The organism is Ignavigranum ruoffiae (assembly GCF_900110675.1).
In the GTDB taxonomy this organism is placed as follows: domain Bacteria; phylum Bacillota; class Bacilli; order Lactobacillales; family Aerococcaceae; genus Ignavigranum; species Ignavigranum ruoffiae.
Genome location: NZ_FOEN01000008.1, coordinates 1 through 107,614, shown reverse-complemented (window position 1 = coordinate 107,614; position 107,614 = coordinate 1). Strand labels below are relative to the sequence as shown.

At 40.9% G+C, this 107,614-nt stretch carries 100 protein-coding genes, 1 pseudogene and 1 other annotated feature; of the genes and pseudogenes, 13 read left to right on the top strand and 88 right to left on the bottom strand.

All coding sequences use genetic code 11. From position 1 onward, the window contains the following. The 3 genes from BMX34_RS07350 to rlmD all read right to left on the bottom strand — a co-directional run. The coding region (locus BMX34_RS07350; RefSeq protein ID WP_143440743.1) for a helix-turn-helix domain-containing protein at positions 1-218 on the bottom strand (218 nt) is incomplete at its 3' end. A 66-nt stretch (positions 219-284) separates the two neighbouring features. Next, positions 285-743, bottom strand: a complete 459-nt coding sequence (locus BMX34_RS07345) for a hypothetical protein (protein ID WP_092572306.1) — start codon at positions 741-743, stop codon at positions 285-287. 229 nt (positions 744-972) lie between these two features. Continuing rightward, on the bottom strand, positions 973-2,346 hold the full coding sequence (gene rlmD, locus BMX34_RS07340) for a 23S rRNA (uracil(1939)-C(5))-methyltransferase RlmD (RefSeq protein WP_327077513.1): 1,374 nt from the start codon (positions 2,344-2,346) through the stop codon (positions 973-975). A 258-nt stretch (positions 2,347-2,604) separates the two neighbouring features. Here rlmD and BMX34_RS07335 point away from each other — a divergent pair, with 258 nt between their 5' ends. Continuing rightward, the gene (locus BMX34_RS07335) at positions 2,605-3,633 is read left to right on the top strand and encodes a glycosyltransferase family 4 protein (RefSeq protein WP_092572304.1); all 1,029 of its coding nucleotides are present in this window, start codon (positions 2,605-2,607) and stop codon (positions 3,631-3,633) included. A gap of 294 nt (positions 3,634-3,927) precedes the next feature. Here BMX34_RS07335 and BMX34_RS07330 read toward each other — a convergent pair whose 3' ends face one another. The 4 genes from BMX34_RS07330 to BMX34_RS07315 all read right to left on the bottom strand — a co-directional run bounded on the left by BMX34_RS07330 (position 3,928) and on the right by BMX34_RS07315 (position 6,806). Further along, complete coding sequence (locus tag BMX34_RS07330) at positions 3,928-4,257, bottom strand: hypothetical protein (protein WP_092572302.1); 330 nt, start codon at positions 4,255-4,257, stop codon at positions 3,928-3,930. After that, entirely contained in the window at positions 4,250-5,110 is an 861-nt protein-coding gene (locus tag BMX34_RS07325) for an HAD family hydrolase (protein ID WP_092572300.1), read from the bottom strand. Before BMX34_RS07325 ends, BMX34_RS07330 begins: the two co-directional genes overlap by 8 nt. 94 nt (positions 5,111-5,204) lie before the next feature. Further along, the gene (locus tag BMX34_RS07320) at positions 5,205-5,807 is read right to left on the bottom strand and encodes an ECF transporter S component (RefSeq protein ID WP_092572298.1); all 603 of its coding nucleotides are present in this window, start codon (positions 5,805-5,807) and stop codon (positions 5,205-5,207) included. Between the two features lie 3 nt (positions 5,808-5,810). Beyond that, complete coding sequence (locus tag BMX34_RS07315) at positions 5,811-6,806, bottom strand: alpha/beta hydrolase (RefSeq protein ID WP_092572296.1); 996 nt, start codon at positions 6,804-6,806, stop codon at positions 5,811-5,813. A gap of 131 nt (positions 6,807-6,937) precedes the next feature. On the opposite strand from BMX34_RS07315, the gene BMX34_RS07310 reads away from it, so the two are divergent. Continuing rightward, complete coding sequence (locus tag BMX34_RS07310) at positions 6,938-7,924, top strand: YhdH/YhfP family quinone oxidoreductase (RefSeq protein WP_092572294.1); 987 nt, start codon at positions 6,938-6,940, stop codon at positions 7,922-7,924. A 391-nt stretch (positions 7,925-8,315) separates the two neighbouring features. Here BMX34_RS07310 and BMX34_RS07305 read toward each other — a convergent pair whose 3' ends face one another. Together BMX34_RS07305 and BMX34_RS07300 are read right to left on the bottom strand one after the other, a co-directional pair. Next, a complete protein-coding gene (locus BMX34_RS07305) occupies positions 8,316-11,708 on the bottom strand; it encodes a SpaA isopeptide-forming pilin-related protein (protein ID WP_159428890.1) in 3,393 nt (1,130 codons plus the stop codon). Between the two features lie 418 nt (positions 11,709-12,126). Then, positions 12,127-12,879, bottom strand: a complete 753-nt coding sequence (locus tag BMX34_RS07300) for a class A sortase (RefSeq protein ID WP_092572290.1) — start codon at positions 12,877-12,879, stop codon at positions 12,127-12,129. A gap of 349 nt (positions 12,880-13,228) precedes the next feature. On the opposite strand from BMX34_RS07300, the gene BMX34_RS07295 reads away from it, so the two are divergent. Then, positions 13,229-15,955 carry a cation-translocating P-type ATPase gene (locus BMX34_RS07295; protein WP_092572288.1) on the top strand — a complete coding sequence of 909 codons (2,727 nt, stop codon included), beginning with the start codon at positions 13,229-13,231 and terminating at the stop codon, positions 15,953-15,955. A 330-nt stretch (positions 15,956-16,285) separates the two neighbouring features. Here BMX34_RS07295 and BMX34_RS07290 read toward each other — a convergent pair whose 3' ends face one another. The 3 genes from BMX34_RS07290 to BMX34_RS07280 all read right to left on the bottom strand — a co-directional run bounded on the left by BMX34_RS07290 (position 16,286) and on the right by BMX34_RS07280 (position 18,956). Next, positions 16,286-17,107 carry an amino acid kinase family protein gene (locus BMX34_RS07290; RefSeq protein WP_092572286.1) on the bottom strand — a complete coding sequence of 274 codons (822 nt, stop codon included), beginning with the start codon at positions 17,105-17,107 and terminating at the stop codon, positions 16,286-16,288. A gap of 10 nt (positions 17,108-17,117) precedes the next feature. After that, on the bottom strand, positions 17,118-17,609 hold the full coding sequence (locus BMX34_RS07285; protein WP_092572284.1) for a low molecular weight protein-tyrosine-phosphatase: 492 nt from the start codon (positions 17,607-17,609) through the stop codon (positions 17,118-17,120). 210 nt (positions 17,610-17,819) lie between these two features. Beyond that, positions 17,820-18,956 carry a BMP family lipoprotein gene (locus BMX34_RS07280; protein WP_092572282.1) on the bottom strand — a complete coding sequence of 379 codons (1,137 nt, stop codon included), beginning with the start codon at positions 18,954-18,956 and terminating at the stop codon, positions 17,820-17,822. A 186-nt stretch (positions 18,957-19,142) separates the two neighbouring features. On the opposite strand from BMX34_RS07280, the gene BMX34_RS07275 reads away from it, so the two are divergent. Both BMX34_RS07275 and BMX34_RS07270 read left to right on the top strand, forming a co-directional pair. Continuing rightward, positions 19,143-20,873: an ABC transporter ATP-binding protein gene (locus BMX34_RS07275; protein WP_092572280.1), complete on the top strand. Its 1,731-nt coding sequence runs from the start codon at positions 19,143-19,145 to the stop codon at positions 20,871-20,873. Then, positions 20,870-22,666 carry an ABC transporter ATP-binding protein gene (locus BMX34_RS07270; protein WP_092572278.1) on the top strand — a complete coding sequence of 599 codons (1,797 nt, stop codon included), beginning with the start codon at positions 20,870-20,872 and terminating at the stop codon, positions 22,664-22,666. Before BMX34_RS07275 ends, BMX34_RS07270 begins: the two co-directional genes overlap by 4 nt. 177 nt (positions 22,667-22,843) lie before the next feature. Here BMX34_RS07270 and BMX34_RS07265 read toward each other — a convergent pair whose 3' ends face one another. From BMX34_RS07265 to BMX34_RS07020, 50 genes and pseudogenes are all read right to left on the bottom strand, one after another. After that, positions 22,844-24,001: a tetratricopeptide repeat protein gene (locus BMX34_RS07265; protein ID WP_092572276.1), complete on the bottom strand. Its 1,158-nt coding sequence runs from the start codon at positions 23,999-24,001 to the stop codon at positions 22,844-22,846. Positions 24,002-24,168: 167 nt separating this feature from the next. Next, the gene (locus tag BMX34_RS07260) at positions 24,169-25,287 is read right to left on the bottom strand and encodes a PepSY domain-containing protein (RefSeq protein WP_092572274.1); all 1,119 of its coding nucleotides are present in this window, start codon (positions 25,285-25,287) and stop codon (positions 24,169-24,171) included. A 529-nt stretch (positions 25,288-25,816) separates the two neighbouring features. Beyond that, positions 25,817-26,332, bottom strand: a pseudogene (locus BMX34_RS07255) (DUF2179 domain-containing protein); the annotation flags it as partial. An 89-nt stretch (positions 26,333-26,421) separates the two neighbouring features. Next, the gene (locus tag BMX34_RS07250) at positions 26,422-27,552 is read right to left on the bottom strand and encodes a transglutaminase domain-containing protein (RefSeq protein WP_092572270.1); all 1,131 of its coding nucleotides are present in this window, start codon (positions 27,550-27,552) and stop codon (positions 26,422-26,424) included. 82 nt (positions 27,553-27,634) lie between these two features. Beyond that, positions 27,635-28,078 carry a GNAT family N-acetyltransferase gene (locus BMX34_RS07245; protein WP_092572268.1) on the bottom strand — a complete coding sequence of 148 codons (444 nt, stop codon included), beginning with the start codon at positions 28,076-28,078 and terminating at the stop codon, positions 27,635-27,637. Positions 28,079-28,255: 177 nt separating this feature from the next. Next, entirely contained in the window at positions 28,256-29,650 is a 1,395-nt protein-coding gene (gene sufB, locus BMX34_RS07240; protein ID WP_092572266.1) for a Fe-S cluster assembly protein SufB, read from the bottom strand. Further along, a complete protein-coding gene (gene sufU, locus BMX34_RS07235; protein ID WP_092572264.1) occupies positions 29,647-30,114 on the bottom strand; it encodes a Fe-S cluster assembly sulfur transfer protein SufU in 468 nt (155 codons plus the stop codon). The genes sufB and sufU overlap by 4 nt, the downstream gene beginning before the upstream one ends. Further along, positions 30,105-31,328, bottom strand: a complete 1,224-nt coding sequence (locus BMX34_RS07230) for an aminotransferase class V-fold PLP-dependent enzyme (protein ID WP_092572262.1) — start codon at positions 31,326-31,328, stop codon at positions 30,105-30,107. Before BMX34_RS07230 ends, sufU begins: the two co-directional genes overlap by 10 nt. Then, positions 31,325-32,581, bottom strand: coding sequence for a Fe-S cluster assembly protein SufD (sufD, locus tag BMX34_RS07225; RefSeq protein ID WP_159428889.1), 1,257 nt, complete (start codon positions 32,579-32,581; stop codon positions 31,325-31,327). The genes BMX34_RS07230 and sufD overlap by 4 nt, the downstream gene beginning before the upstream one ends. Positions 32,582-32,613: 32 nt before the next feature. Continuing rightward, positions 32,614-33,384 (bottom strand): Fe-S cluster assembly ATPase SufC, encoded by a 771-nt coding sequence (gene sufC, locus BMX34_RS07220; protein WP_092572258.1) that lies wholly within the window; start codon positions 33,382-33,384, stop codon positions 32,614-32,616. 135 nt (positions 33,385-33,519) lie between these two features. Beyond that, on the bottom strand, positions 33,520-34,344 hold the full coding sequence (locus BMX34_RS07215; RefSeq protein WP_143440742.1) for a CPBP family intramembrane glutamic endopeptidase: 825 nt from the start codon (positions 34,342-34,344) through the stop codon (positions 33,520-33,522). 84 nt (positions 34,345-34,428) lie between these two features. Beyond that, the gene (locus tag BMX34_RS07210) at positions 34,429-35,286 is read right to left on the bottom strand and encodes a MurR/RpiR family transcriptional regulator (protein WP_092572254.1); all 858 of its coding nucleotides are present in this window, start codon (positions 35,284-35,286) and stop codon (positions 34,429-34,431) included. A gap of 248 nt (positions 35,287-35,534) precedes the next feature. After that, positions 35,535-37,028 carry a PTS transporter subunit EIIC gene (locus BMX34_RS07205; RefSeq protein ID WP_092572252.1) on the bottom strand — a complete coding sequence of 498 codons (1,494 nt, stop codon included), beginning with the start codon at positions 37,026-37,028 and terminating at the stop codon, positions 35,535-35,537. Beyond that, complete coding sequence (gene murQ / locus BMX34_RS07200; RefSeq protein ID WP_092572250.1) at positions 37,028-37,930, bottom strand: N-acetylmuramic acid 6-phosphate etherase; 903 nt, start codon at positions 37,928-37,930, stop codon at positions 37,028-37,030. Before murQ ends, BMX34_RS07205 begins: the two co-directional genes overlap by 1 nt. Continuing rightward, positions 37,920-38,999 (bottom strand): DUF871 domain-containing protein, encoded by a 1,080-nt coding sequence (locus BMX34_RS07195; RefSeq protein WP_159428888.1) that lies wholly within the window; start codon positions 38,997-38,999, stop codon positions 37,920-37,922. Before BMX34_RS07195 ends, murQ begins: the two co-directional genes overlap by 11 nt. Before the next feature lie 336 nt (positions 39,000-39,335). Further along, positions 39,336-40,301: a mannose-6-phosphate isomerase, class I gene (gene manA, locus BMX34_RS07190; protein ID WP_092572246.1), complete on the bottom strand. Its 966-nt coding sequence runs from the start codon at positions 40,299-40,301 to the stop codon at positions 39,336-39,338. Positions 40,302-40,303: 2 nt separating this feature from the next. Further along, complete coding sequence (locus BMX34_RS07185; protein ID WP_092572244.1) at positions 40,304-40,672, bottom strand: DUF956 family protein; 369 nt, start codon at positions 40,670-40,672, stop codon at positions 40,304-40,306. Positions 40,673-40,923: 251 nt separating this feature from the next. Next, positions 40,924-41,835, bottom strand: a complete 912-nt coding sequence (locus BMX34_RS07180; RefSeq protein WP_092572242.1) for a PTS system mannose/fructose/sorbose family transporter subunit IID — start codon at positions 41,833-41,835, stop codon at positions 40,924-40,926. Positions 41,836-41,847: 12 nt separating this feature from the next. After that, a complete protein-coding gene (locus BMX34_RS07175; protein ID WP_092572240.1) occupies positions 41,848-42,648 on the bottom strand; it encodes a PTS mannose/fructose/sorbose transporter subunit IIC in 801 nt (266 codons plus the stop codon). A gap of 14 nt (positions 42,649-42,662) precedes the next feature. Then, positions 42,663-43,655, bottom strand: a complete 993-nt coding sequence (locus BMX34_RS07170) for a mannose/fructose/sorbose PTS transporter subunit IIA (RefSeq protein ID WP_092572238.1) — start codon at positions 43,653-43,655, stop codon at positions 42,663-42,665. 13 nt (positions 43,656-43,668) lie between these two features. Continuing rightward, positions 43,669-44,685: a Gfo/Idh/MocA family protein gene (locus BMX34_RS07165; RefSeq protein ID WP_092572236.1), complete on the bottom strand. Its 1,017-nt coding sequence runs from the start codon at positions 44,683-44,685 to the stop codon at positions 43,669-43,671. 339 nt (positions 44,686-45,024) lie between these two features. Then, positions 45,025-45,465, bottom strand: a complete 441-nt coding sequence (locus tag BMX34_RS07160; protein ID WP_159428887.1) for a PTS sugar transporter subunit IIA — start codon at positions 45,463-45,465, stop codon at positions 45,025-45,027. Positions 45,466-45,543: 78 nt separating this feature from the next. After that, positions 45,544-46,476, bottom strand: coding sequence for a sugar-binding transcriptional regulator (locus BMX34_RS07155; RefSeq protein WP_092572232.1), 933 nt, complete (start codon positions 46,474-46,476; stop codon positions 45,544-45,546). A gap of 1 nt (position 46,477) precedes the next feature. Next, positions 46,478-46,840 (bottom strand): PTS glucitol/sorbitol transporter subunit IIA, encoded by a 363-nt coding sequence (locus BMX34_RS07150; RefSeq protein WP_092572230.1) that lies wholly within the window; start codon positions 46,838-46,840, stop codon positions 46,478-46,480. A gap of 17 nt (positions 46,841-46,857) precedes the next feature. After that, positions 46,858-47,226, bottom strand: a complete 369-nt coding sequence (locus BMX34_RS07145; RefSeq protein ID WP_092572228.1) for a transcriptional regulator GutM — start codon at positions 47,224-47,226, stop codon at positions 46,858-46,860. 54 nt (positions 47,227-47,280) lie between these two features. Continuing rightward, complete coding sequence (locus tag BMX34_RS07140) at positions 47,281-48,528, bottom strand: NAD(P)H-dependent oxidoreductase (RefSeq protein ID WP_092572226.1); 1,248 nt, start codon at positions 48,526-48,528, stop codon at positions 47,281-47,283. 18 nt (positions 48,529-48,546) lie between these two features. Beyond that, positions 48,547-49,569, bottom strand: a complete 1,023-nt coding sequence (srlE, locus tag BMX34_RS07135; RefSeq protein ID WP_092572224.1) for a PTS glucitol/sorbitol transporter subunit IIB — start codon at positions 49,567-49,569, stop codon at positions 48,547-48,549. Between the two features lies 1 nt (position 49,570). Beyond that, a complete protein-coding gene (gene srlA, locus BMX34_RS07130) occupies positions 49,571-50,110 on the bottom strand; it encodes a PTS glucitol/sorbitol transporter subunit IIC (protein ID WP_092572222.1) in 540 nt (179 codons plus the stop codon). An 18-nt stretch (positions 50,111-50,128) separates the two neighbouring features. Then, positions 50,129-50,650, bottom strand: a complete 522-nt coding sequence (locus BMX34_RS07125; RefSeq protein ID WP_092572220.1) for a YjbQ family protein — start codon at positions 50,648-50,650, stop codon at positions 50,129-50,131. Beyond that, entirely contained in the window at positions 50,637-51,350 is a 714-nt protein-coding gene (locus BMX34_RS07120; RefSeq protein WP_092572218.1) for a triose-phosphate isomerase, read from the bottom strand. Before BMX34_RS07120 ends, BMX34_RS07125 begins: the two co-directional genes overlap by 14 nt. After that, the gene (locus BMX34_RS07115) at positions 51,343-52,194 is read right to left on the bottom strand and encodes a class II fructose-bisphosphate aldolase (RefSeq protein ID WP_092572217.1); all 852 of its coding nucleotides are present in this window, start codon (positions 52,192-52,194) and stop codon (positions 51,343-51,345) included. The genes BMX34_RS07120 and BMX34_RS07115 overlap by 8 nt, the downstream gene beginning before the upstream one ends. A 263-nt stretch (positions 52,195-52,457) precedes the next feature. Then, on the bottom strand, positions 52,458-52,739 hold the full coding sequence (locus tag BMX34_RS07110; RefSeq protein ID WP_092572215.1) for a PTS sugar transporter subunit IIB: 282 nt from the start codon (positions 52,737-52,739) through the stop codon (positions 52,458-52,460). Further along, the gene (locus BMX34_RS07105) at positions 52,739-54,079 is read right to left on the bottom strand and encodes a PTS galactitol transporter subunit IIC (RefSeq protein WP_092572213.1); all 1,341 of its coding nucleotides are present in this window, start codon (positions 54,077-54,079) and stop codon (positions 52,739-52,741) included. Before BMX34_RS07105 ends, BMX34_RS07110 begins: the two co-directional genes overlap by 1 nt. A gap of 12 nt (positions 54,080-54,091) precedes the next feature. Beyond that, on the bottom strand, positions 54,092-54,553 hold the full coding sequence (locus BMX34_RS07100) for a PTS sugar transporter subunit IIA (RefSeq protein ID WP_092572211.1): 462 nt from the start codon (positions 54,551-54,553) through the stop codon (positions 54,092-54,094). Beyond that, entirely contained in the window at positions 54,546-55,415 is an 870-nt protein-coding gene (locus BMX34_RS07095) for a PRD domain-containing protein (RefSeq protein WP_159428886.1), read from the bottom strand. The genes BMX34_RS07100 and BMX34_RS07095 overlap by 8 nt, the downstream gene beginning before the upstream one ends. Positions 55,416-55,552: 137 nt before the next feature. Then, complete coding sequence (gene tkt, locus BMX34_RS07090) at positions 55,553-57,556, bottom strand: transketolase (RefSeq protein ID WP_092572207.1); 2,004 nt, start codon at positions 57,554-57,556, stop codon at positions 55,553-55,555. 17 nt (positions 57,557-57,573) lie between these two features. Further along, complete coding sequence (gene fsa / locus BMX34_RS07085; RefSeq protein ID WP_092572205.1) at positions 57,574-58,221, bottom strand: fructose-6-phosphate aldolase; 648 nt, start codon at positions 58,219-58,221, stop codon at positions 57,574-57,576. A 328-nt stretch (positions 58,222-58,549) separates the two neighbouring features. Then, positions 58,550-58,909 (bottom strand): PTS glucitol/sorbitol transporter subunit IIA, encoded by a 360-nt coding sequence (locus BMX34_RS07080; RefSeq protein ID WP_092572203.1) that lies wholly within the window; start codon positions 58,907-58,909, stop codon positions 58,550-58,552. Positions 58,910-58,917: 8 nt separating this feature from the next. Further along, on the bottom strand, positions 58,918-59,949 hold the full coding sequence (gene srlE / locus BMX34_RS07075) for a PTS glucitol/sorbitol transporter subunit IIB (RefSeq protein ID WP_092572201.1): 1,032 nt from the start codon (positions 59,947-59,949) through the stop codon (positions 58,918-58,920). Positions 59,950-59,960: 11 nt separating this feature from the next. Further along, complete coding sequence (srlA, locus tag BMX34_RS07070) at positions 59,961-60,509, bottom strand: PTS glucitol/sorbitol transporter subunit IIC (protein ID WP_092572199.1); 549 nt, start codon at positions 60,507-60,509, stop codon at positions 59,961-59,963. After that, entirely contained in the window at positions 60,493-60,990 is a 498-nt protein-coding gene (locus tag BMX34_RS07065; protein ID WP_092572197.1) for a transcriptional regulator GutM, read from the bottom strand. The genes srlA (BMX34_RS07070) and BMX34_RS07065 overlap by 17 nt, the downstream gene beginning before the upstream one ends. Next, the gene (locus tag BMX34_RS07060; RefSeq protein ID WP_092572195.1) at positions 60,987-62,855 is read right to left on the bottom strand and encodes a BglG family transcription antiterminator; all 1,869 of its coding nucleotides are present in this window, start codon (positions 62,853-62,855) and stop codon (positions 60,987-60,989) included. The genes BMX34_RS07065 and BMX34_RS07060 overlap by 4 nt, the downstream gene beginning before the upstream one ends. Before the next feature lie 14 nt (positions 62,856-62,869). Next, positions 62,870-63,670, bottom strand: a complete 801-nt coding sequence (locus tag BMX34_RS07055) for an SDR family oxidoreductase (RefSeq protein ID WP_092572193.1) — start codon at positions 63,668-63,670, stop codon at positions 62,870-62,872. 290 nt (positions 63,671-63,960) lie between these two features. Further along, positions 63,961-64,815 carry a MetQ/NlpA family ABC transporter substrate-binding protein gene (locus BMX34_RS07050; protein ID WP_092572191.1) on the bottom strand — a complete coding sequence of 285 codons (855 nt, stop codon included), beginning with the start codon at positions 64,813-64,815 and terminating at the stop codon, positions 63,961-63,963. Positions 64,816-64,910: 95 nt separating this feature from the next. Further along, positions 64,911-65,165: a binding site (T-box leader), on the bottom strand. Between the two features lie 58 nt (positions 65,166-65,223). Beyond that, entirely contained in the window at positions 65,224-65,880 is a 657-nt protein-coding gene (locus BMX34_RS07045) for an ABC transporter permease (RefSeq protein ID WP_092572189.1), read from the bottom strand. A 1-nt stretch (position 65,881) separates the two neighbouring features. Continuing rightward, entirely contained in the window at positions 65,882-66,808 is a 927-nt protein-coding gene (locus BMX34_RS07040) for an osmoprotectant ABC transporter substrate-binding protein (protein WP_092572187.1), read from the bottom strand. Beyond that, positions 66,808-67,452, bottom strand: coding sequence for an ABC transporter permease (locus tag BMX34_RS07035; RefSeq protein ID WP_092572185.1), 645 nt, complete (start codon positions 67,450-67,452; stop codon positions 66,808-66,810). Before BMX34_RS07035 ends, BMX34_RS07040 begins: the two co-directional genes overlap by 1 nt. After that, the gene (locus BMX34_RS07030) at positions 67,449-68,651 is read right to left on the bottom strand and encodes a betaine/proline/choline family ABC transporter ATP-binding protein (RefSeq protein WP_092572183.1); all 1,203 of its coding nucleotides are present in this window, start codon (positions 68,649-68,651) and stop codon (positions 67,449-67,451) included. Before BMX34_RS07030 ends, BMX34_RS07035 begins: the two co-directional genes overlap by 4 nt. 661 nt (positions 68,652-69,312) lie before the next feature. Further along, positions 69,313-70,584 (bottom strand): dihydroorotase, encoded by a 1,272-nt coding sequence (locus BMX34_RS07025; RefSeq protein WP_092572181.1) that lies wholly within the window; start codon positions 70,582-70,584, stop codon positions 69,313-69,315. Between the two features lie 19 nt (positions 70,585-70,603). Continuing rightward, positions 70,604-71,518 carry an aspartate carbamoyltransferase catalytic subunit gene (locus tag BMX34_RS07020; protein ID WP_092572179.1) on the bottom strand — a complete coding sequence of 305 codons (915 nt, stop codon included), beginning with the start codon at positions 71,516-71,518 and terminating at the stop codon, positions 70,604-70,606. A gap of 318 nt (positions 71,519-71,836) precedes the next feature. Between BMX34_RS07020 and BMX34_RS07015 the strand changes: the two genes are divergently transcribed. Beyond that, positions 71,837-72,709 carry an acetamidase/formamidase family protein gene (locus BMX34_RS07015; protein WP_092572177.1) on the top strand — a complete coding sequence of 291 codons (873 nt, stop codon included), beginning with the start codon at positions 71,837-71,839 and terminating at the stop codon, positions 72,707-72,709. A gap of 71 nt (positions 72,710-72,780) precedes the next feature. Beyond that, complete coding sequence (locus BMX34_RS07010; RefSeq protein ID WP_092572176.1) at positions 72,781-73,647, top strand: hypothetical protein; 867 nt, start codon at positions 72,781-72,783, stop codon at positions 73,645-73,647. A 217-nt stretch (positions 73,648-73,864) separates the two neighbouring features. On the opposite strand, the gene BMX34_RS07005 is transcribed toward BMX34_RS07010, so the two are convergent. Both BMX34_RS07005 and rlmN read right to left on the bottom strand, forming a co-directional pair. Then, positions 73,865-74,107 carry a thioredoxin family protein gene (locus tag BMX34_RS07005; RefSeq protein ID WP_159428885.1) on the bottom strand — a complete coding sequence of 81 codons (243 nt, stop codon included), beginning with the start codon at positions 74,105-74,107 and terminating at the stop codon, positions 73,865-73,867. Positions 74,108-74,235: 128 nt separating this feature from the next. Further along, positions 74,236-75,369, bottom strand: coding sequence for a dual-specificity RNA methyltransferase RlmN (gene rlmN, locus BMX34_RS07000; RefSeq protein ID WP_234971697.1), 1,134 nt, complete (start codon positions 75,367-75,369; stop codon positions 74,236-74,238). Between the two features lie 220 nt (positions 75,370-75,589). On the opposite strand from rlmN, the gene thiT reads away from it, so the two are divergent. Continuing rightward, positions 75,590-76,153, top strand: a complete 564-nt coding sequence (gene thiT / locus BMX34_RS06995) for an energy-coupled thiamine transporter ThiT (RefSeq protein WP_092572172.1) — start codon at positions 75,590-75,592, stop codon at positions 76,151-76,153. 995 nt (positions 76,154-77,148) lie between these two features. Here thiT and BMX34_RS06990 read toward each other — a convergent pair. From BMX34_RS06990 to BMX34_RS06975, 4 genes are all read right to left on the bottom strand, one after another. Next, entirely contained in the window at positions 77,149-80,463 is a 3,315-nt protein-coding gene (locus BMX34_RS06990) for an LPXTG cell wall anchor domain-containing protein (protein ID WP_092572170.1), read from the bottom strand. Between the two features lie 329 nt (positions 80,464-80,792). After that, positions 80,793-81,707 carry a ribokinase gene (locus BMX34_RS06985; protein ID WP_234971696.1) on the bottom strand — a complete coding sequence of 305 codons (915 nt, stop codon included), beginning with the start codon at positions 81,705-81,707 and terminating at the stop codon, positions 80,793-80,795. A 94-nt stretch (positions 81,708-81,801) separates the two neighbouring features. Then, positions 81,802-82,338, bottom strand: coding sequence for a hypothetical protein (locus BMX34_RS06980; RefSeq protein WP_092572168.1), 537 nt, complete (start codon positions 82,336-82,338; stop codon positions 81,802-81,804). 431 nt (positions 82,339-82,769) lie between these two features. Further along, a complete protein-coding gene (locus BMX34_RS06975; RefSeq protein WP_092572166.1) occupies positions 82,770-83,237 on the bottom strand; it encodes a hypothetical protein in 468 nt (155 codons plus the stop codon). A 236-nt stretch (positions 83,238-83,473) separates the two neighbouring features. Here BMX34_RS06975 and BMX34_RS06970 point away from each other — a divergent pair, with 236 nt between their 5' ends. Next, positions 83,474-84,409: a hexose kinase gene (locus BMX34_RS06970; protein ID WP_092572164.1), complete on the top strand. Its 936-nt coding sequence runs from the start codon at positions 83,474-83,476 to the stop codon at positions 84,407-84,409. A 157-nt stretch (positions 84,410-84,566) separates the two neighbouring features. Here the strand turns inward: BMX34_RS06970 and nagA are convergent, their stop codons facing one another. The 8 genes from nagA to BMX34_RS06930 all read right to left on the bottom strand — a co-directional run bounded on the left by nagA (position 84,567) and on the right by BMX34_RS06930 (position 91,068). After that, positions 84,567-85,709 carry an N-acetylglucosamine-6-phosphate deacetylase gene (gene nagA / locus BMX34_RS06965; protein ID WP_092572162.1) on the bottom strand — a complete coding sequence of 381 codons (1,143 nt, stop codon included), beginning with the start codon at positions 85,707-85,709 and terminating at the stop codon, positions 84,567-84,569. Between the two features lie 15 nt (positions 85,710-85,724). Further along, positions 85,725-86,885: an SIS domain-containing protein gene (locus BMX34_RS06960; protein ID WP_092572160.1), complete on the bottom strand. Its 1,161-nt coding sequence runs from the start codon at positions 86,883-86,885 to the stop codon at positions 85,725-85,727. A gap of 83 nt (positions 86,886-86,968) precedes the next feature. Continuing rightward, the gene (gene lacD / locus BMX34_RS06955) at positions 86,969-87,976 is read right to left on the bottom strand and encodes a tagatose-bisphosphate aldolase (RefSeq protein WP_092572158.1); all 1,008 of its coding nucleotides are present in this window, start codon (positions 87,974-87,976) and stop codon (positions 86,969-86,971) included. Positions 87,977-88,010: 34 nt separating this feature from the next. Continuing rightward, positions 88,011-89,039: a PTS system mannose/fructose/sorbose family transporter subunit IID gene (locus BMX34_RS06950; protein WP_092572156.1), complete on the bottom strand. Its 1,029-nt coding sequence runs from the start codon at positions 89,037-89,039 to the stop codon at positions 88,011-88,013. After that, the gene (locus tag BMX34_RS06945) at positions 89,029-89,826 is read right to left on the bottom strand and encodes a PTS mannose/fructose/sorbose/N-acetylgalactosamine transporter subunit IIC (RefSeq protein WP_092572154.1); all 798 of its coding nucleotides are present in this window, start codon (positions 89,824-89,826) and stop codon (positions 89,029-89,031) included. Before BMX34_RS06945 ends, BMX34_RS06950 begins: the two co-directional genes overlap by 11 nt. A gap of 25 nt (positions 89,827-89,851) precedes the next feature. Next, entirely contained in the window at positions 89,852-90,334 is a 483-nt protein-coding gene (agaV, locus tag BMX34_RS06940) for a PTS N-acetylgalactosamine transporter subunit IIB (protein WP_092572152.1), read from the bottom strand. Further along, positions 90,335-90,628 (bottom strand): preprotein translocase subunit YajC, encoded by a 294-nt coding sequence (locus tag BMX34_RS06935; protein WP_092572151.1) that lies wholly within the window; start codon positions 90,626-90,628, stop codon positions 90,335-90,337. Then, positions 90,628-91,068 carry a PTS sugar transporter subunit IIA gene (locus BMX34_RS06930; protein ID WP_092572149.1) on the bottom strand — a complete coding sequence of 147 codons (441 nt, stop codon included), beginning with the start codon at positions 91,066-91,068 and terminating at the stop codon, positions 90,628-90,630. The genes BMX34_RS06935 and BMX34_RS06930 overlap by 1 nt, the downstream gene beginning before the upstream one ends. A 174-nt stretch (positions 91,069-91,242) precedes the next feature. On the opposite strand from BMX34_RS06930, the gene BMX34_RS06925 reads away from it, so the two are divergent. The 3 genes from BMX34_RS06925 to BMX34_RS06915 all read left to right on the top strand — a co-directional run bounded on the left by BMX34_RS06925 (position 91,243) and on the right by BMX34_RS06915 (position 93,362). Beyond that, positions 91,243-91,962, top strand: a complete 720-nt coding sequence (locus BMX34_RS06925) for a GntR family transcriptional regulator (protein WP_092572147.1) — start codon at positions 91,243-91,245, stop codon at positions 91,960-91,962. A gap of 139 nt (positions 91,963-92,101) precedes the next feature. After that, complete coding sequence (locus tag BMX34_RS06920; RefSeq protein ID WP_092572145.1) at positions 92,102-92,743, top strand: NAD-dependent epimerase/dehydratase family protein; 642 nt, start codon at positions 92,102-92,104, stop codon at positions 92,741-92,743. Between the two features lie 118 nt (positions 92,744-92,861). Continuing rightward, entirely contained in the window at positions 92,862-93,362 is a 501-nt protein-coding gene (locus BMX34_RS06915; RefSeq protein WP_092572143.1) for a cupin domain-containing protein, read from the top strand. A gap of 228 nt (positions 93,363-93,590) precedes the next feature. Here the strand turns inward: BMX34_RS06915 and BMX34_RS06910 are convergent, their stop codons facing one another. The 12 genes from BMX34_RS06910 to BMX34_RS06860 all read right to left on the bottom strand — a co-directional run bounded on the left by BMX34_RS06910 (position 93,591) and on the right by BMX34_RS06860 (position 107,259). Then, complete coding sequence (locus BMX34_RS06910; RefSeq protein WP_092572141.1) at positions 93,591-94,457, bottom strand: ROK family protein; 867 nt, start codon at positions 94,455-94,457, stop codon at positions 93,591-93,593. A gap of 1 nt (position 94,458) precedes the next feature. Continuing rightward, positions 94,459-95,859, bottom strand: coding sequence for a glycoside hydrolase family 32 protein (locus BMX34_RS06905; protein ID WP_200793427.1), 1,401 nt, complete (start codon positions 95,857-95,859; stop codon positions 94,459-94,461). Positions 95,860-95,875: 16 nt separating this feature from the next. Beyond that, positions 95,876-97,243: a PTS transporter subunit EIIC gene (locus BMX34_RS06900; protein ID WP_092572137.1), complete on the bottom strand. Its 1,368-nt coding sequence runs from the start codon at positions 97,241-97,243 to the stop codon at positions 95,876-95,878. 86 nt (positions 97,244-97,329) lie between these two features. Next, positions 97,330-98,316, bottom strand: a complete 987-nt coding sequence (locus BMX34_RS06895; protein ID WP_268766606.1) for a LacI family DNA-binding transcriptional regulator — start codon at positions 98,314-98,316, stop codon at positions 97,330-97,332. Between the two features lie 114 nt (positions 98,317-98,430). Further along, the gene (locus tag BMX34_RS06890; RefSeq protein WP_092572133.1) at positions 98,431-99,669 is read right to left on the bottom strand and encodes a dihydrolipoamide acetyltransferase family protein; all 1,239 of its coding nucleotides are present in this window, start codon (positions 99,667-99,669) and stop codon (positions 98,431-98,433) included. 13 nt (positions 99,670-99,682) lie between these two features. Continuing rightward, on the bottom strand, positions 99,683-100,720 hold the full coding sequence (locus BMX34_RS06885; protein ID WP_092572131.1) for an alpha-ketoacid dehydrogenase subunit beta: 1,038 nt from the start codon (positions 100,718-100,720) through the stop codon (positions 99,683-99,685). 29 nt (positions 100,721-100,749) lie between these two features. Next, the gene (locus tag BMX34_RS06880) at positions 100,750-101,820 is read right to left on the bottom strand and encodes a thiamine pyrophosphate-dependent dehydrogenase E1 component subunit alpha (RefSeq protein ID WP_092572129.1); all 1,071 of its coding nucleotides are present in this window, start codon (positions 101,818-101,820) and stop codon (positions 100,750-100,752) included. A gap of 17 nt (positions 101,821-101,837) precedes the next feature. Beyond that, a complete protein-coding gene (gene lpdA / locus BMX34_RS06875; RefSeq protein ID WP_092572127.1) occupies positions 101,838-103,181 on the bottom strand; it encodes a dihydrolipoyl dehydrogenase in 1,344 nt (447 codons plus the stop codon). Between the two features lie 175 nt (positions 103,182-103,356). Next, positions 103,357-105,957, bottom strand: coding sequence for an ATP-dependent Clp protease ATP-binding subunit (locus BMX34_RS06870; protein ID WP_234971695.1), 2,601 nt, complete (start codon positions 105,955-105,957; stop codon positions 103,357-103,359). 240 nt (positions 105,958-106,197) lie between these two features. After that, a complete protein-coding gene (locus BMX34_RS06865; protein ID WP_092572125.1) occupies positions 106,198-106,449 on the bottom strand; it encodes a hypothetical protein in 252 nt (83 codons plus the stop codon). Further along, complete coding sequence (locus BMX34_RS09750) at positions 106,427-106,585, bottom strand: hypothetical protein (protein WP_159428884.1); 159 nt, start codon at positions 106,583-106,585, stop codon at positions 106,427-106,429. Before BMX34_RS09750 ends, BMX34_RS06865 begins: the two co-directional genes overlap by 23 nt. Before the next feature lie 368 nt (positions 106,586-106,953). Then, positions 106,954-107,259, bottom strand: a complete 306-nt coding sequence (locus BMX34_RS06860) for a hypothetical protein (RefSeq protein WP_092572123.1) — start codon at positions 107,257-107,259, stop codon at positions 106,954-106,956. A 124-nt stretch (positions 107,260-107,383) separates the two neighbouring features. Here BMX34_RS06860 and BMX34_RS06855 point away from each other — a divergent pair. Further along, on the top strand, positions 107,384-107,614 hold a 231-nt coding region (locus BMX34_RS06855; RefSeq protein ID WP_200793426.1), incomplete at its 3' end, for a transposase.

Here is a 107,614-nt window from a genome sequence, read left to right as displayed (position 1 = left end):
TGATAGGTATAAACCTTCCCATGTTGCTTTTGTTGACGGACTTGTTCCACCGAACCCCGTTTGATTTCGTTATGAATTGTTTGGGGCGCCCGTCCCAGTATTCGCGCAATGGCTCGGTTAGAATAGCCTTGTTTTTTCAACAATTCAATTTGGCTCCGTTCTTTGAAAGATAAGTGTTTTGATTTGCGATTAGATGTGGTAAAGTGAGTTTGCGTCATGTAAATTCATCCTTCTTATATTTTTGTGTCGTGACTTAAATATAACATGAATTTACATGGCTTTTATTATTTTTTAGCGGTGGCTAAGTTGATTATAAAATCCGCCAAATTTAACTTTCGATATTTCCTAATACAATTTTCCATTTCAGTATCATTGTCATTAATATTTTGTTTATAATTGTGTTTTGGTTTTAAATTATGAAATTCTATGAACTCTGCAACTTCAACTACCCTACTAAAATCATTAATATACCATGTATTATTGTTATTAAACAATTGAAGAACTGTATATTTATTGTATTCCAGTAATTTTTTAATCTCTAAATCTAGTGTGGTCAAGTTTTTAGTCTTAATGAAATAGATTGGCCCATTGAACTTTTCATTAATTGAAACCCACCAGTTTGTTGTATAAGGTGTATTACTTAAAAATCTATTAATAAAATAATATTCTGTTAAGTAACCACCTATAATTTTGGAAGTTCTCGTTCTTAAGATATCTTCTACATCAATTTTTTTAATTTGCATAATATCAGCCTTTCTTTTTCAGAAAATATAGTGGTGATAAAATACTACATATACTTTTTTTATTAAATTAAGTTAATAGTTCTCATTTATCTGATAGATCAATTTCCCAATACAATCTTATACTTCTCATTGAAAACTCACTATATAAACAAAACTCGAAAACAATTATACTAAAAAATCAACCTTCTGAACATGAATAGCACATTCAAAAAGCTGATTTAACAACATTTTATTCTTTTACTTTTTCAATCAATACTACGGTTTCAACATGCACTGTCTGTGGGAACATGTCGACGGGTTGGACGGTTTGGACTTGGTAGCCGACATCAGCGAATTGGCGGCAGTCACGGGCGCAGGAGGCTGGGTTGCAGGAGATATAGACAATCCGGTCAGGGCACAACTCGACGAGGGTTTGGATAAATTGGCTATCCAAGCCTTTTCGAGGCGGGTCTACGACGGCTACATCAAAGTGAATGCCATTGCTTTGCCATTGAGGTAAGATTGTCTCGGCGGGACCTGCTTGGAAATGGACATTGTCGATGTGGTTGAGTTGGGCATTTTGTTTGGCCATCTCAATCGCTTCAGGAACGATTTCCATGGCGTAGACTTCCTTGGCATGTTTTGCTAATGCAAGGGAAATTGAGCCAATACCACAGTAGGCATCCAGAACCGTTTCTCGACCTGTTAATTGAGCGCGGTCAATTCCAACTTGGTAGAGTTTTTCCGCTTGGGGAGTATTGACTTGGTAGAACGAATGGGCAGAAATTCGCAGACGATTGCCTAGCATTTCATCTTCTAAATAGTCTTGCCCCCACAGGCAATGATTGTCTCGACCCATGATGACATTGGTTCGTTGGTCTTGAATATTCTGCATAATTGAGACCACTTCGGGCAGGGCTTTAGCGATTGCTTCGGCTAGATTTTGTAATCCTTTGACTTGCTTTTGTCGGGTAACTAGGACGACCATCATCTCTTTTGAATAGTAGCCCCGTTTAATGATGATATGGCGGATATCGCCTAGGTGATCGGCTTCATTATACGGACTAATCTGATATTGGCGGAGCAGGTCGCGAACCAATAGAATCGCTCGGTCGATGTCGGGTTCTTGAATATGAAAGTCCTCGACAGCAACCAGGTCATGACTATTCTTACGGAAAAAGCCGGTCTGCAATTGGCCCTTTAAGGCACGGACTGGGATTTGAGCTTTATTACGATACTGCCATTGACGGTCGCTGGCAAGAGTTGGTGCCACTTCGATATCGTCAAAATGACCTAAGCGCTGGAAAGCATCCTTGACTACTTTTTGCTTATAGGCTAGTTGGCTAGAATAATTCATATGTTGCAGCGTCATGGTACCGATTTGTCGTCCTAGGTCGTCTTTGAGTTCAACCCGATCTGGACTGATTGTGATTATTTTTTCCAGTCGGCCAAAGCCATAATTTTTCTTAACTTTGGTGGCTTTAAATGCTATCTCTTCGCCGGGGATTACGCCCTCGACAAAGAAGGGAAAGCCATCGATTTTGACCACGCCGGCACCTTGGGTATTGAGGTCTGCGACTTGGCCTTGATAATGTTGATTCTTCTGGAATTTCATTGTTGCCATGTTCTCTCTCCTTAAATCATCATGTTTTGCTAAATGTCTTTTTAATGCTAATCGTTATTAATCTTTCTTATTTCGATAATGTATCCAATCTAATCGCATCAATCAGCTCAGTCGATTGATATGGGTTCAATATATGTCAACACGCTACATTATTGGCTTCAATACTGGACTGATTTGGGCGAGCTTTTCACTTGTCTTATTTTATACTATAATGGACAAAGTAACTAAGCGCTACCAGGCTTAGGAAGGAGTATGCCTATGTTAAGGGTCCATATGTTCTCTACGGCTGAATCGGTTAAGGGTCAGGGAGTCGGGGCAGCTTATATTGAGCTGATTCAAATGTTGAAGAAATACTTCCCCAATAAATTCGCCATTGAGATTAACAATTATCAAGCCAGTGATATCTCACATTATCATACCATTGATCCGCGCTACTATGCTTCGACCTTTGCTCGTAAGAAGAGAGGCGTGATGGTCGGGGCGGTTCACTTCCTTCCCCAAACGTTAGAGGGGAGTATTAAGTTACCCCGCTTGGTTCAATCTTTGATGGGTCGCTATGTTCTGTCGTTCTATCAGCGGATGGACCAATTGGTCGTGGTGAATCCTTCTTTTATTGAAGAGTTGGTAGCCTTGGGCTTGCCGCGAGAGAAAATTACTTATATCCCCAATTTCGTGTCTAAGGAATCTTTCTACCCACAAGATGCTAGCCAGAAAAAGGGCTTCCGCCAATCCTTAAACATTCCTGAGGATAAATTAGTCGTGTTGGGTGTGGGTCAGATTCAGAAACGTAAAGGGATTGATGATTTTGTTCAGTTAGCGATCGATAACCCTGAGATTCAATTTGTCTGGGCCGGTGGTTTCTCTTTCGGTCAGATTACCGATGGCTATGACAAATATAAGCAAATTTATGAGAATCCGCCAGCTAATTTATATTTCCCTGGCATTGTTGACCGGGAAAAGATGAATGATTATTATAACCTCGCTGATATCTTTCTCCTACCATCTTACAATGAATTATTCCCGATGGCTATATTGGAAGCTTTCTCAGCAGGAACGGCGGTCATGTTACGTGATTTATCACTCTATCATGCTATTATTGATGATTATTATTACCCTTGCGCTGACCGTCAGGCCATGCATCAGGCTCTGAATAAATTCCAGGCCAATCGGCAAGCGCTTGAGGATTATAAGGCGAAGTCATTGAAAGCTTCTGAATACTATTCAGAACCTAACGTGGCCAAACTATGGGAGCAATACTACCAACGTATTTATACTCAGAAAGCCTAAGATATGCGTCGTTGATTGCCCTAGCTTTGCTAGCTAGATACATGATATTTTTAACTCGGTGAGCACTACATATAAACTTTCAATCACCAAATAATCTATATCCTAGATAGAAAAATACAAGTAAAAATAAAATCAGCCCGAATTGAAACACTTCGTCGACAATGATGAACGGTGAATTTCAATTCGGGTATTTTTCTACTGAATTTAATAAAAGAGTTTGACTGACTAGGTTCAAGCTGAGATGAGGAAGTTCCAATCTAAAGATTTCGCAGAAATATCTTACTTGAACCAGTCTTAATCTTCGAATAGTTGACTTAGGTAATCGTCCAGTCGGTCTTTATCTCGGGCCTGTTGGGCTTGGGAAATGTTATTGGGATTGAGATAATAACGGAAAACCTCTTCCTGGTCAGCGTTTAAAGCAATCACTGCTTCCCCTTCGTCAGGGTCACTGACCGTGGTCACGGAGCTAAACTTTGCCTGCGCCCAGTCCATAATTTCTTCTTTAACTGCTTGTCGAAGTACCCGATACATACTGGCCACTGCTTTAGGTAGGTAAAAGATATCGACTTGCTCAAATTCTTGTTCAGCAGTCGACGGCTTGTTCCCTTTCTTACGCTTAGCCATGATTCACTCCTTTCGAGTGTTGGTAGGCTGTCAAGAAATCAAGGTTGCCTTCTCGCAAATATCTTTCCAAGATATCAAGCACGGCCTGCTCTTCGTTGCTGGCAATTTGATAGCGACAGGCGGCTAATAAATCTGGATCAGCATTCCCCATGGCCATACTATAGGCAACCCGTTCCATCATCGACAAATCGTTCAGGCTGTCGCCAAAAGCCATGGCCTTGGCCGGTTGAATCTGCCGTTTATTTTCGAGGAATTGGACCGCTGAACCCTTGCCTCCATGTTGAGAAATCAGATCAATCCACCCTTCTCCGCTAGTTACCACGGTACTGGTGGGGAAGCGACGACCGAGCTCTTGAGCCATGGTCTTGCTTTCAGCCAGATTATGTTCGGTATGGATGGCAATCTTAGTCACCGCAAAATCAGCGGGTAAATCAGCAAATTGATCAATCGTTTCAGCGTTATTGTTATATTGCCAGAATTGTTTCATCACGGAAGGTTTTTCCTGGCGGAAGTAGGTAATCGTTCCATCGGTAATCATCGGATAGTAACCAGGCTGAGAGGTAATATAAGCTAAGGCTGGTTGAATAATATTCGGGTCAACTTTGGCCACGTGAATGGGCTGGCCATTTTGGACAATATAATTCCCATTATCCGTAGCAAAATAAATATCCCGCCCTTCATCTTGGTCGAAATAATCGACTACTTTGTGGTACGAGTTACCGGTAGCGATCATCAAGAGACAACCCCGGTCGCTTAGCCCTTGCTTAATCCGGGCGAAACGATCTCGGTCGTAGGTTTTATTACTTCTTAAAAGGGTTTCATCTAAGTCAATAACTACTAAATCTAAATCCATGCATAACTTCCTTCTCTATTTACTCAGTTGCTGCTTAAAGATAGAAAACAAGATTGTACACCCAAGTAAGTGTAACAATCTTGTCTATGAATTTCTAACGACGGATGGCTTTCTTCAGGGCCACTAAGATCAGCGGTGTTAAAATCCCCGCAAAAATTGCTTCAGGGATGCCATTGGCGACGATGATTCCACCAATGATTGACCAAAGGTCACTCATTTGCGCCCCTTCAATGGTTCCAATAAATTGGTTGCCGGCGAAGAGTCCCACGGCTGATAAGACAAATAAGGTATTTAGGAGTGACCCTAAGACCCCACCCACCATACCTACAAGTTTGTCGCCCACGCCTTTTTTAAATAAATAGCTGGCAATCAGGCCTAAAATCAAAGGCATCAGTAAACGGGGCAAGACAGAAATTAAGGGATTGGTAAAGACCAACCGTTCGAATGGCGTTCCGCGGAGATAGGCAATAATCATGGCAGTGATACCCCAAACACCGCCAATAATCATTCCATTTTTGGTGCCGAGCCATAGGGTGGCAATAATGACGGTCACATGAATAAAAGTTAAAGAGATGGCACCGAAACTAATATAACCCAGGGTTGGCACCCAAGATTGGATGAAGATAATCGCCATGAAGACGGCCATAATCACTAAATCCCGGGTCTTTCGATTACTGTAAGTTTTATGCTCAGACATCATTTATTCCTCACTCTCTTGATTCATTAAATTGACAATACGTTGACGGACCGGTCGTGCTTCATAGATCGGTAGGATAGGAAAGATATGATTCATCCGCTGACCCAGATAGGTTTCTATTTGGCCGTGACTAGCTTGAATAGCCTGCCTTAAGCGGAATGAATCCCAATACAGGAGTTCATGCGTGCCCACACTGACAAAAATCGGTGGTAACCCCGATAAATCACCGTAAATCGGACTGATCTGCCAATCTTTCACGCTGTAGGTCTTGCCGGCCCAGAATCGCCCCATCAATTGTAGAGCTGGCAAGTCCAACAAGGGATCTAAGGAATCAAAATGTTTGTAAGCCTTATCTTCCAGGCTTAAATCGAGCCAAGGAGAGATAAGAAAAATATGTCGGGCAAGCTCCGCCTTAGCTTGCTTCAAACTGATGGCTAGACTCAAAGCAAAGCCGCCTCCCGCCGAATCTCCCATCAGATACATCGGGCCTTTGGCAGCCCATTCTTGGTAGAGACGATAAACTAAGGGAAAGGCTTGTTGGTAGGAGTACTTCGGCGTCTTGTAAAATACGGGAAAGACGAGGCGGGCATCTGTCCGCGTAATTATATCACGAATAAAATCAAAATGAAAAGGGGTCGCATCAACGATATAGCCCCCACCATGCAAATAGAAAATAGTTTTCTGACCGGCTAAACCATGGTCATTCCAGACATAGACGGGCATGTCTTCAACAAAATATTTATCACTAATATGATGTACCCGCCAATCAGGGTTAAGTGGCAGGTCATTCTTTCGTTGACTTAATAAATCCACCACTAAATCTTGCCGTTGACTGGCCCAGGCTTGAAGTTGCTTTATCCCGGTCAATTGAGTGAAACGGAGCATGCGTAAACTAGAAGGTGATTGATGACGAACATTGTAGCTGTATAGATAATAAGCTGAAGCAATTAATATCGGCCAAGAAAATATATAGAGACTACGTTTCAAACAGCGGTTCATATCATCCCCCCTCTTTAGTTATATTATAACAAATTTTTGCTCGAAAAATTCTTGCCTGAACAGGGCGGATTATTTGAAAGTGTTTTCTTGACTATGTTATCTTTAATTTATCAAGATTAGGGGGAAATAAAATGAAAAATTTTAAAGCACTTCGGGTCAGTGAACACGATGGCGAGATCGTCCACCAAATTGAAACCGTGACCCGGGAAGATTTGCATGATGGGGATGTCTTAGTTAAAGTTCACTATTCATCCTTAAATTACAAAGACATGTTAGCGGTCCAAGCCAAAGGGGGCGTTATTCGGTCATATCCGATGATTCCCGGAATCGACTTTGCTGGTGTAGTTGAAGAATCTTCCAGTGATCAATTTAAAGAAGGTCAAGAAGTGATCGTGACCGGATTCGGCACCGGTGTCTCCCATACGGGAGGACTGGCAGAATATGCCCAAGTGCCAAGCGAATGGATTGTACCTTTACCTCAAGGCCTTTCTTTAAAAGATAGCATGGTCATAGGTACTGCTGGCTTTACCGCTGCCTTGTCGATTGAGAAGCTGGAACAAGCTGGACTCAAAGGACATAAAGATGCCCGCATCCTTGTTACCGGTTCAACCGGAGGCGTCGGATCAATTGCCCTACAAATGTTGAAGAAAGCCGGCTATCAAAATGTTTCAGCTCTAGTTCGCAAAGACTATCAAGTCGAAGTTGCTGAAAAGTTAGGCGCCGATCAAGTGCTCTTCCCTGACGACATCCCAGCCAAAGCACGTGGCCTAGCTAAGCAAGCTTTCGACTATGTTCTAGATACTGTTGGCGGTGAAGTCGCTAGTATGCTGATTCCTCAAATTCAATATGGGGGAGCTATTTCAATGTGCGGTAATGCCGGCGGCGTCAATATTGACAGCTCTGTCTTTCCATTTATCTTACGCGGGGTTAGCCTCTTAGGGGTAGATTCCGTTCAAGTCCCGATTGAAGACCGCCCTGCTTTGTGGCAACGAATTAGTCAAGAATGGAATGTGGCCAATACCCAACTCAGTCAAACCATCTCCTTAGACCAAGTGCCAGAAAGCTTGGAAAAATTAAAAGCAGGCCAACATCTGGGCCGGACAATAGTGGAAATGTAGGACGAATAATTTAACCGCTCTTAATGACTCAAGCTTATTGATACTTTAACTCAGAATTTCTAGCTCACGAAGGAATATAAATTTTACCTTTAGACGGAAATTTGACCAGATGTAAAGCAATTTTCACTGATAAACAGCTGAATATTTTGCTCACAAGCGAATAATCTTTCAGCCTTGGTATAAAACACAAAATCCACAGAACCTGGCTAAGTTCACTACTTAGTTCAGGCGCTGTGGATTTAATTATTTTTGCAGCTAATATTCATTTTTTCGGTAAAATGATACGCATTCAAGGTCGAATAGTTATTGCTTCAAGCCAAATCTGGTTTTAATAAAGTTTCAGCTGAATTTTAATAGTTTCACATCTTGCTTTGTTCTTTATTCTTGCTAATTATTCTTGCCTGTCATCCTTCTGACTGCGATTGTGACGGACGAAGAGATAAGCCGCACCGAGTAATAGGGCTAAGGCAAGAATCACTATCATGGTCTGAGTTTGCTCACCTGTTCCTGGTAAGTCCCCTTTCTTCTCAACACTCTTTTCCTTATCGACTTGGACATTCTGTGATTTCTCAGTGGTGGTGCTTTCTTCTGTTCCACTGGCTTGGGCTTTGTTGCCATAAGTAACGGCAAAGTTGCCTAGTTTTTGGGTGCGATAAGTCACGCGACGATTTTGTAAGGCGAAGGTTAGGCTTGACAGTTGATCTTGATCCAAGCGTAAGACTTTAATCTGGCTATTGACTGGACGGGTCGGAATCTTCACTTCCGCTATCTTGGTCAAGTCAACAGCTTGGTTATTCTTGTCCAATAGAGTTAATTGGTAAACATCCGCATCATAGTCTTTTAGACTGGCAAAGTCTGAAGTTTTCAGTTTGTCCACGGTCAATTTAACAACCTGTTTAGCATCTTGCGGGTTAACCCAGACTTCAATTCCTGAATTCGCATCAACGAATTGACGGGTAGCTTGAGCCGCTTCCGATTCAATGGACGCTTCTTGTTCAGGATCGACTTCTGTTTCTTTAATCGTTTGCGTTTCAGTCGTGGTCGTTATTTCTGTGCTTTCTTGACTAGTTTGGCTCGTTGTACTTTCCGCTGAGCTGGTTGTCGTCTCTTGCTCGCTTTCGCTGGTTTGACTTTCTGGCGCTTGGGCCGTAAAGCTTAGATCGACTGTTTGGTCTTGTTTAACCGTTATCGTCTGAGTCTTCTGATCGAGTTGATAACCTTGTGGCAACTCCAAGACTTCGACGCTGGCTTCGCCAACATTGACGGCTGAGAATTCAACATAACCATCTTTATCGGTTGTACTTTCTTTGCCGGAAAGTTTCACTCGGGCACCAGCAATACCTTTGCCATCCTGGTCGGTGAGACGAACTTTGACTTTACCTTGTTCTGGTAGTTTTTCAATTTGGAATTTATCTTGGAAGTCATCTTCTTCCTTCAATTCAGCCTGTTCGTTGCTTGCTTCAAAGCTGTAGCCTTTCGGCACATCGATCATCGTGTAATTGTAGACACCTGGACTTAGTTCTTCAAAGACAATTTGACCATCGGCATTGGTTTCTGCTTGTAGACCGCCAAATTGAATGCTGACACCAGCGACGGGTTCTTGATTTTGATCGAGAACAGTCAGAGTAGCCTTGGCTGGCTTGATTTCTTTCTCCAGGTAAATATGCAAGCTTGCATCTTCACCCGCAGGGATGGTTACTTGACCGGTATCCTTCCCGCTGTATTTAGGAGGGAATTGGTTAATTTGATACGTATAGGTGTCTGGAGCCAAGTCTTTCAAGACCGCTTGTCCTTCCTGGTCAGTACGAATGAGTTTGTCGGCGACTTTGACGACCACACCTGCCACAGGTTGATCTGCTTGGTCTAAGGCAGTAATCGTCAATTGACCTTTGGCTGGGACTTTCTCCACGGTGACCGTTCTCTCCTCTTGGGCACCCTCACGAATCGCGATCGATTGACTGCCAATATTTTGTTCATAACCTTCTGGGAGCACTTGAATTTCATAGTCATAGGTGTCTGGGGTTAATTGAGAGAAGATGGCTTGACCTTGGCTGTCAGTTGGAGTGGATTTATCTGCCAAGCTGACGATCGCTCCTTCGACGGCTTGACCGTCTTGGTCTTTGACAATCAAGGTAAATTGGCCAGTAGCAAGGTCACGCTCTACCTTTAAGACTTCTTCAGTCGTCTGATCTTCTGTAACGGTAATTACACCACTTTTTTGACCTTGATAACCTTGAGGGAGTGATAGCAGTTGGTAGTTATAAGTTCCTGGGCTCAAGTCTTTAATTTCAATTAACCCTTGATCATCTGAGCTATAAGATTGGTCTTCCACCAAGACTTCTGCTTGGGCCACGCCTTGATCGTCTTGGTCAATGATCTTCAATTGCACGATCCCCGGTTGAGCATCTTTGATCACATTGAGTGTCGTATCCGTTTCGACACCAGCTTCTACTGTAATGATGCCATCGTCTGGCTGTTGATAGCCAGTTGGAACGGTCGTTACTTGATAAGCATGCTCTTGCGCTGCCAAGTCTTTAATTTCAATTAAACCATTATTATCCGACAGATATTCTTGCCCAGCAATGGTAATCCCTAGACCGACTACGGGGTCCTGATATTGGTCATAGACTTGGATGCTAGCCATACCAGTTTGAACTTCAGTTTGGAAATTCAAGTTAACTGTATTCTCTTGGTCGGCTAAGACTTCGAATTCAGCTGTAGTTGGCTCAATGCTATAGCCTTGGGGCTGACTAGATACGGTATAAGTTTGTTGGCCAACCGGAACTTGGTCGATTCGAACTTGGCCTTGACCATCAGTCATCACTTCATGGTCTAATAATTGGATGCCCACACCAGCAATCCCTTGACCCTGCTCATCAACTGCAGTAAAAATAACTGGGGCGGTAACTTCGGTTTTTTGGATAGTAAATTCAATGGGTCCATTCAGGTCTTCTGTTAAGGCAATCGGATTATAAGCCCCACCGCCGGTATAACCTTCGGGGAGGTTGCTGATAACAATATCCATATTTCCTGGCGCCAATCCAGTTTGGGCTTCACCATTCTCATCCGTGGTTAGAGTTTGGCCGTTGACTGTGATCTGAACTCCTTCGACGGCTTGACCGTCTTGATCGACAACTTTAAAAGGGACTTCAATCTCACTGACGGCTGGAGCATTCGGATCACTCGGATCGATGGTCGTGTTTTCACTTTCTTCACTGGAAGTCTCTTCAGAGGATGCATCCTCCCCTTCGGTAGAGAAGATGAGTTGGAGGGTGATTTCTTGTTCACCCGTATCAGAATTAATTAATCCGGGACCCGGCTGTACGACAAAATTAATATCATACACTAAGGTGCCGTTACCCCAATCGTTTAAACTTCCTTGATTTAGAGTCGGCTTCATTTGTTGGCCACTAGCATCGGCTTCATCTGTTTGAAGGGCGGTATCCAAGGATAAGGCTTGCCCTTCGCGATGGAAAGGTTCGCTTGCCCCATCATATAAGCGGAAGGTATAAACTCCGGCTGGTAAATAAATTTCGGCTTGCTGATTTGGATCGGTTGAATCATATTTATATACAGCTGCTCCTTCAAAAGCACTTTGATCAGCATTGCGTTCGATGATGTCGAAGCGATATTCATTCTGGGTAATTGGTTCACTTCCCTCGACAATCAAGGAAAGATCCAAATTAAATTTCACCATTTCTTCCTGAGCTGACACTTGAACTAAAGGAAACATTACTGATAGAAACAAGATGATGGAATTAATCCAGCGTGTTATTTTTTTCATTGTGATCCTCCTCCAAATTAACATATTGGCTTTCATCAACTATATTTTATCATAGGCTTCGCCCAATTCAGGCAAACTCCGATATTTATCACAAATTAATCTTATATGCCTCTAGGAGGTCATCAAATTTTCACAATTATAAATCGCTTGCATTTTAATTACCAAATTTTGGCCCAAATACGCTTAACTTTCATACGGCAAAAATCATCCAGCAAAAATTAAAATCATTTCAGCAAAATTTCCGTAGAAACAACTTTTCAAGTCGATTATAGCTTGGCTGAGTTAAAATAGATTTACCTTGCAAAATCAACGACACGAATTTATATCCAAACAAATAAAAACCTACCGATAGTCAACGCTTCCCAGGGTCAGGAAGTCATTAACTTCGATAGGTTTAATATTGACATTTTGGATGAAATTAACCGGCAATGGTTTGGTCAATCTCAAAGGTTTTAAGCACGGCGGGATCAGCATCCTGGATCTTCATTTCATCCGAAAGCGTTCCGCGAACGACGACCCGATCGACTAAGCCATAATCACAAGTAATTAAAGTCACGACCGCTTCTTCCGTAGGATCTAAAAGATAGACGGCCTCAGCAGGAACTTGTTCAATATAGTCAATTGTATATTCGTAGACTTTCTCTAAATCTGTGAGATAAATCTTTTGTCCGTATTTAGCCTTCATCAAAGGTGCAAAAAGTAAATTTTGGTCGATTGAATGGTGGCTGGCTAATGGATAATTCGACTTGCCCATCTCTTGGTTGGGATCTAACGTACCTGCCCCCAAATACATACCAACATTAGAAACCCCCATATGGATGGGTAAATTCATACCCAACTCAGGAATCGCAATCGCACCAATGGTGGGTAATTCACTGGCTTCAGCATTACCGAGCAATTTGTCGCGAACGACCGAAGCTGCATCTAATTGTTCAATATCGTCAAAGTTATAGGTCACATTTTTCTTCTTATTCTCTTTGATTTGTTCGGCGGTTAAGTGGGCGACACCACTTGCTTCGGTTCCCTGTTCAATTAACATCCGTTTAATCGGATTCAGCGCCAGCAAAGCACCACCAATGATTAACAAAATCGTTGCAAGAACAATCCGCCATCGGCCACCTTTTCTACGTTGGTGACGCTCAGAGCGAGTTCTGCCATTTCTCGTTGCCATTTTTACGTTACCTCCATGCCTGATACTTCTGTCTATATTTTTCTTTTTAAGTATATCATCAAATATCTATACCTGCTAGTACTTGGATTATTCTGCTAGGATTCTTCAATATAAATTCATAATTAGCTTTCATTGACTAAGTCTGATAAGTTGATTATAATCATCATAGAATTAAATATTCATAAGGGAGTAACTGGAGGACATCCTCGTCAGTATCAACAACGTTAAGCAGGTTTCTGCTGGTACTTGACTTAAATAGTGAGACTTATGCTAGACATACTTTACAAGGGTCCAGCATAGGTCTTTTTTTAACAGAGAAACCTTGGAGACGACATATAGGAGGAAAAACATGTCAGAAGAAAAAATAAAGGCCCATCACTTATCGGCTGACCAGGTCAGCGAGCATTTCGACGTAGACCCACAACAAGGCTTAAGTGATCAAGAAGCCAAAACACGTTTAGAAAAATATGGCGCCAATGAATTAAATCAGGAAGAAACCACTACCCTCTTCCAAAAATTTGTTGAACAGTTCAAAGACTTTATGATTATTGTTCTGTTAATTGCGGCGATTATTTCCGCGGTCATTGGTATTATTGAAGGAGAAGGAATTTCTGATGCGATTATTATCTTGGTCGTGGTCATCCTCAACGCCATTATGGGGGTCTTCCAAGAATCTAAAGCGGAAGAAGCGATTAATGCTTTAAAAGATCTCTCTTCCCCCGAAGCTACCGTTCGCCGGAGAGGCGAATTCAGAACGATTGATAGTAAAGAATTAGTGCCTGGCGATATCGTCTTGCTGGAAGCGGGAAATGTGGTACCTGCCGATCTTCGTTTATTTGAATCAAATTCTTTACAAATTGAAGAAGCGGCCTTAACCGGTGAATCCGTGCCGGTCTTCAAAGATATTGAGACCCTGGAAGATGAAGAAGTTGGTTTAGGTGACCGCGACAATATGGCCTTCTCCTCAACCAATGTGACCTATGGTCGGGGACTAGGTATTGTTACAGCGACCGGAATGGGAACAGAAGTTGGACATATTGCTCAGATGTTATCATCAGCAGATAAGCAAGTTACTCCGCTTCAACGTGACCAAGAGAATTTAGGCAAGACCCTAACCAAAGTCATTATTGCCATTGCTATCATTACCTTTGTCGTTGGTTACTTCTTCAAGGGAATGCCTTTCGTAACCATCTTATTAATTTCGATTTCTCTCGCTGTAGCAGCAATTCCTGAAGGGCTGCCCGCAATTACGACTATTATTCTTTCAATTGGAACCGAAACCATGGCCAAACGGAACGCCTTGGTTCGTACCCTACCAGCCGTTGAAACTTTAGGATCGACCCAAGTGATTTCCTCGGATAAGACCGGAACCCTTACCCTCAATGAAATGACCATTGAGAAGGTCTTCTATAACAACGAAATTCATGAAGCTGATGAAGACATTGACTTAGAATTGCCTCTCTTAAAGGCGATTACTTATGCCAATGACTCCAATGTCGACAGTCAAGGTAAGATTACCGGCGATCCAACAGAAACGGCGATGATCCAATACGCCTTGGACAAAGATTATCCTTTGAAAGAGAACTTAAGCGCCCAACCACGGGTTGGCGAAGTGCCTTTCGACTCCGCTCGTAAATTGATGTCGACGATTCATAAATTAGATGATGGTCGTTATGTCGTTGCTGTCAAAGGGGCACCTGACCAACTCTTACAACGGACAGACCAAATCATCCTGAATGGCGAAGTACAAAGTCTTGATGACAAGATGAAACAAGATATTCTTGATAAGAATAATGAAATGGCTCGTCAAGCCCTACGGGTTCTGGCTGGGGCGTATAAATATATCGATGAGTTACCTAATGAATTAACCACTGAAACGATTGAAAAAGACTTAATCTTTGCCGGCTTGGTTGGCATGATTGACCCAGAACGGGCCGAAGCAGCTGAAGCGATTCAAGTGGCTAAGGGGGCAGGTATGCGAACGGTCATGATCACCGGTGACCATGCGGTAACCGCTCAAGCTATTGCCGAGCGGTTAGGAATATTAAAAGCCGGCGAGGACAATTCCAGTCACGTGATTACCGGGGCTGAATTAAACGAATTATCTGATGAAGAATTAGCCCAAAAAGTTACTGACTTATCCGTCTATGCTCGGGTCTCTCCTGAACATAAGGTTAGAATCATCAAAGCTTGGCAAACCAATGATGTTACCATCTCAATGACTGGAGATGGGGTCAACGATGCCCCATCACTAAAACAAGCTGATATCGGAGTAGCCATGGGAATTACGGGTACCGAAGTTTCTAAGGGCGCCTCTGATATGATCCTGGCTGATGATAACTTTGCTACCATCGTGGCCGCCGTTGAAGAAGGACGTAAAGTCTTCTCCAATATTCAAAAAGCGGTTCAATACTTATTATCGGCCAACTTGGGCGAAGTGATGACTATCTTCTTAGCTACCCTATTCGGCTGGCAAGTTCTTGAACCGGTTCATATTCTCTGGATTAACCTAGTGACTGACGTCTTCCCAGCCATTGCCTTAGGAATGGAACCAGCTGAAGTCGATTCAATGAACCACCCACCAAGAAGCAAAGATCAATCTTTCCTTTCTTTTGGCGTAATGCCTAGCATTATCTATCAAGGAATCTTAGAAGGCTCAATCACCCTATTCATTTATTGGTTTGGTCGTTATGTTTATGCTTCAGGTCAATTAGGTTATGATGTAAATTCACATCTAGCGATTAATATGGCGGAAACCATGGCCTTCGCCACGCTCGGCTTAATTCAACTCTTCCATTCTTACAATGTGAAGTATATTTTCAAATCATTATTCAGTCAAAATCCATTTAACAATAAATTCTTAAATGGAGCGACGATACTTTCAGGTATCCTACTCTTTGCCGTTATCTTAATTCCTGGTATCAATACCTTCTTCGATGTTTCACCTATTGGCGTAGAAGGATGGAGTTTAGTCATTGGCGCCGCGTTCTTAATGATTATTGTTGTTGAAATTATTAAAGCAATCTTGCGAGCCAATAAGATCGACGAAAAATATATTCGAACGATCCACAAATAATTGATTTGAAACTGACAGGTTAAGCTGTTTTCACAAATTCAGTTTATACTTTTTAATCAACGAATCAGTCCTCGTGCAAGGGCGGGTCCTAGATGGACCCTAATCATTGCCTGCCGAGTGACTGATTCGTTTTTTGTACAAAATTTTGCTCGTCATACGCTTAGTTATATAATCATATGAGCTCTGCAAGATTCTTCGCTTACTTGGAGAAATGTTACTAAGCTGTCCATTTTTCCCCTCATTTTCATCAATTGGACAAAAATACCCGACAGCTGGTTCTTAGACTCAGTGGAAGCTGAGACCTATTTCACCAGGGTCGGGGTTGCTTGTTTAATGTTGGGGTAAATCTTTCTTCTTAATAAATAAGGTGCCGATATCTTTGCCTTGAAATAAACTTAACAGATTGAGCGGATCGGTTCCATTAATCAGTACCATGGTTTGATGCTGCTTCAAGATTATTTCTGCTGCTTGCAGACTCTGAACCATTTCAGCTTGGGGCCAGGTCGCTTGAATGGACTTAGCCATCTCCTTGACTGAATGAGTGACTTTATGAACGGTATCGATTTTATGAGCCTGAGGATCTAGGTGCGGATCAGCCATATACAGACCATCCGGCTGACTCATTACTAGCAATAAGTCGGCTTGAACCCAGCGACTGACTAAGGTCGCAAAGTGATGATGATCAAATTCTTGGCTTGCCGGATTCCAGCTGCTGGTATCTAGCGAAATGTTCTGCTGGATAATGGGGACAATCTGATTCAATAATAAAGTTTCTAAAGTGACTTGAACATTCTTCAAGTCAGAATCTTGGTCAGTTAAATGATGGGGTAATAAAACTTGACCAACATTTAAACCATGATAGGAGAAGAGCCGTTGGTAATGTCCGCTCAAAATCCCTTGCCCAACCGCCGCAAGAACTTGCTGAGCCGGGATATTATCAGGAATGTCGATAACATTTAACTGACGCGCGCCCACTTGTACAGCTCCCGGGGTAACAATCACGACTTCCTTACCTTGTTCGCTTAATTTTGAAACGACTAGGGCCAGCCGTTCCATCATTCGCGAATCGATGTGATGATCTTCCTTCAAGAGCACTTGACTACTCAGGTAAATCACGATCCGCTTAACGGTAGACATGACTAACTCTCTCACTTGCACCCTCCTAGCGTCCTTTCAACGGCAGTCCGTGTTTAAGAAAATAATCTTGATTAGAAATATACTCTAACAAAGCTTGACAGCCAGCAAAAATATCAGCGAAAGCTTGGTCAAAGTCGCCGGTATAATAAGGATCAGCGATATCCCGAGCTTCGCTGGTGAAATAAAGCAATTTACTAATATGGGCTGAAGTTTGGCCTGACATGATCTGATAAATATCTTTGATATTCTGATCATCCATACCGATAATAAATTGAGCATCTTGGTCTTCTTGGCCCAAGGGCCGGGACCTTAAGCCGTCGGCACTGAGATGGACCTGAGCTAATTGTTGCCGTGCACCTGGGTGAACCGGGTTGCCCGCTTCCCAGTTACTGGTCGCAGCCGAATCGATTTGAATTTGATCCGCCAATCCTTGCATTTCGACCATACTACGGAAGATGACTTCGGCCATTGGCGAACGACATATATTTCCTAAACAAACAAATACGACTTTTATCATCGCTAACTCCAATCTTTTCTAGAATAGATTCTATTATAAGGGACAGACCGCTTAAATGAAACTCTAAGAACAACTGGTTCAACCACCATTCAAACAGCCCGAATAGAATCCCTACTCTTGTAAAAATTTACTATCAAAAAACAGCCAGGCCTCAGAGAATTCTCTCCTTAGCCTGTCTGCTTATTACTCAGCTTATATAATATATATAAACTATTCAGCTGATGTTTCTTCGCTTAATTCTTGATTTTCAGCTGCTTGAGTTTCTTCATCTTTAGATTCATCATCTTTAGATTCTTCTTTGGCTTCGCCTTTTTGAAGTTCTTCTCCGGGTACTTCAGGAATAACAAGTTCGCCAGAAGCAATCTTAGCCTTGTATTCTTCCACTAATTTAAGAATTTCTTCACTTAATTGACCTTCTGCTAAACCAACCCCACCGTTAGCGATATCAGATTGGATGACGCCACCTTTAAAGCCATCTTTCATCATGGCGTTAGAGAAGTCTTTAACCGCAGCGCCGGTATTCTTCAAAGTAGAAGTTAGGACGATATTACGTTCTTCACCATTCACGTCAACCACACCTTCAGCAGATTGGTCTAAGTCAACACCAATCGCCCAGATTTGGCGTTCTGGATCGGCTTTAACTAAGTCTTTTGCTTCAGCGAATAAGCCATTTCCAGTACCCCCAGAAGCGTGGAAGATCACATCAATGTCATTGGCATACATGGCAGAAGCAATGGTCTTACCTTTAGTTGCATCATTAAAGCTACCTGCGTATTTAACATCGATTTCGATTTCAGGGTCTACTTCTTTAACCCCAGCAACGAAACCTGCTTCGAAGCGGTCGATAACTTCCCCTTCAACCCCACCGATAAAGCCAACTTTTTTAGTTTGGGTGGTCTTAGCTGCAGCCACACCTGCTAAGAAAGCTGCTTCATTATCTTTAAAGGTAAGTGAAGCCACGTTTGGTAAATCTACTACAGAGTCAACAATCGCAAAATGATTGTCAGGATATTGTTTAGCCATTTCTTCGATAGCTGGCGCTAATTTGAAACCAATGGCAAAGGTAATATCGAATTGACCTTGGATCGCTGTATTCAAGTTAGTGATGTAGTCAGAATCAGAGTTAGATTGTAGATAGGTATAATCAGTACCTTCTTCTTTCCCGTTCTCTTCTCCCCAGGCTTTTAGACCTTCCCAAGCACCTTGGTTGAATGATTTGTCGTCAACCCCACCCACGTCAGTAATTACGATTGCCTTGAAGTCTTCAGCTTCTTGAGCAAGCACGCTGACTGGCAACAAACTAGCCACCGCTAGCAAAGATACAAATGATTTTAAAGCTTTTTTCATTGAGTGTTTCCTCCTCATACATGTTCTTTCTTCATTATAACGTATTGAAAACGGTTAAGCTACAATAATATTTAAACCAGACTCATTAGAGGGGGATTGCTGTGTAATTTTCCTTTGCGTGTTTATCAATAAACAGGCATAATAGAATTCAGAAAGACATTATTTTAGAAGAAAGGATGGAACTATATGAACTTTATTTGGCGGCATGTGAAGGTCTTTGCCGGCGACATTTTTTTAATTTTTATTTGTACCTGTTTTGTCGCTGCTTCGATCCTCGCTTTACCCACCTTCCTGGCCTATATGATTGACCAGGCGATCATTCCGCGCAATGAAGGCCTCTTATGGCAATATGCTGGCTGGATGCTCTTGGTATCATTAATCTCCTTCTTGGCTCGATCTTATAAGATGTACTTGGCCAGTCGGCTGGTTAATACCATGACCATGAATATCCGTAATGAAGCTTTCAGCAAGATTCAAAATCTATCTCACCATGAATTCCAAGAGATTGGGGTGCCTTCGTTAACCACCCGGATTACGACCGATGCTTTTGTCTTGCTTCAATTTACTGAGATGATTCTCAAACAAGGACTCATGGCTCCCTTGATGATTATCTTCTCTATCATTATGATTACCCAGACCTCTTTAAATCTAGGTTTAACCACCTTTCCGGTGGCTCCCCTTATCCTGTTGATCGTCATCTTAATTACCCGGCTAACCAAGCCCCTCTCGGAAAAACAACAAACAACCCTCGATGCGATTAACCGGATTATGCGCGAATCCATTACCGGTTTACGGGTCATTCGTGCCTTTAACCGTGAAGAATTTCAAAATGAACGATTAGAAAAAGTTAATCAGTCTTATCGGCAAAAGACCGGACGCCTCTTTAAACTGATGGCGATTACCCCTTCAACCTTCTCATTCTTATTAAATTTTGCCATTATTTGTATTATTTGGTTTGGGGCTGACTACGTGGCTAGTGGTAATTTGCTGGTCGGAAACTTGGTCGCTTTCGTTGAATATGTCTTTATGGCGCTCTTCTCTTTAACCATTTTTGCCAATATCTTTATGATGTATCCGCGGGCCTCCGTCTCAGCGAGTCGTCTGGAAGAAATTCGCTTAACCCCGATTTCGGTCCAAGAACCTGAAGACCCGGTGACTGAAACGGAAGAATTCGGCAGCCTTGAATTTATTGATGTTGACTTCGTCTATCCAGATGCTGATGAACCCGTTCTACGCAATATCTCTTTTAAATCGCAAGCTGGCCAGACAACTGCCTTCATCGGTTCAACCGGATCGGGCAAATCGACCATCGTCAAGTTGATCCCGCGCTTCTATGATGTGACTAAGGGACAAATCCTAGTAGATGGCTTTGATGTCCGTGACTACAAGCTCGATAGCTTACGGGGCAAAATTGGCTTTACTCCACAAAAGGCGCTCCTCTTTACCGGGAAGATTGCCGATAACTTGCGCTATGGTAAAGCGGATGCCGATGAATTTGAAATGGCCCATGCCACTGATATTTCTCAAGCTCGGGAATTTATTGAACGGTTAGAAACCAAGTTCCAAACCGAGCTGGCTGAAGGGGGCACCAACCTTTCCGGTGGGCAGAAGCAACGCTTATCGATTGCTCGTTCCATTATTAAAGACCGAGAAATTTATATCTTTGACGATTCCTTCTCAGCATTAGATTATAAGACGGATGCCAAAGTCCGGGCCGCCTTAAAAGAAGAAACCCAACACGCAACGACGATTATCGTCGCCCAACGGGTGGGTACGATTATGCATGCTGATCAAATTATTGTCTTAGATAAAGGCGAAATTGCAGCCAAAGGTACCCATAAAGAACTCTTAGCCAGCTCACCCCTGTATTACGAAATTGCCTCATCTCAATTAAGTAAGGAGGAACTTGAAATATGAGTCTGAATCCAAACTTTAAGCGTATCTGGCAATATATGAAGCCTTACAAATTCCAATTCGTTGGGGCCATGGTGGCCACTGTAGTGATGACGGCTGCTTCAGCAGTTGAACCCGTGGTACTGGGCCTAGCGATTACTGAACTAACCGCCAATATTATTGCCATCTCCAAAGAATTACCGGGAGCTGGCATCAACTATGATTACATTGGATGGGTCTGTGTCCTGTATTTTGTTCGCGGGATGTTCTTCCACTGTTCTCAATACTTAGGTCAATACTGGTTGACTAACGTGGTTCAAGGTGCGATTTATGACTTACGTAATGATATTTCTAAGAAAGTCCATCGCCTGCCTGTTGCCTTCTTCGACTCACAACAGATTGGCGACATCTTATCGCGGATGACCAATGATGTCGATGCGATTTCTAACGCCTTGCAACAAAGTTTCATTCAATTAGTCAATGCCGTCTTAGCCATTAGCTTTGCTATTATTATGATGCTATTCCTGCACTGGAAATTAGCTTTGATCTTAATTCTGTCAATTCCAGTGACCTATTGGGCAGCCAAATATTTACTGAAAATTTCCCAACCCGCCTTTGAGAAACAAGCTAATGCCTTGGGCCATCTCTTTGGTTTCACCCAAGAACAATTGAGTGGCTTTACTGAGATTAAAGTTTACGGCAAGCAAGAGGAATCAATTGAAGAATTTATTCGGCGCAATGCTTCGCTCCGTGACCATGGCTTTAAGGCGAGTTTCCTTTCTGCCTTAATGTTCCCGTCTTTAAACTTGATTTCTAACTTTTCTTATATTATTGTCGCCTTGGTCGGCGCCTTTCAAGTCTTGGCCGGCAGTTTATCCGTCGGAAACTTGCAAGCCTTCGTCCAATATGTATGGCAGATTAATCAACCGATTCAGATGATTACCCAATTATCTAGCATCCTACAAAGTGCCGTCGCTGCCAGCCACCGGGTCTTCGACTTCTTAGATGAACCCGAAGAAAGTCAAGCTAAGATTCGCCAAGAACTACCTAAACAAGTTCGTGGCGAAGTTATTTTCGACCATGTGCGCTTTGGCTATGACCCGGCCAAACCTTTAATGAAAGATATTTCCTTTAAGGTCAATCCAGGGGAAATGGTCGCTGTGGTCGGCCCGACTGGAGCGGGTAAGACCACCCTGATTAACTTGTTGATGCGATTCTACGATATTGATGGTGGATCGATTCGGATTGATGGCGTTGATACCAAACTGGTCAGTCGGCAAAACTTACGCCGGCACTTCGGCATGGTTCTACAAGACGCCTGGCTCTACACCGATACCGTCAAAGAAAATATTCGTTTCGGTAATTTAGCGGCCGAAGATTATGAGATTAAAGAAGCGGCCGATATTGCCAATGTGAGTCACTTTATCAAGACCTTACCGAATGGCTATGATATGGAAATCAATGAAGAAGCCAACAATATTTCACTCGGGCAAAAGCAATTAATGACCATTGCTCGAGCAGTAATTGCTGATCCGGATATCTTGATTCTCGATGAAGCCACGTCTTCGGTCGATACCCGGCTGGAACAGCTGATTCAAGAAGCCATGGATAAGGTCATGGAAGGACGGACCTCCTTCGTGATTGCCCATCGCCTTTCTACGATTCGGAATGCCGACTTAATCTTAGTCATGCAGGAGGGGAATATTACTGAACACGGCACTCATGAAGAGTTACTGGCTAAGGGTGGCTTCTATGCTGAACTCTACCAAAGTCAGTTCAACCAGGATACCCCTGCGGATATCCATATGAGCTATTAAATTGACTGACATATGAGCTATTAAATTGACTGGGTTCCTTAACAAATTGCCCCCTATTGTTGCTAAAATGGATAATCATTCTGTTTTGTCCAAATAAGCGCGAAAAAATAAGCGTAAAGGTTAGATATCTTCAAAGTAATATCTAGCCTCTACGCTTTTTCATGTTGCTATTTGACCTTAATCATCTAAGAATTTAACACCATTTTGTCTTAAGGTCCACATAGTCTTGGGGCCAATATTAGGGATTGTCGCAATATCATCTGCAGGAACTTTAGCAAAGTCTGCGGCTTCTTTAAAACCATGGTCCATCAAGATATTTACCTGGCGTACTTGCAAGCCTTCAAAAATTGGAGAATATAAGGCATTGTCATGCTGGGATTTTGATTGAGGTTTTTTCTTGATTTTTGGCTCCCGGTTGAAGGTCACTGGGATTACTTTAGCATCCGGATTAAAGAATTTGTTGATTCGATCATTCGCTAACCAATCACTCACATATTCCATACTATTTAAATAGTTCATAAATGGGAACAAGGCAAAGCCGACACTGTGCATGGAATTGGGCTGTCCAGAGTTTTCATATTCATTGACCATCATCAAAACAAGGTCTTCATCGAATAAACCTGTCTCAGCTTCAATAAAATTATCCAAGTTCGTGGAGACTTTCTCTAACCGTGAATTTAAAATTTGGGCTTCACCATGCTTACGTGAAAGAATGGCTAAAATCAAGAGGGGAACAATGGCTAAATCAATTTCCTGAAGCGGACCGATGTTTGAATAGAGTTCCATCGCCGGACCCCAAAGCTGTCTCAAACTATAAATCGTTAAGAGTTCGTATACAGCATCCGGAATATTAATCCCCATGATTTGATAAATATATTCATAAATTTCTTGGGCTTCAGCCAACATTCCGTAGGTAAAAAGAGTAAAACCATAATGACGAGCGAAACTCCAGAACACCCCACGATATAAATCATATTCAGGATCTGGACGTAGATAAAGTTCTTTGGCCGTCTCGATTTGCCAAATCTCTTCCAGTCCTTTCACATATTCAAAAGGGTTGGCGAACTCAAGTAAATGGACTTTAGCATCAATATTGTCCGGCCAGAGTTCTAAGGCTTGCTTGAAATACTTTCCCCGTTTTTTCCTATTATTTTCTAAGATCGCTTTTTCAAGTAATTCCAGCGAATCTATTTGTCTTTTTTGTTCTTCGCTGATTTCCCCAAAATCCTCTAATTGGCTAACAAAGGCATTCAAAGCCTCATCGATATCCTCAAAGTCCTTGCCATTCTCTTTCAGAAATTCCTGAAATTTAATGAAAAAATTTCCTGAATCCATGGGACACTCCCTCCTTAATTAGCTCTATCATACCATTTCATCAGCCGATGATAAACTATCAAAGCAAAAAGAGCCCACAAATCTTATCTGTGGACTCTGAATTTATGTAATAAATATTTAATTGGCTTTGATCTTGGAGGATAAGTCTATATTATTTACACCGATGGTTATTCACTAACTGTGGTTTCTTCAACAGATTCAGCTTCAGATTCACTTTCTTCGCCAGACTCACTTTCAGATTCTTCACCTTCAGAGCCTTCTTCAGAAGATTCTTCCTCTGCGCTTTCTCCTTCGGTAGCGTCTTCAGCCGGTTTTTCTTCGTCAGCAGCTTCTCCTGCGGGTGCGCTACCTTCTTCGGCTAAGTCGCCTTCAGCTTTGATAACTTCACCACTTTCGGCATCGATGGTCACTTCGGCTTGTTTACCTTCTTCAGGTGTTTCTTCATTTTCAACGACTTTGACAATCCATACCACTAAGGCAGGGTCATTTTCATCGAAAGTCAATTCATATTCTAAAGCTTTACCGAATCCAGCTTTTTCTTCGGCTGCCTTGGTAATTTCATCTAAAGGTTTAAGGCTAGCAAAATCAATATAATTAGGAGCTTCTTCTGAACTTTCGCCTTCAGCAGTTTCAGATTCAGCTTCAGAGTCTTCTCCTTCTAATACAGAATCAGCTATTGAACCCGCTTCTTCAACTGCGGCATCGCCAGCTTCTGAAGCTTCATCCACCATTGATTCTGCTTCACCCATCAGATCTGTTTCTTCTTCTGGAAGTTCTTCCCCTGTACTACTATCATAGGCAGCTTTGACTTCTCCTGAAGCATCTTCACCTTCTAATGAGATTTCGAAGGCTTTCTCTTCTTCCATCATTTCAGCATCAGCGGATTCTTCAGCTGAGCTTTCTTCAGAACCTTCCGATGCAGATTCAGCTTCTGATTCCTCTTCAGCAGAAGTATCTTCACTGGCTTCACTTTCTGCGGAGTCAGTTTCAGCTTCTTCCATCTCTTCTTTTTCTTCTAACGGTTTAATTTTAGCACCGGTTAATTGAACGTCCGGATACTTCTCTTGAAAGCTTGCAACGGCTTCTTCTAAAGCTTTCTGTAAAGCACTTGCTTCTTTTTCGCTTTCTTCACTCATTTCACCTTCTGAAACTTCTTCAGATTCAGCTACTTCACTGGTTTCTTCACTGCTTGCATCTTGAGCGAAGATTGAGCTGACAGGAGCTACCCCAGCTAAAGTTAAGGTCGACATACTAATTAAGGCAAATTTCTTTAATGATTTTTTCATTTGAATTTCTCCTTTCTGAGTATAGGTATATCTTACTAGGAATAGTCAGCGATTGCGAGCAATATGCATTGACCCCCAGGAGAAAGCCTGTTATTAAGCCAAAAAAACGAGGCAGAACAGCGGTTAAAATTGGATAAAACTAGAAATTTAAGCAGAGAAACAAAAGAAAATTTTATTATCTGGCTGGAAACAAGTTCTTGTACCGATGAAAAGATCGAAAAATTAAAAATAGGTTCATAAAAAAACACCCTAACCACTGCTTAGGAGACTAAACACCCAGACAGTAGTTAGGGAGCTAGGTCGGAAAAGCCAAAGCTTTGTAGGCCGGTCGCTTGCTAGTTGCCAGATTCGTAATTTTTTATTTGTTCAAGGAATAACTTTATTTCTCTGAATTATCAACAGTCGGTTCAACTTGATCATGATCTGCCCGTTGGGTCTGGAACTCATCTGAATGTAAGGCAAGTTCCTCCTCCACCGTCTTCTCTAATTCATGATCTCTAATAAGGGTTTCTGATTCTTCAATCTGAGTCTTATTAATACGCTTGGTCCAAAAACCACCATTAACGTATTTAGCACTATAAGAAATATAAAAAGCTTTCTCACTTAATTCATCAATCGTCTTCGATAGAGTGGTCTCATTCTTACGTGGCGTCAAGATTGTTAGCACAGTACGTTCGCCATCTCGACCATAACCGGGTTGCTCGGTAACCCCATAACCCAAGGCACGCAATTGTTGCGGTAAATGGACATCGGTCTTACTGGTAAAGACTTGAATCACTGAATACCCCAGGGCCAGACGGTCTTCCAACAAGATGCCGATATAAATACCGACCCCAAAACCTAAAGCATAGACCATTAAGTAAATCGGTTGCGAAATATATTGCATTACTAGCGATAAGCCGGTGGTATAAACAACTACCTCAGCAATCGAAATCAAGGGCGCAATGCGACGGTAACCCTTCATCGTTAGGAGTAAACGGAGGGTATTAATAACAATGTATACTAAGTTAATGGTAAAAATTTGTAATAATATAATCCAGTCCAAATGACCGCCCCTTTCTTTGCTAAGCAAAATTTATCTTAACACAATCAAGATAAGCTACAAGCCAGTTTCTTCACAGATATATATTTATTTTAATATTGTTCGTAATCAGCCGGTGATGGAAACTCTAGTCCGGTCTCAAACTGATGGTCTACTTGAAAAGTCGCATCACTCTTTAAATAATATTGATCGCGCTCACCGCCAGAAATTAAGTCATTGCTTTCTTGACCAATAATCGGATCATCCCAAGTCAGATCAATATTGTACCATTGACCGTCAATCATCACTTTATTCCAAGCATGGGTTTCCAAGCCATCATTATCCCGCTGACCCAACACAAAGACACAAGGAATTTCTAAATAATCACAGAATTTCTGAAACAGGGCCGCATAGGCTTGGCACACCCCACGTCCTTCTTGAATAATGGCGTAAGGTGAATGAATTGAAATCCCGGCAATCGTATCGACATCGGCTGAACTTGATCCGCCCACTAAATACTCGGAATCATTCGGTGTCGCATACGCTGCATGATGAATAATATAATCGTGAACCTGACGAACCATTTCCTCATCAGTAAATTGATCACGGCTGAGTGACAATTGGTCGATGACATCTTGAACATATTGATTGACTGCTTGCTCTTCCTGCCAATTATGATGGTTATACTTATCAATCTCCAGGGTAACATCGACCCGGCCATCTGGATAGTATGTATAATTCAGCTGATGATCAATGCGAAAAGTGATAGCAGACAAATAAGTGCCTGCTTTCATTTGCTGGTTCACCAATTGGTTTAATCTTTCTTGATCTAACCAGCCTTCGAAGTTTAGAATTAATGGCTGATCTTCAAAGCTGGCCATATAATCATTAATCTGATTTTCAAGACCATAAAGGTCTTCTAAATTAATCGGCTGAAGGACCCAAACAGCTAAATTTAACGTCTGCCTTTGACCTGATTGATCTAGATAAGTTAATTTTTGGGTGGATCGACCTAATTGAGCCGTCGAAATTTCGGATAAATCGGTCAAAAGTTGTTCAGCTTCAATCGCTTGGTCGAACTCAATTGTCTCAAAGTCTATTGCCTGATCTTGGCCCACTACAACAGTGGCTTGGGTCTCTACGGCTTGGGCGGTAAAGGAGGCAATGATGCTATCTAAATGTATTTCCTGATTCACCATGAATAAACCACAACAAATGAGCATCGCTAGGAATAGTTTCTTCATTGGTCGCCCCCCTTTTCTGCTTATAATTTAATCGAATCCGCCCAAATATTCAAGGAAATTCCTTATTACTATAGAATACCTTCTAATCGAGCAGATCTAACCGCATATCAAGATGGGGGATATCATCTTCTAAGTAAACTTGGGAAATGGGTTTAAAGCCAAAAGATTGATAAAAATCAATTAAATATTGCTGGGCTGAAATTTCAATAGTGGCTTGTTCGGGAAATAATCTGGCAATTGTATCAATCGTCTCCTGTACAATCGCTTGGCCATATCTATGGCCCCGATAAGGTGCGGTTACTAAAACACGGCCAAAGCGAATCGGCTCTTTATCGGCCAAAATGCGCGTATAGGCAACCAACTGTTGACCATCTATCAGGCGCAGATGATAGGCTTGGCTATCTTCGTCATCGATTTCTTGATAGGGACAATGCTGTTCAACCACAAATACTTTTATCCGTTCAATAGTTAAATGAAGCCACTCTTTAGCGGTAAACTCGTCTATTTGATTCAGCTTAAACTCCATTTTATTTCCCTCCCATATTTAGCTCACTCCGGAGAATTTCAAGATTGAGGCAAGTGTAGCATAGGCTCGTCAAGCTAGCAATAAGCAGCCCAATTTAAACATTTCGTCTAATGAAAATAATCTCAGACATAAGAAAGCTAGGAACAGCTGATTAGCCATTCCTAGCATATTTAAGTTTTAGCCCACGCTGCCTTCCATTTCATAAGCTATTAGGCGATTTAATTCTACGGCATATTCCATCGGCATTTCTTTAGCGAATGGTTGGACAAAGCCCATGATGATCATTTCCGTCGCCTGGGCTTCGGTCAATCCGCGACTCATTAAATAGAATAATTGTTCTTGGGAAATCCGAGAGACCTTCGCCTCATGTTCCAAGACGACTTCAGAGTTTTCAATCTTATTAAAAGGAATGGTATCTGATTTGGACAATTCATCCATAATAATCGTATCACATTCAATATGGGACTTGGCATGTTTGGCTTCAGGACTGAAGTAGGTTCGGCCCATATAATCGACTTGCCCCCCATCTTTAGCAATCGACTTGGAAATAATTGTCGATGAAGTGTGGGGAGCCAGGTGAATCATCTGTGCCCCCGTATGTTGATGTTGGTCCTTGCCAGCAAAGGCAATCGATAAGACACTGCCTTTAGCATGAGGCCCCGCCAAGACACAGGATGGGTATTTCATCGTTTTATAGGCACCGATATTGCCATCGACCCATTCTAAGGTGCCACCTTCTTCAACTTTCCCACGTTTGGTTACTAAATTATAGACATTATCAGACCAGTTCTGAATCGTCGAATAGCGACAATACGCATCTTTCTTGACCACAATCTCCACCACAGCTGCATGTAGGTTGGCAGCCGAATAGGTTGGCGCGGTACACCCTTCAATATAATGGATGCTCGCCCCTTCATCGACAATAATCAAGGTGCGTTCGAATTGCCCAGAGGCTGCATTATTCATTCGGAAGTAAGTCTGTAAAGGAATATCCGTCTTAACCCCTTTGGGCACATAAATAAAGGTGCCACCCGACCAAACAGAAGCATTCAAGGCGGTTTGGAAAGAGTTATCACTCTCGACGACCGTGGCGAAATGCTCACGGAAGAGGTCTGGGTATTCCTTCAAAGCGGTATCCGTATCAGTAAAAATAATCCCTAAGCGTTCAAATTCATCTTTGACATGATTATAAACAGCTTGAGATTCATATTGAACTGAGGCTCCGGCCAAATAGGCCCTTTCGGCTTCAGGAATTCCTATTTTCTCAAAAGTTTCCTTAATCTCATCCGGTACTTCATCCCAGCTTCTCGCCGGCTTGTCGGTCGCCCTTTGATAATAAATAAAATCATCAAAATCTAGATCAGCCAGATCCACTCCCCAAGTTGGCAACTCAGCAGCACGAAACTGGCGATAAGCTTGTAAACGATAGTCTAACATCCACTGGGGTTCTTGCTTTTCTTGGGAAATAGTACGGATGACTGCTTCATTCAAGCCTTTTCCCGTTGAGAAGATAATTTCAGCATTATCTTTGAAGCCATATTTATAGTCACCAACAATTGGAACTTCACTCATATTGCTTCCCCACTTTCTTCATGATTTAAGCCTTTCTCCAAGGCCCGCCAGGCCAATACCGCACACTTATAACGGGCTGGAAATTGTTTAATATTCTCTAATAAGACCGCTTCTTTGAGCTGATTCTTAACCTGTTCTTCATCCAACTGACTTTGGCTTTGACCACCGATTAAGGCATTGAATGCTTCGACCAAGTCCTTAGCCTGATTAATAGTCAGGCCTTTCATGGCTTGGGTCATCATTGAAGCGGAAGCCATCGAAATCGCACAACCATAGCCGGAAAAGGCAACCTCTTGAATGACTGAATCTTCTACCCGACATTCAACCACAATCGCATCGCCACAAGTTGGATTTAAGAGCTCCATGTGATGGGTAGGCTGGTCCAACTTACCTTGATTTCGCGGATGTTGATAGTGATCCATAATGACTGTTTGATAGAGACTCGATAAATGTTCTAAGCCCATGCGAAGAAATCCCTCACTTTCTCTGTGACCGCTAGGAAACGATCAACCTCTGCTGGTGTATTGTATAAGCCCAGACTAGCTCGGACTGTCGCTTGACAATTTAGTTCCCGCATCAAAGGCTGACAACAATGATGACCTGCTCGGACAGCTATCCCCTCTAAATCATAAGCGGTGGCCACGTCATGAGGATGAATGCCTTGAAGATTAAAGGAGATAATCCCTTGTTGAGCTAGTTCAGCATTTTGGTAGAGTTCGATGCCATCCATTGCGCGCATTCCTTGATAAAGAGTCTGCCCAAGATTGGCTTGGCTTTGTTGAATAGCAGGATAAGACACTTGGTTGATATAATCGATGGCGGCCGCAAAGCCGACAACTTGAGCAATCGGCATGGTCCCGGCTTCATACTTCCAAGGACTCTCTTTGAAATCAGAATGATAATCGCCCACATGATGGATCATCTCGCCCCCATAGAATAAAGGTGGCGTAGTTTCGTGATGTTCTTTAGCCAGATAACAAGCCCCAATACCAGTAGGGCCATACATCTTATGGGCGCCCCAACAATAGCCATCCACAGCCAAATCTTTAACATTAACTGGAAGATGAGGTACAGCTTGAGCCCCATCCACGATAACTAAAATTCCATATTGCTTGGCCCAGCCAGCAAGATCTTTAATTGGTTGAACGACACCGAGCACATTGGACATCTGTTGAATCACAATCGCTTTTATCCCTTGAGGGTCTAGTTTGTTTAAGGCGTTCAAATCAACTTGCCAGTTATCTGTCTGTAAAGGAAGAAATTCTATCTGAGCTTGTCGCCGCTCACAAAGGGCTTGAAGTGGAACCAAAGCTGAATGGTGCTCTAGCTTGGTGGTTAATATCCGATCACCCGAATTTACAACAGGCTCGATTAAACTTCGAATTACGAAATTTAAACCTTCCGTTGTCCCTCGATTAAAGATAATTTCCTCCGCTTGAGCACCGATAAAATCAGCCACCTTTTGTCGCCCTTGTTCATATAAATCGGTGGCTCGTTGAGCCAGGGTATGAACACCACGATGAATGTTGGCATTATCCCTTTGATAATAGTCTACCATGGCTTGGATAACAGACTGCGGTTTCTGGGTTGTGGCAGCATTATCGAAATAAATCAAGGGGGCTTGATTCACATGTTGGTCCAGAATCGGAAAATCTTTGCGCACTTGATTTAGCTTCATGACATCACCTGATAACTTGATAATTTATGGTCTAAACTTTCTAGTAATTGCTTCCTTAAATCTGTATCTTCAATATTGGCAAAGACTTGACCAAGAAAACCGCGAATCACTAAATATTCTGCTTGTCGACGGTTCAACCCTCGACTCATTAAATAGTAAAGTTGTTCAGCATCCACGCGCCCGATACTAGCGGCATGGCCGGCTTGAACTTCATATTCGTCAATCAACAATATCGGATTAGCATCACCTTTAGCTTGGTCTGATAGCATCATTATCCGACTTTCTTGTTGGGAGTCGGCTTGTTTGGCCGCTTTAATAATATGACCAATCCCATTAAAAGTTACCGTCGAGGCCTCTAAAGCCACCCCATGTTGGATAATATTACCGATGGTATGGGGAGCTTGATTAATAATCTTGGCATTAATCCCTTGTCTTTGCTGACCGTCACCGACCGTAATACTGGCGAGTTGACATTGACTCCCCGTCCCCTTTAATTCAGCTTGTAAGTCTAAGACCGAATCGCCATCATTCATGGCAGCAGCGTTGACTTGAATCCTTGCATCGCGGTCGGTCTTTAAGTAACGACGGATATAATTCGAGCTTTCTTTACCTAAACGGTCAAAGATCACGTAGTCTAGCTGGGCACCTTGACCGACAATCAATTCAGCCATGATGGTGGCCGAATTATTTTCTTGGCCGATGCTTTCAGTGCGTTCAATCAGGGTCAACTGACTTTCCTGTCCCAATATCACTAATAGCCTTTGATTGAAAGGGAAATCCGCTTGGTTGTCTTGTAACCAAGTTAATTCAATCGGTTGGTCAATCACTTGGTAATCAGGTACGTAGACAAAGATACCTCCGTCCAACTGATTGAGATTATAGGCTGCGACTTTATCCTCTTGAGGATCAATCAAAGAAAAGAGGTGTGGTTGAACTAAATCCGGATATTTTTCTAAGGCTTCGAAGAGATCCATAACGATTAAACCTTGGTCGTGGGCCACTTGATTCATGCTTTCCAATAGGCTTCCTTGAGCGGTCTGAACCATTTGAGCAGCAAAACGCTCCTCAACAATCGCTGCTTCTGGAGCGTAAGTCAAGGTAGTCTCTGGTCTTTCTTGATCAATCGGTTGATAATTAAACCAATCTTGATAAGGAATTTGTTGGAGGAATTTGCTGTCAAGGTTCAGCCAAGAATTTGTCATTTGATAAGTTTGGTAAAACCAATCAGGCAAAGACCGATATTGATAATTCATAAAGTGATATTCCTCTGTGGTCATGCTGTCACCTACGCTTTCTCATCGAGATTAATACCCAAGGATTGGGCCAGACCATGATAACCTTCGGCTTCTAATCGTTTAGCCAATTCTGCATCTCCTGACTGGACAATGCGTCCGTCCATCATAATGTGTACATAATCAGGCACAATATAATTCAAAAGTCGTTGATAGTGGGTAATCATCAAGGCCGCAAAATCTGAACCCCGCATTGCATTAACCCCTTTAGCTACATATTGTAAGGCGTCAATATCCAAGCCTGAATCAATTTCATCCAACAAAGCAATCTTAGGTTTTAGCATCATCATTTGTAAGATTTCATTGCGTTTCTTCTCGCCCCCAGAGAAGCCTTCATTGACAAATCGGTCGGCCATCGATTCAGGCATGTTTAACAGGTTCATGTTTTGATCTAATTCTTGAATAAATTCCATGATATCGATGTTTTCGCCCTCTGGCAGACGAGCATTCATAGCGGTATGGAGGAAGTTAGAATTACTTACGCCTGAGATTTCAGAAGGATATTGAACGGCTAGGAAGAGACCCGCACGCGCTCGTTCATCGACCTCCATGGCTAGTAAGTCCTCCCCATCTAAATACACACTTCCTTGAGTAATCTGATAAGCCGGGTTGCCCATTAAAGCAGCGGCTAAGGTCGATTTCCCCGTCCCATTGGGCCCCATAATGGCATGTATTTCACCACTTTGAATAGTAAGGTTAACCCCTTTTAATATTTCTTTATCTTCTATAGATACATGCAAATCCTTGATTTCTAAGACTGACATGATATCCACCCCCTTGATCCAATTTGTTCTAATCTTAACACTTTCAATCTAGTCATTCAACGCACAGGCCAACGCCCTAAACGGTTCCACAACAAAAAATCCACCAGACCCAAAGGTCGAGTGGACAACATCTATTTATTTTATCGAATGATTTAACATCGTCGATGGATTACTATGGTAGCTCGCTGCTTGATACCAAGTCCAAAGAATATAAATGGCTGGCACAATAGCCAAGTAACTCAGATTGTTAATCATAGGTCCGACAACATCATACCAATCATCTGGCAAGGTCGATAACAAATTATTTAACACATGAATGATCATCGGATATAATAAGTCACCACTATAGTAGCGGGCTGTGGCAAACACGATCCCCGCGAAAAAAGTATAGCCAATCTGAACAGGTTGGCGATGCCACAAGGCAAAAAGCAGTGCCGACACTAAAATCGATAGATAAGGTCGCTTAAAGGCTTGTAGATAATCATAGATAATGCCTCGGAATAATAATTCTTCCACCACGGGTCCTAGGATTATCACCGATAAGAAGACCCAGAGATAAGAATCTTGGACAGTAAAATCCCAGGATTGATCGAACTCCTCTAAAGTTTGGGGAAATTGATAACCTGAAGTTAAAAGCCAATCAACCAGGCTAAACCAAAGAGAAGCCAGACCACCTATGGCCAAGCCTAAGATGGGAATCTGCCAAAGATGCTGGTAAGTAAAATTAATCGGCTCGGTCTTTTCTCTCCAAGGCATCTTGTCATAGTAAAAGCCATAAATTAGTAAGAGAGCTAAGCAAACCAAACTATCTAGCAAGGCATATTCCATTTGCTCAAGCACTTGGCCCGGCGCCAATAAATAGACTAAATCATAAAAGATATCATAAGATAGGGCCCAGAGTAAGATCATCAAAATGAGATAGGCTTTGTTGTAATAACTAAATTTCCTTGGGGAGAGCACATTACCACCTCAATATTCAGAAAAATTTTATCTTATTGTAGCATGACTTTTACTTAAAGAGAACCTCGGGTCCTCAAAGCTTCATCATTGGCGATAAATTTCTTTTAATTGGTCGGTTCCTTCTTTGGTAGTCATTAATAAATCAATATTGTCTTCATAATTTAATGTTAAATAACTGTAATAAATTAGCCCCACTAAGTATAAATGATTAATCAGCGACAAGGTTGAGCCACTTCTTAGAAGAACCTGGTCCGTCTTGACCGTCTTCAGCTTAAAGTCAGCCAATTCTGCCAGCGGATTGAGGCTATCTTCAGTAATTGACACGGTAATAAAACCTAATTCCTTAGCTAAACGCATTAAATGACAAACTTCTAGGGTAGTTCCAGAGGCAGACACACCGATTAAAATACTAGCACCTTGCTGTAAAGACATCATCGCTACCATCTCATGTTGATCCATCGAACAGACCACATGTTTGCCTAGCCGGGTAAATTTCTGTTGAATATCCTTGCCCACAATATGTGACGCCCCTACGCCATAGACAAAGATGATCGAAGCTGACTGTATTTTGCTTACTAAGTCTTGAATCTCTTCTTCATTAATTAAAGACTCGCTCTGACTTAAGAAATGAGCTAAATTGAGCGTTAATTTATGTTTAATGTCAGCAATACTTTCGCCAGGATTAATATCCGTCAATTCTAAAGCATCTTCTTTACCCAATTGGTTGGATAATTGTAACTTTAAATCGGTAAAACCAGCACAATGCAGAGACTTTGCTAAGCGTACGACTGCCGAAGAGCTAGCTCCACAAGCCTGGCCCAAATCTTTTGAACTCATTTGAAGGACCTGTTGAGGGTAATGGAGAATATAATCCGCGACTTTCTGCTCAGCTGAGGTAAATTGATGCCGGTGATCCCGAATATATAATAATAAATTAGCCATCTTACACCTCTTCACCTATATTCTAACATCTTAAAATAAGACTATCCCAAATCTTATCATTAGGAAAGGTGTTTTCAATCATGTGAGTCTCACTTGCTTAGCTCGGCGCCTGATTGCGTCAAATTCTTAGCAAGCATTGATGACACACGAAGCTTCGCTTTCCTTAAGATTTGGGATAGGTTATTGATCGATAGATACCATCATCAACTCAATAAATATGGCTCATCACCAGAATGATAATGGTCTTCCTATAAATTATTTAACATCTCATTCACATCCAGATTACTTGAGCTACCATGAAGTTCAGTAGCTAGGGTTGCTTCATGTGGGACACCAAATAGATAAGTTAAGACAAATCCACCTGCATAAGCGGCTAATAAGCCAAAGACATAACCTAACCAACGACCATTAGCAATCAATGGAATCAAAGCGACCCCACTTGGACCAATGGCAGTAGCGCCGATATTTCCAAGGGCACCGATGACGGCTCCACCGACCCCGCCACCTAAACAGGCGGTAATAAATGGCCGACCTAAAGGCAGCGTAACTGCATAAATCAGCGGTTCACCAATTCCTAGAATACCCACGGGCAAGGCCCCTTTAATCATAGAAGCTAATTGTTGATTTTTACGTGCTTTGATCCATAGGGCAATGGCTGCTCCGACTTGACCCGCTCCAGCCATGGCTAGAATTGGCAAGAGGTTGGTCGCCCCCGTAGAACTAATCATTTCAATATGAACTGGCGTTAAGATTTGATGTAAGCCAAACATAACTAATGGTAAGAAGGTTGCTCCGAGGATAAATCCGGCAACAGCTCCACCAACTTCTAAGACTTTATTGACCGTTCCAACTAAACTGGTTGAAATCACACCCGCTAAAGGCATAATCAGGAAGATGGTAATTAAACCGGTAATCAATAAGGCAATGGTAGGAGTCACAATAATGTCTAAGGAATTCGGAATTACTTTGCGTAACCATTTCTCAACAATTGAGAGGAGGTAGACCGCAAAGATGACCCCAATAATCCCTCCTTGACCCGGTGATAGAGGTTGGCCAGAGAAAATATTCATCAGTGGAGCTTCAGGAGCCATACCCGTTAAGTAAATAACCCCAGCGACAACCCCTCCGAGTCCTTCAGTAGCCCCGAAGACTTTGGCTGCGTTAATCCCCACATAAATATTAAGATAAGCAAACAAACCAGATTGAATAATCTTTAAGACCAACAATATTTGGCCCCAATTTTCGGCACTGATATTTCCGGAAGTAATTAAGTTTTGAATAATCGAAGCAATCCCGCCAATAATCCCGGCACCGACAAAGGCTGGAATTAATGGAACGAAGATGCTGGCAATAATCCGAGTAAAGCGTTTAAAACCATTGTCTTTCTGCTTAGCCTTGAAATCAGCCTTATTGCTAGCAGCTCTTTGACTAACATCGTTGCTTTGGGTTAATTCTGGATCTAAATTCTCTTGAATCTGTTCAGTATGACTCACTCCTCGTAAATCATTGAGGGCAGTCGCTACTTTCGTAGAGGCACCTGGACCGACAATAATCTGTAAGTTATTGCCATCTTCAACCACACCTAGAACTCCATCAATCGCTTTTAAAGCCTCTACATCTACCTGACTAGGATCATTGAGGTCAATTCGAACACGGGTCATACAATTGTAGACCTTGCTGGTATTGGTCAAGCCACCAATGCGTTCGGCGATTTGATCCGCCATCATCTTTTCTTTAGACATTATTTTTCCTCCTTATCAATGGCTTTTCTGACGAAACCATTTGCTTGCTTTAACTTTGCTTGGGCTTCTTCTTTACTAGAATCGGTTAATACCATAATAATTGCGGTCTTCACATGTTGGTCGGCTGCCTGTAAATAGTGGCTCGCCGTTTGATAATCAACTTCAGTTGCTTGCATAATAATCCGTTTGGCCCGTTCAACCAATTTCTGATTGGTCGGTTGAACATCAATCATTAAATTCTGATAGGCCTTACCAATGCCAATCATCGAAGTAGTAGAGATCATATTCAAGACTAACTTCTGTGCCGTTCCTGCCTTAAGCCGAGTTGAACCAGTCAAGACTTCGGGTCCCACTTGGACTTCGATGGCCGTCTGACTATACTGACTAATTTCAGCATCAGGGTTGCAGGCTAAGGAACCCCGATAGGCTCCCACTTCCGCAGCATACTTCAACCCGCCAATGACATAGGGTGTTCGGCCACTAGCAGCAATGCCAACGACGGTATCCTTCTCACTCAATTCAATTGCTTGTAAATCTGCCCTTCCTAACTCTTGAGAATCTTCTGCACCTTCCACGGCTTTGGTCATGGCTTGCTGACCTCCAGCGATTAAACCAATAACCATGTCTGCGGATACACCAAAGGTTGGTACACATTCAGCAGCATCTAAAACCCCCAAACGTCCACTCGTACCCGCACCAAAATAAATTAATCGCCCCCCTTGCTTAAAACTATTAATGACTGCATCAATCAATTGGGCAATCTTTCCTAACTGCCCGGCTATCGCCTGCGCCACTTTGGCATCCTCTCGATTCATCTGCTGAATAATCTGTAGACTGGTCATCTGATCCAAATTTAGTGTGGCTTGATTCCGTGATTCAGTGGCTAAATGTTCAAGATTCATAGCATCCTCCTCCAATCCATTGAATTTCAAAAGCTTGTCCCGGCTCAATCCAATCTAAGACCGCACAATCATCCGGATGAATATAACCCAGAACATTGACTTTCGCATCTGCGGGCAAGTCTCGACGAACGATCTGCACTTCTCCCTGATAACGCTGATAACGACGGTTATCGACCGTCACAGCGCCCCGGGGTCGATCAATGGTATGTTGCGGTTCAATCTCAATCCCTTGATAAAAATGACGAGCTTCTTGACTCCGTATTGCATATGCCCCCGGATCTTGCCGATTATGCTGACGACCTGGCCAGTCCATATTGGCATCACCGCCAAGTTTTTGCCCCCGTAATAGAATGGTCTGATCTTTGAAATAATGTTGAAATTGGCTCAGACTAAAATCAGTCAAGCCTGGATCAGCCACGTATATCTTATCCAAATAGTAACCTTGGACTAATTCTAGAAAGGCAGCGAAAGGATTGAGCGGACGGTGACTTTCTAATGTTGGCAATCCTTGGTGGAGTGGTCCCCGATGATTTAAATTACCAGGGACAAAGGCCATGACCTTTAGACCGGCTGCTTTAAGAAAGTCATTCTTCTGCCGGAAATACTCGGTTGATAGACCTGTTTCAGGACGAGGGTAGTAATTATGCCAGGCCTCCATCTGCTGAAAGTTTGCCCCCGCCTCTTTCAGACTAATCAAATTTTGTTCCGTTAAGGTTGAAGCATTAAGAGCTACTTCCATCTGTTGAGATAGCTGAGCTATCGTCACTTCATCAATGCCATAGTCTGGCCGGATACAGGAAATCCCTAAACGCTTTAACTGAGCAACATCTAGAATATTTAGGCCTAATTTTTCTAAAGCTTGTCCGGAGACATCCACAGCCAAACTTAAGTGATATCGCTGACACTGCTGGCCAATTTTTTGGAGTAAATCAAGATATTGACTCGCATCTTCTTCAGGAATATGAAGGGAAGTAAAAACCCCCTGGAAACCTAATTTAGCAAGCTTGGCTAGATATTGCAGATTATAATCTTGTTGATTCCGATTCAAATAAACTGAACAACCAAGCATCCATCCACCCCTTCCCATGAAAACGTTATCTTAATTCTTATTATAACAGTTTGAAATAATATTTCAATATTTCCCATATATTTTGTTATTCATGAAATTTTATTTCAAAACAAACGATAAAAATACGAACCCGACATCGCAAAAAGTTCCTAAAAGTTGAGACTCTTTGCATCTAACTCTAGACTATCCGAGGCTTTGAACCCTAAGCTTGTTCAACATGCTAGGGCTAAGCTGATAGTTTAGAATGGGTCGGATTCGTATTCTTCAATACTATTTGAAATGGTATTCTTGCTGGTCGACTTTGAATGTATTGAGCAAGAAGACCAGGAAAATTGGTCAAGATTGAGCCTTTTTACCAGGGGTAGAAACTATTAATTCCATTTGCCCTTGTAAAGTAACTTCTGGCACATCATAGGCTAAGGCAAAGGCCATACCAGCTCGAAGTGGGTAAGTTTGACCAGCAACGCTAATCTCACCTTGACCTTGGATGACAGTAATCAATTGATAATTACCCGCCACTGGAATAGTCAAAGAACCCTCCACTCGCCACTTCGTCACTGAGAAGTATTCATTAGCTAGATATTGAATGATCTGGCCACCTGGCAAATTTTCTTTCTTAATATTTAAAGGCCAATCCTGATGAGGGAACTGGGTAACATCAATGGCTGAATCGAGATGCAATTCTCTTAATTGACCGTCCTGGTCTTTGCGATCATAATCATAGACACGATAGGTCGTATCCGATGATTGCTGGGTTTCTAGAATTAAAGTTCCCTTGCCAATGGCATGAATCGTTCCATGGGGAACATAGAAGAAATCGCCAGCTTTGACCGGGATGCGACGTAAAAGCTGATCCCATTGGCCTGCTTCTACCATAGCTTTAAATTCTTCCGCACTTTGAGCATGATGACCTAAAATTAATTCGGCTTCCGGCTCGGCCGCAATAATATACCAACATTCCGTCTTTCCTAATTCATGAGGACCTTCCATTTGCCGTGCATAGTTATCATCGGGATGAACTTGAACGGACAGGTCTTGATGAGCATCCAAGATTTTAATTAACAAAGGAAAGACTGCTTCCACCTGACCACCAAAGAATTCCGGTTGCTGATGATAGAATTGGTCTAAGCCCATCCCTGCTACTGATCCATTCGTGATTGTTGAGACCCCATGAGGATGACCTGAAATCACCCAAGCTTCACCCACATGATCACTGGGTAAATCTAAGTTAAAGACCTCAGCCAGTTGTTGGCCACCCCAGATTTTCTCACGTAAATATGCTTTTAAAAATATGATATCCATCTTTACTGCTCCTTCTTCCATAAATTCTTCAAGGAAAGGACTGGCTTATGTTTGACAAGTTGTTCGGGTGCCAGATAAGCGGACATGGCTTTTAGGCTTTTGCCAGCTTCCTTGACAATAAAATTAAAACTGCCATTTTGATAAGTATCAATAAAGAAACCGCGAATAAACTTGTCTTTGAAATAAACTTGGGCCCGCACGCGTTCAATCTCAGTCCAAGGAATTTGGATAAAATCTTCTGGATTCCGGTAATTATAGAATTCAAAAGCACGGTCACCAATCAGGATATCCCCATGTTTGCTACCAATTCCGCCATTCATCGAATTGGCCCGAGTGTGAAAATCAACCCGTGTGTTCAATGACTCCGCCAAGATCGCCACCTCCTCATTCTGCTTATAATAGTATCAGAATTTAGACCAATTTTCAGCCGTGTCTGGCCAAAAAACGTCCAAAAAAAATCCGACCCAGGTCGAATAAAGAAATTCACTCAGTGGCTAGGCGTCCACTTGATTGAATCCTGCTTCGCTTTGAGTCGAATGTAGAAGGCTATTCATCATTGATCATGAATTGTAATTGAATCACTCATATTAAATATTAGCCAATGATGCACAAGTTATAAATCTTAGAAAATACCTACTGCGTGGCCCACGATACCTAAGGCAAATAAACCAAAGATAATTAAGATTGGGTTGACTTTACGTTTTAATAGCCACATACATACGAAGGTAAGTACCAGGGCCGCAAAACCTGGAATCAATTGATTCAAGTTATCTTGTAAAGTCGTCACTTTCTCTGGTGTTAGTGACACACCTGAAGCGAGTTCACCCAGAATGCGTTGCAATTCGGGTCCATTGACGCTGCCTTCAGGGAATTTAACATAAGCCCCTTCGGCTAATTTAACTCGAGAAATAACCATAGGGAAGTTAATTGAGGTCCAGCGTTGCACGAGGATTCCCATAACGAACATCCCAAGAATGGAAGCCCCTTTGGTAATCGTTTGTAATAAACCACCTGATAAGTCAGAAGTAATCTCAGAACCTTGACGGTATCCTAATTCTTGGGTATACCAGAGGAATGAAATCCGGATTAAGTTCCAAGCGATAAAGAAGAAAAGCGGTGCAATAATAGAACCCCCGGTAGCCAATGAAGCTGCAATCGCTCCTAAAATTGGTCGAACCGTGAACCAGAAGACTGGGTCACCAATCCCGGCAAGTGGTCCCATCATGCCGACCTTCACCCCTTGAATCGCTGCATCATCGATTGGTGCGCCATTGGCTCGTTCTTCTTCTAAGGCTAAAGTGACCCCAAGAATGGGTGCCGCCACATAAGGGTGAGTGTTAAAGAATTCCAAGTGACGTTGTAAGGCCGCTTTGGATTCTTCTTGTCCTGGATATAATTTCTTCAGAGCAGGAATTAATGAATAGACCCAGCCCCCATTTTGCATCCGTTCATAGTTCCAAGAACCTTGAAGAAGCTGAGAACGCCACATTACTTTACGTCGTTCAGATTTAGTTAAGCTTATCTTTTCAGTCATATCGCTACCCCCTTAATAGTCATTCAAGATGTCGCCAAGCGGGTCACCGGAACCGCCATTGCCGCCACCCTTGTTTTTAGATAAGTTGAGATAAATAATTGCCAAGCATAAGCCGATAATCCCGGTCGCGATTAAAGTCAATTCGTTTAATGGAGCTAGGGCGAAACCAAGGAAGAAGAATGGCCATACTTCTCGTGTCGCCATTAAATTAATTACCATGGCATACCCTACTGCCACGACAAAGCCGCCACCGATGGTCATTCCAGAAGTAAACCATTCAGGCAATGAACCTAAAGCTGCTTGCACGGTACTTGAAGGAATGAACAGCAAGAGACCAGCCGGAATAGCAATCCGAAGCCCTTGACATGCTAGCGCTACATAGTGCCACATTTCTACACCACGATAACTTCCACGTTCAGCCGCCGCATCTGCTTGGTGAACAATTACAACAGATAGGGTACGGACAATCATGGTTAGAACCAAACCTACAGTAGCTAGGGTAATCGCTGCCGCAATCGCAATGTTACGACCATTGTCAGAAAAGTCACCTGATTTAATAAAGATAATAGCTGAGGCTACTGACGCTAAAGCTGCATCCGGTGCAATCGCTGCCCCAACGTTGGCCCAACCCATGGCTAATAATTGAAGGGCGCCTCCTAGAACAACCCCTTCACTGACATGACCGGTTGCTAGTCCGATTAGGGAACAAGCAACAATCGGTTGATGGAATTGAAATTGGTCCAGGACCCCTTCCATACCAGCCAGAAAAGCTACAATCAGAATTAAGATAACTGAAATAAAATTAAAATCCATAAGATCCCTCCTCTTTATACTCTAAGCCCACTACTGGCTTTGGATTGGATTAATTTGAATAAATCTCCGGCATGGTCTGACGGAACTTTACGGACATCAAACTTCACACCTAAATCTCGCATCTTCTTATAAGTATCTACATCGGCTTGGTCCATCGACAAGGAAGTGTTCAATTGAACTTTACCGGCTGAATGGGCCATAGATCCTACATTGACTTCTTTTAATTCGACCCCTTTTTCAATAACACTCAAAGCGTCTTGTGGATTCTCAAATAATAGGAGAGCCCGAGTCAAACCAAACCGTGAATCCTTAGACACTTGAACTAATTTATCTAAAGGAATCACATGAGCATGGACCCCAGTTGGCGCTGCTTGTTCTATTAGCTTCTTACGTAATTCATCCTTAGCCACTGTATCAGAAACAACGATAATCCGATCTGGCTTAGTTTCTCGACTCCAACTGGTTGCTACTTGACCATGCAAGAGGCGTGAATCAATTCGAGCTAAGACAAATTTAATCTTGCCGTCACCCAGAACAGTTCCCTCAGGAATCGTTCCTTGCGGAACCACAGGACCGACATTCGCTACTTCTGCTGGAGCCGCTTCCGCTTGCAAGCTCTCAGGACGAACTTTAACCCCTTCAATCGCTGGCGGGCAAATAGCCTCAGCGACTTCATGGGCTGTGTTCTTAGATAAGCGATTGGCGTATGCTTCAATTAACATTGGCAAACTTAACCCGGCCACAATCGCCCGATGGTCTGGGTCTTCCTCATATAATAAATTGGCTTGATTAAATGGACTGCCACCCCATAAATCAACCAAGAATAAGATTTCGTCACTAGCCACTGTTTCAATAGCCTGACGTAATTTGGCTTGTAGATCTTCTGGCCCTTCGTTGGGCATGAAGGTCACTGTCGCTAGATTTTCTTGTTGACCGAAAATCATTTCAGCCGATTGTTTAATTCCAGCGGCAAATTCACCATGACTGGCAATAATAATTCCAACCATCTCTTAACCTCCTTTAATGACTTCTTTTAATAAATTCGATATCAGCAACTTCCCTTAAATCTTGCATCACTCGAGTCACTTGTTGACTGAGTTTCTCTAAATCCTGATAAGCGTAATCGGTTTCAGCGCCTTGCAAGATATCGGCAAAATACTTGGCCTCATCATACATCGGTTGTAATTCTGGATATTGATAAGATTGCACACAGACATTCTGGCGAGTGACCACATCGATGCGATCCATTTCAGAAATATAAGGAATCACAATCGTTTCATCGCCAATATAAATTTCACTCGGTTTCGTCGAATGTACTGCCTTAGAAATAAAAATAGTAACTTGGAACGTATCATAGGTAAAAATAATTGTCCCCATTAAATCGACCCCATTCGGGCCTTTTACTGGCTGATAATCCACCTGATCCGGCATGCCAAATAAGTCTACTGCCACATATATTGGGTAGACACCGATATCCATCAAGGTTCCTGTGGCAAATTCTAAATTAAAAATGTTTGGCAAATTGCCCTGATGTTCAATCGCGTCGACATAAGCGTCATACTTGGACGAGTATTGACCAATATTCAAGGCCGCTCCCAAGAAGGGTTGGTCTAATTCGACTAATTTTTGAGCGAGTAATGATTTTAATAACTTATAATTACGATTCTGAATATGACGAATTGCTTCAAATAAATACAAATCCTTCTCACGAGCTAAGTCATGAGCATCTTGCCACTCATTTAAATTGGCAAATTGAGGTTTCTCGACAATAACATGCTTTTCATGCTTAAGTGCTTCAATCGCATGGCCATAATGAAGGGCATTGGGACTGGCGATGTAAATAATATCTACATCATCTTGATACAGATCGGCTAAATCATCAACGGCCTTCCCTTGCTTATATTTATCAACAACGGCTTGAGCCTTGTCTAGGGTTCGAGAATAAACTTTACTCAGTTGATAAGATCCTTCGGCGATACACGCTTCTATAAATTGCTCGGTAATCCACGAAGTTCCAATCGTTGCTAACTTAATCATCTCTCACACCTCCTTTCTATAATTCCCTATCAAGATTACAATGATATACTTGTCTAGTCAAGCTTTAATCTGAGAACACAATGAGAATCTAGGGACGCTTTCATTATTATTCCAAAGGATATAAAGATTCTGGCAAAAACACAAAAACGAATCAGCGTGAACACGCGACCGAGTACCAAGGACTAGCTTTACTAGACATCTTCTGCTGAGCCAGTTTATCCATCATCGTCATGGCAACAAGGCTAGTTGGGACTATATGGGTCTTGCATGTCACACTAATTCGTATTCTAATTTGAATGCTATGGATATTTGAATGTAGATTTTGGAAAGGGAATTTGATTAAAGAATGGACTTAATATCTTGACTGTTTAATAATTTTTCTAAACTAGCTGGATCTTCGATTAATTTAGTGATTTCTTTTAATGATTCTAATTGATTCACGGCCTTCTTCAATCCTAAGACAAAGATTAATTTTACTGGAATATCTTTTTCTGGATCATCGATTAACTTAAAGGAAACAGGTTGACTTGGACGAATCAACCCGATAAATTCTTCTTCAATATGTTCTGGGTCGGTATGAGAAATTGCGATTCCCGTATCATTAACTAAAATACCGGTAGGAAATTCACGTTCACGTTCAACTAAGCTAGGCCCAAAGCTATCCTTAACTAGGCCAAGCGTCTGAGCCTTGTCGCCCATAAATTGGAAGGCTGCTTCATCACTCGCAATTGCTTCTTCAAGAAAAATTAGATCATCACGCAAAAATTCTTTGATTTTCATTAAATCCATCCTCTCTTATGAAAACATTCTAAGATACACTAATCATACCCAAAAGAAAGGATGAAGGCAATGGAAGAGTCAGATAAGTTCTTCAGCCACTTTATCTATTAAAATAATTCCATTCAAAAGTTTCGTTTCTAAAGCTGTTCGCACTGCTTCGGTCTTAAAAGGTTTATCCACAATCGTGACTCTCAATGGAATATTCTTTAATTTTGTTAAGTTCATCCCTATTACATTATTATTGTGTGCATGATTTATTTCTTTTCCATTTATATCAAAAAAACGAGAATTTATATCCCCCACAACATTTAATTCCTTCATGATTTCATGTTCGTTTTTAGATATATAGCCAATTCTTCTCATTGTACTTCGAGAATCTACTGTTGAAATTCCTAGTAAAGCTACATCCACTGAGCTCATGCTATTTATAATATTTTTCACGACAGGATTTGAAATTAATTGTTGCTTAATAGTCTCGTTTTCCATTAAGGCAGGTGCATATAAATAGGTAGGTGTCGCTCTCATTTTTTGAGCTAGTTTATACGAAAGTTGGTTAGAGTGTAAATCAACATTATCAGCACTCATTCCACCAATCAGAGGTACAATTGTAGATTCTTTTGAATTAATAAAAGGGAAATAGTCCACCATTCTTTTTAAGGTATTTCCCCACGATATACCTATATTTTTTCCATAAAGTTTTTTTGACAACTCAATAGCAGAACGCTGAGCTACCCTTTTTTCAATTTCTTCATCTGATAAGTCAAAAGTATCTACCACATATGCAAACTCCAAATGATACTTATTAATTAATTTTCTTTCTAAATTAATAGTATAAGCCAACTCACTTTTAATGAAGATTTCAACGATTCCACGTTCTTTAGCCTCAATTAATAATTTTGAAATTAATGATCTAGAAACATTAAATTTCCTAGCTATCTCCGCTTGAGTAAGACCTTCTTGGTAATACATTAATGAAATCTCAACTAAATCTCTCTCTTCAACTGGGTTCATTTTAATCCTCAAAAACTATTTTGTCGCCAATATTAAATTTTGGAAGTTCCGTTGGGGAGACGCTAATTGCTCCTGGCAATATCTCATCTTCCTTATTTTCATTAAAATATATTGAAACATGTCCTAATTCGTAAAAATTTTCGTTAGCCACATCTCCAACGAAGTTAATCTGATATTTTTTATCATTAATAATGATTTTCCCACCAACTTTGAGTAAATTTTTATTTGGTTTTACTTCCATATCATGCATGACCGAAATTTCTTTTAATTCAGGCGTAGCTTTAGGTCCAAATAAAATAATCAGGTTCTGAGATTTAAATTCTTCAACCATCTCACCTATATTAACAATTTCTGTTTGATACATAAAAGACCTCCCATACTCTACTCTGGTATTCTCTCAATAATTTTTGTTAATACATCTTTGATTTTGTTATTTAAAGACACCTCATTTAAAGTACTCTGGTATAATTCTAACCCAATAATCTCTGGAATTTGAACAAATTTAGAGAACCAAAATTTTCCGTGAAACTTGTAAGCATCTATAACAATTCTATGTTCATCCATAACGATTACAACTATCAAGCGATTGAATTTATTTGAAGACATTTCAGTATATAGATAGTTTTCTCTACCACTATACTTTTTTGCTATGTCCTTGACAAATTTTTCATAATATTTTATTTGATATATACTCAAAAGAGTTTGCAAAAACATCATAAACAATACAATAATTATTATTGGCTTAACCACAGTATCCTCCAAAAAAAGCTCTCGAAAAATATCAAGAGCTTTATTTCATGATATTTATCCTAGCATCTGATCTTGTAATTTACGTAATTTATAAACTACTGTATCTTGATCTAGCTCCACATCGTCACTTGTAAGAAATTCATCTTTTGAAATATCACGCTTAGCAACGCAATTTCCTACTAATAAACCAATTGGAATATGATTTTTTCCGACAGTTTCTTCATGCTTCTCAATAATACCCCGTACACAATAACCTCCAATACCATCAATAACTTCACCTTTTTTAATATCTTTCTTGGTGAAAGCGACAGTATCAGAAACTGGTTTACCTAAAGGTACAATAGCATGATCTTTTTCTAAAATTGCTTTGGCAATCGTTCGAGGTGTTTCTAGACTTGCCAAATGGAAAGGTCGATAAAGAATATGATGATTTTTTTCTCCTTTTTTCATCAAATAATTTAGTTCATTTTTAACAAATTCATTTTGCCCTTCAACTATAACAAATACACCAGGAGCCAATCCATCAACATACTCTACTACACCAAAATTATTTAGGATTCCACCTTCAGATTCAATATTTAATCTTTCTACTGTCTCTTCAAGATTCGCAGAAATCCCGTGCATTCCTGTAATATCTGGGACAAATCCAATAGCATTTGAAAGAAGGTTCATTTCTGCCATTGTTTTTGTTCCATCTTGAAAAGATGCCAACATATGTGGATTCATGTGTTTTTGGTTAGCTTCCTCTTTTGCACTATCCGGATTTGCATACTCTTTTAATTTATTATTTTTTCCTTTACCTGCTACAAGTACTTTCATTCCCATTGATTTTGCAAACTCATACAATTCTACGATAGCCGCCGGCTCATCACCATCTGACCCTGTATATACCAACCCAGAAGAATTAAATAATTTGTGCATTAATGGTCCCACAGTAATGTCAATTTCAACATTTAATAGTACAAGGTGCTTGTGAGCTATTAGTGCTTGCATTGCTACTTGAGCACCGACTTCTGTCACCCCGGTAGCTTCAACTACAACCTCTACCTCTGAATTATTTATTACTTCCTTAAAATCTGAGGTGATTAATATATCTAGTTTCTCTTTAGCCGATGAATTATATGCATCGGCAGCCTCTTGAGCAGCATCTGTATTAATGTCGCTAATTGCCGAAACTATCATGCCAGGAATGGTTGAAATTTGAGCAATCATGCCTCGTCCCATTTGCCCAGCACCTATAACACCAACCTTAATAGGATTATTTTCTTCTTCTCTTTTCAAGAGTTTTTGATATAAAGTCATGGTTTCCTCCTACTATTTTTAATACATTCCAATACTAAAAATCCACCCAATGAGTACAGATAAAGCGCCCGTCAGCACTCTACTATATAAAATAGCTGGTACTCCAACTTCAACTGTTTCAGGATCAGCTTCTCCTAATGATAAACCAACAGGAATAAAGTCCATACCAACTTGTGCGTTAATCCCAAACAAAGCAGGTAGAGCATAAGTAACCGGAATAGTTCCCGCTGCTATTTGTGTACCTATCAATACTCCGATAACCTGAGCAATAACTGCACCAGGACCTAAAATCGGTGATAAGAAAGGAATACTACATATAAAAGCTAATACGATAAAACCAATAATAGAATGAGAAAGGGGTAATAAAAGATTCGCGATCCAATCTCCAATACCTGTATAATTTATTATCCCGATAATCATACTAAGAAAAGCCATAAAAGGTATAACATTTCTCATGATAATATCTACTGAATCCCGCCCAGCTTGATATAAGGTACCCATTGTACTTCCGATTCCTCTTGAAAAGCTAACCAAGATATTTGATTTTTTATCACTTTTTTCATTTGTCTGGGTATGATTATTGGAGTGGTTTTCTTTGTCATTTTCATTATTTTCTATATCTTCTTCCATCACAGGAATTTCCTTAGACCCAAATTGAGGGGACTCTCCCATTAATGAAATATTTTCGACTTTTACACCGCTTACAAAATTGTCTTCCGTAATATGTTTAGCTAAAGGTCCAGAAGGAGAAGAAGATAATACATCTATAGTTAGAATTCCTTTCATTGGATAAACACCAATTCTAGCTGTACCGCCGCAATCAATCACTGCTGCAGCAATTTCTTCATCTGGAACAGAATTATTAAAGCCATCTACAGCTATACCACCAGTTTTTTCTGCAATCGCCTTTGCTACCGGATGTATCCCACCCCCGGTAATTGAAACTATCTTATTCTTTTTTTCTGTAGGAAAAATTTCCAAGCCTTTTCCCCAACCATTATTACCACGATTTACAAAGACTTTATTGTATTTACTAGCCATCCTAATTCCCCCCTTCTGCTGAATTCAGTCGTCTTTTTTGCATCGTAAGGGTTATTTTTTCAGTAATGATACCTCTAATTAAAATAACAACGACACCTGCCAAAAAATATCTAACAGCCAAAGGCCCTTGAGAGTATCCGGCTTTTATAACACCATTCGCAATTCCTAAATAGACAAATAATTCTCCACCATTCGCATAAGGAAATAATCCCGTAACTGGGTGAACAAAACTTACTGCTGAATCATAGAAAGCAGGTTTTTGATATTCTGGTAAAAACCTTCCAAAAGTATAGGCCATTGGGTTTGTCAATAAAAGCACTGAAAGAACAGGCATAACTGAATATCTTAGAATAATATTTTTTGATGAAAAACGAATAGCCTTGTTTACTCTTTCTTCACCAATTAAAGCAATTAATGCATTCGTAAAAGTTAACAACACAATTAACAGAGGAATTATTCCAGAAATAAAGCCTTTAAACACCTCAGCACCTGCTTCAAACAGGCCAATGAAATTTACCCCTAACCACTCAATAAATTCCATACTCATCTCCTCCTTTAATTATTCACCGATTACTATGATTTTACATTGTCGTGTCCGTTCGCGTGTTGTATCAAAATCCGCAAAATAAATATAGCCAGTAGTTCCAACGCCTAAGCGATTATTGCTGACATCAAAGCTTTGACTAGAACCAATCAAAGTAGCTTTTAAATGAGCGTCGCCATTCCACAACGCTTTCCGATCCCCGTTGGGCAGATACTTGTCGGCATCGGGCCAAGACTCTACCGCTTGGTAGTGAGCCTCTCCGGGATAATGATAGGTCTCTGTCGAATCATGGGCTGGAATTAGCTTGGCTAAGACTTCATTTAAATCAGCTTGTAAGAATTCATCTCCTTTCTCATCGATATCATGGGAATATTCTTCAAAAAATACGGAACAGGTCGTATGAGGAGTGATCACGGTTACCATGCCTTCTTGAATTTCACTCTCTTGAATGACTGTTTGAACCTGGGTGGTAATATCTACATAGGTCGTTTTATCGGCTTGAGTGTCAATCTTGAGGGTCTTTTTATATAGCTTCATTCGAATCCTCCTTTGTCTGATAGGCCTGATAGGCCGCTTCGACCATTTCTTTCAACATTTGTTCAGGGTTATCGGCTTTGACAATGCCACTGGTACAGCCCGTCCCATCGGCCCCTAAACGAATCGTCTCAAACACATCTTGGGCACTTGAAATTCCAGCTGCTTGCATCACAAGAATCTCGGGATCAATCGAATGGATCGCTTGATTCGTCTGTTGGATATAATCAGCTCCGCTGGTTTTCCCGGTACCAATCAATTCTGTCGGTTCACATAAGATAATATCGGGATGTAACATCGCGATCGCTTCGGCTTCTTTTAAGGAATCCGCGCAGACAATGGTCACTAAGTCGAGGGCATGGGCACGGTCAATGGCTTGAGTAAGTTCTGAGAGACTCAAAGGATGTTCGGCATGGTTTAAGAAGCTAGCTTGCACTCCCACTTCTTTCAAACTATCTGCTAAGACAGAACCCATACCCCGCCCGGGTTCAATTCCGTCCAGATGTTGAGCGCAGATCTTAGCCTTGTCAGTTAGTTGGCTCATTTGATACAGGTGGGCATAGGGTCCGGTGACAAAGATGGTCATCTCATACTGTTGGGCAAGGTCTTCAGCCAGCTGGGTTAAATCCAAAAGTTCTTGACCATACAAATAGGACTTGGGATTGAAGATAAAGAACGGTAAGGTAATTTTAGGCTTAGGCATCGTATTCCTCCTTTAGCGCTTGGGTTTCAAAGACATCATAATAATGTTTGAGGACCTGAGCCATGGCATGGTTAGCCACCGATTTGAGAGCGATATAATCTTGGGGCACTTGAGTTTGGATTGCTTGATAAGCAGCGTGAATGAAATCAGAATAAATATTGATTTTACTGATCCCTTGGCGGGCACACCGCTTTAAGTTTTCGTCACCAGTCGATGATCCACCATGTAAAACTAAAGGAATCTCAGTCATGGCATAAATTTCTTGAAGTCGCTCGAAATTCAATTTCGGCTCTCCTTTATAAAGACCATGAGCGGTGCCAATGGAGACAGCCAGTGAATCCACCCCCGTTTGTTGAATAAATTCAATCACATCATCAACTTCAGTATCAATAGAATCGGTCACTTGGCTCGCTTCGGAGATATCATTGGCACCGACATGACCCAATTCAGCTTCGACAGACACACCGTGTGCATGAGCCAAAGCGACCACTTCTTTGGTTTTCGCTATATTGACTTCAAAAGAGTCCATTGAAGCATCGATCATGACCGAGGAGAAACCTAATTCAATCGCTTGACCGATAAAGTTGATGTCCTCGCCATGATCCAAATGGAGTACGACCGGAACGGAGACTTGGTCGGCCATTAAGTTACCAATCGCCGCCGCTTCTTCCAAAGACAGAATATGGCGGTGCGACTGAGCATAGGCCAGAATTAAAGGTAATCCCCTTGCTTCTGCGGTAGCGACGAAAGTTCGCGCTGAATCCAAATCAATAAAATTGGTAGCTGGCACCGAAAAATGTTGACGGCGAGCTTGATACAATAATTGCTTCGCAGTAATTTTCATAAAAACCTCCTGTCATATGTGATTAGAATTGTCATTTGACACATATATTGTATAGCAATCGCTTTCAAATTGCAATATCATTAAATTTTAGTGATTACTTTCACAAATATTTAATTTTAATATATTCCTTTGTGATTGATAAGCGAAATTTTTTATTAATTATATAGTTATTATCAAGGCGGAAATGATATCCAAAAAATAGGCATAATTTTCTTTGAGAAAATTATGCCTAAATTCACTAATTATTTTACTTTGTTAATCGTTTAACTTAACTTCTCTTCTAATTGTTTGAAGACAACGTCACTACCAACGCCCGTCAATAAAGGAACGCCATTAATAACTTTGTCTTTGATTTTATCTGGTACGACAGTGGTTGAAATCACGGCATCATATTCGTCAACATGACTTACTTCAGCCGCTACTTTAGATTGGTAAATTTTAGCATCTTTATCCATTTTTTTATTTTTTAGCCATTCTTCGACTTTTTTGGTAACGACGGTTGACGTCGCAATTCCTGAACCACACATGATTAATATTTTCTTCATTATTCTTCTCCTTCAACTAATTTAGGTTTTCTAACCTTATTAACATAATATAGGGCTGCTAGAATAATTACAAAGATTATTGTTAGGAAAATCCATGGCAGATTATCTGCAGCGGTCACAAAAAGCCAAGTTGGCCACAAGCCACCCTCTACTAAGGCTGTAATACTGCTGTTGCCACCCATTTCAAAGTTCGCAGCTTGGGCAGCTGCCGTTACCAGTGGGGCTACCCACGAAGTAATATATAGAATGGATCCCATATAGAAAGTACCGGCAATAACCGTCCGAATAATATTTCCGCGGAAGACGGGTGCCATGAGGCAGACGGCGTAAGGGATGGTGGCCAAATCACCAAAAGGAATGGTCTTATTGCCAGGTAGAATAAAGGCTAAAAGAATGGTTATGGGCACCAAGATTAATGAACTCGATAAGACAGCTGGATGGCCTACGGCAAGGGCTGAGTCCATACCGATATTTAACTCACGACCTGGGAAACGTTTATGAACAAATTCATTGGCTGCTTCTGAGATGGGGGTTAAACCTTCCATTAACAAGGCCACCATTCTTGGGAGAAGCACCATTACGGCGGCTAAGGCAATCCCTAATTTCAAGGTAGCGCCTAAATCATAACCTGCGAACAGACCAATCACAATCCCGATGATCAAGCCCATTACTGTTGTTTCACCAAAAATACCAAACTTATCCTGAATGGTCTCAGGATCAGCTTCTACTTTATTAAAGCCAGGTATCCGATCGAATAACCAGTTAAAGGGTAGAGCAATCAAAAATCCCGGAGCAGAAGTTCCATGCGGAAAAGTAATATTAGGGAAACCATAAAAATCATTAATAATAGGGGCTATAATATCGGCCAATAAATACATTAAACATAAATAAATAATCATCCCATAAATACTTAGCATAAAATTATTGCTCAAGGCATAAATTAATGACGCCACAAAGGCAGCATGCCAGAAGTTCCATAAGTCGACCATCAAGGTTTGCGTAATCCCAAAGAATAATAGTAATAAGTTGACACCAATTCCGATCGGAATCGCTAGACTACCCAATAAAGTACCATAAGAAATGGCTGAAGCAGCTGGCCAACCCACATCGATGGTATTTAAATTCAAGCCGAATCGTTCAACCATTTGTTGGGCAGCTGGACCTAAATTATCCCCTAATAGACCTGTTACCAAATTCAAGCCAATAAATCCAATCCCCACCGTTACCCCAGCTAAAAATGCTTTCTTGGCAGGGGTTCCTAAGGCCAAACCAAAGATAAAGATAATAATCGGTAGAACGATTGAAGGACCTAAATCAATAAAACTTTGAATATAATCCATTTGACTAACCTCCTATTTTATAATTTTATGAACTAATTTCAGTACTTTGTCTCGATTTTCTGGACTATCAGAATAGGCCATTGCCTCTTTGACTAGATCTTGATCCTGGAACAACATCATTAATGCTTGTAACATTTCTAAATGGCTGTGGGCATCGGCCAAGGCTAACATGGCCACCAAACTCACGGGCACTTCCTGTCCGTCACCCATTTGTTTAAAAATAACAGGTTGATCTAGGGTCATAAAAGCGATCGTTGATTTCTTGACATGGTCGCTATCGGTATGAGGCATGGCCACGCCATAATCATGGACTTGCAACCCGGTTGCAAAAGTCTCCTCACGCTCTTGAATGGCGGGGATAAAGCTTGGTCGAACCGCACCCATTGCTTCGAGTTGCTGACCCATATAAGCCAAGACATCCTGGGCATTGTTCAAACCCTCTTGCTTTAAAGCTAAAACTTTAATTTCAGTCATTATCTAACTCCTTTCCAATCATTTTAAGTTCATCAATCAACCTTTGTATATGTAAGGTCAAGTATAACTTCTCTGAATCTTCGACTGCTAATTGATAATCTTTCGCCAAAACCCGACACACTTTCTCGACAATAGCTTGAGCCTTGCCAAATTTGTGAGACACAAATTGATACAGCTCGCCCATCTGCGAATCATTGCTCTGCTGACCATTCATCTTACGGATTAAGAAATACCTCAAGTGCAAAATAAATCGATCATAGAATAAATTCTCTTTGTCTAAAGGTCCCGGCAAATTATCCTCAATAATCATAATAATCTCACCGATAATCTTGCCAATCTCTAACATTGAAGATAAATTGGTCGCTTTCTTGGAACCATTCAAGAAATGAAGAATCAAGAAAGAAACTTCTAAATCATCTAAGAATAAATCATACTTCTCTTTTAAATAACGAATCGAAAACATAGCTGCTTGATATTCTCTAGGAAAAATATGTTTAAATTCGGTTTGTAATGATAAACTAGAATGATTAGCATCTTTCGACCGAGCTAAGGCATGGTAGAGATGACTGGCAAAAGTAATTGATGTGAATGGAATAAATTGTTCACCGAGCATGTCTTCAACATGCGTTAACAAATCTTCGGTAATCAAAAGAATATCTTCGGGAATTTCCTTAATCGCATCAATAATAATCTTTTGTTCACTGGTGTACTCGCATTGATAAACTTTGGAAATCTTGTCTGCATCTACCGTATCGCCAACTTTCTTAGCAAAGCCAATTCCGCGACCCGTAAGAATAATCTCCTCATTGGCCTGGTTTCTCACTAAGACTGCATTCTGATTGAGGGATTGAATAATCTTCATATAGCCTCCTTTCGAAAAAAATGGGCATAATGACTTCACAGCGGAAATCATTATGCCTAATTGAATAGTTACACTCTGAATACGTTTTCTAACAAAATTATATATCTAAATTTTTAGCTTGTCAAAATATTTTTAATCTATTTCTTAAAATGATTAAGATAAGCTTGGGCAAGTTGCTCAGCATCAAAGCCATATTCTTTGACGACCGTTTCGCCTGGCGCTGAGGCACCAAACCGGTCGATACCCATAACCAGTCCGTGGCGACCTACATATTTATGCCAACCTAAGCTCGCTCCCATTTCAATGGACATGCGGTTTTCCACTCCATCAGGCAATACACTTTCCTGATATTCTTGACTTTGCTCATCAAAACGATTGCTTGCTGGCATAGAAACCACTGAAACATCAATCTCTTGGTCTTTAAGAATCTTTTGGACTTCAAGAGCCAATTGAACTTCAGAACCGGTGGCAATAATAATTCCATCTGCTTGGTCGGCTTGACTTGGTGAAAGGACATAAGCTCCTTTATCGACGCCTGCTTCAGCCAAGCTTCGACTGCCAGTTAGGACCGGTAAATTCTGCCGTGATAAAACCAATAGACTTGGTCGATCAGTTTCTTGGATTGCCACTTTCCAAGCCGCGAAAGTTTCATTGACATCCGCTGGACGTATTACATTCAGGTTGGGCATCGCTCTGAACCCAGCCAATTGTTCAATCGGTTCATGAGTAGGTCCATCTTCTCCAACAGCCACTGAATCATGGGTCATTACATACACTACTGGCAGTTGAGATAAGGCAGATAGACGTACAGCAGGACGTAAGTAATCACTAAAGACAAAGAAAGTTCCACCGAATACTCGGCTTCCCCCGTGAAGGGTAATGCCGTTGAGCATGGCGGCCATGGCAAATTCACGCACGCCGAACCAAATATTCTTACCTTCACGTTGATTTGGCATAAAGTCCATCGAATCGTTAATCATCGTCTTATTCGAACCTGAAAGGTCGGCTGAACCGCCCCAGAAATAGGGAATCTTTTGAGCCAAGGCTTGGATCGCTTTACCACTAGAAGATCGGCTCGCATCTGCCTTGGTAGAATCTGGTAGATATTCTAAGGCTTGATCAAAGTCTTCTGGCAACTTACGTTCAAAAGCCAAGCGCATCATTTCAGCTTTCTCTGGATAAGCTTGTTGGTAGGCCTTGAATTTGTCTTGCCAAGCTTGGTAGGCTTTTTGCCCTCGTTCAACCACTTTTTGATGGAAGATTTCTCGTGCTTCTTCAGGCACTTCAAAGTGATCTAAAGTCCATTGATAAACATCCTTGGTCGCTGCCCAATTATCTTGACCGAGCGGGCTACCGTGAACTTTGCTGGTTCCTTGTTCGGGTGAACCGTAACCGATCACTGTTTTGACTTCAATAATAGTTGGTTTGCCCTTAAATTCCTTGGCTCGGGTAATAGCTGCTGAAATCTCATTCAAATCATTGCCATCATCGACCCGAATATAATGCCAATGAGCTGCTTCAAAGCGCTCAGCAATATTCTCATTGAAGGCTTGGCTTAAATCGCCATCCAAGGAAATATCGTTTGAATCGTACAAGACAATTAATTTATCAAGTTTTTGTCGACCTGCATAAGAAATGGCTTCATAAGAGATGCCTTCCATCAGGTCACCATCACCCACTAAACAATAAGTGAAATGATCAATCATCTCGAAGTCATCCGTATTATATAAAGCCGCTGTATGCTGTTCAGCCATGGCCATACCGACGGCTTGCGCCAAACCTTGGCCGAGCGGTCCGGTCGTAGCTTCGACCCCTTCCGTATGATTATATTCCGGATGCCCTGGCGTCTTCGATTGCCATTGACGGAATCCATTCAAATCTTCTAGCGAAAGGTTAAATTCTGACAAATGTAGCAAACTATATAACAAGGCAGAACCATGACCCGCAGAAAGTACAAAGCGGTCACGGTTAAACCACCGGGCATCCTGTGGATTCACCTCAAGGTGATCAGCAAATAGAGCGTAAGCCATTGGGGCAGCGCCTAGAGGCAGACCCGGATGGCCAGAATTGGCCGCTTCAATCTGAGCAATACTTAAGGCTCTTAGCGAATTAACGGCTAATAGATCTTTATCAGTAAACATTGGCACTCTCCTTCAATCTATTTGTTTTGGAATTTTTCCCAGTCTTTCAAGAAGCCTTCAATCCCTTGATCAGTCAGTGGGTGGGCCATTAATTTCTCGAAGAGACTTGATGGCACTGTAGCAATGTGAGCACCCAATTTGGCACTCATCTCAAAATGATACGGATTTCGCACACTGGCGGCGATAATTTCGGTTGAGAAGCCATAAACATCAATGATTTGACGAATATCGGCAATCAATTGATAAGCATCGGTGCCAATATCTTCTAAACGACCAATGAATGGACTGACAAAAGTCGCACCGGCTTTCATCGCCAATAAGGCCTGAGCCGCTGAGAAAATTAAAGTCACATTGGTCTTAATGCCTTCTTGAGACAGTGTATGAACTGCTTTTAATCCTTCTTGGGTCATCGGAATCTTAACGACAACATTATCAGCCCATTTAGCAATTTGGCGTGCCTCATTGACCATTTCATCATGGGTCAAGCCAATCACTTCGGCCGAAACAGGTCCAGGAACAACTGAACAAATATCTTTAATGACTTCTTCAAAATCCCGGCCCTCTTTAGAAACGAGTGAAGGATTGGTAGTTACACCGTCGACAATACCCAATTGATTAATCCGTTTAATTTCTGCAGTATTCGCTGTATCTAGAAATATTTTCATGGTCACTTCTCCTTTTTTAATCGCTAGAACCAATTACCTAAATCAATTGATAACTGACTTTATTGTAATGAATTCTGAGCTCGCTTTCAACAAATGGCTAAAAATTTGAGAGACCAAGTTGACTTTAGCAAGCTAAACTTTTAGAAAAATGTTCGTCAAATACCAACAGTCGTTAATCACACTTCCTAAGCCTGGACTATCCTCCTTCTTTAAGGGCCACTGCAATGAATACTTCTACCAACCTTATTATTTTATTTGAGAATCTATATAAGCAAAAAGAGACTAGGTAAAATCCTAATCTCTTTTGAGAAATTGCCTTTTAACCGCCTTAAGCGATGATTTGGATACTTGATCCAGGTTTAATTTCTGGAATTTCTTTGGCTTCAAGATGGAGCGTACCAGGTAATGAAGCTTCCGTCGCGCCATCGAATTTAACAGTAATATGACCTAAACCGCTTAAATTCTTGGTCACTAAATTCCCGACCGCTGTAATTTGATATTCAATTTGATCAATTTTGAATATTTGGCCAGCAACAATTTCTTCACTTAAGGGTTTTAAACCAATCGTGTAAGTATAATTCGCCAAGTCTTCTGGCGCATTGTCACCAAATAAGATAATCATTTGATCGGCATGAAATAATTTGGCTTCGGCACCTATCTTTGTTACAAGCGTTTTATAAATATTCATAGTTCCTCCTAACTATATAATCGAAAGCTAGCTAACCAAGCGACAATGACCCGAGGCACACCATTTAAGAATCTTGAGTATAGTACCGCTGGCACCCCTACTTCTACAGTTTCTGCTTTAGCTTCGGTTAAACCTAAGGCTACTGGGATGAAATCACATCCATTTTGGGTATTGATTGCGAATAACGCTGGCAAGGCTAGATGCGGTGGAATATGACCTTGGCCAATTTGAACCCCAATCAAGGTTCCAACAATTTGACTGATGACGGCTCCTGGACCTAACAATGGTGATAGGAATGGTAAAGAGCAGACAAAGCCAATCAGAATCAAGCCCCAAATATTTCCAGCTAATGGCGCTAAGACATTAGCGATCCAAGTACCGACTCCTGAGCCTTCAATAATCCCAATTAATAAGGCCACGAAAGCCATAAATGGAATCACTACATTAATCATGGTTTGAACTGCTTCCCGAGCAGATTGGTTAAAGGTCGCTACAATCTTCCCGGCTCCCATCCCAATCTTAGCAATAAAACTCGGGTTTTTAGTTTGTTCAGTAATCTTCTTACTGGTATCGTATTTAGATTTGTCCTTAACTTCAGTAGCAGGTTCGTTGCTTAGCTTAGCAGCTTGGGTCTCGACCGCTTGATCTTGAGTTGTTTGTGTTTCATCTTGATAAAGTTCAATTTGTTTAAGTCCTACATTAGACACATAGATATCTTCAGTAATATATTGTTGGAGCGGACCACTCTTTCCAGTCGGAATAACATTGATGGTAGGAATACCCTTTTTTGGATAAAGCCCGCAGCGTAAAGTCCCCGCACAATCAATAATCGCTAGGGCGATTTCATCATCTGGAACCGAAGTTTTGAATCCGTTCACTGCTTCCATACCGGTTAATTCTTCAATTTTATCCACGATATCTGGACGTTCGCCCCCGCCGACGATATAGATAAATTTATGTTTTTGTTCAGTAGGTTGGATGACTAAGGGACCGCCGAATCCGCCAGATCCTTTTCTTACGATTATACTTTGATAAGCCATATTGATTCCTCCTATATTTCCTCAATGACTTTGCTCAATTTAACGCCTTGTTGTTTAGAGACATATTCGGTCATGAAGTCGGTTACCCAACCACCAATCGCATTCATAATGATACCGACAAACATATAACGAATGGCTAATTCCATTGTGTTTAAGCCTAAGGCCTCAATCCCTTGAGCGATACCTAACCAAACGAATAGCTCTCCCGGATTAATATGAGGAAATACCCCGTTGCTGGTATGACAGAATTGCATTTGAGAAGCCACATAGCCTGGCTTGTAATATTCTGGTAGGAACCGGCCCATTGAGATTGCCATCGGATTTCCTAGCATAAAGGCAGATACAAAAGGTAAAAGCAGATAGCGGGTAATCCAATTTTTAGAAGAAATTTGAGCCAGTTTAGTGACTCTTTCTTCACCCAGCATCTTCACCAACGTATTCATTAATACCATTAACATTAAGACTAGAGGGACAATTGATCCCATCCATGAAATAAAGACATTGGCTCCAGATTGAAATAAATTCATGAAGCCTTCAGCAAATTTAACGATTGCTTGCATGCTGTTTCACTCCTTTTACTTTATAAATAATTTGTTGTAAAAATAATTTCGCTTGATCCACGATATTCCAACTTGCTTGCGGTTGTGTATCGACAGGGAGGCCGGCCGCATGCATGACAAAGATATCACGCGCATTCTCCATGGCCAGTTGAGTGAGTTTGTTTTCTTTTTGAACCAGTGGGTGTTTACGATCAATAAAATGCATGTCTTGTCCCACGTAGGCTGGAATATCTTTGAACTTAGCGATTACTGAAACCCCTTGCATTAAGCGGCAGGCTAAAATCCGATCCTCTGAATCAATTAAGAATAATACAATCGTACCCGCTCTCAGTCGACCTACTTTGCGGCCAATAACCACGCGACCTTGTTGTCTTAGGCTTTTGTAAACGGCATTGAAATGATTAATTTGTCTTAAACCTAGGTAAAATTGCAGGCCATAAGCACAAAGACCAAATATTCCTAACATCCATAAATAACTCATTGAATATACCCCCTCCTCTGTAAATATTTGATTAAATCTTCTTTGGTCTGACAAGCTTTTATGTTTTCTTTTATTTCTTCGTTCTGAGCAATTTCAAAAATCAAATCATAAATATCTAACAAATCATGTTCTTCATAGTCCAAAATATTTTCTGGGATAATCAATAAAATAATCAGTTCGATACGTTCATTTTCAATTTCAATCGATTGAGGAAGCACCCCAACACTTAAAATTAACTGATTGATGTTCGGATCCACTTCGTGAGGAAAGGCAATCCCGCTGCCAAAAAGTAGCGAAGCATCATGATATTTAGATTTTAATCTTGCTAGCATATCGGCGGAAATTTGATAAGTCTCTTGCAAAGACCTAACCATTTGACTTAGATGCTCTTCATAAGTCTGCTCAGCTTCAGCTGGCAAGGGTTGCAAATCAAAGCGAGTGTATTTGGGAAAGACTAGCGTCTGTTTGATAATTCGCTGCCATTCTCTCGACAAATACTCATCATTAAATATATTGGAAATCCGAATGGTGGGAATATTATTTGGAATTTTACTCAAGGGAATCATGGTAATAATGGTCAGAAAATCGGTTAAATCCTCTTCGTAATAGTCTTCTTCAGAAAATTGAACGATCTCGATATCATGACCCACCACATTTTGAATCTGATGCTTAATCATCCCAGCGGTGGCATAACCCGTATTACAAATAATGGCTATCTTCTTCGCTTGATTTAAAGAAAATTCACGAATAATCAATTCAAAATAAAAGGTCAGATAATCAATTTCTATCGGATCAATCACCAGATCTAAATATTCACTAATTTCTTCACTAGCATATTTAGCCAAACTATAAGAGAAGGGATATTTCTTTTGGATTTCTCCATGAAATAAATCATCTAATTTATATTTGAAGACGGCCCGATGGACTAAATAATAAAGATGGTTACCCAAGAGACTGACAAAACTATCTTGCGGAATCTCAAGAAGAAAGACTTGATTAATCTTTGTTAGTACTTGTCGACTCATGTCCTCAATCAGCGCTTTATTGATATCAACGCAATCTCTGATAATGCCTGAATCATCAACATTTAATGGATAGGTCAGAAAGCTCTTCTCAAAATTACTCAAAGTATATTTCTCGTGATTCTCAATAAAAGCGAAAAACTCTTCAAAAAAAGGATGATCTAAAATATCTGCTGAATAATAGGGAATTGCTGCCTGCAGAAAATGCTGATTACGCAGACGAAATAAGCTCGTTTCTAGACTTTTTATCAGTAATAAAATATTACGTTTCTTAATCTTATACTGATCTCCTAAGTTGATGATAAAGTCGATCAAGACTTGATCGATATAAGTATAATTAAAAAAATCAAGGGCATAGTTAATATAGGCTAGACGTAAATCCAATTCAGATCCAGCAATGTCTATGCCCTTATTTTGAATCGAAATCACATTCAAATCATAATGAGACAAATCCTGTTTCAGACTCTTGAGGTCATTGCTGACGGTTCCCTTACTCACATCTAATAACTCTGCAAAATCCAAAATGGTCAGTGGAGTCTTACTAGCGAGTAACTTACTGAGCAAGAAGGCCTTGCGTTTGGTCGTCGAATTATAATCTGCTTGTTTCTTCAAGGAGCCAGTTTTAATCAGATCGAATTTTTCATAATCATAAATTTTTAGAAAATATGAAGAAGACTGCTCGATGATTTCTGCATAAGGCGCAATTTCTTGATTTAATAAATCAATCGATTTCTTTACAGTTGCTGAACTTAGCTTTAAGTGGTCTTCCAAATTTTCTAAAGAGATAGTCTTCTGAGTTAACAATAGATTTAAGATTTCATACCATCGGATTAATAGACTCACATTTCTCGACTCCCTTATCCTCGAGTTTTACCTCCGGCAATATTTAACGTCACCCCTGTGATATAACCAGCCCGTTCAGATAATAAGAAACATACGGTATCGGCAACTTCAGAAAGTTTTCCTGATCTTCCTAAAGGGGTGGTGGTGGTTTTGGCATATGATTTTCTAAGATCATCTACAGTGATATTACGCGTATATGATAGAGCTTCTTCGTAAGCATCGGTTCGAAGTCCAGTTGCTTCCATAATCCCCGGAGCAACACCTACGACGCGAACGCCTTTCTTACCTAATTCTTTAGCCCATGAACGGGTAAAGCTATAGACTGCCGCTTTAGTCGCAGCATAGCATGATTGGCCTTCAGACCCTTCTAATCCAGCTTCTGATCCCATATTGATGAGGACTCCTTGCCCTTTGTCCACCAAAATCCGGGCAACCGCTTGAGCGACCATATAGAATCCTTTCATATTAATTGAAATCATCTTATCAAATAAGCCTTCGTTAATCTCATATTTACTCTTAGGATTCTTGTCGTCAACTAAGAGGGCCGGAATATTAATTCCCGCATTATTGACTAAACCATCAATCGTCCCAAATTTATCAAGGACAGCTTGAATCCCTTGTTCAATTTCTTGACTGGAAGTAACATCCACTTTCACGAAGAGATAACTTTCATTTTGATTTTCTTGGTCTACTAAATCAAAGTTTGCTACCTTTGCGCCTACTTCCAATAAACGTTGAACAATACTTGCACCAATCCCTGAAGAACCTCCAGTTACCACATACACCTTGTCTTGAATATCTAACCAATTTGTCATTTTACCTCTCCTTTCTTTATAAATTATAACGTTTTCATTTTTATAATTAATTCAATCATTTTTTATGACTGGGAAAATTCATTGCATTAATCGAAAAAGACAATGAAAGTACCATTAGTTGAGTAAATATGAGGATGGGGAAAATTTTAGCTGCCTGGTTTCCAGTACAAATCAAGGGGGGCAAATTTTCAAATAATAGATCTGATCAGTGTCTTTACAAATTTAGACACCAAAAAACTCGCCAACACATCTCTAGAGTGTTCACGAGTTTAATACTGACTTCTATTTAATTATTCCTTCTCCGCTTGTTCGACTAAATCCCAGGCGGCAATCGATCCGCCCTCAAATATCCGATCAATTTCTTGGGCCACCTCATCGGTTTGGAAAAGTTCGACAATCTTCAAATATAACGGATTCTCTTTGTCTTCCGACCGGGCCACAATATTATTTACCCGAGATAGGTTGAGCGTTTCAGGGGTATCACCATAAACATAAATGGCATCATTAGGACGGAAATCAGTGGATGCTAGGAAGGAATCATCAATAAAAGCTGCATCCACATCGGAAACAGCAGCCGGAATATTGGCCGCATCCAGTTCGACAATTTCTAATTTTTTAGGATTTTCTTCAATATCATTTAAGGTAGGTAAGAGCTCGTCACTCTCGGCTAATTTAATCAAGCCGGCTCTTTCTAAACTTTGGAGATTGTAGCCTAAGCTGGTTGGAGCCGCATTGACGGCAATCTTAGCCCCTTCTGGCAATTCATCCAGCGATTTATATTTGTCAGAATAAATTCGCGTCGGTACAGCGACTGTATAGCCAATGGTGACCAAATCGCCATCATTCTCTTTATTCCAATTTTCTAAGAAAACATCATGTTGGAAGGCATTCAAATCAATAGACCCATCGGCCAAAGCGACATTGGGAATATTATAATCAGTCAAAAGGACAACTTCAATATCAATCCCTTCTTGTTCTTTGGCGCGCTCAGCGACAAATTCCCATAATTCTTCATACTCTTCGCCAACCACCCCAATTTTCACGGTTTGACCTTCGAATTCTGCGGCTGAAGCCAACGCAATAAAATTGAAGAAGCTAATAAATACTGTTACCAGTATCAGAAATACTTTAGTTAATTTTTTCATATAATCCCTCTTTCTTATTGTTAGATGATGCAATTTCGCTTCCGCTTCATGATTGATTTAATTTATCCCTCCTAAAAAAATAAGACCCCCATCCAAATAAGGACGAGAGTCTTCGTGTTACCACCTTAATTCGTTAAACCATCACTGGTATAACCTTATATAGTACGACTACTAATTTCTGCAGCTTATACTATAGCCAGCATAACGGAGGCATCCGTTCACTATTATTGTCAAGCATTCATAGTGACCGCTCATTGGCCATTTTCAACTTAGAATCCTTACCTATTTCCACCAACCATAGGCTCTCTATCAATTCATCTTCGGTTTACTTTCCAAATCAAGGCGTTTTAATATTTTCCTAATCATACCTTCATCATTATCAAATGTCAAATAATATCCTACGTTTTTTCATCCTTTAATCTGATGGCTAAATCGGCCTTGAATGGCTTCTAAAATAATATCCATGATAATCGCCATTAGGGCTGTGGGTAAGGCACCGGCAATAATAATAGCACTACCGTCGGTTGCATCAATCCCGCGGGTAATGATATCTCCCAAGCCACCTGCACCAATAAAGGTACCAATTGAGGTAATCCCAATCGCCACAATCAAGGCGTTACGAATCCCGGCCATAATCACTGACATGGATAAAGGTAGCTCGACTTTAAGCAAACGTTGTAAAGAAGACATGCCCATCCCCTTGGCAATATCGCGTAAGTCAGGACTTAAGTTAGCCATACCCGTATAGGTATTCTTAACGATTGGCAGTAAGGAATAGAAGAAAATAGTGGTGATAACAGTATTTACTCCTAAGCCCATCACAATCATAATAATCGACATCATGGCCATTGAAGGAACGGTCTGGATAATATTGGTTAAGCTGATCACCCATTGACTGAGTTTGCGATGGCGTTCAATGTAAATACCTAGAGGAATGCCAATGACTGTAGCAAATAATACACCATAGACCGAAATAAGGAAATGACGGAGGAATTGACTAAATACATAGGCACTATTTTGTTGCATATAATAAAGCAATTGTTCGAGTACGTTCATATCTTGCATCTTATTCCTCCTCTCTGAAATAATTGTGTTCTTCGAGAAAATTCTTAGCGACAATCGCTGGTTCCGTTAATTGATGGTCGGCCGTATAATTCAACTTCTGCATCGTTTCTGTATCAATCTGACCCACCAGACGACTTAAGACTTCGTCTAATTCAGGATATTCCTCCAGAATCTCATACGTTGCGGCCGGAGAAGCATCATAGGGTGGGAAGAATTTCAAATTATCTTCCAAGGTGACTAAGTTATAGCTGGCAATCCGACCATCGGTAGAATAACCCAAAACGGTATCCATTTTACCTGCAGCCAGGGCATCATAGACCAAACCAATTTGCATAGAATGTTTATTAGCCAATTCAAAACCATACGCTTCGACAAAACCTGGATAGCCGTCTCCTTCACGGATCAACCATTGTGAATCGAAACCGGCATCGATTTGATCTTTATATTTTTCCAAATCGGCAACGGTCTTCAATTGCAAGCGGTCCGCTGTCTCTTGGGTCACCATAAAGGCATAGGTATTATCAAAGCCATAAGAGTCATAATATTTCATCTTAAAATCCTTGGCAAAAATCTCTTGAACCAATTCCAAGGCTTTGTCCGGGTCTTTCTCAGGCTCAATGCCCAGAGTCGCTGCCATTTCGGTCCCGGTATAACGGACTGAAGTCACATCAGCGTCACCTTGCATTACTGCCTGGTGTAGGACCACTGACGTCCCTAGGTTATTAATGGTATCAACTTTCAGATCGGTCTCGTGTTCAATCATCTGTCGGACAATCTCGTTGAGAATCCGTCCCTCGGTAGTCGCTAGACCGGCCACCCGGATCGCTTTCTCCTGACTTGAGCTGACACCAGGCAAGCTACAGGCACTCAGGATAAGAAATGACATGAGAAGAAGTAGTAATTTGCTAATTTTTTGACTGAATTTCATTATTCTTCTGAGACCTCCTCTTGGCGTCGGATTTGAGGCTCTAAGTATTTTTCCAATTTCGCTAGTAGTAAGTCGGTTAACAAGGCTAGGATTGTGATTGGAATCGTCCCCGCAAGGATCAAGTCGATCTTATACAGTTGTAAACCGTTGAAGATAAAGTCACCTAAACCGCCGGCACCAATATAAGATGCTAAGGTAGTCCAAGCTACCACGTAGACGGCAGATAGACGAATTCCCGCCATTATCACTGGCATAGCCATTGGTATTTCAACTTTACGAATTGATTCCCAACTAGTCATGCCCATCCCTTTAGCAGCATCTTTGAGATTCTCGTCGACTTGGTCCATACCGACATAGGTGTTACGCAGAATCGGCAATAGTGAATAGATAAACATCGCCAAAATCGCTGGAACCTTACCAATACCAAATAAAGGAATCATAAAAGCTAAGAGGGCTAATGATGGAATCGTTTGGAAAATACTGGCCAAGCCGATCACAAATTTAGCCACTTTCGGCACTTTAGTTAGTAGAATTCCTAATGGAACAGCTACTAACACACCTAATAAGAGAGCCACAAAGGCAATGTAGAGATGCTCGCCAGTATTTATCAGCAATTCTCCACCATATTCTTGTAGGAAACTCATTCAGTTGTCATCTCCTTCGCTGCTGGCTTATCTGCTTCCTCAGCGTCAGTGAAATCAAACTCATCGCCAGCCAATAAGTCACCTTCGCCCCAAATAGAATCGTAGACTACATCCACTAAGGTGGACCGGGTCACGATGCCAACGAGTTTACGATCCTGGTCAACAATCGGCACATAAGGGTAACCAGCTTTTAGAATCCGTTCAACACTATCACGTAACAAGCCATTTTCTCTTAAGGCGGATACATTCGGATTCATAATATCAGCCACTGAAGTGTGCGTCTTGTAATGCTTTTGAACTTCTTGTAAATTAACTATTCCTTTGAGATGACCTTGGTCATCCGTCACTAAGAGGGTATCGACTTTCTTAGCGTGCATGGTAGTGATCGCTTGTTTTAACGACTTACCTAGAGTAATGGTGACGGGGTCGGTCTTCATCACTTGACCAACCGTAATTACATCCGGGCGGGACTCAATCAAACGATCTTTACCAATAAAGTCCACTACGAATTCATTCTTCGGATGACGTAGAATCTCTTCTGGGGTGCCAGCTTGAACAATCTTCCCTTCACTCATGATCACAATTCGAGTGGCCAAAGATAAAGCCTCATCCATATCATGGGTCACGAAGACAATCGTCTTACCCAATTGTTCCTGTAAGTTCTTCACTAAATCTTGTAAAGATTGGCGGGTAATAGGATCCAGTGCACCGAAAGGCTCATCCATGAGGATGATATCTTGGTCGGCAGCTAAGGCCCGTACGACGCCGACCCGTTGTTGTTGACCTCCCGATAATTCAGCTGGGTAACGTTCTAAGAAAGACTCGGGCAATTCAGCCAGCTTAATCATCTTGCGGGCAATGGCCTCTTTCTTTTCTTCGTCCCACTTCAATAGACTAGGAACCATCGTAATATTGTCTTTAATAGTCATATGGGGCAACAGGCCAATATTTTGAATGACATAGCCTAATTCTCGTCGCAAGGTGACTGGATCTTGCTCCATCACGTTCTTCCCTTTGACATAGATTTCGCCACTGGTCAACTCAGTCATCCGATTAATCATGCGCATGCTTGTGGTTTTTCCCGATCCAGAAGTTCCGATTATACAAATAAACTCACCAGCTTCAATCTTTAAATTAAAGTCATCGACTGCTTTTTTGCCGTCTTTATAGACTTTACTCACATGTTTAAATTCAATCACTTAATTTCCTCCAATTTTCAATTTTTTCAGTGTAAGATACTATATCTCTATCATATTTATCATATAACTTATTGACCTCTGCTTAAAATGATACGCCTTGTCAAGGTCCAGATTGTTGCGAACTTCTTCACAACTTTTATTCAGCTAAGCTTTAGATTCCTTCTCTTCTTAAACCCAAAGTCAAATGTCATTCACTCCATTTAATAAATCATTCATTTGGTTATTAGAATTTAAATGTCAATAAAAAACCAGCACGTTTGGGTGCTGGAAAATGAAATAAAGGGGCTTGTCCAGTTATAAGGGGGTTATAACTGACAAGAATTTATGAATGTTTCATTTAGTTTGAACAGATACCTTTTTATCCATATTCACAATCCAATCAGGGGAGAAGGAATTGTCAATATATTGTGTAATTAGGGGGACACATGAATAAAAGGGGATATGTTATCCGTTCAATTACAGTTTATCGCTTTGGTTAGCTCTCGTCAACCAGGTTTTAAGAATTTCTTATTACATTTTCTAATATGTTTTAAAGTATAATTATGGTTTTCATTAATTGATTTAATACATTCCAATCGTAATATCTACAAATAAAAACAGATTGTTCGCTAAAACAATCTGTTTGTGAATTATTCACATTTTATGGTGGAATAAATCATTTCTAAGCCTGATATACAATCTGTCCATCAACCATGGTCAAACACACTCGACCTTGAACTTGCCAATCGGCGAAAGGTGTATTATGTCCTTTGGAATAAAACTGGTTCACATCAATGGTCGATTGAGCCACTAAATCAATTAAGACGAGATCGGCAGCTTGCCCTTCAGTTAAACGTCCGGCCGGCAATTTAAAGATATCAGCTGGACGACAAGTCAACCAATCGACTAGTTGGGACAGACTACAAACCCCTTTTACGACCAGGTGCGTATATAAAAGAGCAAAGGCCGTCTCCAAACCAACAATGCCAAAAGGCGCGGTTAAGATCGATTGAGCCTTTTCTTCCTTAGCATGAGGCGCATGGTCGGTTGCAATACAATCGATGGTCCCATCTAATAGACCTTGGATTAAGGCTTGGCGGTCTTCCGCTGACCGTAAAGGCGGATTCATCTTCCAAGCAGTATCTGGGCCAGGGATATCGTCTTCATCTAAAAGCAAGTGGTGGGGAGTCACTTCAGCCGTCACTGGATAGCCTTGAGACTTAGCCCAGCGAATGATTGAAACACTCTCCTTAGCTGACACATGGCAGATATGATAGGGGCAACCGGTTTGACCCGCTAAGATTACATCGCGGGCAATTTGGCTGGTTTCGGCACTGGCGGGAATTCCAGGTAGACCGAGTCGCTGGCTGACCTTGCCCTGATGAACGACCCCATCTAAAGCGAGGCTATTGTCTTCTGTATGAGCTACAATCAAGGAGCCAAGGGCTTGAACCTGACTCATAGCCGCTAACATCATGCCGGCTGTTTGAATCCCGACACCGTCATCGGTAAATGCTACTGCTCCAGCTTCCTTTAAGCTCTTAAAATCATTGAGATTTTCGCCTTGAAGGTCTTGGCTAATCGAGGCGTAGGGCTGAACTTTAACCACAGCGGATTGTTTGATTCGCTCTTGAAGGTTCGACAAGATTGCCAAATCATCAGGGACAGGCTTGGTATTGGGCATAGCACAAATGGTGGTAAAGCCACCGCGGGCCGCTGCTTTGGTCCCTGAAGCAATCGTTTCCTTATGCTCTCCGCCGGGTTCACGCAAATGTACATGAATATCAACCAACCCTGGGGCCAATAATTTGCCTTGGCAATCAATGACTTGTAAATCCGCGACCCCATTAGGGGCAGAAATCTCGCTAGCTATTTCTTGAATACAGCCATCCTGCACATAAACTTCCAGAACTTGTCCTTGAGCGTCCCGTCCATTCTTAAATAATGTCGCCATATATCGCATGAACTCCTATCTAGCCTGCAACGACTTGGATTGTTGGCGTATTTACTAAATGCTGACTTAAGACGGTTTGTAAGATACTCATCCGCATATATACACCGTTAGTCATTTGTTCAAAAATTACTGACTTGTCCGCTTCAACCAGTTCATCCGTAATTTCTACGCCCCGATTAACGGGCGCTGGATGCATAATAATTGCTTGATCCTTAAGACGCAGATAACGTTCCATATTTAAGCCATAATGTTTATTGTATTCGGCTTGGATATCATCATGATTATATAGATGGCGTTCTAATTGAACCCGCAACAACATGCAGACATCCACTTGATCAATAACCTGATCCATATCCACATATTCAACAGGTAAATCATGCTCCCGATATTCTTGCGGAGCGACGAATTTAACGTCCGCACCTAACTTGGTTAAAGCTTGAAAGTTACTCTTAGCTACTCGGCTATGAAGAATGTCGCCGACGATAATTACTTTTAAGCCTTCAAAATAGCCAAATTTCTCGTAAATAGTCATTAAATCTAGTAAGCATTGGCTTGGATGAGATCCTGACCCATCGCCACCATTAATCACGGGGATATTTAACCCTTCAAGTTGTTGGTAATATTCATTCTCAGGATGACGGATGACCAACGCATCACAGCCAATGGCTTCCATAGTCTTACAAGTATCATATAAGGATTCCCCTTTATTCACTGAAGAGGTAGACACTTCAAAATCAATGGTATGAATGCCTAATTTAGCTTGAGCCATTTCAAAACTCTTCTTAGTCCGGGTAGAATTCTCAAAAAATAGATTAGAGACATATAAAGTTTTATCAAAGGGGGCAATATTTCCTTCTTTAATCGCAATCGCTCGATCAATCAGTGCCATCATTTCTTCTTTAGACAAGTGATCCATAGATAATAAATTCATCATTTGCGCAACTCCTTTAAATAAAATTACAAAAAAATACTCACGCCAGAAGACATGAGTATAATCATCGTAACTCCCTAAAAGAGCAGAGTATGAAGATTGCCCGAGTCTTTCTGGCCTCACAGGACCAAATTAAAGGCATAATATTTCCTTGTTACCGGTATAATAGGAGTTCTTTGGTTCAAAGTCAAGGACATTTGGCAAAATCTAAGTAAATTTTAGCGATGGTTCGTTTATTCTAGGTGATTGACTAGCTATTTTGTTGGCCGATTGCTGAAACTTCAGTACAATAGGGTTAAACAGAATAAAGGAGGCTTCACCATGAAAATTTCGAATGATCATGTTATTTTTGCTATGGATAAGAACAACCCGCCCGTAGCCCACTGTCAGAATGGCGAGACCCTGATTTTCCAAACCTTAGATTGTTTCTCTAACAGCCTAAAAACCACAACCGATACCATCAGTCATGTGGATATGGACCAAGTCAACCCAGCCACCGGTCCGGTGTATGTAGAAGGTGCCCAGCCTGGCGATACCTTGCGGATTACGATTCGTGAAATTAATCTGGCTGACCAAGGGGTCACTGTAGCCGCACCTGGCTTTGGGAAATTTGCTGATAGCATCACTCAAGAAGAAACTCAAATTGGCTATCTCAAGAAAGATTATATTGAATTCTTAGGACATCGCCTACCCTATCGCAAAATGATTGGGGTCATTGGCACCGCTCCGGCCGGCGACCCGGTTAATACAGGAACACCAGCAGACCATGGTGGGAATATGGATACCACGGCGATTTGCGAAGGCGCCATCTTGTACTTACCTGTGAACGTGCCAGGGGCTCTATTAGCCATGGGCGATTGCCATGCTTGCATGGGTGACGGTGAAGTTATTGGCGCAGGTTTAGAAATTCCTGCCGAAATTACAGTTACTATCGAAGTCTTGCGTGACTTCGACTTCCCTCTCCCCCTCCTTGAGAATGATCAACAATGGATTACGATTGCTTCAGCCAAGACGATGGAAGAAGCTTCGACGAGAGCGATTCAACAGATGGCTGAACTCGTTCAGAAGATTTCAGACCTTGACCACAATCAAACAGCCATGTTACTTTCGCTAGCCGGGGATTTAAAAGTCAGCCAAGTCGTCAATCCCCAAGTGACGATGCGGATGGAATTAGCCAAATCTGTTCTTCAATAAACAAGCGATTTCTTTTCATTTCTTTTTAAGACCAGTTATAATATGAACAAATAAATAAAGGAGTGACATCCATGAAGAAAAATTTGATTGCTTGCGGTCTTGCTGCCTTACTTATAGCCAGTCCCCAAGCCACCATCATGAATGCGACATCCGCTTCAGTCTATGCTGCTAGTGAGATTAATTTTGACCAAGGATCCCAATCTGATGAAGAATATGTCCAATCGGTGATTGATCAATTTATGGCTCTCGAGAATTTGCATGCTGAAGTTGTCAACAAAGACCAAGCCGATTTTGACCAAACGATCGATATCGATACTAAAAATTTAATCGTTCGTACAGAAACGACGGGCGAGTTTGGTGGAATTATGTATTCCTATGATGATGGAACGACCGCTCAGGATGCTCAATTCGAAATAGATTTGATGAAGCAAATCTATTCAGATAGTGGTGATGCGGTGGATGAAGTGGCTAAAGAACTCGAAGGTAAATATATTGTCAACCAATATCCGGAAGCCAAAGGTCAAATTAGTCAGATGATTGAAAGCTATAAGAATGCTACTGACAATCTCAAAGAATACGAAAATAAAGATGGCGTGGTTACTGCCTACAGTGAAGAGATGAATATTTCAGATAATAAAGACTTTGCTCCTTTAGCCGAAATCTATGGCGAGAATACTACCGTCAAACAAGGTGTCATCGTCGATCCGAAAGCTGAAACCTTAACTTTCGAAACCATCATTGATATTGATGAAGAAGCTCTGGAAGAGACAGAATCTGATGGATTAGGAATTTCATTCAATGATTATATCCAAGACTCCACTTCTCAAGTTGTTCTAACGCCAGGAAGTGAAACATTACCTGCCCTCGAAGACTTAGATACCATCAGTAAAGAGGATCTTGATAAACTCCTTGAAGAAAAAGGCGTGAAACCTATCTAACACCTACGTTACAATTTAGACTTTTATCGATAAGATTAAATTATATAAGACACACAAAAAGAGACCGTTTGACAAAGCCTCTGGCTTCGTTGGACGGTCTTTTGATGATGTTATTTTCGGAAAAGTCAGTGAAAGTAAAGATTTAATACAAAGCTAAAACAATTTACAGCCTAAAAATCATCAACAAACTCCTACAAGGATGTACTACAAACCGCACCTATTCAACATGCTCTTGCAGTAAACTTTCAATTTCTGTTTGATCGGGAACATGTCCTGAGCAAACCACCTGGTTATTAATCAATAAAATCGGAGGTTCTAACTCTTCATATTTTCTCTGTTCACTTTCATCCATATTATGCATAATGTGGGCGTCGATGCCTAGTTTGACCACCGTTTTAACGATGGCTTGTTCTAATTTCATACAAGCTTGACTCACCGGACCCAAAATAATAATATCCATATTTAACTCCTTCATCGAAAACACCCAAGATGCTTATCGCCTACGCATTATAATCATATTATATACCTTTTGCTGATAAATAATAGACCTAATATGAATTTCACTTTGAAAATAGAATTCAACGAGCTTTATGAATGACTGACCTGACGCTTGGCTTTGATCGCTTGGCGCCGATTAACCCGTTGACGACGATTGTTAGCTGGCCCTGCCTCTTTTTGTCGTTTGAGATATTGACTTCTTAATTGACCACAAGCCGCTTCAATATCCGTACCGTGTTCTTTACGAACCACACAATTGATGCCACCCTTCATCAAAGTATCGAAGAATTGATCAATGTGATCTTGCGGGCTTCGCTCGAATGGATTCTCAACCACCGGATTATAAGGAATTAAATTAACATAAGCTAATTTGGCAATTGGTTTTAATAATGCGACTAATTCTTCCGCATGGTGGACTTGGTCATTGACCCCATCAATCATGATATATTCAAAAGTAACTCGTCGATTGGTTAAATCGATATATTCATAAATTGCATCAAATAATTCTTCCATCGGATATTTATTGTTAATCCGCATCAAGTAAGAACGTACCTCATTATTGGGCGCATGCAGGGAAACGGCCAGATTCACTTGAATCCCTTCGCGAGCGAACTGACGAATCTTAGGAGCTAATCCCGAAGTCGATACCGTAATATGGCGAGCCCCAATTGCCAATCCCTTGTCATGATTAACAATTCTCAAGAATTGCATCACATTATCATAATTGTCAAAAGGTTCACCGATCCCCATTACCACTAAATGAGAAACCTTAGCACCCGGCTGATGTTCATCCAAATAACGTTGAATAAACATAACTTGAGCAACTATTTCACCTGCTTCTAAATCGCGTTGCTTAGGAATCAGCCCTGAAGCACAGAATTTGCACCCAATATTGCAACCAATTTGCGTAGTCACACAGACCGAAATACCATAATGATGGTACATCAGGACCGTCTCGATCATATTCTGGTCTTGTAATTTAAATAGAAATTTAGTGGTTTGATCCTCGGCTTGTTGAACGATTTGTATTTCTAAGGGATTAAAGGTAAAGTTTTCGGCGATCAGTTGGCGAATTTCTTTCGATAAGTTGGTCATGGCCTCCACGTCACTGACATGGTGTTGATAGAGCCATTCCCAGATTTGAGTAGCCCGATAGGCCTTATAGCCGTGTTCTTCGATGAATTGAACCCAATCGGCTAAGCTTAAGCTGTAAATAGATTTCATTTGAATACTCCTTTTTTGACGACGCTCATCTTTGCAAAGTTTATCACAAAAACTAGCAATTTTCTGCATTATCTCGGAATAAATTAAGTTTTTTTTCGCTATAAATACCTTAGCAAGTGCTAGAGATTCTTGAAGCATAAGCAAAAAATGGCTTCTTGGCCTAAATATTGTTAAAATAGATTTATTCTATCATCGACGGTTTCAAAGAAAGGGGTTTACCATGCAACAACACAAACAATTGACGGTTCTGATTGAAGCCAGCTTTATGGCCGTATTAGCCTTTATCTTCGCCTTAATTCCTTTAGATATTGGTTCTGCCTATGAGATTGAATTGGGGATGATTCCAATTATTATCTTTTCCTATCGACGCGGTTTGAAATATGGCCTATTATCAGGCTTCCTCTGGGGCTGTATCAAACTGGTCTCAGGTGATTTTACCATGCTATCCATCTTACAAGTATTGCTTGAATATATCTTCGCTTTCGCTATGGCCGGCATGGCTGGCCTAGCTCACCCGAAAATCCAGGCCGTGGTTAGCCAAAAGAAAGTCAATCTCTCGGCTCTGACTGAAGCCTGGTCGATTGGACTTGCTGTACTATGCAAATACGGCATTCACTTTATTGCGGGTGTGATTTATTGGGGCATGTACGCTCCAGAAGGAATGAGCCCTTACTTGTATTCATTTATCGTCAATGGAAGCAGCGCCTTTGCCACTTTTTTACTTACCTATATTCTAATTCATCTCCTACTAAGGTTTGCACCTCGCTTAGTCCAAGCCCATTAAGAAGCGAGCTGAGCTCAAGAATCATCAGATAAAACACGAATCCTGTCACACGCAAGCTTGAGAAAATCTACGCAGCTTACAAGATCTTGCCAACTTGTCGGTTAGATCTTGTCTAGTGGATTTAGGCCGGAAAAGCATCGCTTTGAAGGACGGTCTCTTGCAAGTAACAGGATTCGTTTTTATATTTTTCTTAGTAAGTTGTTAATATTTATCTGGCTAATTACTTTATTAATGAACTTTAAGCTTAAACATGGGAATCAAAATCATCGGATCAGCATATTTTACCCACATCATTTCCTTGAAGCTTTCGTTTTGTATGAAACGAGGCCTAAAGTAAATTTCTCGAAAGATTAATGTAACCAAGCAGTTTCTTACAGACACACTGAGACTATATATTTAAAGATAGAATATATAAAATTACAAAAACAACATATGAATCCTGTCACGCGCAAGATTGAGAAAATCCACGTAGCTTACAAGATCTTGCCGACTTGTCGGTTAGAACTTGTCTAGTGGATTTAGGCCGAAAAAGCAAAGCTTTGAAGGACGGTCTCTTGCCAGTAACAGGATTCTTTTTAATTTTTTAATTAGTGAGCTGTTGATATTTATCTAGCTAATTACTTAATTAATGAACTTAAGATGAAACATGGGAATCAAAATCATCGGATCAGCATACTTTACTCACATCATTCCCTTGAAGCTTTCAGCTTTTAGGGAATGAGTCGTAAAGTAAGTCTGGAGCTTATGATGATAAGCGAAAGACGGTGCCCAATGATTTGACATCCCTTCTTTAAAAACTTAAGTTCGTTTAGGACTGTTATTGTTTAAGCTTTCTATTAGATTTGATCAATTTCATAAATAAAAACCGAATACTCGAACCCGGTCTTCAGCAGATCATTAACAATCAAACTGAAAATTGCTTGGTTCAAGTATTCGACCAGAGATTGATTAACTTAATAGATAAGCTACCAATAATCCCTCATTAATCCCTTGAATTAGTTTTCTTGTCCTTGTTTACGGTAAGTGAAGACTAATCCACCAGCTAAAGCAACAGCTGCTAAAGCATAGAGAGCTGCCATATTATCCGCTTCACCTGTAGCAGGAAGCACATTGGCTGATTGAGTCTTAGCTTCGGCAACAATTGGAGCAACTGGTGCCTCTTCTTCAATTTCAATGGGTTCCTCAACTTCAGGAGTTTCTGGAGTTTCTGGAACCTCAGGTTCTTCAGGAAGTTCAACTTCTGGCAATTCAGGAACACTTGGTTCTACATCATTGTCTGGAAGTTCTGGATCCACTGGAACCTCTTCATTTGGACAATCCACTTCTTCTAGACTACTATAAGTACCCCGCCATAAAGCATTAGCTACCCAACGGTAGAAGTAATGAGGATGACGTTTGTTCAATGGATTCCCTGCAAATAGGAAGACAGGTTGACCTTCATATAAACCATCCGCAGCCATTATCTCAGCACGGACATCATCATTATTTGGCCACCATCCAGCAATGAAGAAATCATGACCTGCACTGGTCTTAAGAATTGGCAAGAATCCTTCTGGAAGCTTGCTCAACCAGGCAGATGAATTAGAGTAGATTAAGTCCTTATCTTCATAACCTGAAGCTAGGCCACTTGCTTTATTGACAACGGCTTTTAATAATCCTTCATAGCGTGACCGTCTTCCACTACTCACTTCTAAGCCTTTAAGTAAACCAGATTCTTCTAAGTAGCGTAAAGCATCGCCACCTAAGAAGATGGATGGTTTCTTTCCTAATAAAGCTGGATCGTAATCATCGCCATCAAAGACGAAAGCGTCCGCTTCTTCTGCAGTTTCTACCACTTGGAAGCCCATTTGTTTCAAGGCCCAATAAGCATTGGTCTTACTTGGGAAGCCAAGGTCAGCATTAGGGTTACCTGGAGCATAAACTTTAATCGGTTTCAAAGCATCGCCCATTGGTTTAGCACAGATACCTTTAGCCACTAAAGCATAATCTTTAATTAAACGATCGAAAGTTGCTTTTTCAATATAGTAGCCATCTGGAGCCATATAGACTTTTTCGCCTTTTTGGATGGCATCATTGATTGCTTGAATTGCTTCGAGTGAATTATTCTTCACATAGAAGTAAGGTTTGTTTTCACTCTTAGAACGAGGTGCTTGAGTATGAGTGACTTCGCCTAATTTGTTATCGAATAAACCATCATTAAAGATCGAATATGAATTGAAACCACGCATTTGTGGGAAGTTCACTAGTAATTCAGCATACATGGCCGCAAAGGTTGATTCATTCGAACCTTTATATAGAACATGGTTGGCATAGCCACGTTTAGCTTGAGCCATATTAATGACTAAGTCACCAGCTTTGTATTGTCCTACATTTTCGGTCAATTGAGATACAATGACACCATTACGACGGAAGTATTCAATCATATCGAAAGCAGCTTGCGGATTCTTTTGATCTTCAAGTGACATTGGAATCACATAGTAGTCAGGGAAGAATTTAGGATTATCTCCTTTAATACGTCCGACCACATTTCCTTTAGAATCGACAAAGTATTTTTCAGTTTCTGGATTTTCTTCTTTATTAATACCACGTAGGAAGATATTTAATTTATCAATAAATAATTGATCGCGATGATTCATTACATAATCGATACTTCCCATACCCGCAAACACACCGGCAAAGAAAGAGTGGTCGTTCATACCAGGAACTTCAATGGTGTGCCCAAGGATTCCTTGATAAACAGCATAAACTCCAGTATAACCTGAGAAAGCATCATCCCATCCATCTTCCCAATCCAAGGCTGGGATTAGATAAGAATCATATACACTGTTTGAAATACCAGCATTTCCCATTGCTTTGGCATGAGCTAACATATTCTTATAAAGTAGATCATATTCAAAGTTAGGGTCATGTGGGGCGGTACAAGGTTCAATTAAGAATTCTTTAACGAAACCGTGGAAATCCAAGAAGGTTAATGGATTATATTTATTAATTTGTTCAATCACTGCTCGAGTTTCAGGCATAGTTTGATAAGAACTATCCCGGTTAGGGTCGAATCCTTCGTAAGTTGCCCGAGTATTTAAATCCATACCATCAGGGTTTTCAACGAAGTTAAATAACATAATCACATTTTTAAGAACATCGCTTACTTTAAGTTCTTTCTCAACGACTTGACCTTTGTCATCAAGGGTATTGAATTTAATCACATCTAAATGAGCGAAACGTTCAAAAGCTCCACGAACGATATCGATACCAGGTTGTTCATCGGCGTGAGTATTATTGAAGAATACTGGCACACGATAATCAAAATTACCGGATTGAATTAATTTAATTAATTCGTCAGGACTCGTTAACATCATTGGCGTCGTTTTATTGAGGTAGGTATCAATGGATTGACGAGAATCGGCAATAATTCCCATCCGAATATCTTTACCTAAAGTACTCTTACCAATGGTTTCAATTGAAACGTAACGATCATCCTTGGCTGTATCTTTAATTTCTTCGATGGCTTTCATGGTTTCATCATAAGACATATAGTTTTCATAAGGACGATAATTAATTGGTAAACTAATTTCTTGACCTGTTTCTGGGTTGACTGCCTTCACTTCGTGTTGGCCAATCATTTCAGGATAGGTCCGACGAATATTATGTGGCCAACGTAGTTCCAAGTCATCAGACCCAAACATGGTCGCGAAGCGAACCTTGGTCACTAATTTTCCACTGGCATCTTTTTCTTGAACGACAGTGACTAATGGATTGGTTGAGTCCCATTTACCGGTCTTCATATTCCATTGCATATATTCAGAAATGTTCTTGCCATCGAAAGTCCATTGGAGTTTGCTGAACTCTTCAGGAGTTAATTCAACTGGAATGACTAATTCATGCTCATTAGTCATATAGATGGTTTCTTCATCTAAGGTAATCTTATCTGCCGCAGTGGCTGCATAAGTTTGAACCTCTGGCATATCTGGCGCAAGATTCTCTTCAACTTCTTCGGCTTCATCAACTTCCTCAGCTGGAAGTTCAGCTGCTTCTGGCTCTAGAGTTGGCTCAGCAACATCTTCGTCATCTTCTTCAATGACCGGTTCTGCCTCATCAACTGGCTCGGTTTCTTCTGCAGTGGCCGGTTGAGTAATCTCAATCGCTTCACTGCTAGCTTCAGGCGCTAGTACACTGGTTTCAATTTCATGAGTGACTTCATCAATAGTCTCTTGAGCCAATACTTGACCTTGGGCAGGAACGATTAACGATAAAGCAAAAACACTCGATAGAAGTAATCGTTTACAATTTTTGACGAAAGAATTTCCTTCCATTTTACTCCTCCTAATAAAAATATGGCGCTAGTAGCGCAGGGAAATTTCTTGTAAGCTCACCCACTTTCTATAATAAAAGCAAAACCCATAAACACCATATGATAACTTTCGAGTATATTATATACTTTGTGAACGATTTCATCAATCTGTTTTCAAGATTTTTTTCATTTTCGTTTGAATCGTTCGCCTAAGTCCTAACCATGAAAAAACAACGATAGTGGTCTATCGTTGCGAATTACTTGATAATAAATTTAGTTTCCTCGACCTTAGACTAACAATGTCGGAAGCATAAAATATATATTTCTCAATTATTTAAGTAAAGCTATTTTTCAATCAATCGCTGAATAATGTTGGCTCGCCTTTAATTCAGTTAAACTGGGTATACCACCCTGGGCGCCGAATTTTTGAATAGAAAGTGATGCCGCAAGATTGGCGAGCTGAATTGCTGAATGTAGATTTCTACCCCCGCTCAAAGCCACAGCCAAGGCTCCATTAAAGGTATCTCCTGCCCCCGTCGTATCGACCACCTCAGCAACCGGATAGGCAGGCACCTGAACTAATTGATGGCCATCATAGTAGACAACACCTTGATGCCCTAAGGTAACTAAAATTTTATTGGGATAATGACTCAGTACGTCTTCATAATTCTGCGTCTCAAAAATACTGACGAACTCGGTCTCATTCGGCGTTATATAGTTAACCTTTGCTAATAAATCTAAGGCAAACTTGCGGGCTGGCGCTGGATTATAAATGATAGGTACCTTGATTAGACTTGCTAGGTGAATCAATTGACTGACAGTGGCTTCAGGAGTCTCATTTTGAACCAAGATCATATCGAATTTGCTGAAGACTAACTTTAAAGCCAGAATATCATTAGCACCTAAGGCCTGATTAGCTCCTGGCACATAAATAATTGAATTATCGCCGTCAATAAGACTAATGACAGCAGCTCCCGATCCTTGATTGGCCACTTTCTTAACCGAGCTACAATCAATCCCGTAAGATTCTAGATTATTGATCAGCGATTGACCAATCTGATCCAACCCAACGGCTCCAATCATCGTGACTCGACCGCCCAATTTGGCTGCGGCTACCGCTTGATTGGCCCCTTTACCGCCGAAATTCATTTTAAAATCTTGACCATAAATCGTTTGGCCAATCTTAACGGGCCGATCTGCCGAAACGACATAGTCCATTGAAATACTGCCAACCACACCGATATTTGCCAAACTGAATTCCCTCATTTCACTCTTTCTTTGATAAGACCTTCAAGTTTTCTACTTAAAAATATTCTGTCCAAAGATAAATTTCTCGCTTAAAGTACTCTGCTCACATCATTTATTCTTGTAAATCGTGCTCAATTTTCTCAATTTTTGCCTGATAATCAGCAATCATCAACTCTTTATTCTTGAGCAGTTGAGCTAAACCACTGTTCAGGCTTTGACTATCACCGACGTCTTCGACCTGCTCTTTGAGATACATCAGATCCTCCTGAACCATTTCATGGTCAACCGCTTGAAGAATTTCGGCGAGAACTTGGAAAATCTGTTCCTTTAAATGCTGAATGCGTTGCGGTTCAGCCGCCTTAATGGCTGGCAAATGATTAACCACCTCATAAAAAGCTAGCCGCCTTTGCATATGACCCTGCTCCACCCGACAATATTCTTTAACAAAAGGGCTGATGCCTGGATGTTGGCCATATATTTGATAAAAACCGTCATAAATCGCAAAGGTGCCTGTTTTAATCTCAGGAAGAAACATGCGCTTCAAACGAAAAGTCGGGTCTTCATCAATGATTTCAGCCACCCATTTCTTACCCTCCTGATCCCCTTCTAAATAAAGGTACTGGGGTTGGTCACTCGCTTCTTCTGCCATTTTCTCACCTCGCCTCTTAAGTTTGGTTCAAATTTATTCTAAACCCTTTATCAAACTGAAACAACCGATAAGAAAATTCAATATTCCTTAATAGATAAGCAAAAAAATTGCTAACCTAAAAATAAACAAAATCTTGTAAAAAATCTGACCCTGACAAGACAATAAAAAATCCACGCAGCTTATCAGCTCTTAGCGAAGTGTCGCTTAGAGATGATCTAGTGGAACTAGTCCGGAAAAGCAAGGCTTTGGAGGACGGTCTCTTGTAGGGTCAGTTTTCTATTATTTTCGATTTTTGAAGTAAATACTTAATAAATTGAATATAAAAAAACCGAACCTTTGAACGACAAACTACGCTTCAAAGGTTCGGTGATAAACTGGTTATTTAACTAAGTAAACTTTTCTCAGTCTTTAAAAAGATGTGAGGCTAAATCTTATTTCTTTGGCTTATCCAAGAAGTTACTTGGTTTAAAATCTAGGAAGTTTGAAAATCCCTTACCAAAGATATGATTGAAACGTTCATTGAATTGCTTATGCATATCATTGAATTGTTCAATCATTTGGTTATATTGGTCTTCATTTTCTTCGGTCACATCAATCCAGCCTGTATCGTGACCATTGATATTCATCCGCATCTTGCGTGTGCTTTGACTGGTTGGAGCACCAGCAGTAGCTTTATCAAGCGGTTGACCTTCAACTTGATAATTAGAAACGTCTTTGTCTTCAATTTCAGCTAAGTCCACTTTCAATTGAGCTCCATGGTCTTTTAAGAAAGCAAGTTTATCTTTATCGGTTAAGTTGGCATATTTAACTAATTCCTCTTGTGAGAGGTCCGCTACCAATTGTCCTTTACCAAATTTCTCACTATCAACTTGAGCTGACACCGTATATTTGTTTAACATAATAACTTTCCCCTTTCGTATCGTTGATTAAATTAATAGGTAAGGAATCTCCTTACATGTTTATAATAACAGGTTGGTCAATATTGGTCAAACAATACACTCGCAAAGTTTAAGCTTGATCACTTTTTCTAAATTCTGCTGGCAAAAATTCAACCTTCTTTTCGAATGAAAGACGAGCTGTGGTATAATAAACAAAGCGAAATCATTATAATTTAATGCAAAAAGGGGAAGATAAGATGATAATTACGGTAACCTTAAACCCTTCAATTGATATTTCCTATCCATTGGAGCAATTCAATCTCGATACAGTTAATAGGGTTTCTCAGGTCTCCAAGACGGCCGGGGGCAAAGGCCTGAATGTAACACGCGTACTACATGACCTTCAAGGTGATGTGATTGCAACCGGCGTTCTTGGTGGCAACTTTGGTAATTATATCCGCCAACAGTTAGATGCCATTCCAGTCAAACATGACTTTACCGATATTGACCAAGAAACACGTTTCTGCCTAGCAATTCTGCATGAGCATAATCAGACAGAAATCTTAGAAGCTGGGCCACAAGTTTCCGATCAGGAACAAGAAGCTTTCTTCCAAACTTTCGAGAAGCTCCTTGACCAAGCTACAACCGTTACAATCTCTGGAAGCATGGCCAAGGGCTTTAGTACAGATACTTATAGCAAATTGATTCAGCGAGCTAATCATCATGGATGCAAGGTCTTATTAGATACTTCAGGGGCTAGCCTTGAAACTTCCTTAAAGGCCGAAAGCAAACCTTATTTGATTAAACCCAATATCGATGAGATTTCGGCTTTAGTGGGTAAAGATTTGAGCAGTCAAGATTTAACTGGTCTAGCCCAAGAACTATCAAACGACTTGTTTGCCGGCATTGAGTTGATTGTCATCTCCATGGGCGGACAAGGTGCCTTGGTCAAATATCAAGACGCATTCTATAAAGTTAATATTCCTAAGATTACGGTGGTCAATCCCGTTGGTTCCGGTGACTCAACCATCGCCGGCATGGCCTATGCCATCGATCGCGGGCTCGACTTTGATGAGGTCATTAAATATGGAATGACTTGTGGGGTCCTAAATACAATGAATCCTAAAACAGGTGCAGTTGATATGAACCAATTTGATCAAATTTACCAACAAATTTCTCTTGAACAACTTTGATAAGCTCATTTGCTTGGCCAAAACCCAAGCCAAATAATGCCTAAATAACTAGCCAAAAGCTAAAAATCTATCGCCTGATATCGTGAGCCAACAACCTACGATTCAAGCGATAGATTTTTTGTTTGATTGACGAAAAGCCAAGATTTAATTCCTGAGTTTAATAGCGTTTAAGGCCGTCCAGATAGGTCGCTTTCAATTCAAGGTCCGGGCTTAAGACAATAAAGTCAGCTGGATAGCCTTTGGCTAATTTACCACATTGATCTTCAATACCAACTGACTTGGCTGGCGTATAGCTGGCCATTTTTAATGCTTCTTCAACTGAACAAATGCCCCAGTCGACCACATTCTTGACCGCCGTCTTCATTTCAAGCACAGATCCAGCCAGGCTACCTCCATTAACCAGACGGGCAGCTCCATCTTTCACCATCACTTCAAATTCACCGAGCCGTGAAGGCCCTTCACCTTGACCCGCAGCACGCATTGAGTCAGTGATCAAGATCATTTGATCTGCCCCACACGCCTTAAAGACTAACTTGGCCGCTGCCGGATGGACATGATGGCCATCACAGATGACTTCGGCAAAGACCTGGTCAAGCGTTAAAGCTGCTCCCACCATACCAGGTTCACGGTGATGCAAACCACTCATTCCATTATAGGTATGGATAAAGATATCCGCACCTTCTTCAACCGCTGCCTTGGCTTGGTCATAGGTCGCATCAGAATGGGCGAGCGCCACCTTAATCCCTCGTGATTTAGCAAATTTGATAAATTCAGCTACCCCATCACGTTCGCCGGCAATGGCAATTTTCTTGACCAAATGATTGGATAGGTCGTCCCACTCGGCCAGAATCTCTACTTTAGGGTCTCCCATGTATTTTGGATTCTGTGCGCCTTTGTATTTCTCGGTAAAGAATGGACCTTCTAAGAAAATCCCTTGAATTTTCGCTCCTTGGACTTCTTGATAAGTCTGACCTACCATCTGGCAAACTTGATTAAGATGTTCGCGAGAGTCGGTCAAGGTCGTAGCTAACCAAGAGGTCACCCCCGTTGAGAGTAAGCCTTCAGCCATGGCTTTCAAACCTTCTGGATCATTATCCATCACATCATGACCTGCAAAACCGTGGATGTGAGTTTCCACGTAACCCGGAGCAATAATCGATTGGCCAAAATCTTCACAGTCCATATCGGCTGGTGCTTGATCTTGAATACCAACGATTTTGCCTTCTTCGACTAGTAAATATTGATCAAAGAGCATCTTATTATCATAGAAAATCTGTTGAGCATGGTAGCACGTTGTCATAGTATCCCAGCTTTCTTACTTGTATTCGTGCAAAATAACGCCTTGGACAACTCGGTTAACTGTTCCACTTGGTGAAGGAGTGTCAGGCTTGTTACCAATCTTAATCGAGGTTAACAAGGCCAAACTTTGAGCAAATAAGATAAATGGGAAGCTTAGATAAACATCGGCTAAGCTTCGATACTGATTGTCAAAGACAAATTGGTCTGCTTGAACCTCGGTTAATTCACCCACATTCAGCGTGAACACTTTCTTAGCGATCTGATCATGATACACTTCATTAATTAAATCTTGATCGTAAAGACGGGTATAGTCATTATTTGAAACATAAACGACCACCAAGCTGTCCTCGTCAATAAAAGATTTTGGTCCGTGGCGGAACCCTAAGGGACTGTCATACATAGTAGCAATTTTACCTGCTGTAAGCTCAGAGATCTTTAATTGTGATTCGCGAGCGAGACCAAAGAAACCATTGGCTCCTAAATAAATAATCCGTTTGAATCCTAAGTCTGCTAACGCTTGAATACGTTCTTCTTGTCCTAAGACATTTTGACCCATTTTAACGATGGCGCCAATCATTTCTTCTTTATCGATGGTTTGGTCAAAGACTAATAAAGCGGTCAGACTCATACAAGTATAAGAACCTGTCATTGCAAAACCTTGGTCATTAGAGCCCGCAGGTTGGAGCAAGAGCAGATTGCTTTCGTCGCCTTGACTTGCTTGGGCTAACTTTCCTTCAGGGGCACAAGTAATCGTAATTTGATAGAGATCGTCCACCAATTCCTTGGCCAATTCGACAGTTTTTAAACTTTCTGGTGAATTTCCACTACGAGCGAATGAAACCAAAATGGTTGGCATATCTTTTTGTAAATAATATTCAGGAGCGGCTACGATATGGGTCGTCGCCACACTTTCAAATTGGATATGGTGGCCATCATGAATCTTATTTAAATAAGGACTAATGGTTTGACCGACAAATTCAGAAGTCCCTGCACCTGAGAAAATTACTCTCACAAAATCATGTTTGGCAAAGATATCTTCTAAGAATCGGTTAATTTTATCTTCTTGTTGACGATAGAGTTGGTAAGCTTCTTGCCACAGTTGGGGCTGTTGCTTAATTTCCTTGGTCGTAATCGTTGCGCCAATTGAGGCTAAATATTCTTGACTTGCTTCAAACATATTCTCTCTCCTTTATATAAATAGAAAACCGCTTTCATCCATTTAAAAAATTCCAATTGTTGGCACAATTGGAATTTAAAAACTTATTTGACTTCGACTTTTTCTTCCCAAGAATGCGCCGTTTCTTTAATGGCTTGATTCAAGGTCTCAATATTCTGACGACCTTGAGATTGTAACCATTCTGTAGTTTGTTCTGGTCCTGACTCGGCATAGATGGACACTGCATCCTTCCAAGTTGCGCGTCCGCAAAGTACACCGTTAAAGCTTGATCCTGCTTCCTTCGCGAAATATAGGGTCTGTTCAAAGAGTTCCATACTCACCCCAGCACTCAAGAAAATAAATGGGAGGTGGGTTGCCTCGCTCTGTTCTTTAAAATAAGCTAAGGCTTCTTCTCGAATATAAACTTGATCAGCTTGATCTTCAACAAAACCTTGAACAAAGTTCATATTAACGGGAACTTCGACTTTTAAGACATCAACTTGATATTTATCTTTTGAGAATTCTTTCATGGCCTCAATGACTTTATGAGGCTTCAATTTAGCATATTCTCGACTCTTTGCATCGGCAATCGTCGCATCATAAGAAACGATTTCAAGGAAGAAAGGCATATCTAAGGCCTTGCATTCCTGACCAATTCTTTCCATATAAACATGCTTGAATTCATTGATAGTTGAATCTTCGTCGACATCATAATAGAGTAGGAATTTGACAGCATCCGCACCCGCTTCTTTCAAACGATAAGCGGACCACTCTTCCAAGACATCAGGCAAACGTCCTTCTTCAGTCGCGTCATATCCGGTCTTCTCATAAGCAAGTAACAAACCAGCATCTTTATCACGTTTCTTAGCCGCAAGCAAGCCGTATTCTGGATCTAACAGAATTGAACTGGCATACTTAGTTAATTCTTGCGAAACCAGTTGCTTGAAGTCGATAATAATCTCTTCAACATCCTTTTGCCCGGTATCTCCAGCAGCTAACATTTTCTTTAAAGAACCCCGTTGATCGATTGCCAACGCGGCAATCACTGAATCTGCATTCGATAATTGAGTGATATGATCTTTCTTTGCTTGACTGATAATTACTTTTCTCATAAGATTCCTTTCTAAATTCAAAATCTAGGTCCGCTTAACCCCAAATGCTTGGCCAGATTCCAAAAGGTCCAGCCCCAATCAAACCAATAATTAAGATGAGGATGATACATTTCAATGGGGTCCATGACTTGAAGGCCATGAGATAATATAGCAACATGGTGATTGCTAATGGAATCAATTTCGGTAAGATTCCATCTAAGATTTCTTGAACATTAATATTCACCGGTGTTTCGTTAAATTGATTATAGACCACTTGATATTTACCACTTGGTAACTCAATAATGCTGGCATCTTCTTGACCGGCTTTAGCAGTCTTCTCAGCCACATCTTCATAGATCAGTGCTTCATATTTATTCAATTCTTCTGATGAAACGACTTCAGTAATCGCAGTAGGTTCTTGGGTCGTTCCGTTAGGAATATTGAAGTTAGCAATATTAGTAGCTCCGTAAAGCACGGTCAAGGCACCCACAACGAATACCCCAAGGATAGAAGCGGCCCGAGTGAATTCTGTTGCATGGGCGGTTAGGACATCAATGGCGTTAACCCCCAAATCATAAGACCAATACATCAACCAATAACGAATAACGAATTGGAAGATATTAAAGATGAGTAGGAACATAATCGGTCCCATCACATTGCCATCTAAGGCCATTTGGGCGGTTATCCCAGCAGTGATAGGTACCAAAGTGAACCAGAAGAGCGCGTCCCCAATCCCACCGAGAGGTCCCATGGCAGCGACCCGGACGGCACGAATAGTTGGGATATCGACCTTGTTTTGTTCAAGGGATAAGATAATCCCCATGACGAAAGTTACTAAGAATGGGTGAGTATTAAAGAATTCCAAGTTATGAGACATCGATACAGCTAAGTCATCTTTGTTATCTTTATGGATTTTCTCCAAACCAGGTAGAATAGAATATAACCAACCAGCAGCTTGCATCCGTTCGTAGTTGAAACTACCTTGTAAGTTAAATGAACGGAGTACCATCCGGTTAAGAGTCTTCTTATCTAATTTCTCGGCCGGATTTAAATTTGAATATGTATCAGGAATATTAAATGCCATCTTCAAAACCTCCCATATCATTTGAACTTGCAGCGACTTTAGTTTGGATTTGGAAATCCCAGAAGGCTAAAGCAAAACCAATAATCGCTAGGATGAGTAAGGCAGAGCTGCCTAATCCTTCCAAACCATTGACGATTAAAGCTAAGGCAAATCCTAAGAAATAGAAGCCCCATAATGGTTTAGAAATCATTACTTTAAGTAAGGTTGCAAACCCGACGAAACGCATCATACCTCCGGCTGCCCCTAAACCACTCATTACCCATTCAGGGATCGCAGCTAGGATATCATTACCGAATTGAGCCCCACCGATAAAGAATAGGGTAACAATTACCCCAAAAATCAAACCAAGAATACCCATGGCACTATAATTCAAACGATCAATACCGCGTGGATTAGCTTCATGAGCCATATCGTCCGCCTTAGACATCATTGGTGACATGGCGGTAAAGAGTAAGGTAATTCCATATTGACCGAGTAAGGCGAATGGAATAGCTGCCCCAACGGCTTCCGTTGGTGAAAGCCCTAAAGAAATCGCTAATACAGTCGCCATAATACCCCCAACAACCGCATTAGGTGGTTGAGCCCCACCGACTGGCATGTTCCCGATGGTCATCAATTGATAGGTAGCACCTACGGCCAAACCAGTCTCAAGATCCCCTAAAATTAAACCAATAATTGGACCAGCTACAATCGGTTGATAGATTGATTCCAGCAAGTTAAATTGGTCAATCGCAGCAATAAATGTAAAAATAAAAACAAATGCAATTTGAATTACTGAATACTGCATGGTATTCACTCCTTCCCTTTCTTAACTAGAACGCTTCAAAGACTTTGTCAATCGATTCGGCACTTTCGGTAGGTACGCGACGAATTTCCAACTCAACCCCTTTATCTCGAAGTTGCTTGAATGCTTCCACATCCGCTTGGTCTACCGCGACTGAACCGACGACTTGTTTCTTACCTTCCGCCATATGCATATTCCCGATATTTACTTTGGTAATTGGGACACCTCCTTCAACTAAACGCAATACGTCTTGCGGATTTTCACAAATGATAAAGATTTTTTGCCGGTCTGCAGCTTTATGAATGATTTCAATGGTATGGTCAATGGTAAAGAAACGAGTCTGAGCTGAGGTTGGCGCCGCCATCTTCATTAAACGTTGACGCATTTGGTTCTTAGCTACCTGATCATTGGCCACCAAGAGTAAATTAGCTCCAATCGATCCGGTCCATTGGGTCGCTACTTGACCATGAATTAAACGGTTATCAATTCGAGTTAAGACAATATTTGGCATTTATAAATCTCCTTCCACAAATCTAGAAATCGCAAACCGTGAGACCGTCATCACAGCCCCCGATTTGACTTTAATATCACAATATTCTGAGCCAACTTTCACAATCGTCCCAATTAAACCATTCGAGAATTCAACTTGGTCATTCACTTTAAGGTTTAGATGGAGCTCTTCGAAATGCTTCCGTTGCTTGTCATAAAATCGCTTATTGAACAAATAATAAATAAGTACCGTAATAATGGCTAAACAAATGACCACTAAAGAGGTGACCAGAACTTGGTTGAGTATATTATTCATTAAATTCCATCCATTTCATCTTCACTGGGATCTTCAGCCAGCGCTTCAAAATCAACAAATTCTACGTTCTCGCGACCAGTTTGTGCCAATTGACGGGCCAACTGCTCTGGATCGGTTAAGACACCCGCCATCAAAGTGGCTTCGATTAACATCGGCAAATTAGTCCCCGCCATAATCTTAACCTTGTCTTGTTTATCGATCAGTAAAGCTGCCGTATTAAATGGGGTGCCACCCTTCAAATCAGTGAAGATAATCACACCCTCACTCTCGGCTAACTGCTCATCAATCGTTCTTTGTAATGTTGCTTGGAAATCGTCTAAATTCATTGATTCGCGAAAGGCCACACTCGATAGATTGTTCTGCTGTCCCGCAATCATCGTGACCGCTTCTTCCATGCCTGGCGCGAATTCACCGTGTCCGGTAATAATTAACCCTAACATAATTCCCCTCCCTTACCTGGTTACTACCAGTATTATTATAAAAAACGCTTTCAATTTAGTCAATATTATTTCAACATTTGCTGCCATAATATTAATTTCATGATTTTTTCATAGCCTATTGTGAAAGAATGGTATAATATGTTTTTAGTTTAAAGTATTGAAGGAGGTATCCGCTTGAATAAAGCTAGTTTGTATTTACAACTCAAAAATGAACTGATTCACATGATTCATTCTGAGTTAGAACCAGGGGACTATCTACCTTCAGAAAGAAAAATTGCCGAACTTTATCATTTGAGTCGAACCACGGTGAGACTGGCTCTTAAGGAGCTCGAATCTTTTGGTTATATTGATATCATTCACGGCAAAGGCAGCTTAGTCCTCGACCCCGCCCATCAAAAAATTAACCTTACCAATCTTTACAGTTTCACTGAAAATATGCGTCTCTTAGGTAAAGAACCCAGCAATCAAATCTTGGCCTTTAAGCGCATTGAAGCCAGTGTCGAGGTCTCCAGTAAACTCCAACTAAACTTGGCAGATCCCGTGGTCTACTTCAAACGTCTGCGTCTAGCCGATCAAAATCCGATGTTGCTGGAAGAAACCTATTTACCCGACCACATCTTCTCTGATTTGACGCAGAAAGATCTGGAAGACCACAGCCTCTATCAACTGATGAAAGATCGTTATCAAATTTTTATTCAGAATGCTAAGGAAGAATTCCAAGCAGCCATGATTGAGAATAAAGCAGCTAAATACTTGCAAGTCCCTGACAAAGATCCGGCGCTGATTATTCTCCGTCAAACCTTTGATAATAATAATCGAGTGATTGAGTACACCAAGAGTACGGCTCGCGCCGACAAATTTGTCTTCAAGACCGTTCATATTAATCGAATGTAAGCAAAGATCTTTTTAGTAGCCTGACAGGATTTAGGGCATTTCAAACTTTGCACCAAATTGCTAAGCAAAATAATTTCATTCCATTTCGCCGTCCTTTATGATCATGATAACGAGAAGATAATCAAGGAGGAGATAGCTGATGAAACGAATATTGATATTTGGCGCCAGTGGTTTTCTCGGCCAAGAGATTGTGAAACAACTCTTAGCCGACCAGCATGAGATTACAGCTGTGACTCGGTCTTTTGATGCCAATCAACCGGATAAATTTAACCCCCAAGTTAAATGGGTTGAAGCTGATTTATTTGCCCCAGACCAATGGCAAGAACATTTAAATCAGGTCGATACGGTGATTAATTTGGTCGGACTTTTCCAAGAAAACCTGGAAAAAGGTTATACCTATCAACACATCATTGTAGAAGCTGCGCAGACGATTGCTGAGACTGTCGGCAAGTATCGCCCGACGGCACGACTCATCTTTGTTTCAGCGAATTTGAATACAACCGCAACGCCTGAACCCTACCGACATGCTAAGAGTCAAGGTGAAGCAGCGAGTCGACAAGCGGTTCAAGACACTGTCATCATCCGCCCGACCATGATGTACGGAGAAAGCCGACCGGAGACCGTCGAACAAGCCCAGCAAATTCTAGGTCGGATTCAGCCTGACTCAAAAGCTTGGAATAATCGCCCGATTGAAGTGCACAAGGTCGCTAAAACGATTGCCGAAATTGCCAGTCAGGACGACCCGCTTAGAACTTATGAAATCAATGACATGGATCAATAAACTCTATTGATGCTGATCATCGCGCTGACTCGGGTCACAGAGAAAATCCATTGCCTCTTACTCAATTTGACCTAGCTAATTAAGAACTATTTTCCACCAAATAACTGGAGTGATTACAATGACGAGCAAGATTGAAACTTATTATTTTAAAGCAAATCAAGGCATCCCTAATCATCCCACCCTGCCTGTTCTGTTCTATCCATCTGCCATGACTAGCAAATCTAGCGCGGAGGTCATCGACATCCTGGCCCAACATGATTGGTCGAATGCCTGGGTCGATGGAATTTTAGACCAGCATCACTTCCATGACAACACCCACGAAGTCTTAATGATTCAAGCGGGTCAAGCTAACGTACAAATTGGCGGCCCAGAAGGCATGTCCTTACAGGCAAAACAAGGCGACGTCTTCGTTCTCCCTGCCGGCATCGGTCACAAACGTCTGCAAGCTAGCAAGGATTTTAAAGTGATTGGCGCCTACCCTGGCGGTAGTGATTATAAGATGTGTTATCCCACAGAACCCATTGCTGAAGCAACTTTTGAACAAATTAAAAAGGTCGCCCTCCCTGGCCAAGATCCAGTGTTTGGTCCTGAGGGGCCACTTTTGGAGTATTGGCACTAAAGTTATTAAACACCATTTAGTTCAAAAAGATAACGAGAAGCCCGATCTGAAAATTTCAATCGAGCTTCTCGTTTTAATATCTTATTAGCTATCACACACATTAGGTCCAAAAAAGTTAAAATCAGGATAAATAACTTTCGATCTTGTTGTTTATTGGCTAGCTAATATTTTTCTATCGTTTAACAGGCTCTGATGAAGATAAAAAATAATCTTTTCAATGCAGCTTGTTTAATTCATCAAAAGTTGCTTAGCTTGATAATAGCAGCCCATAATCGCTGCATTGTCGCCTAATTCTGGTAGAACAATCAGTTGGTTGAGATCTCCCATTTCAATATAATCATAGTTGAGTTTTTTGACTTGGTCGCAAACTTGATTAATCAATCCAGGAACGTGCATCACACCGCCGCCAAGAATGAAACGCTCAGTCCGTAAAACTAATTGCAGATTATATATTAATTGGGCCAAATAATAAGCTTCAATCTCCCAGACTTGGGCCTGATTGACTAGTTCCTCGGCCGGCTTACCCCAGCGGGCTTGAATGGCTGGACCACTAATCAATCCTTCAATACAATCGCCATGACTAGGACAGATCCCGGCAAATTCCATATCTTGAGGATGACGTTTGGCCATTAGATGACCAACTTCCGGATGGTAGTTATAGGTCAAGAGTTGATCATTGACCACAATCCCAGCGCCTACCCCCGTCCCAATGGTAAAGTAAACGCAATGTTGAGTATTTTGTCCCGCCCCATAATGATATTCACCGATCACTGAGGCATTGACATCGGTCGTCCAACTGATAGGAAGTTGGTATCTTTCTTTCAGTGGACCTAGAAAGTCAGTATTTCGCCACTTCAATTTAGGTGTCGAGGTAATATAACCATAAGTGGATGAATTTTTATCCACATCAATCGGACCGAATGAGCCTACACCAATCGCTTTTAACTCATAAGCATCTAAGACTTGATAAATATTTTGAAAGGTTTCTGCCGGCGAAGTCGTGGGAAAACTCTTTCGTTCAACAATATTTCCTTGTTCATCAAGGATTGCTATAACGAATTTGGTCCCCCCTGCTTCAATTGCTCCAATGTACATCCTATCCCTCCTTTTGTCCAAGTTGCCAATATTGAATGGAACCATCTACACTTGATTGGATGCTAATTTTGTTTTGGTCTTTTTGAGGATATATTCGGGTCGACATGGTATATAAACCATCATTGATAAAGATTTCCAGAGAAGAGGCATCCGAGAAAATTTGTAATTGGTTAATCGCACCAAGTTGAATTAATCGATAGTTACGACCATAACCTGAAGGCCCATGTTTCAAACATAGGATTCCCTTTTCATCATAGGTCAAAAAAGTATCTTGACGCAAGCGAATTTCAAAGGATTGCGGTGAAGTTGGCCAAGTCAGAATAAGTTCGAAAGCAGCTTGCTCCAGATCGATTGAAAGAGATTGCTCCGCTGTAAAATCAGCCTGACCTTGTTTTTGTCGTAATTGTTGATACTCAGGCAAAGGTCGTTGGCAAAGATTGTCTCGAGACCAATACAATTCTCGAGGCATGGTTAAACAATGCTGCCAGCCTCTAGCAATCGTTGGATTCGTGTACTCTGGTTTAATATCGCCTAAGCCAAACCAAGCGATGAGGATTCGTCGACCTTTTGCATCTTGGAAGGTGTGGGGAGCATAGAAGTCAAACCCCCGATCAAATTCTTTAAAAGCTCTCTGGGGGGTGAACTTGTTCCCCTGCCAATCCATGGAGCCAATTAAATAGCCTGCAACATGACGATTATTAAACTGATAATCCTGTTCCTGAATTCCTTGAGGAGAGAAGACTAAGATATCTTGCTGAGCCAAGCTGAAGAAGTCAGGGCACTCCCACATGTAACCCATCTGGTCTTCAGCAGTCAAGACTTCACCCATATATTGCCAATCTTCTAAATTCTTTGATTGATAAAGTAAGATGCTACCATGATGATCTGCTCGTCGCCCACCAAGGAGCATGATAAATCGATCATCGTGAGCAAATACCTTGGGGTCGCGAATATGATCGGTAAAACCTGCGGGATAAGCTTGATGAGGGATTACGACCGATCTGGATTCAATAGTCAGACCATCTGGACTCACCACATGAACAGTATTTTGTTCTCGACCAGAATAGATATAATCATAATCGCCCTTTAGTTTCACGTTGCCCGTATAGAAATAATGAATCTTTCCTTGATACTCTATTGCTGACCCTGAATAAACACCATCCCGATCAAATTCAAAATCCGGCGACATAAATATAGGACAATCTTCAAAATGTAGTAAATCTTTCGACCGTTTATGACCCCAATGGGTCTTGCCACCGGTAGCTGATTCGGGAACGTATTGATAATAGATATGATAATAATCATCAAATTGAATCAAACCGTTGGGATCATTTAACCAACCTTGCTCAGGCATAATATGATAACTTTGCCGCCATTGATCAGTCAGATTCAGATCTTGCACACAACTTCCCTCCTCACTAGATTTCATCGACGATATACTTTCTCTGTGCTTGGACTAAGACGAAGGCTACCGCGAAGGATACGCCAATCACAATCAAATAATTCAATAATAGGCCAAAACTTTCGGTATAGAACAATAAACCAGGAATAAAAGTAATGCCCATACCAGGAGCCGTCAAATGCATTAAGTAGGTTACCAGCCCACCAGCTGCCCCACCAATAATCCCTGAGACAAAAATTCTTAAGGATCTTAGATTGACCCCAAATAATAAAGGTTCGGTAATACCAAATAAAGTTGGCACAGAGGCATTAATCATATTCATTCGGCGAACTGCATCCTTGACCAAGAAGGCTGCCCCAATTGCTGCCCCAAATTGACCTGCCATTGAAGCCGTCGTTAAGGGTTGAATCACATTCCGCCCGGTCTCACTTAAAAGCGAAAGCTCAATAACACCAATCGAATGATGCAAACCAGTGACTACGATTGCTTGTTGTAAGCCACCAAAGACGATATAACCCAATCCTAAAGGGGCTTCTATTAAAGTGACAATGCCATTAATCACAAAATGTTCAACCGCTTGAATCACCGGACCTAGAAGAAATATGATCGTCACGAAAGTAATCAGTAAGGATAGGAAAGGCGTGACGACTAAATCCATCATCTTAGGCACCCAAGTTCGACACCATTGTTCAATCTTAGCAATTAACCAACCGGCAATAATAGCTGGAAAAATACTCCCTTGATAGGCGACAATATTAATGCCAAAGATATTGAGAGCTTCAGCATCTCCTGAACCCACACTATAAGCATTCGGTAACTGAGGGGCGACCATCATTAAACCAATCACAATCCCCATAATCGGATTGCCACCAAATTTCTTACTCGCACTGTAGGCAATCAACACTGGTAGAAAGGCAAAAGCCGTATCCGTTAACACACCAAACATGGTGGCAAATTCCGGCGTCATCTCTAAACCTAATTCAACTAAAAATCCACGCAAACCCATCAGTAATCCTGTAGTGACTAGGGCTGGAATTAAGGGTACCAGAATATCAGCAAAAGTTCGGACGACTTTTTGAACGGGTGTCATATTCTGGTAAACTTCTGACTTAATATCCCCTTCAGCTAGCTTATTCTGATCAATCACTGAAAGAAGGTCTTGATACACTTCATTAACGGTACCGGTTCCGAAAACAAACTGATGTTGCCCCGTACTATAAAAATAACCTTTGATGCCTTGAATCTGCTCAGCTTCATCTTTATTTAGTTTATTATTATCGTGTAATATCAACCTTAAGCGTGTGGCACAATGCTCAGCTAATTTAAGATTTTCTTGACCACCTATAGCAGCTAACAATTGTTCAACCGTCTGACGATGTTTCATAATTTATCCTCCTTTTCAATCCAAACAGGAACCGGTTCCATTTAATTTTAGCACAAAGCTTGTAAATTACAAGCCTTCTTTGAGCTTTAAGTAGATTTGCCGATGGTTAAATGATTGGGCACCAATTCAATTTTGACTGATTTAGGCTGTTGAATTAATTCTTTAATCAGATGGAAGGCGCGGATTCCAATCTCTTCATAACCAAAGGCCACTGAAGTAATCATAGGTTGACCTAAATTTAAAGCACTGTAGCCACCAAATCCAGCTACCGCTACATCTGTTGGAACTTGATAACCATGGTCTTTTAATAACTGAATGACTGCTTGAGCTAAACTATCGGTCGCACAGACAATGACTCTACTTTTTAACTGGTTCAGTTGCGGCCTTAAAACTTGTTTGATATGGGTCTGATCAAAGTCACTTAATAAGATTTCAAGCTTAACATCCTTATCAGCTAAATAACTTTTAAAACCATTTAGACGATCAATACCCACTGCTTTGTCACTTTGACTGACACTAATATAGAGAATATCCCGATAACCTTGTTGCCAAAGATGAGTTGCTAGAATTTTCCCTGCTTGAAAATCATTGTGAATAATATAAGAGTGGCCAATCATTTCTTGCCCAATAAATAGCACAGGTATCTCCGTCTGTTCGACCCAGTCGGTAATTTCCTTACGGACATTGGTCGCGAAGAATAATATTCCAGCCACTTTCAGATGTTGAAGCAATTTAAGATTAGCCAATTCCCGTTGGGGATCCAATTGAGAATTAACAATAAATATTTGGAAACCGGCAGCCAGAGCAGTTTGGTCAATTGCCTTCAAGGCAATATTTACTGACCGCGAATCAAAACGAGGGATGACCACGCCAATAAAATTCGTCTGTTGGGCTTTCAAACTCTGAGCAAAGACATTGGGTTGATAGCCAGTTTCTTCAATAATTTTTTTAATTTTTTTTCGCGTTTTTGGACTGACTTGACCATTATTTAAATAGCGCGATACCGTACTCTTTGAAACTCCCGCTAAACGTGCAATATCACTCACGCTGACCATAGCATCCCTCCTTCTCAAACTAAACCATTATCGTTATTATCTACAATAACATAATTAATCAGCAGATTGAAACCACAAAAAACCTCCACAGGTCATAAAGCTGTAGAGGTCTTCATCAAAATCTGTCACTGGCTAAATAATTAAGCGATACGGGTCTTGTAAGTAGCCTACCAGCGTTTCTAAGAAGCGAGCAGCTGGGGCCCCATCAATGATTTGATGATCATACGTTAAACTGAGCGGTAATTTCTTAGCAACTTTGACTTCGCCGTGATCTAAGACCAACTTGTCTTGAATCGCACCGACACCTAGTATGGCCACTTCTGGTAAATTGATAATAGGGGTAAAGTATTCAATATTTGTTCCCCCTAAATTGGTAATGGTAAAGGTAGAGCCACTGTATAAGTCGCCTGCTAATTCTCCATTACGAGCCTGTGAAGCCACCTCCGCAATAGCCGGTCCCAATTTAGATAAAGGCATCCGATCAGCATTGCGAATCACCGGTACCACCAAGCCTTCTTCTAAATCTGTCGCCATGCCAATGTGAATCTCATCCATTACCGTATGTTCACCATTATGATACCAAGCATTTAAACTTGGATGTTCTTGTAGGGATAAGATAACCGCTTTAGTTACCAAGGTATTAATTGAAATTTCACCATGATTCAGTGGGCTAGAAACCTTAGTTTTAATATCGTGTCTGAACTCCATCAATTTTGTCACATCTGCCTTGCGCTGGTTGGTTACTTGGGCTGTTGTTTGAACACTGCGCATCATACGTTGAGCAATGGTCTTCCGCATGCCTTGTAAACCTTGTCCCCATTCTGGTAGATCAGCCACTTTGCTCGTTGAAGATTGAGTTTCTTGAACTTCATCTGTCATTGGCACATAACGGTCTATATCGAGACGAGTAATACGGCCGTTACCCCCGGTACCATTCACTTTGGCTAGATCAATGCATTTCTCTTTGGCCATCTTGCGCGCCAGAGGGGTCGCAAAAATTCGTTCTTGCTTATTTTCTTCTTGCTGTTTCTTTGTCTCCTCTGCTCCCACCGGTTCAGTTGAGCGATCTTCTTGTGTGTGCTCCGTTTCTTCAGGAGCCGGAGATTCCATCTCTTCTTCAGCCACTGTTTCGCCCTCTTGACCTATCACCATCAGGGGTTCTTTAATCCGAACGACATCGCCTTCGCTGACCAATATTTTTAACACGATACCGTCGGCATTAGCCTCGACCGGGCCGGTCAATTTTTCTGATGAAATTTCGGCTACGATATCACCTTTGGCTACTTTATCGCCAACCGAGACAGCTAAATATTCAATGGTTCCTTCAGTCATCGTTAATCCAAGTGTGGGCATTACAATATTGCTTGCCATCCAAACTCACCTCCTATTTCGCGTTCTTCAGGTCGTCGATCAGTTCTGCACATTCTTTCAGGACTTTATCGGCATTGGGAATATATAAGGCCTCAAGATTTGCCGCAAAAGGCGCCGGAGTGTTTGGTGCACAGACTGTTTTGATCGGTCCATCCAAGTAATCAAATGCTTTCTGACCAACTACTGAAGCAATATCGGTCGCAGTATTATTATGGGGATTCGCTTCATCAATGACGATGAGGCGATTTGTTTTCTTCACGGATTCGATAACCGTTTCTTCGTCCCACGGGGCCACCGTACGTAAGTCAATCACTTCAACAGATACATTATCCTTGGCTAAGGTATCCGCGACTTCTAAGGCCACGTATAACATCTTACCAATAGTCACAATGGTTAAGTCTTCCCCTTCTTTGACTACATTGGCTTTACCTATCGGAACGGTATAATAGTCTTCAGGTACTTCTCCTTTTTGACCATAGAGGATTTTATCTTCAAAGTAAACTACGGGATTATCATCTTCTATTGCCGCTAATAATAACCCTTTCGCATCATAAGGGGTCGCAGGTACGACGACTTTAATTCCCGGAATGGAGCCAATCATACCATAATATGATCCCGAGTGTTGAGCAGCGGCTGAAGCTCCCGCACCATGGTTGGTTCGAACTGTCATCGGCACTTTGGCTTTACCGCCAAACATGTAACGCATCTTAGAAGCTTGCCCTAATAAGGAGTCAAAACAGAAACCTAAGAAGTCATTGAACATTAACTCTGGAACCGGTCTTAGTCCTGAAGCAGCCATCCCTACAGCAGCTCCCATATAACCCATCTCCGATAAAGGAGTATCAATGACCCGATCAAGTCCATATTTAGGACCTAATCCTTTGGTGACCCCAAATACTCCACCCCAAGCATCTTCATTTTGTTCCTCTAAGTGTTCAATTTCTCGTCCGCCGGCAATATCTTCTCCAAGTAGCACAACATTTTCATCTTTTTCCATTGCTTGATCTAAAGCTTCATTGATTGCCTTCATAAAGTTGATTTCTCTTGCCATCTTATAATCTCCTTTCAGATATTGCTCGGTTAGTCAGCAAATACGTCTTCATACAATGCTTCTGCTTGTGGTTCAGGACTTTCTTCGGCAAATTTAACTGCCGCTTCGACTTCTTTTTGAGATGCTTCGCGAATTTCATTGAGTTCTTCTTCAGTCATTAAGCCTGATTCAATCGCATATTTTCTAAAGACTTCTAAGGGATCGGTAGAGGCTAAGGTACGCTCTGGGCTATCTGATTTATTTTTATATTTTTGTTCGTCTCCTTCGAAGTGACCGTGATTACGGTAAGTTAAACATTCAATTAAAGCAGGTCCTTCACCACGACGAGCACGCTCAATATGTTGACCAGCCACTTCATACACTTCCATGATATTTTTGCCATCGACACGGACTCCTGGCATATTGTAAGCGACTGCACGGTCAGCAATCGTATCAGAGCCAGAAGAATACCATTGTGGAGTTGACTCAGCGAATAAATTATTCTCACAGACAAAAATGATAGGTAGTTGCCAAATTGAGGCCATGTTCATACATTCATGAGCCAAGCCTTCATTGGAACCCCCGTCACCAAAGAAACATATCGCTACATTATCTTCTTTTTTGTATTTAATTTTCATAGCTGCACCGGTCGCTAAGCCGAAACCAGCTCCGACCATCCCATTGGCACCTAAGATTCCTTTATCAACATCGGCGATATGCATAGATCCGCCTTTACCCTTACAAAGTCCAGTTTCTTTACCAAAGATTTCGGCCATCATTCCATTTAAGTCGCCACCTTTAGCAATACAGTGTCCATGTCCCCGGTGGGTAGAGGTAATATAATCATCATCGGTTAAATGGGCACAAATACCACTGGCAACTGCTTCTTCCCCAGCATATAAATGAACAAAGCCGGGAATCAATCCTTGGGAGAAGAAACGTTTGACATTATCCTCAAAGTTACGAATATCTTCCATGGTCTTGTACATATCTTTAGCTTTATCTTTACTCAACGTTTGTTCTTTAGTGAGTGTATGCGTCTTGACTTCTAAGCTCGCTGCACGTCTGGTTTCAACATCAGTATTTCCATCATAAAGTGGCGTTGAATGATTGTTTTCCATTTTGGTATTTCCTCCTTCTAAAGTTCGCTAACAACAAGTCTGGCAGTCTCCTGCACTAATTCAGAAACCGTAGGATGTGAGAAGATTGTTGAAAGCAACTCGGTTACCGTGCCTTCTGATTCGACTAAGGTTAAGACTTGATGCAAGATTTCACTGGCATTTGGTCCACAAACCACACATCCTAATATTTCACCATATTTGCGCTCAACGATTAATTTAACAAAACCATCAGTGGTATCTTGAGCAATTGCTCGCCCATTAAAGCCAAAAGGCATCTGTTTGACGAGGACTTCGTAGCCTTTGTCTTGGGCTTCCTCAGCTGTAATCCCAAAGCTAGCAACTTCAGGGCTAACAAATAAGGATCTCGGAACGGACTTCATTTGAACTGGTCTTTCCTTTTGACCAACAATCGCTCTGACTGCTTTAATACCCTCAGCAGAAGCAGCATGGGCTAAGGTGTAGCCACCAATCAAATCACCAATCGCATAAATATGCGGCTTCGATGTTTGATAATAATCATCAACTTTTAGGAATCGTCCTTTATCATCAAATTCCAAGCCGATTGATTTTGCTAATTCTGTGTTTGGCAACCGGCCGGTAGCAACCAACAGCTGATCAAATGGGTAAGTTGAGCCATCTTCTAATATAACCTCCTTTGAGCTAACTTCTTTAATTTTCACCTGTATATGAATATCAATCAAAGAGCTGATTGCTTGTTTGACAATTTTTCGAGCATCTGGATCTTCCGTCAACAAGATATCTTTGGCAACTTCTAAGACAGTGACTTTAACGCCCAAAGCTTGCAACGCATATGTCAGTTCAATGGCAATTACGCCACCACCAATAATGACCATTTTGTCCGGCAAGCTGTTTAAATCGAAAAAGCTATCGGTGGTCAGATAATCCACCTGATCAAGTCCAGGAATCGGCGGAATAAAGGGACGGCCCCCAGTCGCTAGAATTAAATCCTGATAATTCATCTTGTTCCCATCGACATATAAAGCACCATCTTCTTTAATACTGGCCTCGCCTTCAATATAATCAATCTTTAATGATTTAAAAGTTGAGTGAATCCCGTTTTGTAAAGTCGAGACGACTTGATTTTTGCGTTCTCGTAACGCCTTAAAATCAATCGATTTTACTTCAACATCGATGCCATACTTCTGGGATTTATTGATTGTATGCAGCCAATGGGCATGTTCTAAATATGCTTTGGATGGAATACAACCAACATTTAGACATGTTCCACCTATTTTGTTCCTTTCGACGACCGCAACTTTCTTACCCAGACGCGCCGCTTCTTCAGCAGCTACATAGCCACCGGGGCCCGCTCCAACAATTACTACATCATATTGAGCCAAAATACCTACCCCTTTCTACCATTTAGTCACAACATCAAAACATCGGAAAACGTTTTCAGTTTTAGTATAAAATTCTTTCTGACTAAAGGCAATTGATAACATTTGAAATCACATCAAAATTTAATAATTATTTTATAATACTGGGCAATTTCATCTAATCTGTGCTTAGTCTTTTTTATTTAAGTAGATTGTGATACTCAAAGCTCAATGAATTGTCGTTTAAATCTACTTTGACTTGGGTACCTTTCTCAGATTGATGGGCAATCAGCTGATAAGCTATTGGCGTTTCTATTTGATCCATGATTAACCGTTGCAAAGGCCTTGCGCCAAGGCTAGGATCATAACCTTTCTGTGCCAGCCATTCTTGGGCGGCTTGACTTACTTCAATCGTAATTTGCTGTTTCTGTAGTCGAGTAGCAAAATCAGCCAACATCAACTTAACAATTTCTTTCATATTCTCCAGTGTTAGGGGGTTAAAGATTAAGATTTGATCAATCCGATTAATAAATTCAGGTCTAAAATGTTGGTACAGCTCTTGATTGATTTCTTCTTCGACTTGTGAAGTAATTGCGCTATTCGATTGCAGGCTTTGCAAAATTCTTAGAGACCCTATATTTGAAGTCATTATAAAGATTGTATTCTTGAAATCTATGGTTACGCCCCGTGAATCGGTCAACCGTCCCTCATCTAGTATTTGCAGAAGAATATTAAAGACATCGGGATGCGCTTTTTCAATTTCATCTAAGAGGACGACTGAATAAAGACGATGGCGTACCGCTTCGGTCAACTGCCCACCTTCTTCATAACCAACATATCCCGGAGGTGGGCCGACTAATTTCGCCACTGCATGTTTCTCCATGTATTCTGACATGTCCAAACGAATCATCTCTAATTCCGATCCAAATAAAACTTCTGCTAATGATTTAGATAATTGAGTTTTGCCGACTCCCGTAGGACCCAGAAATAAGAACGATCCAATCGGATGCCCCTCATTTTGGATGCCAGCTCGCGAACGAACAATAGCATCAGCAACTTTATCTACTGCCTTATCTTGGCCTATGACTTTTGTTTTAAGAATCTTGGCCAAATTTAATAATTGTTGTCGCTCTGCTTCAACGACTCCTTGCACCTTAATGCCCGTTAAGCGTTCTACAACTTCAGCCACATCTTCACCAGTGACCTGGTTCTGAATATATATTTTTTCAAGATTATGAAATTCCTTACGTTTACTTTCCAGGCTTTCAATCTTTTGTTCTATTTGGGGGATGTTCTTCTCAGTAATTTGATAATAATCCCGTAACTTATTTGCCATCAGAGCATCCTGAGCCGATGATTTCTGTTCAATTAATTGGGTCGCTTGATGATTGATTTCCGTGAGTAGTTGCTGATTCCCTTGCCACTCTTGGCTAAGTTCTGAAAGTTGTTGCTGAATTTCTCCCATTTGTTCTTCTAATTCATGATCGATATTTATCTGTGATGGACGATCCTGATGTCGTATCTGTTCTATTTCTAGCCGTTGAAGTTGATTACGAAGTTTTTGTAACACAGTTGGCACTGCATCCATTCTAATTTTACGGACAGCACTGGCTTCATCTAATAAATCAATGGCCTTATCAGGTAAATAGCGATCTTTGATGTAGCGACTAGATAAGACTACTGCTGCTTTCACAGCTTTTTGACTTATTTTAACCCCGTGATAGAGCTCAAAATTAAATTTGATTCCCGACAAAATTTCAATGGTTTCCTCAATCGTCGGTTCATTCACATATATCCGTTGGAAACGACGTTCAAGGGCTTTGTCTTTTTCAAAATTTTCACGGTATTCGTCGGTGGTAGTGGCCCCAATACAACGTAATTCACCCCGAGCTAACATCGGCTTCAACATATTGCCGGCATCCATCGAGCCTTCGGTCCGACCTGCGCCGACAACCATATGAATTTCATCAATAAATAAGATGACTTGCCCTTTGGAATCGCGGACATCATCCAGGACATCCTTTAATCGTTCTTCAAACTCACCACGATACTTAGCTCCAGCTACGATGGCTGATAAATCCAGATTAAATACCAGCTTTCCTTGCAATGCCTTGGGCACCTTGCCCTCTTCAATTCTTTGTACAAGGCCTTCCACAATGGCTGTTTTGCCGACCCCTGGTTTGCCAATCAAAATGGCATTATTCTTTGTCTTACGCATCAAGACTCGGATGATTTCTTCCGTCTCACTTTGACGTCCGATAATCTTATCTAATTGGCCTTGCCGATATTTTTGGTTAATATTAATCGCAAATTTCTCTAAGTTAGGATATTGCTGCTTGGTAGCTTTATTCGAATTAAAGGTAGATTGAGCTTTTTTATCAAGTTGTTGCTCAATTTTGACTTGATCGAGTCCCTGATGAATTAGATAAGTCGTCAAAGGATTATTCTTTTGCTTCATTAAGGCTATCAAGAGATGATCAATACCGCAGAGTTCATCTTGGTAAGTTGCTTGTAAATCTTCGGCATCTTCTAATAGACGTTGCAATCTTGGAGTTCGTTTAATATTTTTAATTTTTTGGGCATTAGAACGGATCGCTAACTCCCTCACTTCATCAGCTACAACGCTTAAAAATTCTGACATATCCAAGTCTAATTGTTGATATAGTTGATAAGCCGCTTGCTTCGATTTCAAGAGAACCCACCAAACGTTGGGAATATCTACTTGAAATTGTTGTTTTTCAAGGGCCATTAATTCCGCTTTCTGTAGTACTTCTTTCAATTCTTCACGATACTTAGCCAACCTCACCACTTCCTTTATGAATTAACTATTAAATGTAAACGTATTCAAAATTATTTTATCAAATAACCCTAAAATGAACAAGAATACGGTTTAGAGTCAAAATAGCGATGCCGTCCGCAGACCACACCGCCATGATTTCATCATTCTATTAAAATTACTTTGACGTAACATCAATTTAGAACTCTTTCATCAGGATTCATTCTGCTCGGTCTCCCTAATAACAGCATCTAATTGCAAAATTTACGCTTCTATGGAATCTTTTAACGAATTAAGTTGTTCAAGCGATTTCTTAATTTGTCCTTGGACTTTAAAATCTGTAAAGAGATTATCAAACCAAATATCCATAGATTTATCAAAAGTGCTATTGCTTACCGTCTGGGGTAAGATTATCTGAACTTCATCCAATTCGTCCTGTAACCGTTCCAAAGATTTGCTGATTTGGTGAATTTCTTGATTAGCTTGCTCAATTTTATTTCGCTTTAACGAACTCATCAGCAAACCACCCAAAAAGATATCCCATATTCCCCCAAGAACGTGCACGATTAAGCGTGTTGACGGCTTGGTTTACCTCATAAATCACATCATAAGCTACTTGTCGAGCTTCGCTCAGTTCTTTCAACCTATTCATAGTTGAACTCCTTCAGAATAATTAGCCGTGCGGCTGGTAATTTTTGATTTGGGTCAAAATGGGGTTAAAGCACAAAAACAACCTCTAACATCCAAAAATATAAGGATTGTTAGGGGTTCTTATTTTATTCCCATTCTTCTTTTCCAAACGTACAGTATATACCAAACCATTCAAAATACTACATTCTAATTTTTAGAGTATCACCATATCCACCTAATTATAGGACGTTTTCAGATTTTTAGTCCCGTCCCAGTACCGGAGAAAAAACTCTATAATAATTTTACTTGTTTTTAAGATGCCGTTTTAGTAAGATTCCATCTTTCATTTCTTCATTGTACAACCAATCAACATAAAGATTGATATCTTTATCATACATATAAAGAAAAAGGGCATATATATAACTTGTCATCAAAAGCATGGGATAAAAAAACTTGTTTTCTAGCTACATCAAGACCTTCAGAATTTATCTTAACTCCTAAATCAAATATTATTTTATTACTTTTTTCATTCAGAAAATTCATTAAGGAGTTAAAAGCATAATAGATTTTTTGAACAGCAATTTTTTCAAGAAGCTTATTAAACTCTTCATTTTCAAAATACTTGTTATCACGTAAGTTATTTATATTTTGATTTATCAAACCAATTAGCTTTTCTCCACTATCATTAACATTCAACTTTTCTTAGTGTCTGTAAAAAAGATAAAGTCCATATAATTGTGTAAAAGACAAAAGGCCATGTAGCAGCCCTTTTTACGGTACAATGTTTTTAACCACAAAAACATACCCAGGAGGACTTTACATGACCCAAGTACATTTTACACTGAGCAGCGAAGAGGTTCAAAACATTATTGAACGATCAGTTAATGATGATGTTTCTAAAAAGATTTTAACTACTGTTTTCAACCAATTGATGGAAAATCAACGAACAGAATATATTCAAGCCGATGCGTATGAACGTTCAAAAAGTCGACAAAGTCAAAGAAACGGCTATTATGAGCGAGAATTTACTACTCGGGTAGGAACACTGGAT

Excerpts from the sequence above, each read along its gene's own strand:
- sufD (WP_159428889.1), bottom strand. The coding sequence starts at position 32,581 with ATGAATTATCAATATCGGTCTTTGCCTGATTGGTTTTACCAAACTTAT.
- BMX34_RS07205 (WP_092572252.1), bottom strand. The coding sequence starts at position 37,028 with ATGTCTAAAGAAAAGATGATGGCGGATCAAATCGCCGAACGCATTGGT.
- nagA (WP_092572162.1), bottom strand. The coding sequence starts at position 85,709 with ATGACAACGTGCTACCATGCTCAACAGATTTTCTATGATAATAAGATG.
- BMX34_RS07310 (WP_092572294.1), top strand. The coding sequence starts at position 6,938 with ATGAAAAATTTTAAAGCACTTCGGGTCAGTGAACACGATGGCGAGATC.
- lacD (WP_092572158.1), bottom strand. The coding sequence starts at position 87,976 with ATGAGAAAAGTAATTATCAGTCAAGCAAAGAAAGATCATATCACTCAA.
- BMX34_RS07320 (WP_092572298.1), bottom strand. The coding sequence starts at position 5,807 with ATGTCTGAGCATAAAACTTACAGTAATCGAAAGACCCGGGATTTAGTG.
- BMX34_RS06935 (WP_092572151.1), bottom strand. The coding sequence starts at position 90,628 with ATGAATAATATACTCAACCAAGTTCTGGTCACCTCTTTAGTGGTCATT.
- BMX34_RS07195 (WP_159428888.1), bottom strand. The coding sequence starts at position 38,999 with ATGCTTGGTTGTTCAGTTTATTTGAATCGGAATCAACAAGATTATAAT.
- fsa (WP_092572205.1), bottom strand. The coding sequence starts at position 58,221 with ATGAAAATATTTCTAGATACAGCGAATACTGCAGAAATTAAACGGATT.
- srlA (WP_092572199.1), bottom strand. The coding sequence starts at position 60,509 with ATGCAAGCAATCGTTAAATTTGCTGAAGGCTTCATGAATTTATTTCAA.
- BMX34_RS06915 (WP_092572143.1), top strand. The coding sequence starts at position 92,862 with ATGACGAGCAAGATTGAAACTTATTATTTTAAAGCAAATCAAGGCATC.
- BMX34_RS07325 (WP_092572300.1), bottom strand. The coding sequence starts at position 5,110 with ATGGATTTAGATTTAGTAGTTATTGACTTAGATGAAACCCTTTTAAGA.
- manA (WP_092572246.1), bottom strand. The coding sequence starts at position 40,301 with ATGGATATCATATTTTTAAAAGCATATTTACGTGAGAAAATCTGGGGT.
- srlE (WP_092572224.1), bottom strand. The coding sequence starts at position 49,569 with ATGGCTAGTAAATACAATAAAGTCTTTGTAAATCGTGGTAATAATGGT.
- BMX34_RS07345 (WP_092572306.1), bottom strand. The coding sequence starts at position 743 with ATGCAAATTAAAAAAATTGATGTAGAAGATATCTTAAGAACGAGAACT.
- BMX34_RS07110 (WP_092572215.1), bottom strand. The coding sequence starts at position 52,739 with ATGAAGAAAATATTAATCATGTGTGGTTCAGGAATTGCGACGTCAACC.
- BMX34_RS07160 (WP_159428887.1), bottom strand. The coding sequence starts at position 45,465 with ATGAAAATCAAAGAATTTTTGCGTGATGATCTAATTTTTCTTGAAGAA.
- BMX34_RS06950 (WP_092572156.1), bottom strand. The coding sequence starts at position 89,039 with ATGGCATTTAATATTCCTGATACATATTCAAATTTAAATCCGGCCGAG.
- BMX34_RS07065 (WP_092572197.1), bottom strand. The coding sequence starts at position 60,990 with ATGAGTTATTTATGGATGTTAGGAATATTTGGTCTTTGTGCTTATGGC.
- BMX34_RS07120 (WP_092572218.1), bottom strand. The coding sequence starts at position 51,350 with ATGCCTAAGCCTAAAATTACCTTACCGTTCTTTATCTTCAATCCCAAG.
- sufB (WP_092572266.1), bottom strand. The coding sequence starts at position 29,650 with ATGAGTGAAGTTCCAATTGTTGGTGACTATAAATATGGCTTCAAAGAT.
- BMX34_RS07285 (WP_092572284.1), bottom strand. The coding sequence starts at position 17,609 with ATGATAAAAGTCGTATTTGTTTGTTTAGGAAATATATGTCGTTCGCCA.
- BMX34_RS07025 (WP_092572181.1), bottom strand. The coding sequence starts at position 70,584 with ATGGCGACATTATTTAAGAATGGACGGGACGCTCAAGGACAAGTTCTG.
- BMX34_RS07010 (WP_092572176.1), top strand. The coding sequence starts at position 72,781 with ATGAAGAAAAATTTGATTGCTTGCGGTCTTGCTGCCTTACTTATAGCC.
- BMX34_RS06930 (WP_092572149.1), bottom strand. The coding sequence starts at position 91,068 with ATGTTAGGGTTAATTATTACCGGACACGGTGAATTCGCGCCAGGCATG.
- srlE (WP_092572201.1), bottom strand. The coding sequence starts at position 59,949 with ATGGCTTATCAAAGTATAATCGTAAGAAAAGGATCTGGCGGATTCGGC.
- BMX34_RS07245 (WP_092572268.1), bottom strand. The coding sequence starts at position 28,078 with ATGGAGTTTAAGCTGAATCAAATAGACGAGTTTACCGCTAAAGAGTGG.
- BMX34_RS06890 (WP_092572133.1), bottom strand. The coding sequence starts at position 99,669 with ATGGCAAGCAATATTGTAATGCCCACACTTGGATTAACGATGACTGAA.
- BMX34_RS06970 (WP_092572164.1), top strand. The coding sequence starts at position 83,474 with ATGATAATTACGGTAACCTTAAACCCTTCAATTGATATTTCCTATCCA.
- BMX34_RS06980 (WP_092572168.1), bottom strand. The coding sequence starts at position 82,338 with ATGGCAGAAGAAGCGAGTGACCAACCCCAGTACCTTTATTTAGAAGGG.
- BMX34_RS07080 (WP_092572203.1), bottom strand. The coding sequence starts at position 58,909 with ATGAATATTTATAAAACGCTTGTAACAAAGATAGGTGCCGAAGCCAAA.
- srlA (WP_092572222.1), bottom strand. The coding sequence starts at position 50,110 with ATGGAATTTATTGAGTGGTTAGGGGTAAATTTCATTGGCCTGTTTGAA.
- thiT (WP_092572172.1), top strand. The coding sequence starts at position 75,590 with ATGCAACAACACAAACAATTGACGGTTCTGATTGAAGCCAGCTTTATG.
- BMX34_RS07105 (WP_092572213.1), bottom strand. The coding sequence starts at position 54,079 with ATGGATTATATTCAAAGTTTTATTGATTTAGGTCCTTCAATCGTTCTA.
- agaV (WP_092572152.1), bottom strand. The coding sequence starts at position 90,334 with ATGCCAAATATTGTCTTAACTCGAATTGATAACCGTTTAATTCATGGT.
- BMX34_RS07155 (WP_092572232.1), bottom strand. The coding sequence starts at position 46,476 with ATGAACCCAGTTGAAGAGAGAGATTTAGTTGAGATTTCATTAATGTAT.
- BMX34_RS06985 (WP_234971696.1), bottom strand. The coding sequence starts at position 81,707 with ATGAGGGAATTCAGTTTGGCAAATATCGGTGTGGTTGGCAGTATTTCA.
- BMX34_RS06885 (WP_092572131.1), bottom strand. The coding sequence starts at position 100,720 with ATGGCAAGAGAAATCAACTTTATGAAGGCAATCAATGAAGCTTTAGAT.
- BMX34_RS06990 (WP_092572170.1), bottom strand. The coding sequence starts at position 80,463 with ATGGAAGGAAATTCTTTCGTCAAAAATTGTAAACGATTACTTCTATCG.
- BMX34_RS07295 (WP_092572288.1), top strand. The coding sequence starts at position 13,229 with ATGTCAGAAGAAAAAATAAAGGCCCATCACTTATCGGCTGACCAGGTC.
- BMX34_RS07040 (WP_092572187.1), bottom strand. The coding sequence starts at position 66,808 with ATGAAATTCAGTCAAAAAATTAGCAAATTACTACTTCTTCTCATGTCA.
- BMX34_RS06920 (WP_092572145.1), top strand. The coding sequence starts at position 92,102 with ATGAAACGAATATTGATATTTGGCGCCAGTGGTTTTCTCGGCCAAGAG.
- BMX34_RS07125 (WP_092572220.1), bottom strand. The coding sequence starts at position 50,650 with ATGAAGCTATATAAAAAGACCCTCAAGATTGACACTCAAGCCGATAAA.
- BMX34_RS06880 (WP_092572129.1), bottom strand. The coding sequence starts at position 101,820 with ATGGAAAACAATCATTCAACGCCACTTTATGATGGAAATACTGATGTT.
- BMX34_RS07055 (WP_092572193.1), bottom strand. The coding sequence starts at position 63,670 with ATGACAAATTGGTTAGATATTCAAGACAAGGTGTATGTGGTAACTGGA.
- BMX34_RS07165 (WP_092572236.1), bottom strand. The coding sequence starts at position 44,685 with ATGATTAAGTTAGCAACGATTGGAACTTCGTGGATTACCGAGCAATTT.
- sufU (WP_092572264.1), bottom strand. The coding sequence starts at position 30,114 with ATGGGCTTAGAACATTTATCGAGTCTCTATCAAACAGTCATTATGGAT.
- BMX34_RS07035 (WP_092572185.1), bottom strand. The coding sequence starts at position 67,452 with ATGAGTTTCCTACAAGAATATGGTGGAGAATTGCTGATAAATACTGGC.
- BMX34_RS07265 (WP_092572276.1), bottom strand. The coding sequence starts at position 24,001 with ATGGATTCAGGAAATTTTTTCATTAAATTTCAGGAATTTCTGAAAGAG.
- BMX34_RS07335 (WP_092572304.1), top strand. The coding sequence starts at position 2,605 with ATGTTAAGGGTCCATATGTTCTCTACGGCTGAATCGGTTAAGGGTCAG.
- BMX34_RS07170 (WP_092572238.1), bottom strand. The coding sequence starts at position 43,655 with ATGGTTGGAATTATTATTGCCAGTCATGGTGAATTTGCCGCTGGAATT.
- BMX34_RS06900 (WP_092572137.1), bottom strand. The coding sequence starts at position 97,243 with ATGAAACATCGTCAGACGGTTGAACAATTGTTAGCTGCTATAGGTGGT.
- BMX34_RS07015 (WP_092572177.1), top strand. The coding sequence starts at position 71,837 with ATGAAAATTTCGAATGATCATGTTATTTTTGCTATGGATAAGAACAAC.
- murQ (WP_092572250.1), bottom strand. The coding sequence starts at position 37,930 with ATGAATCTTGAACATTTAGCCACTGAATCACGGAATCAAGCCACACTA.
- BMX34_RS07175 (WP_092572240.1), bottom strand. The coding sequence starts at position 42,648 with ATGGATTTTAATTTTATTTCAGTTATCTTAATTCTGATTGTAGCTTTT.
- BMX34_RS07275 (WP_092572280.1), top strand. The coding sequence starts at position 19,143 with ATGAACTTTATTTGGCGGCATGTGAAGGTCTTTGCCGGCGACATTTTT.
- BMX34_RS06960 (WP_092572160.1), bottom strand. The coding sequence starts at position 86,885 with ATGTTTGAAGCAAGTCAAGAATATTTAGCCTCAATTGGCGCAACGATT.
- BMX34_RS07300 (WP_092572290.1), bottom strand. The coding sequence starts at position 12,879 with ATGGCAACGAGAAATGGCAGAACTCGCTCTGAGCGTCACCAACGTAGA.
- BMX34_RS07180 (WP_092572242.1), bottom strand. The coding sequence starts at position 41,835 with ATGACTGAAAAGATAAGCTTAACTAAATCTGAACGACGTAAAGTAATG.
- BMX34_RS07315 (WP_092572296.1), bottom strand. The coding sequence starts at position 6,806 with ATGAACCGCTGTTTGAAACGTAGTCTCTATATATTTTCTTGGCCGATA.
- BMX34_RS07045 (WP_092572189.1), bottom strand. The coding sequence starts at position 65,880 with ATGCAAGATATGAACGTACTCGAACAATTGCTTTATTATATGCAACAA.
- BMX34_RS07150 (WP_092572230.1), bottom strand. The coding sequence starts at position 46,840 with ATGTATCAAACAGAAATTGTTAATATAGGTGAGATGGTTGAAGAATTT.
- BMX34_RS07115 (WP_092572217.1), bottom strand. The coding sequence starts at position 52,194 with ATGAAAATTACTGCGAAGCAATTATTGTATCAAGCTCGCCGTCAACAT.
- BMX34_RS07270 (WP_092572278.1), top strand. The coding sequence starts at position 20,870 with ATGAGTCTGAATCCAAACTTTAAGCGTATCTGGCAATATATGAAGCCT.
- BMX34_RS07140 (WP_092572226.1), bottom strand. The coding sequence starts at position 48,528 with ATGACTTTATATCAAAAACTCTTGAAAAGAGAAGAAGAAAATAATCCT.
- BMX34_RS06865 (WP_092572125.1), bottom strand. The coding sequence starts at position 106,449 with ATGAGTTCGTTAAAGCGAAATAAAATTGAGCAAGCTAATCAAGAAATT.
- BMX34_RS09750 (WP_159428884.1), bottom strand. The coding sequence starts at position 106,585 with ATGAATAGGTTGAAAGAACTGAGCGAAGCTCGACAAGTAGCTTATGAT.
- BMX34_RS07230 (WP_092572262.1), bottom strand. The coding sequence starts at position 31,328 with ATGAAGCTAAATCAAGTGCGCAAAGATTTTCCGATTCTGGACCAACAT.
- BMX34_RS06975 (WP_092572166.1), bottom strand. The coding sequence starts at position 83,237 with ATGTTAAACAAATATACGGTGTCAGCTCAAGTTGATAGTGAGAAATTT.
- BMX34_RS07050 (WP_092572191.1), bottom strand. The coding sequence starts at position 64,815 with ATGAAAAAATTAACTAAAGTATTTCTGATACTGGTAACAGTATTTATT.
- rlmN (WP_234971697.1), bottom strand. The coding sequence starts at position 75,369 with ATGAAATCTATTTACAGCTTAAGCTTAGCCGATTGGGTTCAATTCATC.
- BMX34_RS07095 (WP_159428886.1), bottom strand. The coding sequence starts at position 55,415 with ATGAAGATTATTCAATCCCTCAATCAGAATGCAGTCTTAGTGAGAAAC.
- BMX34_RS07305 (WP_159428890.1), bottom strand. The coding sequence starts at position 11,708 with ATGAAAAAAATAACACGCTGGATTAATTCCATCATCTTGTTTCTATCA.
- BMX34_RS07280 (WP_092572282.1), bottom strand. The coding sequence starts at position 18,956 with ATGAAAAAAGCTTTAAAATCATTTGTATCTTTGCTAGCGGTGGCTAGT.
- sufC (WP_092572258.1), bottom strand. The coding sequence starts at position 33,384 with ATGTCAGTCTTAGAAATCAAGGATTTGCATGTATCTATAGAAGATAAA.
- BMX34_RS07100 (WP_092572211.1), bottom strand. The coding sequence starts at position 54,553 with ATGACTGAAATTAAAGTTTTAGCTTTAAAGCAAGAGGGTTTGAACAAT.
- BMX34_RS07210 (WP_092572254.1), bottom strand. The coding sequence starts at position 35,286 with ATGGCTAATTTATTATTATATATTCGGGATCACCGGCATCAATTTACC.
- BMX34_RS06945 (WP_092572154.1), bottom strand. The coding sequence starts at position 89,826 with ATGCAGTATTCAGTAATTCAAATTGCATTTGTTTTTATTTTTACATTT.
- tkt (WP_092572207.1), bottom strand. The coding sequence starts at position 57,556 with ATGTTTACTGATAAAGATCTATTAGCCGTTAATTCGCTAAGAGCCTTA.
- BMX34_RS07250 (WP_092572270.1), bottom strand. The coding sequence starts at position 27,552 with ATGAAGAAACTATTCCTAGCGATGCTCATTTGTTGTGGTTTATTCATG.
- BMX34_RS07330 (WP_092572302.1), bottom strand. The coding sequence starts at position 4,257 with ATGGCTAAGCGTAAGAAAGGGAACAAGCCGTCGACTGCTGAACAAGAA.
- BMX34_RS07005 (WP_159428885.1), bottom strand. The coding sequence starts at position 74,107 with ATGGATATTATTATTTTGGGTCCGGTGAGTCAAGCTTGTATGAAATTA.
- BMX34_RS06910 (WP_092572141.1), bottom strand. The coding sequence starts at position 94,457 with ATGTACATTGGAGCAATTGAAGCAGGGGGGACCAAATTCGTTATAGCA.
- BMX34_RS07020 (WP_092572179.1), bottom strand. The coding sequence starts at position 71,518 with ATGATGAATTTATTATCTATGGATCACTTGTCTAAAGAAGAAATGATG.
- rlmD (WP_327077513.1), bottom strand. The coding sequence starts at position 2,346 with ATGGCAACAATGAAATTCCAGAAGAATCAACATTATCAAGGCCAAGTC.
- BMX34_RS07260 (WP_092572274.1), bottom strand. The coding sequence starts at position 25,287 with ATGAAAAAATCATTAAAGAAATTTGCCTTAATTAGTATGTCGACCTTA.